103 protein-coding genes and 1 pseudogene (2 of these 104 only partly in view) are annotated in these 115343 nt (G+C 56.2%); 67 read left to right on the top strand and 37 right to left on the bottom strand.

Annotated elements, in window-relative coordinates; translation table 11 throughout:
• From ROR01S_RS03800 to ROR01S_RS03780, 5 genes are all read left to right on the top strand, one after another.
• Window positions 1–828, top strand: partial view of a sugar ABC transporter ATP-binding protein gene (locus ROR01S_RS03800; protein WP_015583701.1) — the 3' portion only. Its footprint begins 687 nt before the window's first position; the window shows 828 of its 1515 coding nt (coding positions 688–1515); its start codon lies beyond the left edge, outside the window; it ends in the stop codon at window positions 826–828.
• Window positions 829–855: 27 nt separating this feature from the next.
• Entirely contained in the window at window positions 856–1854 is a 999-nt protein-coding gene (locus tag ROR01S_RS03795) for an ABC transporter permease (protein WP_004866408.1), read from the top strand.
• A gap of 26 nt (window positions 1855–1880) precedes the next feature.
• The gene (locus ROR01S_RS03790; RefSeq protein ID WP_004866406.1) at window positions 1881–2942 is read left to right on the top strand and encodes a zinc-dependent alcohol dehydrogenase family protein; all 1062 of its coding nucleotides are present in this window, start codon (window positions 1881–1883) and stop codon (window positions 2940–2942) included.
• A 9-nt stretch (window positions 2943–2951) separates the two neighbouring features.
• Window positions 2952–3833, top strand: a complete 882-nt coding sequence (locus tag ROR01S_RS03785) for an aldose 1-epimerase (protein ID WP_032718058.1) — start codon at window positions 2952–2954, stop codon at window positions 3831–3833.
• Window positions 3834–3923: 90 nt separating this feature from the next.
• Entirely contained in the window at window positions 3924–5057 is a 1134-nt protein-coding gene (locus ROR01S_RS03780; protein WP_004866402.1) for a 3-phenylpropionate MFS transporter, read from the top strand.
• On the opposite strand, the gene csiE is transcribed toward ROR01S_RS03780, so the two are convergent.
• Complete coding sequence (gene csiE / locus ROR01S_RS03775; protein ID WP_064359121.1) at window positions 5054–6331, bottom strand: stationary phase inducible protein CsiE; 1278 nt, start codon at window positions 6329–6331, stop codon at window positions 5054–5056. The two genes, ROR01S_RS03780 and csiE, sit on opposite strands and share 4 nt — an antisense overlap.
• Window positions 6332–6455: 124 nt before the next feature.
• On the opposite strand from csiE, the gene ROR01S_RS03770 reads away from it, so the two are divergent.
• The gene (locus tag ROR01S_RS03770; RefSeq protein ID WP_004866398.1) at window positions 6456–7094 is read left to right on the top strand and encodes a DUF1007 family protein; all 639 of its coding nucleotides are present in this window, start codon (window positions 6456–6458) and stop codon (window positions 7092–7094) included.
• Window positions 7085–8065 (top strand): nickel/cobalt transporter, encoded by a 981-nt coding sequence (locus ROR01S_RS03765; protein WP_064359120.1) that lies wholly within the window; start codon window positions 7085–7087, stop codon window positions 8063–8065. The genes ROR01S_RS03770 and ROR01S_RS03765 overlap by 10 nt, the downstream gene beginning before the upstream one ends.
• A 40-nt stretch (window positions 8066–8105) precedes the next feature.
• Here ROR01S_RS03765 and suhB read toward each other — a convergent pair whose 3' ends face one another.
• Window positions 8106–8909, bottom strand: a complete 804-nt coding sequence (gene suhB, locus ROR01S_RS03760) for an inositol-1-monophosphatase (protein WP_004866394.1) — start codon at window positions 8907–8909, stop codon at window positions 8106–8108.
• A gap of 120 nt (window positions 8910–9029) precedes the next feature.
• On the opposite strand from suhB, the gene trmJ reads away from it, so the two are divergent.
• From trmJ to sseB, 11 genes are all read left to right on the top strand, one after another.
• Window positions 9030–9764: a tRNA (cytosine(32)/uridine(32)-2'-O)-methyltransferase TrmJ gene (gene trmJ / locus ROR01S_RS03755; RefSeq protein ID WP_015583705.1), complete on the top strand. Its 735-nt coding sequence runs from the start codon at window positions 9030–9032 to the stop codon at window positions 9762–9764.
• Window positions 9765–9999: 235 nt separating this feature from the next.
• Window positions 10000–10491 carry a Fe-S cluster assembly transcriptional regulator IscR gene (gene iscR / locus ROR01S_RS03750; protein ID WP_004866388.1) on the top strand — a complete coding sequence of 164 codons (492 nt, stop codon included), beginning with the start codon at window positions 10000–10002 and terminating at the stop codon, window positions 10489–10491.
• Window positions 10492–10668: 177 nt separating this feature from the next.
• The gene (gene iscS / locus ROR01S_RS03745) at window positions 10669–11883 is read left to right on the top strand and encodes a cysteine desulfurase (protein WP_048024182.1); all 1215 of its coding nucleotides are present in this window, start codon (window positions 10669–10671) and stop codon (window positions 11881–11883) included.
• Window positions 11884–11909: 26 nt separating this feature from the next.
• Window positions 11910–12296, top strand: a complete 387-nt coding sequence (gene iscU, locus ROR01S_RS03740) for a Fe-S cluster assembly scaffold IscU (protein WP_004866383.1) — start codon at window positions 11910–11912, stop codon at window positions 12294–12296.
• A 15-nt stretch (window positions 12297–12311) separates the two neighbouring features.
• A complete protein-coding gene (iscA, locus tag ROR01S_RS03735; protein ID WP_004866380.1) occupies window positions 12312–12635 on the top strand; it encodes an iron-sulfur cluster assembly protein IscA in 324 nt (107 codons plus the stop codon).
• A 193-nt stretch (window positions 12636–12828) separates the two neighbouring features.
• Window positions 12829–13344, top strand: coding sequence for a co-chaperone HscB (gene hscB, locus ROR01S_RS03730; protein WP_004866378.1), 516 nt, complete (start codon window positions 12829–12831; stop codon window positions 13342–13344).
• 15 nt (window positions 13345–13359) lie between these two features.
• The gene (gene hscA, locus ROR01S_RS03725; protein ID WP_015583706.1) at window positions 13360–15210 is read left to right on the top strand and encodes a Fe-S protein assembly chaperone HscA; all 1851 of its coding nucleotides are present in this window, start codon (window positions 13360–13362) and stop codon (window positions 15208–15210) included.
• 1 nt (window position 15211) lies between these two features.
• The gene (gene fdx / locus ROR01S_RS03720; RefSeq protein ID WP_004866372.1) at window positions 15212–15547 is read left to right on the top strand and encodes an ISC system 2Fe-2S type ferredoxin; all 336 of its coding nucleotides are present in this window, start codon (window positions 15212–15214) and stop codon (window positions 15545–15547) included.
• A gap of 1 nt (window position 15548) precedes the next feature.
• Entirely contained in the window at window positions 15549–15749 is a 201-nt protein-coding gene (gene iscX / locus ROR01S_RS03715) for a Fe-S cluster assembly protein IscX (protein ID WP_004866369.1), read from the top strand.
• Between the two features lie 197 nt (window positions 15750–15946).
• Complete coding sequence (pepB, locus tag ROR01S_RS03710) at window positions 15947–17233, top strand: aminopeptidase PepB (RefSeq protein ID WP_004866367.1); 1287 nt, start codon at window positions 15947–15949, stop codon at window positions 17231–17233.
• A gap of 93 nt (window positions 17234–17326) precedes the next feature.
• Entirely contained in the window at window positions 17327–18103 is a 777-nt protein-coding gene (gene sseB / locus ROR01S_RS03705; protein ID WP_004866365.1) for an enhanced serine sensitivity protein SseB, read from the top strand.
• 34 nt (window positions 18104–18137) lie between these two features.
• On the opposite strand, the gene sseA is transcribed toward sseB, so the two are convergent.
• The 3 genes from sseA to ROR01S_RS03690 all read right to left on the bottom strand — a co-directional run bounded on the left by sseA (window position 18138) and on the right by ROR01S_RS03690 (window position 21536).
• Complete coding sequence (sseA, locus tag ROR01S_RS03700) at window positions 18138–18983, bottom strand: 3-mercaptopyruvate sulfurtransferase (RefSeq protein ID WP_004866360.1); 846 nt, start codon at window positions 18981–18983, stop codon at window positions 18138–18140.
• 122 nt (window positions 18984–19105) lie between these two features.
• The gene (locus ROR01S_RS03695; RefSeq protein WP_064359119.1) at window positions 19106–20290 is read right to left on the bottom strand and encodes an amidohydrolase; all 1185 of its coding nucleotides are present in this window, start codon (window positions 20288–20290) and stop codon (window positions 19106–19108) included.
• A 37-nt stretch (window positions 20291–20327) separates the two neighbouring features.
• On the bottom strand, window positions 20328–21536 hold the full coding sequence (locus tag ROR01S_RS03690) for a hypothetical protein (protein WP_015583708.1): 1209 nt from the start codon (window positions 21534–21536) through the stop codon (window positions 20328–20330).
• A 624-nt stretch (window positions 21537–22160) separates the two neighbouring features.
• Between ROR01S_RS03690 and ROR01S_RS03685 the strand changes: the two genes are divergently transcribed.
• From ROR01S_RS03685 to ROR01S_RS03625, 12 genes are all read left to right on the top strand, one after another.
• On the top strand, window positions 22161–27110 hold the full coding sequence (locus ROR01S_RS03685; RefSeq protein WP_064359118.1) for an alpha-2-macroglobulin family protein: 4950 nt from the start codon (window positions 22161–22163) through the stop codon (window positions 27108–27110).
• The gene (gene pbpC / locus ROR01S_RS03680; protein WP_064359117.1) at window positions 27111–29435 is read left to right on the top strand and encodes a peptidoglycan glycosyltransferase PbpC; all 2325 of its coding nucleotides are present in this window, start codon (window positions 27111–27113) and stop codon (window positions 29433–29435) included.
• A 161-nt stretch (window positions 29436–29596) separates the two neighbouring features.
• Window positions 29597–30028 carry a nucleoside-diphosphate kinase gene (gene ndk / locus ROR01S_RS03675; RefSeq protein ID WP_004866348.1) on the top strand — a complete coding sequence of 144 codons (432 nt, stop codon included), beginning with the start codon at window positions 29597–29599 and terminating at the stop codon, window positions 30026–30028.
• 335 nt (window positions 30029–30363) lie between these two features.
• A complete protein-coding gene (rlmN, locus tag ROR01S_RS03665) occupies window positions 30364–31530 on the top strand; it encodes a dual-specificity RNA methyltransferase RlmN (RefSeq protein WP_004866345.1) in 1167 nt (388 codons plus the stop codon).
• A gap of 272 nt (window positions 31531–31802) precedes the next feature.
• The gene (gene rodZ / locus ROR01S_RS03660) at window positions 31803–32771 is read left to right on the top strand and encodes a cytoskeleton protein RodZ (protein WP_064359115.1); all 969 of its coding nucleotides are present in this window, start codon (window positions 31803–31805) and stop codon (window positions 32769–32771) included.
• A gap of 26 nt (window positions 32772–32797) precedes the next feature.
• The gene (gene ispG / locus ROR01S_RS03655) at window positions 32798–33919 is read left to right on the top strand and encodes a flavodoxin-dependent (E)-4-hydroxy-3-methylbut-2-enyl-diphosphate synthase (protein WP_004866336.1); all 1122 of its coding nucleotides are present in this window, start codon (window positions 32798–32800) and stop codon (window positions 33917–33919) included.
• 91 nt (window positions 33920–34010) lie between these two features.
• Window positions 34011–35285, top strand: coding sequence for a histidine--tRNA ligase (hisS, locus tag ROR01S_RS03650; protein ID WP_004866334.1), 1275 nt, complete (start codon window positions 34011–34013; stop codon window positions 35283–35285).
• Between the two features lie 34 nt (window positions 35286–35319).
• Window positions 35320–35940, top strand: a complete 621-nt coding sequence (locus tag ROR01S_RS03645; protein WP_015583712.1) for a YfgM family protein — start codon at window positions 35320–35322, stop codon at window positions 35938–35940.
• A 10-nt stretch (window positions 35941–35950) separates the two neighbouring features.
• The gene (gene bamB, locus ROR01S_RS03640) at window positions 35951–37129 is read left to right on the top strand and encodes an outer membrane protein assembly factor BamB (RefSeq protein WP_004866328.1); all 1179 of its coding nucleotides are present in this window, start codon (window positions 35951–35953) and stop codon (window positions 37127–37129) included.
• 192 nt (window positions 37130–37321) lie between these two features.
• Window positions 37322–38800, top strand: coding sequence for a ribosome biogenesis GTPase Der (gene der, locus ROR01S_RS03635; RefSeq protein WP_004866324.1), 1479 nt, complete (start codon window positions 37322–37324; stop codon window positions 38798–38800).
• A gap of 137 nt (window positions 38801–38937) precedes the next feature.
• The gene (locus ROR01S_RS03630) at window positions 38938–40029 is read left to right on the top strand and encodes a Gfo/Idh/MocA family oxidoreductase (protein WP_064359114.1); all 1092 of its coding nucleotides are present in this window, start codon (window positions 38938–38940) and stop codon (window positions 40027–40029) included.
• Window positions 40030–40078: 49 nt separating this feature from the next.
• A complete protein-coding gene (locus ROR01S_RS03625) occupies window positions 40079–40297 on the top strand; it encodes a zinc ribbon domain-containing protein (protein ID WP_015583714.1) in 219 nt (72 codons plus the stop codon).
• A gap of 6 nt (window positions 40298–40303) precedes the next feature.
• On the opposite strand, the gene xseA is transcribed toward ROR01S_RS03625, so the two are convergent.
• Complete coding sequence (gene xseA, locus ROR01S_RS03620; RefSeq protein ID WP_004866247.1) at window positions 40304–41674, bottom strand: exodeoxyribonuclease VII large subunit; 1371 nt, start codon at window positions 41672–41674, stop codon at window positions 40304–40306.
• A 158-nt stretch (window positions 41675–41832) separates the two neighbouring features.
• Here xseA and guaB point away from each other — a divergent pair, with 158 nt between their 5' ends.
• Both guaB and guaA read left to right on the top strand, forming a co-directional pair.
• A complete protein-coding gene (gene guaB / locus ROR01S_RS03615) occupies window positions 41833–43299 on the top strand; it encodes an IMP dehydrogenase (RefSeq protein ID WP_004866245.1) in 1467 nt (488 codons plus the stop codon).
• A 65-nt stretch (window positions 43300–43364) separates the two neighbouring features.
• Window positions 43365–44942 (top strand): glutamine-hydrolyzing GMP synthase, encoded by a 1578-nt coding sequence (guaA, locus tag ROR01S_RS03610; RefSeq protein ID WP_064359113.1) that lies wholly within the window; start codon window positions 43365–43367, stop codon window positions 44940–44942.
• A 64-nt stretch (window positions 44943–45006) separates the two neighbouring features.
• On the opposite strand, the gene ROR01S_RS03605 is transcribed toward guaA, so the two are convergent.
• Entirely contained in the window at window positions 45007–45999 is a 993-nt protein-coding gene (locus ROR01S_RS03605) for a nitrilase family protein (RefSeq protein ID WP_064356779.1), read from the bottom strand.
• 94 nt (window positions 46000–46093) lie between these two features.
• On the opposite strand from ROR01S_RS03605, the gene ROR01S_RS03600 reads away from it, so the two are divergent.
• Window positions 46094–46978: a LysR family transcriptional regulator gene (locus tag ROR01S_RS03600; protein ID WP_064359112.1), complete on the top strand. Its 885-nt coding sequence runs from the start codon at window positions 46094–46096 to the stop codon at window positions 46976–46978.
• Between the two features lie 26 nt (window positions 46979–47004).
• Here ROR01S_RS03600 and ROR01S_RS03595 read toward each other — a convergent pair whose 3' ends face one another.
• Window positions 47005–48207, bottom strand: a complete 1203-nt coding sequence (locus ROR01S_RS03595) for an MFS transporter (protein ID WP_064359111.1) — start codon at window positions 48205–48207, stop codon at window positions 47005–47007.
• A gap of 72 nt (window positions 48208–48279) precedes the next feature.
• On the opposite strand from ROR01S_RS03595, the pseudogene ROR01S_RS03590 reads away from it, so the two are divergent.
• Window positions 48280–49199 (top strand): annotated as a pseudogene (locus tag ROR01S_RS03590) (LysR family transcriptional regulator).
• A 42-nt stretch (window positions 49200–49241) separates the two neighbouring features.
• Here ROR01S_RS03590 and ROR01S_RS25745 read toward each other — a convergent pair.
• Window positions 49242–49415, bottom strand: coding sequence for a YfgG family protein (locus ROR01S_RS25745; protein WP_032686514.1), 174 nt, complete (start codon window positions 49413–49415; stop codon window positions 49242–49244).
• 370 nt (window positions 49416–49785) lie between these two features.
• Here ROR01S_RS25745 and ROR01S_RS03585 point away from each other — a divergent pair, with 370 nt between their 5' ends.
• Complete coding sequence (locus ROR01S_RS03585; RefSeq protein WP_064359110.1) at window positions 49786–52023, top strand: sensor domain-containing phosphodiesterase; 2238 nt, start codon at window positions 49786–49788, stop codon at window positions 52021–52023.
• A gap of 42 nt (window positions 52024–52065) precedes the next feature.
• On the opposite strand, the gene ppx is transcribed toward ROR01S_RS03585, so the two are convergent.
• From ppx to purM, 4 genes are all read right to left on the bottom strand, one after another.
• Window positions 52066–53604 (bottom strand): exopolyphosphatase, encoded by a 1539-nt coding sequence (ppx, locus tag ROR01S_RS03580; protein ID WP_004866210.1) that lies wholly within the window; start codon window positions 53602–53604, stop codon window positions 52066–52068.
• Window positions 53605–53607: 3 nt separating this feature from the next.
• A complete protein-coding gene (gene ppk1, locus ROR01S_RS03575; protein ID WP_004866208.1) occupies window positions 53608–55668 on the bottom strand; it encodes a polyphosphate kinase 1 in 2061 nt (686 codons plus the stop codon).
• A 273-nt stretch (window positions 55669–55941) separates the two neighbouring features.
• Complete coding sequence (gene purN / locus ROR01S_RS03570; RefSeq protein WP_004866205.1) at window positions 55942–56583, bottom strand: phosphoribosylglycinamide formyltransferase; 642 nt, start codon at window positions 56581–56583, stop codon at window positions 55942–55944.
• Window positions 56580–57617 carry a phosphoribosylformylglycinamidine cyclo-ligase gene (gene purM / locus ROR01S_RS03565; RefSeq protein ID WP_004866203.1) on the bottom strand — a complete coding sequence of 346 codons (1038 nt, stop codon included), beginning with the start codon at window positions 57615–57617 and terminating at the stop codon, window positions 56580–56582. The genes purN and purM overlap by 4 nt, the downstream gene beginning before the upstream one ends.
• 265 nt (window positions 57618–57882) lie before the next feature.
• Between purM and bglK the strand changes: the two genes are divergently transcribed.
• The 5 genes from bglK to ROR01S_RS03535 all read left to right on the top strand — a co-directional run bounded on the left by bglK (window position 57883) and on the right by ROR01S_RS03535 (window position 63209).
• Window positions 57883–58776, top strand: a complete 894-nt coding sequence (bglK, locus tag ROR01S_RS03555; protein ID WP_004866201.1) for a beta-glucoside kinase BglK — start codon at window positions 57883–57885, stop codon at window positions 58774–58776.
• 10 nt (window positions 58777–58786) lie between these two features.
• A complete protein-coding gene (locus ROR01S_RS03550) occupies window positions 58787–60217 on the top strand; it encodes a 6-phospho-beta-glucosidase (protein ID WP_004866198.1) in 1431 nt (476 codons plus the stop codon).
• 183 nt (window positions 60218–60400) lie between these two features.
• Window positions 60401–61027: a uracil phosphoribosyltransferase gene (gene upp / locus ROR01S_RS03545; RefSeq protein WP_004866196.1), complete on the top strand. Its 627-nt coding sequence runs from the start codon at window positions 60401–60403 to the stop codon at window positions 61025–61027.
• 96 nt (window positions 61028–61123) lie between these two features.
• Window positions 61124–62413: a uracil permease gene (uraA, locus tag ROR01S_RS03540; protein ID WP_004866193.1), complete on the top strand. Its 1290-nt coding sequence runs from the start codon at window positions 61124–61126 to the stop codon at window positions 62411–62413.
• A 94-nt stretch (window positions 62414–62507) separates the two neighbouring features.
• Complete coding sequence (locus tag ROR01S_RS03535) at window positions 62508–63209, top strand: DnaA inactivator Hda (protein WP_071824600.1); 702 nt, start codon at window positions 62508–62510, stop codon at window positions 63207–63209.
• An 89-nt stretch (window positions 63210–63298) separates the two neighbouring features.
• Here ROR01S_RS03535 and arsC read toward each other — a convergent pair whose 3' ends face one another.
• Together arsC and bepA are read right to left on the bottom strand one after the other, a co-directional pair.
• Window positions 63299–63658, bottom strand: a complete 360-nt coding sequence (gene arsC / locus ROR01S_RS03530; protein WP_004866188.1) for an arsenate reductase (glutaredoxin) — start codon at window positions 63656–63658, stop codon at window positions 63299–63301.
• 9 nt (window positions 63659–63667) lie between these two features.
• On the bottom strand, window positions 63668–65131 hold the full coding sequence (gene bepA / locus ROR01S_RS03525; RefSeq protein WP_004866184.1) for a beta-barrel assembly-enhancing protease: 1464 nt from the start codon (window positions 65129–65131) through the stop codon (window positions 63668–63670).
• Between the two features lie 226 nt (window positions 65132–65357).
• Here bepA and ROR01S_RS03520 point away from each other — a divergent pair, with 226 nt between their 5' ends.
• Window positions 65358–66425, top strand: coding sequence for an AI-2E family transporter (locus tag ROR01S_RS03520; RefSeq protein WP_004866181.1), 1068 nt, complete (start codon window positions 65358–65360; stop codon window positions 66423–66425).
• Window positions 66426–66505: 80 nt separating this feature from the next.
• Here ROR01S_RS03520 and bcp read toward each other — a convergent pair whose 3' ends face one another.
• Together bcp and ROR01S_RS03510 are read right to left on the bottom strand one after the other, a co-directional pair.
• Window positions 66506–66976 (bottom strand): thioredoxin-dependent thiol peroxidase, encoded by a 471-nt coding sequence (bcp, locus tag ROR01S_RS03515; protein ID WP_004866178.1) that lies wholly within the window; start codon window positions 66974–66976, stop codon window positions 66506–66508.
• 3 nt (window positions 66977–66979) lie between these two features.
• A complete protein-coding gene (locus ROR01S_RS03510) occupies window positions 66980–67549 on the bottom strand; it encodes a glycine cleavage system transcriptional repressor (RefSeq protein WP_004866176.1) in 570 nt (189 codons plus the stop codon).
• Between the two features lie 153 nt (window positions 67550–67702).
• Between ROR01S_RS03510 and dapA the strand changes: the two genes are divergently transcribed.
• The 6 genes from dapA (at window position 67703) to ypfH (ending at window position 74235) form a co-directional block, all read left to right on the top strand.
• The gene (gene dapA, locus ROR01S_RS03505) at window positions 67703–68581 is read left to right on the top strand and encodes a 4-hydroxy-tetrahydrodipicolinate synthase (protein WP_015583724.1); all 879 of its coding nucleotides are present in this window, start codon (window positions 67703–67705) and stop codon (window positions 68579–68581) included.
• A 16-nt stretch (window positions 68582–68597) separates the two neighbouring features.
• Complete coding sequence (gene bamC / locus ROR01S_RS03500) at window positions 68598–69632, top strand: outer membrane protein assembly factor BamC (protein ID WP_004866171.1); 1035 nt, start codon at window positions 68598–68600, stop codon at window positions 69630–69632.
• Window positions 69633–69742: 110 nt separating this feature from the next.
• Window positions 69743–70456, top strand: a complete 714-nt coding sequence (purC, locus tag ROR01S_RS03495) for a phosphoribosylaminoimidazolesuccinocarboxamide synthase (RefSeq protein WP_004866167.1) — start codon at window positions 69743–69745, stop codon at window positions 70454–70456.
• Between the two features lie 121 nt (window positions 70457–70577).
• Window positions 70578–71447 carry a KPN_02809 family neutral zinc metallopeptidase gene (gene ypfJ / locus ROR01S_RS03490; RefSeq protein ID WP_064359109.1) on the top strand — a complete coding sequence of 290 codons (870 nt, stop codon included), beginning with the start codon at window positions 70578–70580 and terminating at the stop codon, window positions 71445–71447.
• Between the two features lie 12 nt (window positions 71448–71459).
• On the top strand, window positions 71460–73460 hold the full coding sequence (locus ROR01S_RS03485; protein WP_015583726.1) for a tRNA(Met) cytidine acetyltransferase TmcA: 2001 nt from the start codon (window positions 71460–71462) through the stop codon (window positions 73458–73460).
• 76 nt (window positions 73461–73536) lie between these two features.
• Window positions 73537–74235, top strand: coding sequence for an esterase (gene ypfH, locus ROR01S_RS03480; protein WP_004866158.1), 699 nt, complete (start codon window positions 73537–73539; stop codon window positions 74233–74235).
• 49 nt (window positions 74236–74284) lie between these two features.
• Here ypfH and ROR01S_RS03475 read toward each other — a convergent pair whose 3' ends face one another.
• The 7 genes from ROR01S_RS03475 to ROR01S_RS03445 form a co-directional block, all read right to left on the bottom strand.
• Window positions 74285–75805 (bottom strand): tripartite tricarboxylate transporter permease, encoded by a 1521-nt coding sequence (locus ROR01S_RS03475; RefSeq protein WP_004866155.1) that lies wholly within the window; start codon window positions 75803–75805, stop codon window positions 74285–74287.
• Between the two features lie 29 nt (window positions 75806–75834).
• Complete coding sequence (locus tag ROR01S_RS03470; RefSeq protein WP_048024157.1) at window positions 75835–76269, bottom strand: tripartite tricarboxylate transporter TctB family protein; 435 nt, start codon at window positions 76267–76269, stop codon at window positions 75835–75837.
• Window positions 76270–76341: 72 nt separating this feature from the next.
• Window positions 76342–77277 (bottom strand): tripartite tricarboxylate transporter substrate binding protein, encoded by a 936-nt coding sequence (locus tag ROR01S_RS03465; protein WP_064359108.1) that lies wholly within the window; start codon window positions 77275–77277, stop codon window positions 76342–76344.
• On the bottom strand, window positions 77270–77641 hold the full coding sequence (locus tag ROR01S_RS03460; protein WP_004866148.1) for a carboxymuconolactone decarboxylase family protein: 372 nt from the start codon (window positions 77639–77641) through the stop codon (window positions 77270–77272). Before ROR01S_RS03460 ends, ROR01S_RS03465 begins: the two co-directional genes overlap by 8 nt.
• A gap of 501 nt (window positions 77642–78142) precedes the next feature.
• The gene (locus tag ROR01S_RS03455; RefSeq protein WP_004866145.1) at window positions 78143–78343 is read right to left on the bottom strand and encodes a YpfN family protein; all 201 of its coding nucleotides are present in this window, start codon (window positions 78341–78343) and stop codon (window positions 78143–78145) included.
• 29 nt (window positions 78344–78372) lie between these two features.
• Window positions 78373–79500 carry a succinyl-diaminopimelate desuccinylase gene (dapE, locus tag ROR01S_RS03450; protein WP_064359107.1) on the bottom strand — a complete coding sequence of 376 codons (1128 nt, stop codon included), beginning with the start codon at window positions 79498–79500 and terminating at the stop codon, window positions 78373–78375.
• Window positions 79501–79503: 3 nt separating this feature from the next.
• Window positions 79504–79860 (bottom strand): ArsC family reductase, encoded by a 357-nt coding sequence (locus ROR01S_RS03445; RefSeq protein WP_015583730.1) that lies wholly within the window; start codon window positions 79858–79860, stop codon window positions 79504–79506.
• Between the two features lie 408 nt (window positions 79861–80268).
• Here ROR01S_RS03445 and ypfM point away from each other — a divergent pair, with 408 nt between their 5' ends.
• Entirely contained in the window at window positions 80269–80328 is a 60-nt protein-coding gene (gene ypfM, locus ROR01S_RS26950; protein WP_100181659.1) for a protein YpfM, read from the top strand.
• Window positions 80329–80465: 137 nt separating this feature from the next.
• On the opposite strand, the gene acrD is transcribed toward ypfM, so the two are convergent.
• Window positions 80466–83579, bottom strand: coding sequence for a multidrug efflux RND transporter permease AcrD (gene acrD / locus ROR01S_RS03440; protein ID WP_004866137.1), 3114 nt, complete (start codon window positions 83577–83579; stop codon window positions 80466–80468).
• A gap of 378 nt (window positions 83580–83957) precedes the next feature.
• On the opposite strand from acrD, the gene aegA reads away from it, so the two are divergent.
• The 3 genes from aegA to ROR01S_RS03425 all read left to right on the top strand — a co-directional run bounded on the left by aegA (window position 83958) and on the right by ROR01S_RS03425 (window position 87728).
• The gene (gene aegA / locus ROR01S_RS03435) at window positions 83958–85940 is read left to right on the top strand and encodes a formate-dependent uric acid utilization protein AegA (protein ID WP_015583731.1); all 1983 of its coding nucleotides are present in this window, start codon (window positions 83958–83960) and stop codon (window positions 85938–85940) included.
• 57 nt (window positions 85941–85997) lie between these two features.
• Entirely contained in the window at window positions 85998–86594 is a 597-nt protein-coding gene (gene nudK, locus ROR01S_RS03430) for a GDP-mannose pyrophosphatase NudK (protein WP_004866133.1), read from the top strand.
• Window positions 86595–86660: 66 nt separating this feature from the next.
• Complete coding sequence (locus ROR01S_RS03425) at window positions 86661–87728, top strand: DUF1176 domain-containing protein (protein WP_015583732.1); 1068 nt, start codon at window positions 86661–86663, stop codon at window positions 87726–87728.
• Here ROR01S_RS03425 and tkt read toward each other — a convergent pair.
• Window positions 87697–89691, bottom strand: a complete 1995-nt coding sequence (gene tkt / locus ROR01S_RS03420) for a transketolase (RefSeq protein WP_004866125.1) — start codon at window positions 89689–89691, stop codon at window positions 87697–87699. The two genes, ROR01S_RS03425 and tkt, sit on opposite strands and share 32 nt — an antisense overlap.
• A gap of 288 nt (window positions 89692–89979) precedes the next feature.
• On the opposite strand from tkt, the gene maeB reads away from it, so the two are divergent.
• Window positions 89980–92259 carry an NADP-dependent oxaloacetate-decarboxylating malate dehydrogenase gene (maeB, locus tag ROR01S_RS03415; protein WP_004866124.1) on the top strand — a complete coding sequence of 760 codons (2280 nt, stop codon included), beginning with the start codon at window positions 89980–89982 and terminating at the stop codon, window positions 92257–92259.
• A gap of 77 nt (window positions 92260–92336) precedes the next feature.
• Here maeB and hemF read toward each other — a convergent pair whose 3' ends face one another.
• Window positions 92337–93236 carry an oxygen-dependent coproporphyrinogen oxidase gene (hemF, locus tag ROR01S_RS03410; RefSeq protein WP_015583733.1) on the bottom strand — a complete coding sequence of 300 codons (900 nt, stop codon included), beginning with the start codon at window positions 93234–93236 and terminating at the stop codon, window positions 92337–92339.
• Window positions 93233–94108 (bottom strand): N-acetylmuramoyl-L-alanine amidase AmiA, encoded by an 876-nt coding sequence (amiA, locus tag ROR01S_RS03405; RefSeq protein WP_015583734.1) that lies wholly within the window; start codon window positions 94106–94108, stop codon window positions 93233–93235. Before amiA ends, hemF begins: the two co-directional genes overlap by 4 nt.
• Before the next feature lie 210 nt (window positions 94109–94318).
• Between amiA and ROR01S_RS03400 the strand changes: the two genes are divergently transcribed.
• From ROR01S_RS03400 to cysM, 9 genes are all read left to right on the top strand, one after another.
• Window positions 94319–94744, top strand: a complete 426-nt coding sequence (locus ROR01S_RS03400; protein ID WP_004866116.1) for a GNAT family acetyltransferase — start codon at window positions 94319–94321, stop codon at window positions 94742–94744.
• Window positions 94731–95180, top strand: a complete 450-nt coding sequence (locus tag ROR01S_RS03395; protein WP_004866113.1) for a DUF2919 domain-containing protein — start codon at window positions 94731–94733, stop codon at window positions 95178–95180. The genes ROR01S_RS03400 and ROR01S_RS03395 overlap by 14 nt, the downstream gene beginning before the upstream one ends.
• A 61-nt stretch (window positions 95181–95241) precedes the next feature.
• Window positions 95242–95817 carry an RpoE-regulated lipoprotein gene (locus ROR01S_RS03390; protein WP_004866110.1) on the top strand — a complete coding sequence of 192 codons (576 nt, stop codon included), beginning with the start codon at window positions 95242–95244 and terminating at the stop codon, window positions 95815–95817.
• 94 nt (window positions 95818–95911) lie between these two features.
• The gene (locus tag ROR01S_RS03385; RefSeq protein ID WP_004866106.1) at window positions 95912–96811 is read left to right on the top strand and encodes a Dyp-type peroxidase; all 900 of its coding nucleotides are present in this window, start codon (window positions 95912–95914) and stop codon (window positions 96809–96811) included.
• A 280-nt stretch (window positions 96812–97091) separates the two neighbouring features.
• The gene (locus ROR01S_RS03380) at window positions 97092–98108 is read left to right on the top strand and encodes a sulfate ABC transporter substrate-binding protein (RefSeq protein ID WP_004866103.1); all 1017 of its coding nucleotides are present in this window, start codon (window positions 97092–97094) and stop codon (window positions 98106–98108) included.
• Window positions 98108–98941 (top strand): sulfate/thiosulfate ABC transporter permease CysT, encoded by an 834-nt coding sequence (gene cysT / locus ROR01S_RS03375; protein ID WP_004866101.1) that lies wholly within the window; start codon window positions 98108–98110, stop codon window positions 98939–98941. The genes ROR01S_RS03380 and cysT overlap by 1 nt, the downstream gene beginning before the upstream one ends.
• Window positions 98941–99816, top strand: a complete 876-nt coding sequence (gene cysW, locus ROR01S_RS03370; RefSeq protein WP_004866100.1) for a sulfate/thiosulfate ABC transporter permease CysW — start codon at window positions 98941–98943, stop codon at window positions 99814–99816. The genes cysT and cysW overlap by 1 nt, the downstream gene beginning before the upstream one ends.
• On the top strand, window positions 99806–100900 hold the full coding sequence (gene cysA / locus ROR01S_RS03365; protein ID WP_004866097.1) for a sulfate/thiosulfate ABC transporter ATP-binding protein CysA: 1095 nt from the start codon (window positions 99806–99808) through the stop codon (window positions 100898–100900). Before cysW ends, cysA begins: the two co-directional genes overlap by 11 nt.
• Window positions 100901–101019: 119 nt before the next feature.
• Window positions 101020–101931, top strand: a complete 912-nt coding sequence (gene cysM / locus ROR01S_RS03360; protein ID WP_004866094.1) for a cysteine synthase CysM — start codon at window positions 101020–101022, stop codon at window positions 101929–101931.
• On the opposite strand, the gene ROR01S_RS03355 is transcribed toward cysM, so the two are convergent.
• Genes ROR01S_RS03355 through ptsJ form a run of 3 tightly spaced genes read right to left on the bottom strand, consistent with a single transcriptional unit; the run spans window position 101928 to window position 104371 of the window.
• On the bottom strand, window positions 101928–102329 hold the full coding sequence (locus ROR01S_RS03355; RefSeq protein WP_004866092.1) for a YybH family protein: 402 nt from the start codon (window positions 102327–102329) through the stop codon (window positions 101928–101930). The two genes, cysM and ROR01S_RS03355, sit on opposite strands and share 4 nt — an antisense overlap.
• A 15-nt stretch (window positions 102330–102344) precedes the next feature.
• Complete coding sequence (locus ROR01S_RS03350) at window positions 102345–103061, bottom strand: type 1 glutamine amidotransferase (protein ID WP_048025196.1); 717 nt, start codon at window positions 103059–103061, stop codon at window positions 102345–102347.
• Window positions 103062–103066: 5 nt separating this feature from the next.
• The gene (gene ptsJ / locus ROR01S_RS03345) at window positions 103067–104371 is read right to left on the bottom strand and encodes a MocR-like B6 salvage transcription factor PtsJ (protein ID WP_064359106.1); all 1305 of its coding nucleotides are present in this window, start codon (window positions 104369–104371) and stop codon (window positions 103067–103069) included.
• A gap of 82 nt (window positions 104372–104453) precedes the next feature.
• Between ptsJ and pdxK the strand changes: the two genes are divergently transcribed.
• The gene (gene pdxK, locus ROR01S_RS03340; RefSeq protein WP_004866083.1) at window positions 104454–105320 is read left to right on the top strand and encodes a pyridoxine/pyridoxal/pyridoxamine kinase; all 867 of its coding nucleotides are present in this window, start codon (window positions 104454–104456) and stop codon (window positions 105318–105320) included.
• Window positions 105317–105556 carry a hypothetical protein gene (locus ROR01S_RS03335; protein ID WP_004866079.1) on the top strand — a complete coding sequence of 80 codons (240 nt, stop codon included), beginning with the start codon at window positions 105317–105319 and terminating at the stop codon, window positions 105554–105556. The genes pdxK and ROR01S_RS03335 overlap by 4 nt, the downstream gene beginning before the upstream one ends.
• Before the next feature lie 42 nt (window positions 105557–105598).
• On the opposite strand, the gene crr is transcribed toward ROR01S_RS03335, so the two are convergent.
• The 5 genes from crr to cysZ form a co-directional block, all read right to left on the bottom strand.
• Entirely contained in the window at window positions 105599–106108 is a 510-nt protein-coding gene (crr, locus tag ROR01S_RS03330) for a PTS glucose transporter subunit IIA (RefSeq protein WP_003861316.1), read from the bottom strand.
• A gap of 42 nt (window positions 106109–106150) precedes the next feature.
• A complete protein-coding gene (gene ptsI, locus ROR01S_RS03325) occupies window positions 106151–107878 on the bottom strand; it encodes a phosphoenolpyruvate-protein phosphotransferase PtsI (protein ID WP_064359105.1) in 1728 nt (575 codons plus the stop codon).
• 44 nt (window positions 107879–107922) lie between these two features.
• On the bottom strand, window positions 107923–108180 hold the full coding sequence (gene ptsH / locus ROR01S_RS03320; RefSeq protein ID WP_000487600.1) for a phosphocarrier protein Hpr: 258 nt from the start codon (window positions 108178–108180) through the stop codon (window positions 107923–107925).
• Window positions 108181–108559: 379 nt separating this feature from the next.
• Complete coding sequence (gene cysK / locus ROR01S_RS03315; RefSeq protein ID WP_004865450.1) at window positions 108560–109531, bottom strand: cysteine synthase A; 972 nt, start codon at window positions 109529–109531, stop codon at window positions 108560–108562.
• Window positions 109532–109730: 199 nt separating this feature from the next.
• The gene (cysZ, locus tag ROR01S_RS03310) at window positions 109731–110492 is read right to left on the bottom strand and encodes a sulfate transporter CysZ (protein ID WP_004865446.1); all 762 of its coding nucleotides are present in this window, start codon (window positions 110490–110492) and stop codon (window positions 109731–109733) included.
• A 230-nt stretch (window positions 110493–110722) separates the two neighbouring features.
• On the opposite strand from cysZ, the gene zipA reads away from it, so the two are divergent.
• The 3 genes from zipA to ROR01S_RS03295 all read left to right on the top strand — a co-directional run bounded on the left by zipA (window position 110723) and on the right by ROR01S_RS03295 (window position 114067).
• On the top strand, window positions 110723–111757 hold the full coding sequence (gene zipA, locus ROR01S_RS03305) for a cell division protein ZipA (protein WP_015583739.1): 1035 nt from the start codon (window positions 110723–110725) through the stop codon (window positions 111755–111757).
• 74 nt (window positions 111758–111831) lie between these two features.
• Entirely contained in the window at window positions 111832–113847 is a 2016-nt protein-coding gene (gene ligA / locus ROR01S_RS03300; protein ID WP_064359104.1) for an NAD-dependent DNA ligase LigA, read from the top strand.
• Window position 113848: 1 nt separating this feature from the next.
• Window positions 113849–114067, top strand: a complete 219-nt coding sequence (locus ROR01S_RS03295; protein WP_004865436.1) for a DUF3820 family protein — start codon at window positions 113849–113851, stop codon at window positions 114065–114067.
• On the opposite strand, the gene ROR01S_RS03290 is transcribed toward ROR01S_RS03295, so the two are convergent.
• Window positions 114064–115062, bottom strand: coding sequence for a bile acid:sodium symporter family protein (locus ROR01S_RS03290; protein WP_064359103.1), 999 nt, complete (start codon window positions 115060–115062; stop codon window positions 114064–114066). The genes ROR01S_RS03295 and ROR01S_RS03290 overlap by 4 nt on opposite strands.
• An 89-nt stretch (window positions 115063–115151) precedes the next feature.
• Here ROR01S_RS03290 and ROR01S_RS03285 point away from each other — a divergent pair, with 89 nt between their 5' ends.
• Window positions 115152–115343, top strand: the 5' end (the start) of a protein-coding gene (locus tag ROR01S_RS03285) for a LysR family transcriptional regulator (RefSeq protein WP_004865428.1). The gene runs 735 nt beyond the window's last position; 192 of the gene's 927 nt are visible here — the first part of the coding sequence; it begins with the start codon at window positions 115152–115154; its stop codon lies beyond the right edge, outside the window.

Below are 115343 nucleotides of genomic sequence, written 5' to 3'. Positions count from 1 at the left end.
GGTGATGTCACTCTGGAGAGGACGACAACCCAGGAAATCGTGTCGCTGATGTTAGGAAGGGAGCACATCGATCTACCGCGGGTGAAATCTGAAATCGCCCTGACAACCCCGGTACTCCAGGTGGCCCGGCTACGCCATCCCCCTAAGCTTCAGCAGATTAATTTTACCCTGCACCGTGGCGAAGTGCTGGGTATTGCCGGGCTGCTGGGATCGGGTCGTAGTGAACTACTTAAGGCCATCATCGGCTTAGAAACGTTTGCTGAGGGGGAGATCACGCTCAATGGTGTGCGCATTTCGCGTCCACGGTATACCTCGATGCTCAAGAGTGGCGTGGGCTATACCCCGGAAAACCGTAAGGAAGCGGGCATCATTCCGCTGCTGGGCGTGGATGAAAATACGGTGATGACCAACCGGCACAAAGTTAGCCGCCGTGGCGTCCTGAACTGGCAGCGGATTCAGCAGTTAACTGCCGCGGTCATGAACCGAATGACGGTCAAGGCGGCAAATACAGAGACTGCTATCGGGACGCTATCGGGGGGGAACCAGCAAAAAGTGGTGATTGGCCGCTGGGTTTATGCCGAAAGTGACATTTTACTTCTTGATGAGCCTACGCGCGGGGTTGATATCGAAGCCAAGCAGCAGATTTATCGAATTGTGAGGGAGCTCGCCGCTGAAGGAAAAAGCGTTGTATTCATTTCCAGTGAAATAGAGGAACTGCCCTTGGTCTGCGATCGTATTTTGCTGCTGCAAAACGGTGAATTTACCCGTGAGCTTTTAGCCCCCGTAAATGTCGATGAATTAATGTCGGCAATTTTATCCATGCATTAGCCATTACGTTTATTGAGGAATTAACAGATGTCTGCCTCATCATTAACGCTGCCGCAAGGCAAAAGTGCCACACCCAAGCAGTTTATCAGCCGTCATATTAATGAAATTGGCCTGCTGGTGGTGATCGCTATTTTATATCTGGTGTTTTCATTTAACGCGCCGGGATTTATTTCTTTAAACAATCAAATGAACGTGCTGCGCGATGCGGCAACGATTGGTATTGCCGCATGGGCGATGACGCTGATTATTATCTCCGGCGAGATTGATGTCAGCGTCGGTCCGATGGTGGCGTTTATCTCCGTCTGCCTCGCCTTTCTGCTGCAGTTTCAGGTTCCGCTTAGTCTTGCCTGCCTGCTGGTGTTAATCCTCGGTGCTGCGTTGGGGACTCTCGCTGGCGTGTTGCGAGGCGTATTCAACGTGCCGAGCTTTGTCGCAACCTTAGGTTTATGGAGTGCATTGCGTGGCATGGGGCTCTTCATGACCAACGCCCTACCGGTTCCCATCGATGAAAATGAGGTGCTGGACTGGCTCGGTGGGCAGCTCTTTGGCATACCCGTTTCGGCATTAATTATGCTGATTCTGTTCGTCATCTTTGTGTTTATCAGCCGCAAAACCGCCTTTGGCCGTTCCGTGTTTGCCACCGGGGGCAACGCAACGGCGGCGCAGCTCTGCGGGATTAACGTTAAGCGGGTGCGTATTTTGATTTTTACGCTTTCAGGATTGCTGGCGGCGATTACCGGTATTCTGCTGGCGGCGCGTCTTGGTTCGGGCAATGCGGGGGCTGCCAACGGCCTCGAGTTTGATGTTATCGCCGCGGTGGTGGTCGGTGGTACCGCACTGTCCGGCGGCCGCGGTTCGCTATTTGGCACCTTATTAGGCGTGCTGGTGATTACCCTTATTGGCAATGGACTGGTGCTTCTGGGTATTAACTCATTCTTCCAGCAGGTCGTTCGCGGATTAATTATCGTGGTTGCTGTTCTGGCAAATATATTACTGACCCAGCGCAACAGTAAACATAAACATTAATATTCATCAATTTGTTAGAGGGAATTATGAAAACAATGTTGGCTGCTTTTTTACCGGGCAACTCAAGCGTAGAGCTACGCGAAGTTCCCGTACCAACGCCGGGGATTAACCAGGTGTTGATTAAAATGAAGTCCTCAGGAATATGCGGCAGCGATGTCCATTATATTTATCATCAGCATCGTGGTACCGCCGCCGCGCCGGATAAGCCGTTGTATCAAGGCTTTATTAATGGCCATGAACCTTGTGGGCAAATTATAGAGACCGGGGCCGGATGCCGACACTTTAAAGCAGGGGACCGAGTGCTGGTTTACCATATTTCCGGCTGCGGTTTTTGCTCCAACTGCCGCCGTGGTTTTCCTATCTCCTGCACCGGAGAGGGCAAAGCGGCCTATGGCTGGCAGCGCGATGGCGGCCATGCAGAATATTTACTGGCGGAGGAAAAAGACCTTATTCATCTGCCGGACGCACTGAGCTATGAAGATGGCGCGTTTATTAGCTGCGGGGTAGGAACCGCCTATGAAGGCATTTTGCGCGGCGAGGTTTCCGGCAGTGACAACGTTCTGGTTGTCGGGTTAGGGCCCGTTGGCATGATGGCGATGATGCTGGCGAAAGGACGCGGTGCAAAACGCGTGATTGGCGTCGATATGTTGCCGGAGCGTCTGGCGACGGCGAAACAGCTGGGGGTGATGGATAACGGCTTCCTGGCGACAACGGAGAACCTCCCGGCGCGGATTGCCGAATTGACGCACGGCGGCGCGGATGTGGCGCTGGATTGTTCTGGTAATGCCGCAGGGCGTTTGCTGGCATTGCAGTCTACGGCGGATTGGGGAAGAGTGGTGTACATCGGTGAAACCGGGAAGGTTGAGTTCGAGGTGAGCGCCGATCTGATGCACCACCAGCGGCGTATTATTGGCTCCTGGGTGACCAGTTTGTTCCATATGGAGAAGTGCGCCCGCGATCTGACCGACTGGAAACTGTGGCCGCATAGCGCGATTACCCATCGTTTTTCGCTTGCCCAGGCGGGGGAAGCCTACGCGCTGATGGCCAGCGGTAAATGCGGCAAAGTGGTGATTAATTTCCCCGATTAAGGAGCCATGATGACGCTTTTTACACTGGATAACGATCGGGTAAGGCTGCAGGTTGCGGAGCGCGGCGGCGCGATCGAGGGGTTATGGTGGCAGCATCAGGGGAAAACACTCCCGCTGCTGCGCCCTGGGCTGAATAGCGGGGTGGCGGTGGAGTCCTCTTGCTTTCCACTGGTGCCGTTTGGCAACCGGGTGAGTGGCAATCAGTTTTCTTCGCCGGCTGGGGAGCATCGGCTGGCGCCAAACGTCGAGTGGGATAGCCACTATCTTCACGGCGATGGCTGGTTGAATAGCTGGCGCTGTATGGATCAATCTCCCACGCACCTCACGCTAGAGTATGTTCATCGCCAGGGGCTCTATCATTACACCGCGCAGCAGCGCTTTACCCTAAGCGAAAGCGGCGTGGAGATGGAACTGCGTGTGACGAATGATGGCGACGCGCTGCCGTTTGGCCTGGGCTGGCATCCCTATCTACCGCTGTCACAGGAAACGCGGGTGCAGGCGCGGGCCACGGGCTACTGGCTGGAGAAAGAACAGTGGCTTACCGGGGAGTATCAGGAGAGTTTGCCGCAGGAACTGGATTTCAATCAGTCTGCGCCACTCCCCGGGCACTGGGTGAATAATGGGTTCTCCGGCTGGGATGGCATCGCGACGATCCGGCAACCGGAACTGGGGTACCAGCTCTCTATGACCACCGAACCGCCGGCGCCATGCTATTTTGTTTTTGTGTCCGATCCGGCGTTTGATCAAGGCTATAAATTTGATTTCTTCTGTTTTGAGCCGATGAGCCACGCGCCTGACGATCATCATCGTCCGGGATTTGGCCAGCTAACCGTGCTGGCACGCGGTGAAAGCCTGCGGCAAAAAATGGTGCTGAATGTTCGTCCGCTTTAAGCCCGACCTGCCCGGAAGCGGGCAGGTCAACTTCACCTTGCGGCATTCATGCTTTATCGCCAGACTATCGACTCCATTCGGGAGGGAATCATGGTCTTGCACTCCACGCGCTGGTTGGCGCTTAGTTACTTCACCTATTTTTTCAGCTACGGCATTTTTCTGCCATTCTGGAGCGTCTGGCTGGCGGGAACCGGCTTAACGCCGGAAACCATCGGTATGCTGTTGGGCGCGGGGCTGGTGGCCCGTTTCCTGGGGAGCCTGCTCATCGCGCCGCGGGTCAGCGATCCCGCGCGGCTGATTTCCGCTCTGCGTATCCTCGCGCTACTGGTGCTGTTGTTTGCCCTGGCCTTTTGGGCCGGAAACCACGTTGCCTGGCTGGCGGTGGTGATCGTGGGGTTCAACCTCTTTTTCTCTCCGCTGGTGCCGTTGACCGATGCGCTGGCCAACACCTGGCAAAAACAGATAACCATGGACTACGGGCGCGTGCGTCTGTGGGGGTCTGTGGCGTTTGTTATCGGCTCGGCGCTTACCGGTAAACTGGTCAGCCTGTTTGACTATCGGGCGATTCTGCTGCTGCTCAGCCTCGGCGTTGCCTCTATGCTGCTGGGGATGCTGCTGAAACCCTCGGTGATGCCGCAAGGGGAGTCTCGTCATCAGGAAGGGGCGGGAGTAGCGGCCTGGCTGTCGCTGATACGGCAAAGCTGGCGCTTTCTCGCCTGCGTCTGTCTGCTCCAGGGCGCGCACGCCGCCTACTACGGCTTCAGCGCGATTTACTGGCAGGAAGCCGGTTACTCTGCCTCTGCCGTGGGCTATTTATGGTCATTGGGCGTGGTGGCGGAAGTGGTTATCTTTGCACTGAGTAAAAAAGTATTCAGTCGCTTCAGCGCCCGGGAGCTGCTGCTGCTTTCGGCCGTGTGCGGTCTGATTCGCTGGACGCTGATGGGCGCAACCACGGCTCTTCCGTGGCTGATCGTCACCCAGATTTTGCACTGCGGCACCTTTACGGTGTGCCACCTGGCGGCGATGCGCTATATCTCCGCGCGCCAGGGCAGCGAAGTGATACGCTTGCAGGCGGTCTATTCTGCCGTGGCGATGGGCGGCAGTATTGCGGTGATGACGGTTTTCGCCGGCTTCCTCTATCAGCACCTGCATCAGGGCGTATTCTGGGTGATGGCGCTGGTGGCCCTCCCGGCGCTGGTGCTGCGGCCGAAAGCGGTTGCCTAATCCTCCAGCATTTTGCAAATATGCTGCCGCTGGTGATCGCTGAACATCTCTTCAGTGTGAAACAGCGGCGGTGAGAACAGCGGTAATGCGGTGGCGTACGGTGTGACGACCAGCGCCACGCCTTTGGGGGCGCCTTCCTTCTCAAAAGCCTGCACGCTTTGATATTTGATATTCAGCGGCAGCAGCGTCAGTTCGCGCAGCTGGAGTTCCAGCGCCTGTTCAAGAACGGGATTATCGTGGGTAAGCAGCACGACCTGCTTTTCATGCAGGTCGCTTTTTTGCATCAGCCATGCGCCGAAAATCACCGCAATCAGCCCCACCTCTTCCTGATTAAACGTAATCTCGTAGGTCGCTTCAAACTCGCGTAGCGCGGCCAGGGTCGTGCGCATCAGCCGCGGGTAGAGACGACTAATCTCTTCCGGCAGGGCGTTATCAATACCGATGGCGAACACGCTGCGATTGAGCGCCTGCGACAGATGAATATAAAGCTGATCGCTCAGTCCCTGGTCATCGCTGAACGGCCGACCCGCCAGATCCTGGAAGCGATGAATTAAGCGGTCGATTGCCAGGTGTAACCGCCGGTCCTGGTGATGGCCGTCGCGGATGGGATCGGGCGTTTTCAACAACATAAAGAGCAGCGTCAGGAACAGCTGTTCGCCCGCGTGCGGCGTGCTGGCGACCCGGCGTTGCCAGTGGCGAACGATCTCCTGGGCGAGAGCGAACTCCGCCGCTTGTTGCGTCCAGCGCTGCTGCTCATGGGTAAAATCCGGGGTCAGTCCAAGATGATGCTGCAGCAGGCAATATTGCAGATACAGACGCAGGAAATGAACATCGCGACAGTCAAACTGCCGGTTGAGCATCCGCGAGCAGCGGTTGACCAGCGCCTGCAGGTTGGTGTCGTCATACAGCGTCCGCGCAATGCCCTGTAGTTTAAGCTGCGTTTTTAATGCCGGCGTAAAATGGTGGGCAATAAAATGCGGACATAAACGTAATGCCCGCCGCAGGCCGTGCAGCAGACACAGTCGTTGATCGATGACAGCACCTTCAATCCGGTAGCTGCCGTCCACCTGTGACGAAAGCGTCAGTCGGTGGTAACGCTGAATTTCGCGTGCGGTCTCTGCGATATCCTGCCGGGCCGTTGACTCATCAACCTGGTTGATGTGGCTAAGCTGTTCTGGCGTCACTGGCTGCCCGGGCAGATAAAACATCAGCAGTACCTGACTACGGCGCTGTGGACTGGAAAGCGCAGATGGTGGTTCAATGACGGTCATCATCTGGTGAGTTCCAGTTAGGGTTTTTGCTAAGAATAGCTAATGGATGAATGGAGATCAGGGCAGTTCGGCGCCTTTACGTCAGGATTGCTGGCTAAGTTCACAGAATTTTTCACGTGAGGATCGGATGAAGAGAGTGAAACAATGCACCAGTGCGGCATTTTTCATGGTTTTATCATTTAGTGTGCTAGCGCACCCGCATAGCTTCATTAGCCTGAAAACGGAAGTCGTGGCGGACAACGGGCTGCTCACCGGTTTTAACATGCGCTGGACGATGGATGAAATCACTTCGGCAGACTTGCTCTACGATGCGGGGAACGCAAAGCCAGGGGATGAGGTGTGGAAAAAACTGGCGGCAGAGGTGATGGCCAATGTGCTCGGCCAGCATTACTTCAGCGAGCTATGGCACAACGGCCAGCGGGTGAAGTTTGATAATCGACCTGATGGCTATGGCCTCGAACGCGAGGGTCACCAGGCGGTGCTGACGTTTACGCTGCCGCTGGCAAAACCTCAGCCGCTGGCCGGACAGACGCTAACATTGTCGACATTCGATCCGACCTATTATGTTGATATGCACTATGACAAAGCGAGCGATGTCACCTTGCCCGCCGCGTTACGCACGACATGTAAGGTCAAGGTGGTCACGCCGGAACCGAATGAAAAAATGGCGGCTTTTGCCCAGTCTCTCGATAAAGCCGACGCGCCGCCGGAAGATATGGCGCTGGGAACCTACTTTGCCCAGAAGGTGACGCTGACATGTCCGTAATTTTCTCTCACACCGCACGCACTTCGCGTCTGCGCCAGATGTGGCCGCTGGCGCTTTTTTTGCTGCTGGCGACAGCGGCGGGGATCTGGCTGTGGCAGGCCTGGCCGCAGGTCTTGCTGCAAAGCGCTGTCTGGCAGCGGGCGTTGAATCTTGAGCTCAGCCGTCTGCTGAAAGCGGTTGCGGACAATCCCTCAGCGGCGGGATTATCGCTGCTGGCGTTCAGTTTTATCTACGGTGTGCTGCACGCCCTGGGGCCTGGTCATGGCAAGATCGTGATTACCACCTGGCTGGCCACGCATCCGGCAAAACTTAAATCCAGTATTATGCTGACCCTGGCGGCCTCGCTCCTGCAGGGCGTTGTGGCGATTGCGCTGGTCGTGGTGGTATTAACTCTCCTGCAACTGCCGGCCAGACAGCTGCATCTCAGCAGCTTCTGGCTGGAGAAAGGCAGCTATCTGCTGGTGGGGGCGCTGGGCCTGCTGTTGTGCTTGCGGGCGGTGAAAAAGCTGTGCGCGGTATTGCGACGACCGACGTTTATCGCCTTTACGCCGCACCACGTTCATCATGCTCAGTGCGGATGCGGACATCAGCATATGCCCGCGCCGGAACAGCTCCAAAGCGGCGATGACTGGCGCGCGCGGCTGGTCATTATCCTTTCGATGGGGATGCGGCCCTGTTCCGGGGCGATTATGGTCCTGCTGTTTAGTAAAGTGATTGGCGTGTTTAACTGGGGAATGGCGGCGGCGCTGGCGATGGCGGCAGGCACTTCGTTGACCATCAGCGGGCTGGCGCTGCTGGTTCATGGTTTCCGCCAGCTGGCCGTTAAGCTCAGCGGCAATAAGACGCCACCGCTGTGGCAACACGTTGGTTGGGCGACGCTGGCATTGGCGGGCGGGGTGATTTTACTGGTTGCGGCGCTGGTGATGTGGAGCAGTGCGGCGCCTGTTGGCGGGGGGTTACGACCATTTTGAAGAATCCCCTCACCCCGCGAACGGGGTGAGGGGAGAGTGATTAGCGCTTCAGCGCTTCACTCAGTTCGTCACGCATATTCGCCAGCATAGCTTTAACGACACGCGGGTTACCGGCAACGATGTTGCCGGTGTGCATGTAGTTGTGGCCGCCGGTGAAATCGCAAACCAGCGCGCCTGCTTCACGAGCGATCAGCTCACCTGCCGCAAAATCCCAGGGTTTCAGCGCGATTTCAAAATAACCGTCAACGCGGCCTGCGGCCACGTAAGCCAGATCCAGAGCAGCAGAACCGGTGCGGCGGAAATCAGCACACTCGGTAAACAGCTTACCGAGAATATTCATGTACGCCGTCGCGTGCTGTTTTGCTTTGAACGGGAAGCCGGTCGCCAGAATCGTGCCATCCAGGTCGCGAGCGTTGCTGCCGCGCAGACGGTAGCCGTTCAGCTGTGCGCCCTGACCACGGGTAGCCGTGAACAGTTCGTTACGCATTGGATCGTAAACCACCGCGACTTCTGTACGGCCTTTGATGCGTACGGCGATGGAAACGGAGAAGTGTGGCAGACGTTTGACGAAGTTGGTGGTGCCATCCAGTGGATCGATAACCCATTGAACATCCTGATCTTCACCTGCGTGTTCACCGCTTTCTTCGGTGATAATGGTGTGCTGCGGGTAAGATTTGCGAATGGTTTCAATAATCAGCGCTTCGGCTGCTTTATCGACGTTGGTCACAAAATCATTGCTGCCTTTCTGGCTCGTTTCTACGGAGTCTGGGGTTTCGTAGTGCTTGGCAATTAAATTACCCGCCTTGCGCGCTGCGCGCACGGCGATGTTCAGCATCGGATGCATCGGTCTCTCTCACTGGATGTTAAAGAACGGGAAAAAACGGCGCACATAGTAACAGTGAAATCTGCCTATGTCTCCGTTTTATGATAGCATGCGTGAATAATCTTTAGCCGAAGAACCATAATGCTACAAAATATTCGAATTGTACTGGTAGAAACATCACATACTGGAAACATGGGTTCCGTCGCCCGGGCAATGAAAACCATGGGGTTAACCAACCTGTGGCTGGTTAATCCGCTGGTTAAACCTGATTCTCAGGCTATCGCGCTGGCCGCTGGCGCCAGTGACGTGATTGGCAATGCGCAGATCGTTGATACCCTGGATGAAGCCCTGGCCGGCTGCAGCCTGGTGGTGGGGACCAGTGCCCGTTCACGCACTCTGCCGTGGCCGATGCTTGACCCGCGCGAGTGCGGTTTGAAGAGCGTGGCGGAAGGGCAGCATGCACCGGTCGCGCTGGTCTTTGGCCGCGAACGCGTTGGGCTGACCAACGATGAACTGCAGAAATGTCATTATCACGTCGCGATTGCCGCAAACCCGGAATACAGTTCGTTGAACCTGGCAATGGCGGTGCAGGTTATCGCCTACGAAGTCCGCATGGCCTGGCTGGCCACCCAGGAACAGGACGAACCGGCAGCGGCGCACGAAGAGACGCCGTATCCGCTGGTTGACGATTTAGAACGTTTCTATGGCCACCTCGAGCAAACCCTGCTCGCCACCGGTTTTATTCGCGCCAGCCATCCAGGGCAGGTGATGAACAAACTGCGTCGTCTGTTCACCCGCGCCCGCCCGGAAAGCCAGGAACTGAATATCCTGCGCGGTATGCTGGCCTCTATCGATCAGTTAAAGAAAGAGAAGTAAGCGCCTGCATCCCTTGACGGGAGCGGCTCCGCCTTACGCGGCCTGCATCGTCACAGGCCTGCACAAGCGTAGCGCCGCCGGGCAAATACAGACCGCACGGATGGTTAAATACCTGACTAAAACAGTCAAGTAAATAGTTGACCAAATTACTCGGGAATGTCAGACTTGGCCCTGCTATGCAATACCCATATTAATAAAAAGCCCGGGCAGGGGCGAGTTTGAGGTTAAGTAAGACATGAGACTGACATCTAAAGGGCGTTATGCTGTGACCGCGATGCTGGACGTTGCGCTCAACTCTGAATCGGGCCCGGTTCCGTTGGCTGATATTTCTGAACGTCAGGGAATCTCGCTGTCCTATCTGGAACAGCTGTTTTCCCGCCTGCGTAAAAATGGTCTGGTATCCAGCGTACGTGGTCCAGGCGGCGGTTATTTGTTAGGTAAAGAAGCTGGCAGCATCGCCGTAGGCGAAGTGATCAGCGCAGTAGACGAATCGGTTGACGCGACCCGCTGTCAGGGTAAAGGCGGCTGCCAGGGCGGCGATAAATGCCTGACCCACGCGCTGTGGCGCGACCTGAGCGAACGTCTGACCGGCTTCCTGAACAACATCACCCTGGGTGAACTGGTGAATAACCAGGAAATCCTCGATGTTTCAGGTCGTCAGCATAGCCATGAATCCCAGCGTAATACCCGCACTCAGGACGCCATTGACGTCAAGCTGCGTGCATAATACTCGTCTTGTTTCAGCTTGCGGCACCGCTGCGGCAGGCTGAAATAGTCAGAGTAAAAACGATAAAAAAGAGATTTCAGAATCAGGCCGGGATGTTGCGACATCCCGTGTCCCCGGTCGTACATCAAGCCGGTTGCCTGGTTCCTTGCATTGAGTGATGTACGGAGTTAAAGAGCAATGAAATTACCGATTTACCTCGATTACTCCGCAACAACGCCGGTGGACCCGCGTGTTGCCGAGAAAATGATGCAGTTCCTGACCCTGGACGGGACCTTTGGTAACCCGGCCTCTCGTTCACACCGTTTCGGTTGGCAGGCTGAAGAGGCGGTTGATATCGCCCGTAATCAGATTGCTGAACTGGTCGGTGCCGATCCGCGTGAAATCGTCTTTACCTCCGGTGCAACGGAATCCGACAACCTGGCGATTAAAGGTGCAGCCAACTTTTATCAGAAAAAAGGCAAGCACATTATCACCAGCAAAACCGAGCATAAAGCGGTTCTGGATACCTGTCGCCAGCTGGAGCGTGAAGGTTTCGACGTTACCTACCTGGCGCCGCAGAGCAACGGGATTATCGATCTGAAAGAGCTGGAAGCCGCGATGCGTGACGACACCATCCTGGTCTCCATCATGCACGTGAACAACGAAATCGGCGTGGTGCAGGATATCGCCACCATCGGCGAACTGTGCCGCGCGCGTGGCATCATTTATCACGTTGACGCCACCCAGAGCGTGGGCAAACTGCCTATCGACCTGAGCCAGCTGAAAGTTGACCTGATGTCCTTCTCCGGTCACAAAATTTATGGTCCTAAAGGTATTGGCGCACTGTACGTTCGTCGCAAACCGCGTATCCGCATTGAAGCGCAGATGCACGGCGGCGGTCACGAGCGCGGCATGCGTTCCGGTACTCTGCCAGTCCACCAGATCGTCGGTATGGGTGAAGCTTACCGTATCGCGAAAGAAGAGATGGACACCGAGATGGCGCGTCTGCGCGGTCTGCGTAACCGTCTGTGGGACGGCGTAAAAGATATGGAAGAGGTTTACCTTAACGGCGACCTCGAGCAGGGCGCGCCGAACATTCTCAACGTCAGCTTCAACTATGTTGAAGGCGAGTCGCTGATTATGGCGCTGAAGGACCTGGCCGTTTCCTCCGGTTCTGCTTGCACCTCCGCAAGCCTTGAGCCGTCCTATGTGCTTCGTGCACTGGGCATGACTGACGAACTGGCACACAGTTCTATCCGTTTCTCTTTAGGTCGATTCACTACCGAAGAAGAGATTGACTACACCATTGATCTGGTTCGTAAATCCATCGGCCGTCTGCGCGATCTTTCTCCGCTGTGGGATATGTTCAAACAGGGCGTGGATCTGAACAGCATCGAATGGTCACATCATTAATCGGTAGGGTATAAGGAGAATTCATCATGGCATACAGCGAAAAAGTTATCGATCATTACGAGAATCCGCGCAACGTCGGCTCTTTTGACAACAGCGACGACAGCGTCGGCAGCGGCATGGTTGGCGCACCGGCGTGCGGCGACGTGATGAAGTTGCAGATTAAAGTCAACAATGAAGGTATCATTGAAGACGCGCGCTTCAAGACCTATGGTTGCGGTTCTGCTATCGCCTCCAGCTCCCTGGTTACCGAATGGGTGAAAGGGAAATCTCTGGACGAAGCTCAGGCTATCAAGAACACCGATATCGCCGATGAGCTGGAACTGCCGCCGGTGAAAATTCACTGCTCCATCCTGGCGGAAGACGCGATTAAAGCCGCGATTGCGGATTATAAAAGCAAACGTGAAGCGAAATAATTAAGAGGTTATTGTATGTCGATTACTCTTAGCGACAGCGCAGCGTCGCGAGTTAATTCCTTCCTGGCCAACCGTGGCAAAGGCTTCGGTCTGCGCTTAGGTGTCCGCACTTCGGGCTGCTCAGGTATGGCCTACGTGCTGGAATTTGTTGACGAGCCGGCGGCAGAAGACACCGTGTTTGAAGATAAAGGCGTCAAGGTAGTGATCGACGGCAAAAGCCTGCAGTTCCTCGACGGCACTCAGCTGGACTTCGTCAAAGAAGGCCTGAACGAAGGGTTTAAATTCACAAACCCGAATGTTAAAGATGAGTGCGGTTGCGGCGAAAGCTTTAACGTATAATCCCGACACTATCCGACGTATTTCAGGCCGCATCAGGGCGGTAAATGCGTGAATCCCGGGGGCTGACAGCAGTCGGTCCTGCGGGTAAGCGACTACAGCCCACGCAGAGGCGGCCCGATGTGCACGGGTAGAGGACCCCACCGCGGTGAATCGTGAGTGGGGTTTGCTTTATCTCGTTAACCCTGAGGTTACTATGGACTATTTCACCCTCTTCGGGTTACCGGTCAGTTATACCCTTTCGCAAGAACAGCTGGCTGTCCGGTACCAGGATTTGCAGCGCCAGTATCATCCCGATAAGTTCGCCAGCGCGAGCGCGGCCGAACAGCTCGCCTCCGTGCAGCAATCCGCCACGATCAATCAGGCGTGGCAAACGCTCCGTCATCCGCTGACCCGCGCCGAATATCTCCTTTCACTCCACGGCTATGACCTGGCCTGCGAGCAGCACACCGTGCGCGATACCGCTTTTCTGATGGAACAGCTGGAGCTGCGTGAAGAGCTGGATGAGATTGAAAAATCGCAGGATGAAGAACGACTGGCGGCATTTATCAAACGCGTGAAGGGGATGTACGACGTTCGTCATCAGCAGGTTGTCGAACAATTAAATAGCGAGACGTGGGACGCGGCGGCGGATACCGTGCGTAAACTGCGTTTTCTCGATAAACTTCAGAGCGTTGCAGAACAACTCGAAGAAAAGCTGCTCGATTTTTAATTTTCGGAAGCAATTATGGCCTTATTACAAATTAGTGAGCCTGGTCTGAGTGCCGCGCCGCACCAGCGTCGTCTGGCGGCGGGTATTGACCTGGGCACCACCAATTCTCTGGTCGCTACCGTGCGTAGCGGTCAGGCCGAAACTCTGCCCGACCATCAGGGACGCTACCTGCTGCCTTCCGTGGTTAACTACCATGAATCTGGCCTGAGCGTCGGCTACGACGCCCGACACAATGCGGCCCTCGACCCGGTTAATACCATCAGCTCCGTGAAACGGATGATGGGACGCTCGCTGGCCGATATCCAGACGCGTTACCCCCATCTGCCTTACCAACTGCAGGCCAGCGAAAATGGTCTGCCGATGATTCAGACCGCCGGCGGTCTGCTCAACCCGGTTCGCGTCTCCGCCGACATCCTGAAGGCGCTGGCCGCCCGGGCAACGGAAGCCCTGTCCGGAGAGCTCGACGGCGTGGTGATTACCGTCCCGGCCTATTTTGACGATGCTCAGCGTCAGGGCACCAAAGACGCCGCGCGTCTGGCCGGTCTGCACGTATTGCGCCTGTTGAACGAACCGACCGCCGCGGCCATTGCCTACGGCCTGGACTCCGGTCAGGAAGGCGTGATTGCGGTTTACGATCTCGGCGGCGGCACCTTTGATATCTCGGTGCTGCGCTTAAGCCGCGGCGTATTTGAAGTGCTGGCCACCGGCGGGGATTCCGCGCTGGGCGGCGATGACTTTGACCATCTGCTGGCGGATTATCTCCGTGAACTGGCCGGGCTGAGCGATCGTAGCGACAATCGCCTGCAGCGCGAACTTCTGGATGCGGCCATCGCGGCGAAAATCGCCCTCAGCGATGCCGATTCGGTCAGCGTCAACGTCGGCGGCTGGCAAGGCGATATTACCCGTGAGCAGTTTAACGCGCTGATTGCGCCGCTGGTGAAACGTACGCTGTTAGCCTGCCGTCGCGCGCTGAAAGATGCGGGCGTGGCGGCGGAAGAGGTGCTGGAAGTGGTCATGGTTGGCGGTTCAACCCGCGTGCCGCTGGTGCGTGAGCGCGTCGGTGAATTCTTTGGCCGCACGCCGCTGACCACTATCGATCCGGACAAAGTGGTGGCCATTGGCGCCGCGATTCAGGCCGATATCCTGGTGGGCAACAAACCGGACAGCGAACTCCTGTTGCTCGACGTTATTCCGCTCTCTTTAGGGCTGGAGACGATGGGTGGCCTGGTGGAGAAAGTGATTCCGCGCAACACCACGATTCCGGTGGCGCGTGCGCAGGAGTTCACCACCTTTAAAGATGGTCAGACGGCAATGTCTATCCACGTTATGCAGGGCGAGCGCGAACTGGTGCAGGACTGCCGTTCGCTGGCGCGTTTTGCGCTGCGTGGTATTCCGGCGTTACCGGCGGGCGGGGCGCACATTCGCGTCACCTTCCAGGTGGACGCCGATGGCCTGCTGAGCGTGACCGCGATGGAGAAATCGACCGGCGTCGAAGCCTCCATTCAGGTCAAGCCCTCCTACGGTCTGACCGACAGCGAAATCGCCACCATGATTAAAGATTCGATGAGTCACGCCGAACAGGATATCAAGGCGCGTATGCTGGCCGAGCAAAAAGTGGAAGCCGCACGCGTTCTTGAGAGCCTGGAAAGTGCGCTGGCCGCCGATGCCGCGCTGCTAAGCGCCGCAGAACGTCAGGCTATCGATGAAGCAACGGCGCAGCTGCGTGCGGTTGCCGCAGGCGATGACGCCGACGCTATTAAAGATGCGATTAAAAATACAGACACACAAACCCAGGAATTTGCCGCACGCCGCATGGACCAGTCGGTCCGTACTGCGCTGAAAGGCCAATCCGTGGACGAGGTTTAATATGCCAAAGATTGTTTTTCTGCCCCATCAGGACCTGTGCCCGGATGGCGTAGTTGTGGAAGCTGAGATCGGTGAGACTATTCTGGATGCTGCTCTGCGTAGCGGCATTGAGATTGAACACGCTTGCGAAAAATCCTGTGCCTGCACCACCTGCCACTGCATCGTGCGTGAAGGTTTTGACTCGCTGGCCGAAAGTACCGAAGATGAAGATGATATGCTGGATAAGGCCTGGGGGCTGGAGCCCGACAGCCGTCTGAGCTGCCAGGCGCGCGTGACCCACGATGATCTGGTCGTCGAGATCCCGCGTTATACTATCAACCACGCACGCGAGCATTAATATGGGACTGAAATGGACCGATAGTCGTGAAATTGGCGAAGCGCTGTATGACGCCTTCCCGGATCTCGACCCGAAAACCGTTCGCTTCACCGATATGCATCAGTGGATTTGCGAGCTGGAAGATTTTGATGACAATCCGACCGCATCCAATGAAAAAATTCTGGAGGCGATTCTGCTAGTCTGGTTAGATGAAGCAGAATAATTTCCGCAACATGTTTCACGCTGCAGATGCGTGGGTCGTGTTTGCTCACTCCCGCCGCACAGTAATCTGTGGGCCCGGTGAATGAGCGGCTGACCGCCTTCTCCTGCAGCGTGAAACATCGGAAAAATAATATGGGCTGCCTTTTGGCGGCCCTTTTACCAAATGCGGCTCCTTTGCCAAATAAGGATAAAGATAAAATGACCGAAGCCATGAAGATTACGCTGACGACCCAACCCGCCGACGCGCGCTGGGGAGAAAAAGCGGCTTACAGCATTAATAATGACGGCATCACCCTGCATCTGAACGGTAAAGACGACCTCGGTTTGATTCAGCGCGCGGCGCGTAAAGTCGACGGGATGGGGATCAAACATGTCGCGCTGAGCGGCGAAGGCTGGGATACCGACCGCGCGTGGGCATTCTGGGCCGGTTACAAAGGGCCGAAAGGCAGCCGCAAGGTGGAATGGCCGGCGCTGGACGACGCGCAGAAAAGCGAGCTGGACAATCGGCTGACGATTATTGACTGGGTGCGGGATACCATTAACGCGCCGGCGGAAGAGCTTGGCCCGGAACAGCTGGCTCAGCGCGCGGTCGATCTGCTGTGCAGCGTCGCCTGCGACAACGTGACATACCGCATCACGAAAGGTGAAGACCTGCGTGAGCAAGGCTATCTTGGGCTGCATACCGTTGGCCGCGGCTCCGAGCGTCCGCCGGTACTGCTGGCGCTGGATTACAACCCAACCGGCAATAAAGAGGCCCCGGTGTACGCTTGCCTGGTCGGGAAAGGTATCACCTTCGATTCCGGCGGCTACAGCATCAAACAAAGCGCGTTTATGGATTCGATGAAGTCCGATATGGGCGGCGCGGCAACGGTTACCGGCGCGCTGGCGTTCGCGATTACCCGCGGCCTGAACAAACGCGTGAAGCTGTATCTGTGCTGTGCGGACAACCTGATCAGCGGTAATGCCTTTAAACTCGGCGACATCATTCGCTATCGCAATGGCAAGACTGTGGAAATCATGAACACCGACGCTGAAGGTCGTCTGGTGCTGGCGGATGGTCTGATTGATGCCTCGACGCAGAAACCTGAGCTGATCATCGATGCCGCGACCCTGACCGGGGCGGCGAAAACCGCGCTCGGTAATGACTATCACGCGCTGTTCAGCTTTGATGACTCGCTGGCTAACCGTCTGTTGGCGAGTGCACAGGCGGAAAACGAAGCCTTCTGGCGCCTGCCGCTGGCCGAGTTCCACCGCGGCCAGCTGCCGTCTAACTTCGCCGAGCTGAACAACACCGGCAGCGCGGCCTATCCGGCTGGCGCCAGCACTGCAGCCGGTTTCCTGTCGCATTTCGTTGAAAATTATCACCAGGGCTGGCTGCACATCGACTGCTCGGCGACCTATCGCAAAGCGGCGGTTGAGCAGTGGTCTGCCGGCGCCACCGGCCTCGGCGTGCGCACGATTGCTCATCTGTTAACCGCAGAGTAATGCTCTTGCCGGTGGCGCTGCGCTTATCCGGCCGGGGAAATTCGTAGGCCCGTGCAAGCGCAGCGCCGCCGGGCAATTTAAAGTAATGAAAATATGTCCGAAACTAAAAATGAATTAGAAACTCTGCTGGAAAAGGCGGCGACCGAGCCAGGTCACCGCCCGGCATTTTTCCGTACGCTGCTGGAATCCACCGTGTGGGTACCGGGGGCGGCAGCGGAAGGTGAGCCGATTGTCGAAGAGAGTGCCGTCGATCTGCAGCACTGGGAGAAAGATGATGGCGCTTCGGTGATTCCGTTTTTCTCTTCTCTGGAAGCGCTGCAGCAGGCGGTGGAAGATGAACAATCGTTTGTGGTGATGCCGGCACGGACGCTGTTTGCGATGACGCTCGGCGAAACGCTGTTCCTCAATGCGAAGCTGGCAACCGGTAAAGAGTTTATGCCCAATGAGATCCGCCATCTGCTGGGGGAAGAGGGCAGCCCGCTCAGCACCCAAACCGTGCTTGAAGGCGGCGAGTCTTTGCTGTTGTCTGAAGTCGCCGAGCCGCCGGCGCAGATGATTGATTCGCTGACGACGCTGTTTAAAACGATGAAGACCGTCAGACGGGCATTTCTTTGCTCAATTAAAGATAGCGCTGATGCGCCGGCAAACCTGCTGATCGGGATTGAAGCCGAAGGCGATATCGAAGAGGTGATCCAGGCGGCAGGCAGCGTGGCGACCGATACGTTACCTGGCGATGAGCCGGTTGATCTTTGTCAGGTGGTTGAAGGTGAAAAGGGGATCAGCCATTTTATGATTGCCCATATCACGCCATTTTATGAAAAGCGCTGGGGCAGTTTCCTGCGCGATTTCAAACAGAACCGCATTATCTAAAGCAGCGGGGGCTTCGGCCCCCGCTGTTGTTCTCTTATTGCGCCGGTTCGATCGGCAGGTCGCTACGTGCGCCCCATTCGCTCCACGAGCCGTCATAGAGACAGACGCCGTTGACGCCCAGCGTCGTCAGCGCCAGCACCACAACCGCCGCCGTGACGCCGGAGCCGCAGCTGGCAATAATCGGCCGCTCGAAATCCACGCCCTGGCGAATGAAAATCTCATTCAGTTCATCCACGGTTTTCAGTTCGCCGTTAATCACCAGATCGCTCCACGGTACGTTGAGCGCGCCGGGAATATGACCGCGACGCAGTCCTGGACGAGGCTCATCCACCAGGCCATTAAAACGCCCGGCCGGACGCGCATCGACGATCTGCGCCGATCCCTCATGGCTAACCAGCAGTACATCGGTCAGCCGTTTGATCACTTCCGGATCGAAGCGTCCGTCAAATTCGCCTTCCGGAATATCGGGAACTCCCTGCTCAAGAGGCAATTCATCGCGCTGCCAGCCGGCCAGGCCGCCGGCGAGAATCGAGACGTTTTCGACGCCAAATGTGCGCAGCATCCACCAGGCGCGCGGGGCTGAGAAGAGATTGCCTTCATCGTAAACCACCAGATGTTTATCGCTGCTGACCCCCAGCTCGCGCATCGCAACGGCGAAGGCTTCCGCTCGCGGCATCATATGCGGCAGCGGGCTGGTGCGATCGGAAAGCGCTTCAATATCGAAAAATACGGCGTTGGGAATATGACCCGCGCGATATTCGGCGTGCAAATCGCGATCTTCCTGCCCAGGCGGCGCCATTCGCGCATCGATAATCTGAATTTCCGGGTCATCAATATGTTCCGCTAACCAGTCAGCGGCGACAAAAAACGAAGTGGACATGGCTGTCTCCGTGTCATCAACAATAGGTAGATTGTTGATGTTTTTGCCCTTACCGACAAGGCATTTTCACGTAATACATACCGTAATGTGATATGTCCCCGGCGTACACCGGGGAGAAGCGATCAGAAGCGGTCTTGATGCAGATAGCGCCAGGCGTACTGAGCGTACAGCCCGGCGCCGGTTTTCATCACTTGTTCATCGATATTGAAGCATCCGTGATGGTGGGCGTAGTCGCTCCCTTTCGCTTTATTACCGGAGCCGAGCAGGGCAAAACAACCGGGAATATCTTGCAGATAGAAGCTGAAATCCTCCCCGCCGGTCGTGGGTTTTTCGCTGAATAGCACGTCGTCACCGAAGGCTTCGCGGATCGTGGACTGCGCCAGCAATGCGCTGCGTTCTTCGTTAATCACCGGTAACGTGCCGTAGCAGTAGTCGACGTCAACGCTGGCGCCATACATCGCCGCAGTATGCTGCGCATAGCGCGTGATTGCGGCCTCCAGGCGCCGACGGGTTTCGATGCTGAAGCAACGTACTGTACCGTCCAGGAGCGCATTTTCGGCAATCACGTTGAACCGGGTGCCGACATCCATGCGACCGATAGAGACCACGGCGGAGTCCAGCGGCGAAGTTTCACGCGCCACGATAGCCTGTAAATTCATCACGAAGGCGGAGGCGACAACCGCCGCATCGATGCAGGCCTCTGGCATGGAACCGTGACCGCCGCGGCCGCGAAAGGTGACTTTGAGTAAATCTGCGGAGGCAAATGACGACCCCACGTTGCAGGATATTTTGCCGGAAGGCGAGCCGGACCAGATGTGCATGCCAAAAATGTTGTCGACATTATCCAGGGCCCCCTGGGCGATCATCGCTTTGGCGCCTTCGGCAATCTCCTCGGCGGGCTGAAAAATTAACCGTACGTTACCGGCCATCTGCTCGCGAACCTCATACAGCGCGCGGGCGGCGGTAAGCAGCATTGCGGTATGGGAATCATGCCCGCAGGCGTGCATTTTCCCGGCGGTGAGCGATTTATAGCTGAGCCGATCGTTGAGCTCATGCACCGGCAGCGCATCCATATCGGCGCGCAGTGCCACCGTTTTGCCCGGTTTACTGCCAGAAATGTCTGCAATGACGCCGGTCGGAACGGTACGGCGACAGGCGATGCCGATATTCTCCAGTTCCGCCACGACGCGATCCGTCGTTCGTCGCTCCTCCCACGGCAGCTCCGGGTGGGCGTGTAGATCGCGGCGAAAGTCGATTGTTGCCTGCTCTTCTCTGGCGATGATGGCGGTAATAACGGGGTTAATCATAAAACGGACTCCATAGGTTCGTAGAAAATGAAACGGTTCAGTCGATCACCGGCGCCAGATAACCCACCAGTATTCCGGCCAGAATGACGGAAACAATCGTCACGGAGATAAACCCGCCAACCAGCATTGGCCCCAGCATGTGCTGAGTCAGCATCTGGCGTTCTTTTTCATCCTGGGTAAGGGCGTTAATGGCTTCGTTGGTGATGATGTAATCCGCCGGGAAGCCGTACAGCGCGGTCAGGGAGATGGCGAATGACATGGCGCCGCTGACGCCGAGCGCTTTCCCCACGAGCCAGGAAACCATAAACATGCCGATAACCGCCGTGGCGATGAGCACCGCCATCGGATAAAGCAGGCGTAGCAGCATCTCCGGCGTTGCTTTGTTCAGGGTATCAAAGATAAACAGCATCAATGCCATGACGGCAAAGCCGAACCCGTTCGCTTTTTGTAGCGTGTGTTTTTCGAGAAACCCTACGGAAGTAAAGACCACGCCAAAAAACAGACACAGCACGAACGGACTGATGCTAACGATGGGTTTTGCCAGGTCGGAGATAAACCAGGCCAGACAGCCGACCATCGCCAGGCGCAGAAATTTAAAATAGCTACTGTTGTAGCTTGCGGGGAGGCGGCTAAACAAACGCGGCATTATTTCTTCGCCGCAGGGGAGGAGGGGCTGTTCTTCAGCGTTTTCATGATGCTGTTTGTTACTGCGGTAGCGCCTGAGCCACGATTTTCCTTCGCGTTGCAGCATGATGGCGGTGAGGGGATAGCCGGCGAATCCCTGCATCACGTAAATCAGAATCGCCAGTACGGACAGATCGACCAGCCCGGCGTTGCTTGCACCTTGCGACATAATTAATGATGACACGATCCCACCGACCAGCGGCGGGATGGTCACCAGCGCGGTGTTGCGGTCAAATAGCAACAGGCTCACCGCGAAGACGGCTACCGTTATCCCGGCAATACCGGCAAGCGCGATGATCACCGTTTTCCACTGGCGCATGAGCTCCTGCAGTGACAGCAGGGTACCCATATTGGTAATCAGCAGATACATCAGCATGATGGCAACGGGCGCCGTGATCCCCGCCCGGCTAATAATATCAGGCGGAAAAAACGTCCAGTATCCGCCCAGAAACAGGACCGCACAGACAAAGACGGAAGGGATCCAGGCTTTGGTGCGGGTAGAGATAACATCGCCTGTATAAAGAATGAAAATAATAATTAACAGCGCGTTCATTTGTGACATAAATAATTCCCATATTACTTATTTAATATATCAATACGGAACGAATGACGGTTGTGCCGTTATTGAATCAGCGGCGCGGGCGGTCAGAACGACTATCCGTTTTTTTAGCCAACGTGGGCATATTGAAAGATACCGGTAATCATGCGATTGAACGGGCTTCGGCAATGAGGTCATTTCTCCGTCGGGAGATGAAAATTGACGACTACCAGCAGTATCAGAGGGCATGAAATATGGCGGTATAGCGTTCAGATAAGAGAAAACGGGCGTATTGTCAATTTATAAAGCGGTAGTGCATTTAATTTCGGAATTAATCAAGGAGGAAAATTATACTCTCAGCCGGTAATTAAATTGCCACATTGTCCGTTTCTGCTTTTTTAAATGCGCGTGGTCACATATTTTATATTTATCGTGCGGGGCGGCAATTTTTCGCCCTCCGCGGACTCAAATACACTGTCGTTATTATTCTCATCGGGTACCAGATAAAGCATATTGCCGAAAGCGTATTATCGGAACATCAGACCGCCTGTGCGATGCCGATAGCATAAGCAATTGGTAATTCCGCCGTTAGCGCATAATAATGTGTTCACTACAGGCATCTGGCTGTTCAGGCCAAGGGGTTAAAGGATGAAACCATTTCGTTTAGCGGCGCTGTCGCTGGCACTGTTGACGGCACTCTCTCTCAGCGGATGCGATGACAGCGGTAAACCGCAGGCCGTCGCGCCAGCCGGCTCTTCCGCTGGGCAAACGGGCACTGCAAAACCGGATAGCGCGCAGCTGGCGGCGCTGGCGGAAAAAAGCAAAGGTAAAGCGCTGACGCTGCTCGACGCCTCGGAAATCCAGCTGGACGGCGCGGCGGCGATGGTGCTCACCTTCTCTGTGCCGCTTAATCCCGATCAGGATTTCTCACGCAGCGTGCATCTTGTCGATAAAAAAAGCGGCAAGGTGGATGGTGCCTGGGAGCTCTCTCCTGACCTGAAAGCGCTGCGGCTACGTCATCTTGAGCCGAAACGCGAACTGATTGTCTCCGTTGACCCGACGCTGAGTGCGCTGAACGCGGCGACCTTTGATAACCATTTTGAAAAAACCATTACCACCCGCGATATTGCTCCGAGCGTCGGTTTTGCCAGCCGCGGCTCGCTGCTGCCGGGCAAAGTGGTTGCCGGGCTGCCGGTTATGGCGCTGAACGTCGATAACGTCGACGTCAACTTTTTCCGTATCAAGCCGGAGTCGCTGTCCGCTTTTGTCAGTCAGTGGGAATATCGTAACTCATTGAGTAACTGGGAGTCTGACGAGCTGTTGAAAATGGCCGATCTGGTCTATACCGGGCGTTTCGATCTCAATCCGGCGCGCAACACGCGGGAGAAACTGCTGCTGCCGCTGGCGGATATTAAGCCGTTGCAGCAGCCGGGCGTTTACGTAGCGGTGATGAATCCGGCGGGACGCTACAGCTATAGCAACGCTGCGACGCTGTTTACGTTGAGCGATATCGGCGTATCGGCGCACCGTTATCGTAACCGGCTGGATGTCTTTACCCAGAGTCTCGAAGACGGTGCGGCGCAATCGGGTATCGATGTGCAGCTGCTGAATGCGAAAGGGCAAACTCTCGCCCAGGCGAAAAGCGACGCCCAGGGGCACGTGACCCTGCAAACCGATGATAAAGAAGCGGCGCTGTTGCTGGCGCGAAAAGACGGGCAGACCACCCTGCTGGATCTCAAACTTCCCGCACTGGATCTGGCCGAGTTCTCGATTGCCGGCGCCCCGGGATTCAGCAAGCAGTTCTTTATGTTTGGTCCGCGCGATCTTTATCGTCCGGGAGAGACGGTCATCCTCAACGCGCTGCTCCGTGACGGCGACGGCAAACCGCTGGCCGAGCAGCCGGTGAAGTTCGACGTGGTTCAGCCGGACGGTCAGGTGATCCGCTCGCTGGTCAGCAAACCGGTCAATGGTCTGTATCAGTTTACCTGGCCGCTTGATAGCGGGGCGGCGACCGGTATGTGGCATATCCGCGCCAGCACCGGCGACAATCAGCCGCGCGAGTGGGATTTCCACGTCGAAGATTTTATGCCTGAGCGTATGGCGCTGAATCTGACGCCGCAAAATACCCCGCTGGCCATGGATGCCGATGTGCGCTTTAACGTTGCCGGCGCCTATCTGTATGGCGCCCCGGCCAGCGGCAATCAGCTCCAGGGAAAACTGTTCCTGCGTCCGCTGCGCGATGCGGTTGCGGCGCTGCCGGGCTTCCAGTTTGGTGATATTGCCGAAGAAAACCTCTCCCGCAGCCTGGATGAAGTCCAGACGACGCTGGATGAAAAAGGCCATGCCGACGTGACTACCGCCAGCCAGTGGCAGGATAGCCATTCGCCGCTGCAGGTGGTTTTACAGGCCAGCCTGCTGGAGTCGGGCGGCCGACCGGTTACCCGTACCGTACAGCAGCCGATCTGGCCGGCCGATACGCTGCCGGGGATCCGCCCTGAATTTGCCCTCAAAGAGGTCTACGACTATCGCACCGACAGTACGGTGAAACAGCCGGTGGTAGAAGAAAACAGCACCGCGGCGTTTGAGATTGTCTACGCCGATGCCAAAGGCGAGAAAAAAGCGGTCTCCGGGCTACAGGTACGGCTGATTCGCGAGCGCCGCGACTACTACTGGAACTGGTCTGACGGCGAAGGCTGGCAGTCGCAGTTCGATCAAAAAGATCTGCAGGAAGGCGAACAGTCTCTGGATCTGCAGGCCGGGCAAACGGCGAAAGTGAGTTTCCCGGTGGAGTGGGGATCCTACCGCCTGGAAGTGAAGGGGCCTGATGACGTGATCAGCAGCGTGCGCTTCTGGGCGGGCTACAGCTGGCAGGATAACAGCGATGGCACAGGAGCCGCGCGTCCGGATCGGGTCACCATGAAGCTGGACAAAGCGGCCTATAAACCGGGGGACACTATCAAACTGCATATCGCCGCGCCTGCGGCGGGAAAAGGTTATGCGATGGTTGAATCCAGCGAAGGGCCGCTGTGGTGGCAGGAAATTGACGTCCCGGCGGAGGGTATGGCGCTGTCGATTCCGGTCGATAAAACCTGGAACCGTCACGATCTCTACCTCAGCACCCTGGTGATTCGCCCCGGGGATAAATCCCGCTCGGCGACGCCAAAACGGGCGGTGGGTCTGCTGCACCTGCCGCTGGGCGATGAAAACCGCCGCCTGACGCTTGCGCTGGATGCACCAGAAAAAATACGCCCGAATCAGCCGCTGACGGTGAAAATCAAAGCCAGCGTGGCGCAGGGGGAGGTGCCAAAACAGGTCAATGTGCTGCTCTCCGCCGTGGACAGCGGCGTGCTGAATATCACCGATTACGCCACTCCGGATCCGTGGAAGGCTTTCTTTGGTCAGAAGCGTTACGGCGCGGATATTTATGATATCTACGGTCAGGTGATTGAAGGGCAGGGGCGTCTCGCCAGCCTGCGCTTCGGCGGTGACGGCGATGAACTCAAACGCGGCGGTAAACCGCCGGTTAACCACGTCACGATTATTGCCCAGCAGGCGCAGCCGGTGATCCTGGACGAGCGTGGCGAAGGCGCGGTGACGCTGCCGATTGGCGATTTCAACGGCGAGCTGCGGGTGATGGCGCAGGCGTGGACCGCCGATGATTTTGGCAGCAGCGACGAGAAAGTGGTGGTGGCCGCGCCGCTAATTGCCGAGCTGAATACGCCGCGCTTCCTCGCCAACGGCGACGCAACCCGGCTGGCGCTGGATCTGCGTAACCTCACCGACAGGCCGCAAACGCTGAACGTCGCGCTGAGCGCCAGCGGTTTGCTGCAGCTTGATGGCGCGGCCATTCCTCCGCTACAGCTGGCGCCCGGCGCGCGCAGTACGCTGTTTGTCCCGGTGAGCGCCCGCGATGGTTTTGGCGATGGTCAGGTGAATGCCACGATTACCGGCGTGGCTCTGCCGGGTGAGACCTTCCCTCCGATGCAGAAACAGTGGAAAATTGGCGTACGTCCGGCCTTCCCGGCGCAAACCGTGAATAGTGGCGTGGTGCTGCAACCGGGGGAACGCTGGCAGGCGCCAGTCGGGCAAACCCAGGGGTTCTCACCGGCGACGCTGCAGGGACAGCTGGTGTTCAGCGGTAAGCCGCCGTTGAATCTCGCCCGCTATATTCGCGACCTGAAAGCCTATCCCTATGGCTGCCTGGAACAGACCGCCAGCGGTCTGTTCCCGTCGCTTTACACCAACGCCGCGCAGCTCAAAGCATTGGGCATCGCCGGCGACAGTGATGAAAAGCGCCGTGCGGCGGTAGAGATCGGTATTTCCCGACTGCTGCATATGCAGCGTGACGATGGCGGATTTGCGCTGTGGGACAAAGAGGGGCCGGAAGAGTACTGGCTGACCGCCTATGCCATGGATTTCCTTGTGAGAGCAGGCGAGCAGGGCTATAGCGTACCGACTCAGGCGATGAATAACGGTAACCAGCGTCTGCTGCGCTATCTGCAGGAGCCGGGACTGATGACCGTTCGCTACAGCGATGACGCGGCGGCCAGCCGTTTCGCCGCTCAGGCCTATGCCGCCCTGGTGCTGGCCCGTCAGCAAAAAGCCCCCCTTGGTGCCCTCCGCGAAATCTGGAGTCGTCATGAGCAGGCGCGTTCTGGCCTGCCTCTGCTGCAGCTGGGGATCGCCCTTAAAGCGATGGGCGATGCGCCGCGCGCTGAGCAGGCGTTGACGCTGGCGATGAGTACGCCGCGTCAGGATACTGACCGCTGGCTGGGCGATTATGGCAGCGCCCTGCGCGATGATGCGCTGAAGCTGGCCCTGCTGGAGGAGAATCAACTGCTGCCGGATGCGCAGAACACCTTACTGAGCACCCTTGCGGAAGAGGCCTACGGTCAGCGCTGGCTTTCAACCCAGGAGACCAATGCGCTGTTCCTGGCCGGCCGGACATTACAGGGCTTACCCGGCAGCTGGCAGGCGCAAACCTCATTGCAGGCGCAGCCGCTGGCGGCGGATAAAGCGCAGACCCGCAATCTGAGCGCTGAACAGCTGGCGACCCTGCAGGTCAGCAACACCGGCGATCGTCCGCTCTGGTTGCGCCTTGATAGCAGCGGATACCCGCTCGCTGCGCCGCAGGCCACGGGGAACGTACTGGGCATTGAGCGTCAAATCTTTGATACCCGCGGTCTGCAGAAGTCGCTGACCTCGCTGCGTAGCGGCGAGCTGGTGCTGGTGAAGCTGGAGGTAACCGCCAAACGCAATGTTCCGGATGCGCTGGTGGTGGACCTGCTGCCGGCGGGACTGGAGCTGGAAAACCAGAACCTGGCGAACAGCAGCGCCAGCCTGCAGGAGAACGGCGACGCGGTGCAGAACCTGCTTAACCAGATGCAGCAGGCGGATATTCAGCACATCGAGTTTCGTGACGATCGCTTTGTCGCCGCCGTGGCAATTAACGAAGGGCAGCCGGTGACGCTGGTGTATCTGGCGCGCGCGGTCACGCCGGGAACATATCAGGTTCCGCAGCCGCAGGTAGAGTCGATGTATATTCCGCAGTGGCGGGCGACCGGCGCGGCCAGCGGTCCGCTGACTGTTACCCCGTAAATGCGGCGGCTGCGACAGATAAAACGCCGCTGGCGCTGGCTGGCGGCGTTGATCATTATGCTATGGCTGGCGGTGCTGGCGGCCGATCGTCTGTGGCCGTTGCCGCTGCATGAGGTGGCGCCGGCTCGGGTGGTGGTAGCGGAAGATGGCACGCCGCTGTGGCGCTTTGCGGATAAGCAGGGAGTCTGGCGCTATCCGGTCGCTCTCGATGATGTGTCGCCGCGCTATCTGCAGGCGCTGATCCAGTATGAAGATCGCTGGTTCTGGCGGCATCCGGGGGTGAACCCGTTTGCGGTTATTCGCGCGGCCTGGCAAGACCTGACCGCCGGGCGAGTCGTCTCCGGTGGCAGCACGTTGACTATGCAGGTCGCGAGGCTGCTCGATCCCCATCCCCGAACCTTCGGCGGCAAGCTGCGCCAGCTCTGGCGCGCGCTGCAGCTGGAGTGGCATTTATCAAAAAGCGAGATCCTGACGCTGTATCTTAACCGCGCCCCCTTTGGCGGGACGCTGCAGGGAATTGGCGCTGCCAGCTGGGCCTATCTCGGTAAACCCCCCGCGCAGCTCAGCTATGGTGAAGCGGCCCTGCTGGCCGTGCTGCCGCAGGCGCCGAGCCGCCTACGTCCGGACCGCTGGCCGCAGCGGGCTCAGGCCGCGCGGGATAAAGTACTGACGCGGATGCGCAGTCAGGGGGTCTGGCCCGATAAGGCGGTACAGGAGGCGATTGAAGAACCGGTATGGCTGTTTCCACGACAGATGCCGCAGCTGGCGCCGCTTTTTTCCCGGCGGGCACTGGTGAGCGGCCGCCGGGAGAAAGTGGTGACGACGCTGGATGCCGGGCTCCAGCGTCAGCTGGAAGATCTGGCGCTCAACTGGAAATCGCGCCTGCCGCCGCGTAGCTCGCTGGCGATGGTGGTGGTCGACCATACCAGTATGAAAGTGCGGGGCTGGGTCGGGTCGGCAGATATTTCCGACGATAGTCGCTTCGGGCATATCGATATGGTCTCGGCGATTCGTTCGCCGGGTTCAGTCTTAAAACCGTTTGTCTACGGTATGGCGTTGGATGACGGGCTTATTCATCCGGCATCTTTATTACAGGATGTGCCGCGCCGCTTTAGTGATTACCGGCCCGGAAATTTTGATAGCGGTTTCCATGGGCCGGTCAGCGCCAGCGAAGCGCTGGTGCGCTCGCTGAATCTTCCGGCGGTTCAGGTGCTTGAAGCCTATGGGCCGAAGCGCTTCGCCGCCAACTTACGCAATGCCGGTTTGCCGCTGATATTACCGGCCGGCGCGGAACCCAACCTGTCGCTGATCCTCGGCGGGACGGGAGCAAAACTGGAAGATATTGTGGCCGGATATAGCGCCTTCGCCCGCCATGGCAAGGTCGCGCGATTGCGGATGACGCCGGATGACCCGCTGGTGGAAAGACCGCTGTTGTCGCCGGGGGCGGCCTGGATAGTCCGGCGAATTTTGGCTGGCGAGGCCCAGCCGGTGCCGGACGCTTCGTTGGTGCAGGTGGTTCCGCTGGCGTGGAAAACCGGGACCAGCTACGGCTACCGCGATGCCTGGGCCATTGGCGTCAATGCCCGCTACCTGATCGGTATCTGGACCGGACGGCCGGACGGCACCCCGGTGGTGGGGCAGTTTGGTTTTGCCAGCGCGGTGCCTCTGCTGAACCAGGTCAATAATATGCTGCTGGCGCGACCGGCCATGGGACGCGGCGGTCTGCCCACCGATCCGCGTCCGCAGACGGTCAGCGCGGCAACGATCTGCTGGCCCGGCGGGCAGAGCCTGGCATCAGGCGATAGCAACTGTCGACGTCGACTGGCGACATGGCTGCTGGAAGACAGCCAGCCGCCGACGCTGCTGTTGCCGGGCCAGGAAGAGGGGCGCGGTATTCGCTTCCCCATCTGGTTAGATGAGCAGGGACGGCGGGTGGCGGCGGATTGCCCCGGCGCGGTGCGGAAAGTCGTCGATGTCTGGCCGCTGCCGCTGGAGTCCTGGCTGCCCCCTGCGGAGCGGCGGGCAGCCCGCCTGGGCGCGGTTTCACCGGACTGCCCGCCGCCGCAGGCGACGGATGTGGCGCCGCTGGTGCTGTCAGGCGTGCGCGAGGGGGCGGTGATTAAACGTTTACCGGGAACGGCGCGGGTCATGCTGGCGTTGCAGACAACCGGTGGCGAAGGGCGGCGCTGGTGGTTTCTTAATGGCGAATCCCAGACTACCGCTGGCGCCAGCGTCACGCTGCCGCTGGAGCGACCCGACCGTTATCAACTGGTCGTCATGGACGAGAGTGGCCAGGTGGCGACGGCGAATTTTACCCTGGAATAGCGGCAGATGCCCAATTCCCCTGTTTTATGTGTTGCTAAAACTCGTCTTATTTTAACAAAATGTTACCTTCATCCATAGGCAGCGCCGGTGTTGCTCATTATAATGCGCGCCAGGCCATACGATCGTATGCGCAACAACAGAACATTTTATTAGAGGTAATCATGGCTATTGAACGTACTTTTTCCATCATCAAACCAAACGCGGTGGCAAAAAACGTTATTGGCAGCATCTTTTCTCGCTTTGAAGCTGCAGGGTTCAAAATCGTCGGCACCAAAATGCTGCACCTGACCGTTGAACAGGCTCGCGGTTTCTACGCTGAGCACGAAGGTCGCCCGTTCTTTGACGGTCTGGTTGAGTTCATGACTTCCGGCCCGATCGTGGTCTCCGTTCTGGAAGGCGAAAACGCCGTTCAGCGTCACCGTGACCTGCTGGGCGCAACTAACCCGGACAACGCCCTGGCAGGCACCCTGCGCGCAGACTACGCCGACAGCTTCACCGAGAACGGCACCCACGGTTCCGACTCCGTTGAATCTGCCGCTCGCGAAATTGCGTTCTTCTTCGCCGAAGGCGAGGTTTGCCCGCGCACTCGCTAATCTCCTGCGTCTTTCAGGCCACTGCTTTGTTGGCTTCATTCGCGCACCCGGGTCACATAGTTATCTCTGTTCCCGGGGATTTGCGAACGTGCCGTCTCGCCGTGAGCTGAAATACTTTGGCGATCCTGGTCCTCGTCTTTTCGCCAATCGAAAAGCCATAGAGGATGAAGTACGCAGCAACAGATTTTTTCATCATTGCCGCGTGCAAACGTGGTATTGATGCAGCAGAATTTGTACAATGCAGCGCCCCTATGAACGAGCACTCGTTCATAGGGGCGTTTCTTTTTTCAACCCTCCTGGGGCCATAACGTGTAACAACGAGGCCGGAATAGATTATGTCTGAACATATTGTCACACCTGATACCGCCGCTCTGACGGTGCCGAACAAAGATGCCAAAATCAACCTGCTGGACCTGAACCGTCAGCAGATGCGCGAGTTTTTCAAAAACATGGGTGAAAAACCCTTCCGCGCCGATCAGGTGATGAAATGGATGTATCACTACTGCAGCGACAACTTTGATGATATGACCGATATCAACAAGGTGCTGCGCAACAAGCTGAAGGAAGTCGCGGAGATTCGCGCGCCGGAAGTCGTTGAGGAGCAGCGCTCCAGCGACGGTACCATTAAATGGGCGATTGCCGTCGGCGATCAGCGCGTGGAAACGGTCTATATTCCGGAAGACGATCGTGCGACGCTGTGCGTTTCGTCGCAGGTTGGGTGCGCTTTAGAGTGTAAATTCTGCTCGACCGCGCAGCAGGGTTTTAACCGCAATCTGCGGGTTTCAGAAATTATCGGCCAGGTATGGCGCGCGGCGAAAATCGTCGGTGCGGCCAAAATTACCGGCCAACGCCCGATCACCAACGTGGTGATGATGGGGATGGGCGAGCCGCTGCTGAACCTGACTAACGTCGTTCCGGCGATGGAAATCATGCTGGACGATTTCGGTTTTGGCCTGTCGAAACGTCGCGTGACGCTTTCTACTTCTGGCGTGGTCCCGGCGCTGGATAAGCTCGGCGATATGATCGACGTGGCGCTGGCGATCTCCCTGCACGCCCCCAACGATACGATTCGTGATGAGATCGTGCCGATCAACAAGAAATATAATATTGAGACCTTCCTGAACTCGGTTCGCGGCTATATTTCGAAATCCAACGCTAACCAGGGTCGCGTCACCATTGAGTACGTCATGCTGGATCACGTCAACGATGGTACCGAGCATGCCCATGAACTGGCGGCGCTGTTGAAAGATACGCCGTGCAAGATCAACCTGATTCCCTGGAACCCGTTCCCGGGGGCGCCGTACGGCCGTAGTTCAAACAGCCGTATCGACCGTTTCTCCAAGGTGCTGATGGAATATGGCTTTACCACTATCGTGCGTAAAACGCGCGGCGATGACATTGACGCCGCCTGTGGACAGCTGGCCGGCGATGTTATCGACCGGACCAAGCGTACGCTGCGTAAACGCATGCAGGGCGAAGCCATCGATGTGAAGACGGTCTGATAAATGACGCAGCGCACGGCATGAAGCATGCGCTGCGGATTTATGCCTAATCGCCAGGCGAAATACGCTGATTCGGGCAATAATTACGGTGCGTTTTTGTCGACTTTGAGGCAGTATGTAGCGGCACTACAACCGCTTAGCATTCAATATTGATAAGTATCTGTGATAGTGGGTCATACGGACTTATACTCTTCGTGTGACGTTTAGCAGATGTTTCGCGGCGCGGGGTTAACCGGCGCTGAACTTTAAATTCACGTACCAGTAGTTGTCGAATGAACACTGAAGCCACTCAAGACCATCAAGAAGCAAATACGACGGGCGCGCGTCTACGTCATGCCCGTGAACAACTCGGACTCAGCCAGCAAGCGGTGGCGGAGCGCTTATGCCTGAAAGTTTCCACGGTTCGTGATATTGAAGACGACAAGGCGCCGGCCGACCTGGCCTCTACGTTCCTGCGCGGCTACATCCGCTCCTATGCGCGCCTTGTGCACATTCCGGAAGATGAACTGCTGCCAATGATGGCAAAACAGGCCCCGATTCGTGCCGCGAAAGTTGCGCCGATGCAGAGCTTCTCCCTGGGAAAACGCCGTAAAAAGCGTGACGGCTGGCTGATGAGCTTCACCTGGCTGGTGCTGTTTGTGGTCATTGGCCTCAGCGGCGCCTGGTGGTGGCAAGACCATAAGGCCCAGCAGGAAGAAATTACCTCAATGGCCGACCAGTCAACCGCTGAACTGAATGCGGGCGACAGCAGCCAGAGTATTCCGCTGGATACCGGTGCCGGCAGCACGGCAGCGGACAGCACTGCCAACAGCGCGCCGGTTGATACCACCCCTGCGCCGACGGCCTCTACCCAGGCACCGGTTGATAATAACGCCGTTGTGGCGCCGTCTCAGGCCAATGTGGATAGCGCACCGACTGCCGCAGCGCCGACCTCTCCACTGCCAACCGCCCCGGCTAATGCCGCCGCTACCGCCGCTGCGGCCCAGGATTTGGTCCTGAACTTCTCTGCCGACTGCTGGCTGGAAGTGAGCGATGCAACCGGTAAAAAACTGTTCAGCGGTTTGCAACGTAAGGGCGGTAATCTGAACCTGAGCGGTCAGGCGCCTTATAAGCTGAAAATTGGCGCGCCGGCAGCGGTACAGATTCAGTATCTGGGTAAACCCGTCGATTTGAGTCGTTTTATCAGAACTAACCAGGTTGCGCGTCTGACCCTTAATGCCGAAACATCACCGGCGCAGTAACAGACGGGTAACGCGGGAGATTTTTCATGCATAACCAGGCTCCGATTCAACGTAGAAAATCAAAACGTATTTACGTTGGGAATGTGCCGATTGGCGATGGTGCTCCCATCGCCGTACAGTCGATGACCAATACTCGCACCACCGATGTGGCTGCGACGGTAAACCAAATCAAAGCCTTAGAGCGCGTTGGCGCGGATATCGTCCGCGTCTCCGTTCCGACGATGGATGCAGCGGAAGCGTTCAGGCTCATCAAGCAGCAGGTCAACGTCCCGCTGGTCGCCGATATCCACTTTGACTACCGTATTGCCCTGAAAGTGGCGGAGTACGGTGTGGACTGCCTGCGTATCAACCCGGGCAACATCGGAAACGAAGAACGTATCCGCATGGTGGTTGATTGCGCCCGCGATAAAAATATTCCTATCCGTATCGGCGTCAACGCCGGTTCGCTGGAAAAAGATCTGCAGGAAAAGTACGGCGAACCAACGCCGCAGGCGTTGCTGGAATCAGCCATGCGTCATGTCGATCATCTCGATCGTCTCAACTTCGATCGCTTTAAGGTCAGCGTGAAGGCTTCCGATGTCTTCCTGGCGGTGGAATCTTATCGTCTGCTGGCGAAGCAGATCGATCAGCCGCTGCACCTTGGGATCACTGAAGCCGGCGGCGCCCGCAGCGGCGCGGTGAAGTCGGCGATCGGCCTGGGGCTGCTGCTGTCTGAAGGGATCGGCGATACCCTGCGCGTTTCCCTGGCGGCGGATCCGGTTGAAGAGATCAAGGTCGGTTTCGACATTCTGAAATCCCTGCGCATCCGCGCCCGCGGGATCAACTTCATCGCTTGCCCGACCTGTTCGCGTCAGGAGTTCGACGTTATCGGCACCGTTAACGCGCTGGAGCAACGTCTGGAAGACATTATTACGCCGATGGATATTTCGATTATCGGTTGCGTGGTGAACGGTCCGGGCGAAGCGCTGGTTTCAACGCTTGGCGTGACCGGCGGCAATAAAAAAAGCGGCCTCTATGAAGATGGCGTGCGTAAAGACAGGCTGGACAACGACGATATGATCGATCAGCTGGAAGCACGGATTCGTGCTAAAGCCTCGATGCTTGATGAAGCGCGTCGCATCAATGTTCAGCAGGTTGAAGAGAAATAATCCGGGGCGGTGTATCACTTCCCGTGTATGATTGAACCCGCAGACGCGCGGCGTCGGGGTTCATTTTTGTATATAAATAAAGAGAATAAACGTGGCAAAGAACATTCAAGCCATCCGTGGCATGAACGATTATCTGCCGGGCGAGACCGCTCTCTGGCAGCGCATTGAAGGCTCACTGAAACAGGTGCTCGGCAGCTACGGTTACAGCGAAATCCGTTTGCCGATTGTAGAGCAGACCCCGTTATTCAAACGCGCGATCGGCGAAGTGACCGACGTGGTTGAAAAAGAGATGTACACCTTTGAGGACCGCAATGGCGATAGCCTGACGCTGCGTCCGGAAGGGACGGCGGGCTGCGTACGTGCCGGCATCGAACATGGTCTCCTGTACAATCAAGAACAGCGTCTGTGGTACGTCGGGCCGATGTTCCGCCACGAACGTCCGCAGAAAGGGCGCTATCGCCAGTTCCACCAGATGGGCGTTGAAGTCTTTGGCCTGCAGGGGCCGGATATCGATGCTGAGCTGATCATGCTGACCGCTCGCTGGTGGCGTGAGCTGGGCATCGCTGACCACGTTGCGCTGGAGCTGAACTCCATCGGTTCGCTGGAAGCGCGTGCAACCTATCGCGATGCGCTGGTCGCCTATCTTGAGCAGTTTAAAGATAAGCTCGACGAAGACTGCAAACGCCGCATGTATACCAACCCGCTGCGCGTCCTCGATTCCAAAAATCCGGAAGTACAGGCGCTGCTCAACGATGCACCTGCGCTGGGCGACTACCTGGACGAAGACTCCAGAGCGCATTTCGCGGGCCTGTGTGCCCTGCTGGACGATGCTGGGATTCGCTATACCGTCAATCAGCGCCTGGTGCGCGGCCTGGATTATTATAACCGTACCGTGTTTGAGTGGGTCACCACCAGCCTCGGTTCCCAGGGAACGGTCTGTGCCGGCGGTCGTTATGATGGTCTGGTAGAGCAGCTGGGCGGGCGCGCAACGCCGGCCGTAGGCTTCGCTATGGGGCTGGAACGTCTTGTTTTACTGGTTCAGGCAGTAAATCCGGAATTTAAAGCCGATCCTGTTGTCGATATATACCTGGTGGCTTCCGGAACCGATACCCAGTCTGCAGCGATGCGTCTGGCTGAGCGGGTTCGCGATGAGCTGCCCGGCGCTAAGCTGATGACCAACCACGGCGGCGGCAACTTTAAGAAACAGTTTGCCCGCGCGGATAAATGGGGCGCTCGCGTTGCTCTGGTGGTCGGTGAATCAGAAATTGCTGACGGAAACGTGGTAGTGAAGGATTTACGCTCAGGTGAGCAAACTACCGTAACGCAGGATAGCGTTGCTGCGCATTTGCGCGCACTTCTGGGTTAATCTCCCGGGAATCATTAGTCAGGAGAAGGACTGCGTGGAAACGTATAACAACGAAAACGATCAGGTCGATGCGCTCAAGCGTTTCTTTGCCGAAAATGGCAAAGCGCTGGCCGTTGGTGTGATTTTAGGGATTGGCGCGTTGGTTGGCTGGCGCTACTGGAGTTCTCATCAGCAGGATACGGCGAGAGAATCCTCTTTAGCCTATGAAAACGCCATTTCCGCGCTCAAATCAGACAAGCCGGAAGCGATCGGTTCGGCGGAAAAGTTTGCTGCCGATAGCAAAAACAGCTATGGCGCGTTTGCTTCTCTGGAGCTGGCCCAGCGTTTTGTCGATAAGAACGATCTGCAAAATGCCGAAAAGCAGCTTCAGCAGGGCCTGGCCGCCGCGCCGGATGATAACCTGAAGTCGGTTATCAATATGCGTCTTGCGCGTGTGCAGCTGCAGCTGAAGAAACCTGATGAAGCGCTGAAAACCCTTGATGGTATTAAAGGTGAAGGCTGGGTCGCTATTGTTGCCGATCTCCGTGGTGAGATTCTGCTTAACAAAGGCGATAAGCAAGGCGCTCGCGCGGCCTGGGAAGCTGGCGTGAAAAGCGATGCTTCACCTGCGCTCAGCGAAATGATGCGTATGAAAATAAATAATCTGTCCATCTGAGAGGGACTCGATGCAATTGCGTAAATTACTTTTGCCAGGGCTGCTTTCCGTTACCTTATTAAGCGGTTGTTCGTTGTTTAACAGCGAAGAAGATGTGGTGAAAATGTCACCGCTGCCGACGGTGGAAAATCAGTTTACGCCGTCCACGTCCTGGAGCACCTCTGTTGGCGATGGTATCGGCGATTTCTATTCTAACCTGCACCCGGCTTTTGCCGACGGCGTAGTCTATGCGGCCGATCGTAAGGGCACCGTCAAAGCGCTGAACGCTGACGACGGGAAAGAGGTGTGGTCGGTGAACCTGGCTGAAAAAGACGGCTGGTTCTCTCGCACGCCTGCGCTGCTCTCTGGCGGTATCACCGTTTCCGGTGGTCATGTCTATATCGGCAGCGAAAAAGCGCAGCTGTTCGCCCTGAATACCAGCGATGGTACAGTGGCGTGGCAGGCTCGCGTTGCGGGTGAAGCGATTTCTCGCCCGGTCGTCAGCGACGGCATGGTTCTGGTTCACACCAGTAACGGCCAGCTGCAGGCGCTGAATGAAGCGGATGGGGCGGTGAAGTGGACCGTTAACCTGGATATGCCGGCGCTCTCTCTGCGCGGTGAATCTGCTCCGGCGACCGCCTATGGCGCAGCCATCGTTGGCGGCGATAACGGTCGCGTTAGCGCCGTGCTGATGCAGCAAGGGCAGATTATCTGGCAGCAGCGTATCTCCCAGGCGACCGGACCGACGGAAATCGATCGTCTGAATGACGTCGATACGACCCCGGTTATCGTCAACGGTGTGGTATACACGCTGGCGTATAATGGCAACCTGACCGCGCTGGATCTGCGCAGCGGCCAGATCATGTGGAAGCGTGAGCTGGGTTCCGTGAACGACTTTATCGTTGACGGCAACCGTATCTACCTGGTCGATCAGAATGACCGCATCCTGGCGCTCTCCACCGAAGGTGGCGTGACGCTGTGGACGCAAAGCGATCTATTGCATCGCCTGCTGACCGCGCCGGTGTTGTATAATGGCAACCTGGTGGTCGGTGATAGCGAAGGCTATATGCACTGGGTGAACCCGGAAGATGGTCACTTTGTGGCTCAGCAGAAAGTGGATAGCTCCGGCTTCCGTACCGACGCGGTGGTAGCCGATGGTCGACTGCTGATCCAGGCAACCGACGGCACGCTGTATTCTATTACGCGTTAGTCGTGGCGGCTTACCCCGCGGCTCTTGAGTTTCTTCGCGGCGGCCGGCAACGCAGCCGGCGGCGACGTTCACTGAGAGACAACGGGTATAGTGCGAATTGAGAAACGGCTCCTGGCAGACAGGGGCCGTTTTGACTTTTTTAAAAACGTCGTTAAATCGATGTTGCATAGCAATTTGTAAGAGGCATTTAACATGATACCTGTGGTCGCGCTTGTCGGGCGCCCTAATGTTGGAAAATCCACGCTTTTCAACCGTTTGACGCGCACTCGTGATGCGTTGGTCGCGGATTTCCCGGGGCTGACTCGTGACCGTAAGTACGGTCGTGCTGAAGTTGAAGGTCGTGAATTTATCTGTATCGATACCGGCGGTATCGATGGCACAGAAGATGGCGTTGAAACCCGTATGGCTGAACAGTCGCTGTTGGCGATTGAAGAGGCGGACGTCGTGCTGTTTATGGTCGATGCGCGTGCGGGCCTGATGCCTGCTGATACCGCGATCGCCAAACATCTTCGCTCGCGTGAAAAGCCGACTTTCCTGGTGGCGAACAAAACCGACGGCATTGATGCCGATCAGGCCATTGCCGACTTCTGGTCGCTGGGTCTCGGGGATATCCATCCGATCGCTGCGTCTCACGGTCGCGGCGTGACCAGCCTGCTGGAGCACGTCCTGTTGCCGTGGGCCGAAGAGATCGACCCGTCGGAAGAGGTCGATGAAGATGCGGCGTACTGGGCGCAGTTTGAAGCGGAACAGAACGGTGAAGAAGCGGAAGAGCCGGAAGACGACTTCAACCCGCAAGATCTGCCGATTAAGCTGGCGATTGTGGGTCGTCCGAACGTGGGCAAATCCACGCTGACCAACCGTATCCTGGGCGAAGACCGCGTGGTGGTCTACGACATGCCGGGAACCACGCGCGACAGTATCTACATTCCGATGCAGCGCGATGAACGTGAATACGTGCTCATCGACACCGCGGGCGTGCGTAAGCGCGGTAAAATTACCGACGTGGTCGAAAAATTCTCGGTCATCAAAACGCTGCAGGCCATTGAAGATGCCAACGTGGTGATGCTGGTTATCGATGCGCGTGAAGGGATTTCCGACCAGGATCTTTCTCTGCTCGGTTTTATCCTCAACAGCGGCCGTTCGCTGGTGATTGTGGTCAACAAGTGGGATGGCCTGAGCCAGGAAGTGAGAGAGCAGGTTAAAGAGACGCTGGACTTCCGTCTGGGCTTCATTGACTTTGCACGTATCCACTTTATCTCCGCACTGCACGGCAGCGGCGTAGGTAACCTGTTCGAATCCGTACGCGAAGCGTATGACAGCGCGACCCGTCGCGTCGGGACGGCGATGCTGACCCGTATCATGACCATGGCGGCAGAAGATCATCAGCCGCCGCTGGTGCGTGGTCGTCGCGTGAAACTGAAATATGCCCATGCCGGCGGTTATAACCCGCCGATTGTGGTCATCCACGGTAATCAGGTAAAAGATCTGCCGGACTCCTATAAGCGTTACCTGATGAACTACTTCCGCAAGTCGCTGGACGTAATGGGTACGCCAATTCGTATCCAGTTCAAAGAAGGGGAAAACCCGTTTGCCAACAAACGCAATACCCTGACGCCGAACCAGATGCGTAAGCGTAAACGCTTGATTAAACACATCAAGAAAAGCAAGTAATCCAGTAATAGAGAAACCCGCCGCTGGCGGGTTTTTTTTATCTCGTAACAACTCGCGACATTGGTGAATCCACGTTCGCCGCCCGTTCGATGTGTATAATACCCATATTATTTCCACCGACTTACTGGCAGGTCACTATGCAGACTGGATTTGTTGGGCTGGGCGCGGTAGTCGAAACCGCTTATCTTCCCGCGCTGAGGCATTTGGGGATCCTCATGAACGAATGCTGGGGTTTCGATGCGAATCCTGGCAGAAGATTACCGGGAATAACCCGCTGTGCGTCACTAGCGGCAGTGCTCGGAAAGCCGTTAGATCTGCTATTTATCACCACCGCGTCGTTGCAGCATCTTCCGGTGCTGGAGGCGGCGCTGGCATCAGCCTGTCCGCGCATTGTGGTGGAAAAACCGGTTGTTGCGACTCTTGAACAAATGACCCGTCTGCGTGAGCTGCTCAGCGAGCCGCAGCATGCGCGGCGGGTACTGGCGCTCGATCACTGGATGGCGCGGGACGGTGCGCTGAAGCTGGCATTGGGTGAGCTGGACGAGCGCTGGCAGGGGGAAGATGCGGCGCAGCCCCGTCGGCCTCTGCTGTCATCAATCCAGGATATCGCCCGTATTGACGGATTTTTGCAGGAGCCCAGCGGATTTAACGACCAGGGCGAGCCCGTGGCGCTCAATTTTGCCACCGGTGAGCCGGATACGCGCCAGCTGCGTCATCCTGACGGCGTGATTCTTGATATTGGTACGCATGTGCTGGCGATGCTGCGCGAAACAATCCGCTACTGTGGTGGGACGGATGAGATGCACCTTGAAGTCCGGCAGGTCAGCGATCGCCTGGGTCATGCCATTGCCCGGGGAGATACGCAAACCGCGGAAGGCAAGGCCCATCTGCAGGGGCAACTCAGCGGCATCCCGCTCAATATCTGGCTGAGCAAATATGCCGGACCGGCGGGAGGACAAAAAGGGCTGCGCATCTGGCTACGCGATGGGCGCATTATCAATCAGGACCGGCGCGATAATTGCGAAGTGGTGGAGCTGATTGCTGGCGATCGTATTGAGCGCTGGCGGCGTCCGGGCGCTATCTATGAGCATTGCCTGGGCGAGCATATTCTGGGAAAAGAGAGCCTGTTTGTTCGCGCTCCCGAGGAAGTGTCCCGGTTAACGCAGCGACGGATCAACGAAGTGGCGCTCTTGCTTGAGCTACAGCAGCAATTGCGTGGGCCACACTGAACCACCGCCGTGGTAAACTGGGCGGAAGAACATTCGGTAAGGAATCATCATGGAACTTGCATGCCCCATCTGTCGCGCGCCGTTGGCAGTAGAGGATCAGAATGCGCACTGTCAGCACTGTGCGAAAGCGTTTGCCCTGCAAGCCCGCTGCCCGGATTGCCACAAACCGCTGGAGGTTTTAAAAGCGTGTGGCGCAGTGGATTATTTTTGCCAGAACGGGCACGGGCTGATTTCGAAAAAACGCGTGGAGTGGGCGGCGGTAGAATAACCGTTGTTACTTTTTCTTCGCCCGGGTTTTCTTCACGGGCGTAATCGTTTTGACTTCGCTTGCGACCCAGCCGTCATTTAAACGAGTGGTCAGCATATCGCCTGCCTTCACCTGTTTGGTTTGCTTCAGCACTTTGCCGTCGCTGGCTGAGGTGACGCTATAGCCGCGGGCCAGCGTTGCCAGCGGACTCACCGCCTCCAGATGGGTCACCGCGTTGCCGAAGCGCTCGCGGCGCTCGCTTAAACGCGAACGGATGCTCTCGGCGAGGCGGTATTCGAGTTGCTGAATGCGCGACTGATGACGGTGGATGCGCGGCTGCGGGTTTTGCATGTTCAGACGCTGAATGACGCGTTGTTGACGCTGATCGGCGCGTTTCATCTGCGTCTCAAGCGCAAGGCGCATTCGCTCCCGTAGCCTTTCCAGCGCCGTTTGCTGGCGCACTAATCGTAGCTGCGGATGCTGTTGCTGAAGACGATGGAACAGCTGGGTAAAACGACGGTGACGGTTGGCGATAAAATAGTCCATCGCCATTTCCAGACGCTGCTGTCCGGATTGCAGCTGGCGCAGCAGCTCCTGCTGATTGCGGCTGACAATCTCTGCGGCCGCTGAAGGGGTTGGCGCCCGCAGGTCGGAGACAAAATCGGCGATGGTGACGTCGGTTTCATGGCCGACGGCGCTGACGACCGGGATGCGGCTGGCAAAAATCGCCCGCGCTACCCGCTCATCGTTGAAGCTCCATAAATCTTCCAGAGAACCGCCGCCGCGGCCAACGATCAGCACATCGCACTCTTCGCGAAGGTTGGCTAATTCTATGGCGCGAACGATTTGCCCTGGCGCATCGTCGCCCTGAACCGACGTGGGGTAGATAACGACCGGCAGCGACGGATCGCGTCTTTTCAGCACGTGCAGAATGTCGTGTAGCGCCGCGCCGCTTTTCGAGGTGATGACGCCCACGCAGCGCGCAGGGGAGGGGAGGGCTTGCTTATACTGCTGATCGAAAAGACCTTCCGCCGCCAGCAGCGCTTTTAGCTGTTCATACTTTTGCTGTAACAGCCCTTCGCCGGCAGGCTGCATACTCTCAACGATAATCTGATAGTCGCCGCGCGGCTCATACAGGGTGATATTGGCACGCACCAGTACCTGCTGGCCGTGCTGCGGGCGAAAAGTGACCCGACGGTTGCTGTTGCGGAACATCGCGCAGCGCACCTGGGCGTTATCGTCTTTTAAGGTGAAGTACCAGTGGCCGGAAGAGGGCTGGCTGAAGTTGGAGATCTCGCCGCTGATCCAGACCTGACCCATTTCCTGTTCCAGAAGCAGGCGAACCGTCTGGTTTAGGCGGCTGACCGTGAAAATTGCAGGGGATTGAGATGGTAACATGTGAGCAAGATCAAATTTTAAATCAGCAGGTTATTCAGTCGATAGTAACCTGCTGATGGACGATCGCAAGTATTATTTTCAAAAAAGGGTAGATGCAATCGGTTACGCTCTGTATAATGCCACGGCAATATTTATCCACCCTGGTCGAGATATTGCCCATGCTACGTATCGCTAAAGAAGCTCTGACGTTTGACGACGTCCTCCTCGTTCCCGCTCATTCTACCGTTCTGCCGAATACTGCCGATCTCAGCACCCAGCTGACGAAAACCATTCGTCTGAATATTCCTATGCTCTCCGCAGCCATGGATACCGTAACAGAAGCGCGCCTGGCAATTGCCCTGGCACAGGAAGGCGGCATCGGCTTTATTCACAAAAACATGTCCATCGAGCGTCAGGCGGAAGAAGTTCGCCGCGTGAAGAAACATGAGTCCGGCGTGGTTTCCGATCCGCAGACCGTACTGCCTACAACCACCCTGCGTGAAGTAAAAGTGCTGACCGAGCGTAACGGCTTTGCCGGTTATCCGGTAGTGACCGAAGACAACGAACTGGTCGGTATCATCACCGGTCGCGACGTTCGCTTCGTGACCGACCTGAACCAGCCCGTCAGCGTTTACATGACGCCGAAAGAGCGTCTGGTTACCGTGCGTGAAGGCGAAAGCCGCGAAGTCGTGTTTGCCAAAATGCACGAAAAACGCGTTGAAAAAGCGCTGGTTGTTGATGCTGGCTTCCATCTGCGCGGCATGATTACCGTTAAAGATTTCCAGAAAGCGGAACGTAAGCCGAATGCGTGTAAAGATGAGCATGGTCGTCTGCGCGTCGGTGCAGCGGTTGGCGCAGGCGCGGGCAACGAAGAGCGCGTAGATGCGTTGGTTGCTGCAGGCGTTGATGTTCTGCTGATCGACTCCTCCCACGGCCATTCTGAAGGCGTTCTGCAGCGCATTCGTGAAACCCGCGCTAAATATCCTGACCTGCAAATCATCGGCGGTAACGTGGCTACCGGCGCCGGCGCGCGTGCCCTGGCTGAAGCGGGCGTGAGCGCGGTGAAAGTAGGTATCGGCCCTGGTTCTATCTGTACTACCCGTATCGTCACCGGCGTTGGTGTCCCGCAGATTACCGCCGTCTCAGACGCGGTTGAAGCGCTGGAAGGTACCGGCATTCCGGTTATCGCCGATGGCGGTATCCGTTTCTCCGGCGATATCGCCAAAGCAATCGCTGCTGGCGCTGCTGCCGTGATGGTCGGCTCCATGCTGGCGGGCACCGAAGAGTCCCCGGGTGAAATCGAGCTCTACCAGGGGCGTTCTTACAAATCTTATCGCGGGATGGGTTCTCTGGGTGCGATGTCCAAAGGCTCCTCTGACCGTTACTTCCAGAGCGACAACGCCGCGGACAAACTGGTGCCGGAAGGTATCGAAGGCCGCGTTGCTTATAAAGGTCGCCTGAAAGAGATCATTCACCAGCAGATGGGTGGCCTGCGCTCCTGTATGGGGCTGACCGGTTGTGGTACCATCGACACCCTGCGTACTAAAGCGGAATTCGTGCGTATCAGCGGTGCTGGCATCCAGGAAAGTCACGTTCACGACGTGACGATCACCAAGGAATCCCCGAACTACCGCATGGGCTCCTGATTTTCATCGCCCGGTCATGCGCCGGGCGATTTTATTTAATCGCTACTGCTCTGGAATAAACGTCAATGACGGATAACATTCATAAACATCGCATTCTAATCCTGGACTTCGGTTCTCAGTACACCCAGTTGGTTGCGCGTCGCGTACGTGAATTAGGGGTGTATTGCGAGCTGTGGGCCTGGGACGTAACGGAAGCTCAGATTCGTGAGTTCAATCCTAGCGGCATCATTCTTTCCGGCGGCCCGGAAAGCACCACTGAACATAACAGCCCGCGCGCGCCGCAGTATGTTTTCGAAGCCGGTGTACCGGTGTTTGGCGTTTGCTACGGTATGCAGACTATGGCAATGCAGCTGGGCGGCCACGTAGAAGGCTCTAATGAGCGCGAGTTCGGCTATGCGCAGGTTGAAGTTGTTACCGATAGCGCGCTGGTGCGCGGTATCGAAGACTCCCTGACCGCTGAAGGTAAACCGCTGCTCGACGTCTGGATGAGCCACGGCGACAAAGTCACCGCGATCCCGTCTGACTTCGTAACCGTTGCCAGCACTGAAAGCTGCCCGTTTGCCATTATGGCGAACGAAGAAAAACGCTTCTATGGCGTGCAGTTCCATCCGGAAGTGACCCACACCCGTCAGGGTATGCGTATGCTGGAGCGCTTCGTGCGTGACATCTGCCAGTGTGAAGCTCTGTGGACGCCGGCAAAAATCATCGACGATGCCGTTGAGCGTATCCGCCAGCAGGTTGGCGATGGCAAAGTGATCCTCGGCCTCTCCGGCGGCGTGGACTCCTCCGTGACCGCCATGCTGCTGCACCGCGCTATCGGTAAAAACCTGACCTGCGTCTTCGTGGACAATGGTCTGCTGCGTCTGAACGAAGCCCAGCAGGTTATGGACATGTTCGGTGACCACTTCGGTCTGAACATCGTTCACGTGGAAGGCGAGAAGCGCTTCCTGGACGCGCTGAAAGGCGAGAACGATCCGGAAGCCAAACGTAAAATCATCGGCCGCGTGTTCGTCGAAGTGTTCGACGAAGAAGCGCTGAAGCTGGAAGATGTTAAATGGCTGGCGCAGGGAACCATCTACCCGGATGTCATCGAATCCGCAGCGTCTGCAACCGGTAAAGCACACGTCATCAAATCTCACCACAACGTGGGCGGCCTGCCGAAAGAGATGAAAATGGGGCTGGTTGAACCGCTGCGTGAGCTGTTCAAAGACGAAGTGCGTAAGATTGGTCTGGAGCTGGGCCTGCCGTACGACATGCTGTACCGTCATCCGTTCCCGGGGCCGGGTCTCGGCGTTCGCGTACTGGGCGAAGTGAAGAAAGAGTACTGCGATCTGCTGCGTCGTGCGGATGCTATCTTCATCGAAGAGCTGCATAAAGCTGACCTGTACAACAAAGTGAGCCAGGCGTTCACCGTGTTCCTGCCGGTCCGCTCTGTCGGCGTAATGGGCGATGGCCGTAAGTACGACTGGGTCGTTTCCCTGCGTGCGGTCGAAACCATCGACTTTATGACCGCCCACTGGGCGCACCTGCCATATGACTTCCTTGGCCGCGTTTCCAACCGCATTATCAACGAAGTGAACGGCATTTCCCGCGTCGTCTATGACATCAGCGGCAAGCCGCCGGCAACCATCGAGTGGGAATAACTCCCCGACGTGGTTAAACGAAGCCCTCTGTTTTATCAGGGGGCTTTTCTTTTTGACCGCCGGATTAATGCTGAGTGTTATCGCTGAACTGCGGCACTTCCGTTGAGAAACGCGCGCTGCGGGCATCGCGTTCATAACCCTGATTCTGGCTCAGAATCGCATAGAGCTCGGGGCGTCTGCCGTGAATCCAGCGTCGGCCTGTGGACATGGCCAGCAGGTTTAAATCCAGCGTGGTGCAGACCAGGGTGTCTTCAAACGCATCGGTCTCGGCAATAATGCGGCCATAGGGATCGATAATCATCGCATTTCCGGTACGCACCTCCCCGTTGTCCAGCCCGACGCCATTGCTGAATAAGATAAACATCCCATTATCATGCGCTCTTGAGGGCAGCCAGCGGAGCAACCATTCCCGACCGTTACGGCCCTGAAATGCGGCTTTCAGCGCGTCAGGATCCTGATACCGGTTCTGCCAAAGGGCAACGGGAACGGGCTTCATCCCGAACGGGCTGCGGGAGTTCGTGCCGCCGGTTTGATGGGGGGCCAGCAGAATATCCGCGCCCAGCAGCGCGGTAGCCCGGGCATTTTCCGTCAGGTTATTGTCCCAGCAGATCAGAACGCCAACTTTCACTCCCCACGGCGTATCGAAGACGGTGAAGCGATTCCCCCGGTCTATCGCCGGATGTTCAAAGGCGTGCAGCTTGCGGTGGATATGCCTCTGGCCATCCGGCATACAAACGACGTAGGTGTTATACAGGCGATCGTCACTCGCTCTTTCAATCAGCCCTACGCCAATCGCCATCTCATAACTTTGCGCCAGGCGTGCAATTCTCGCCAGGGAAGGACTGTCGTCAATGGTCTCGGCCAGCGAGCTTACCTCCTCGGCGCTGAGATCGATAACGTGCCAGTAGCCGGTAATGCACATTTCGGGAAAGGCCAGAATGCGGGTCCCTTCGCCGGCTGCCTGATGAATAAAGCGTTCCATAATGCCCAGGTTATAGGACTTATCATTAGCGCGGTGGCAGAACTGTACCGTAGCCACCTGGAGTTCGTTGTTCATAGGTCTCTTCTCGTTGCGAAAAACTGAGCTCATTACGCCAGCAGAGACACAGGATGTATAATCACGCTTTCTCCGCGTTTGATAAGGGACTGGAATGGACATCAGATTAATACGGGCGTTCGTCACTCTGGCCCAGTTGCGACGCTACCATGCGGCGGCGGAGCGGCTTTGTTTGACCCAGCCGGCGCTGACGAAACAAATCCAGACCCTGGAACATCTGACGGGCATGACTCTTTTTCAGCGGGGGCGGCAGGGAGCACAGCTGACCGCGGCGGGGGAGGCTATCTATTCTCAGGCCTGCCATTTTGTAGCGCAGCATGACCAGTTTTGTGCCTGGACGGAGCAGGTCCGGCGCGGAAACGTCGGCACGCTGGCGCTGGGGTTCGGCATCTCAACCTTCCAGCTGGCCCCGGCGCAAGTTAAAGCCTTTCGCCAGCAGTTTCCCGATATTGAGGTCTCCCTCAACGATATCGCTTCCCACGAGCAGTATCGAATGTTACTGGAGGGGCAGCTGCATGCCGGGTTCGTGCGGATGCCTGTTCCGGAGGCGCTGGAGGCCCGGGCGCTGATGGAAGAGAGCCTGGTGCTTGCCGTGCCCGCTGGCGCAACGGAGGCGCTCCCGGATATCGCCTCGGTGCTCCGACAGTTCCCGCTGCTGCAAATTAACCCACGGCGCGGCCGGGGGTTAGCAGAGCAAACGGCGCATTTCCTGCAAATCAACCGCCTGTCCGCTGACATCGTGGCGGATGCTGACGATATTCACACCCTGCTGGCGCTGGTTGCCGCCGGAAATGGTGTTGCGCTGCTTCCTGCCGGCGCATGTCATCTTCTGCCGGCAGGCATAAAGCTCGTTACCGTGACGGGGGAGGGCACGCAATGGCAGGTTGGCCTGGCCTGGAATCCTCAGGCGGCGGACGCCGTCCGCGATCGTTTTATCGCAATGGTCTGTCGGAAAAACGGGGAGATACCTCCTCGCTAAGGGGCGTGCAGGTATCGCCATGAAGCTCAGGAATCAATGGCTGCCGGCATCGTCTCGGGCGGCCGACGGGACTGGCTCCGGGCAATGGCGAGCGCCAGCGCGGCGACCACCAGCGTCAGCGCAGCGGAAAAACCTAAGCTTCCCTGAACCCCGAACTGCTGAGTTAACCAGGCGTAGGCAAACGGGGAGGCGGCAGCCAGCAGCTGGGCGGGGATCAACAGGATACCGGTGCGTCTGGTGTAATCCTCGGCGGCAAAAAGCTCTAGCGGTAGCGTGGCTTTAAATACCGTCGTTAACCCATTGATGGCGCCATAGCCCAGCACAAATCCGCCGGCGGTGCCGAGGAGATAAGGCCCGCTCAGGCCAAGGGCGAAACAGACCGGCATCAGCAACGTGGTCAGCAGCGTAAGTCGAAGCGGCGTGAGCACCGAACCCGAGGCGACCTCCAGAAAGCGGGCGCCGGTCTGGCCAATGCCCCAAAGCATCCCCGCCGCCACCGGCAGACCGTAGTGGGCGATAAATTCCGGCAGGTGGGTGGAGGTTCCATTAGAAACAAATGTCACCAGCGCGATCAGCGCCGCATACAGCAGAGCAACCTGTCTCTGCTGGCGGGAAGCGGGCCGGTGCGCTTCTGGCCGTATCGCCGCGGGTCGCCTGGCATTCGGCATTCGCCAGAGCAGCAGCGCGCTGAACAGACCCAGCAGGGCATAAACCAGCAACGCCTCCCGCCAGCTCATCATCGTCAGCAAAAATGCGCCCAGTGGCCAGAACAGAGCGGAAGCCAGGCCGCCAGCCAGCGTCACGCGGGAAATGGTGCGTCTTGCCTGCTGACCGTAAAGATTCACCAGCGCGGCAAACAGCGTATCATACAGCGCCAGACGCATTCCGATACCGGTAAGTAGCCAGGCGCCCAGCCAACCGGAGAGAGTCGGTACGGCCGCCATGATGAAGCATCCTGCGGCGATCGCCAGCGTGCCGCTGACCACAATGTGCTGGCCGCCAAACCGGGCCAGCAGGCGGGCGACAAACGGGGAGATCGACGCCATTATCAACATGGCGATCGTCAGGCCGAGGTAGATTTGCGTCGTTGGCCAGCCGGTGTCCTGCTCGATAGCCCGGGAAAAAGTGCCCGGCATATAAAATGAGATCCCCCAGTTAATCAGCTGATTGCATCCAGCGGCAAGCGTCAGCATGCCGGACGCGGCGCGTCTGTTTTCCATATTTTTCATCGTATCTCAGTCTGTTATGCAGTTGCCGGTAGCATAACCTGCGCGCTATTGTGCAGGCAGACTCGTTGGTTTATGACCCTTATAAGAGAAACTTTGAGATGACGACGCTTAATCTGGGACATCTGGCTACTTTCCGGCTGGTGGTACAGCGGGGGAGCTTCTCGGCTGCTGCGGATGTCCTGGGGCTATCGCAGCCCGCGGTCAGCCTGCAGGTACGTCAGCTGGAACAGTTTCTGCAGACCCGGCTGATTGAGCGGACCGGACGGGGGATTAAAGCGACGGCGGCCGGTATGGCTCTGCTGGCTCACGGTGACAATATTGAACGGGCGGTCAGCGCGGCGGTACTGTCGGTGAGCGAGTTTAATCGCGAAATCAGCGGCGCGATAACGCTCGGAACGGGGGCCACGGCCTGCATACATCTTTTACCGCCGGTCTTACAACAGCTGCGGCAGGCGCATCCGCTGCTGACGGTAGGCGTGACGACCGGAAATACGCTGGATATCGTGCGCGCCGTGGAGGAGAACCGACTCGATCTCGGACTGGTCACGCTTCCGGCCCACGGGCGCAACCTGGCAATAGATCCGCTGGTGGATGAGGAGTTTGTGTTTATTTTTGCCTGTGGACAGGATGCGCTGCCGCTGGAGCTGACGGCGGAAGTGCTGCAGGCGCTGCCGCTGATTGCCTTTGAGGCCGGGAGCGGAACCCGGGAGCTGATTGATGGCTGGTTTCGTGCCAGCGGGCGGGATATTTCGCCGGTGATGCAGCTGGGCAGCATTGAAGCCATCAAGCGAATGGTGCGCGCCGGACTGGGATACAGCATTGTTCCACGCATGGCGGTGGCGCATCATGACGATCGGCAGGGGTTACGCGTTCAATCGCTGACGCCACTACTCCACCGTCAGTTGGGGGTCGTGATGCGTCAGGATAAAATTCTCAGCAAAGGGATCGGCGAGATGCTGCGCCTGCTGCGAGAGGTGCAGTTTACCGTTTAAAGCAATGTTATGCCGTACTGGCTGGCACCGTAATGTGCTGGCTTATTCCCGCGGCGTGGTATCAACCGGGAGCGTCGATTGCTGGGACTCGATCTTGTCCTGATGATGATACCAGGCGCCAATAGAAGAGTAGACAAAGCGTCCAAAGAAGAAGATAAAGCTGATAAGCAGTACGATACGGGTCATGCGACGGTTAAATCGATGTCGTTTACGCATACTGGGTGCCTGACTCACAAAAGGTTCCTTGAGGTATACCCACAACTGGGGCGATAAGGGTATTAAGGCACAGGAATGCAGCAGGGTCAATTGATGGGGATGTAAAAATCCGCCGCTCAAACATTACTTAATGTTATGTAAGATAATTATCACATTCACATCCTTTTTCTTTCATTCGAACAGACGCATAAAAATAAGCTTTATTAATCATAGCTAAAAGATTTATTGATTTATATCAACAGTCCGCGTGTGCTGATAACTAAAATCTCTTGCCTGTTCCGCGTAGGTATTCCTTATGCGGCTAGGATGGTTAGGTTGGATGCCTACCTGAATATACCCAGCGGGAATTTGGGTTATCTGTAGAGCATCAATGAAAATAATTAAACAATACAGACTGTATCGGGATAAATGGTGGGCGCTTCCGCTGATTTTACCCCTGCTTTTACTGCCTCTGGCGCGAGGGGCAAATTCCTATGCCGTGCTGGATGGTAGTGAAGTTTCGCTTTACTATTTACCGTTGGCGCTGGTGCAGAGTCTTATGCTGTTTTTTGATGTGGCAGCGCTGCCCGGTATTATCATCGGTCTGCTGTGCACCGTGGCCCGGGGAATGAATCCGTGGGAGGCGATTGTGGTCGTTTTCCATTTTCTTATCCCGGCGGTTTTGTGCTGGGGCGGCTATCGGATTTTTGTGCCGCGCCGCCAGCATATTTACCACGGTAACGTGAGCCTGATGCCGTATCGCCTGTTCTGGCAGATGCTGCTGCCATCGCTCATTTTTCTCATACTTTCTCAGATTGCCGAGTATCTCGGCATGCATCCGCGGACGACGGGGCTGGCCGGGATCGATCCGCTAAGTTTACGCTCCCTGATTACTTTTCAAGCCTTGATGGTAGGCGGTTTAACCGGCGTTCCGCTGTGCTATTTATTGATTCGTATTCTTCGCAATCCTTTTTATCTGCGTAGTTTTATTTCACAGGCGAAGTTACAGGTTGATCCAAAAATAAAATGTGGTGAATTTGTTTTATGGTCGATAACATTGTTAATGTTATTGGGTTTGTTATTAATACCGCTGAATGGTCAGAGTACGATATTTAGCACAAACTATACATTGTCATTACTCATGCCGGTAATGTTGTGGGGCGCGATGCGCTTTGGCTATCGCTGTATCGCAATGATTTGGACGCCGGTTTTAATCATCATTATTCACTTTCATTATCGCTATTTGCCTTTCTCTCCGGGATATGCCCATCAGCTGACCATAACCTCTTCGAGCTATCTGGTGTTCTCTTTTATTATTACTTATATGGCCATGCTGGCGACCCGGCAGCGTCTGATTCATGCCAGGGTACGGCGGATGGCTTTTCTCGATCCGGTTGTCCATATGCCCAATTTACGGGCGCTGAGTCGGTCGTTGGACAGCGCAATGTGGTCGGTGCTGTGCTTTTTACGCATTCCTGAGCTGGAGCTGCTGGGGCGCCATTATGGCGTTATGCTGCGTATTCAATATAAACAAAAACTGGCTGAACATCTGGGCGACTTACTCCAGCCGAACGAGGCCGTTCACCATCTGGCCGGACACGATCTGGTGCTCCGTCTGAACAGCGGCGATCATAAGGCGCGCATTGCCGCGCTGGATGAACGTATCCAACGGTTTCGCTTTATCTGGGACGGTATACCTCTGCAGCCCGCGGTAGGGATTAGTTACTGCAGCGTGCGCTCACCGGTGAAGCACCTCTATTTGCTTTTAGGCGAGCTGAATAACATTGCTGATATGTCTCTGACCAGCGGCCAGCCAGAAAATATGCAGCGTCGCGGGGCTATACATATTCAGCACGGCTTACGGGATAAAGTGGTGATGATGAACCAGATCCAGCAGGCGCTGGAGCAGAACCATTTTTGTCTGATGGCGCAGCCGATCGTCGGTATTCGCGGTGACAACTATTATGAAGTTCTGCTGCGTATGGCGGGAGATGACGGGGAGCTTATTTACCCGGATGATTTCCTCCCGGTGGCGCATGAGTTTGGCCTGTCATCCCGTATTGACCTGTGGGTACTGGAGAATACGCTCGCCTTTATGAACCAGCAGCGGACAATTTTACCCGGTCTGCGGCTGGCGGTGAATCTTTCGCCGGTCTCCGTCAGCCGGAGCCAGTTTCCCGGCGAAGTGGAGCGGCTGCTGGCGCAGTATCATGTTGAACCGTGGCAGTTATTATTTGAGTTAACGGAAAACCACTCGCTCAGCAACCCTGAGCAGGCACGGCAAACGCTGGCGCATTTGCAGGCGCTGGGATGTCGGGTGGCGATCGATGACTTTGGTACCGGCTACGCCAGCTACGCGCGCCTGAAAACGCTGAACGTTGATCTGCTGAAGATTGACGGTAGCTTTATTCGTAATTTGCACTCCAGCAGTCTTGATTACCAGGTCGTGGCATCGATTTGCCATCTGGCGCGGATGAAGAATATGCAGGTGGTGGCGGAGTGTGTGGAAACGCCGGAGATTCGACAGGCGGCGCTGTCATTGGGGATTGATTATCTGCAGGGGTACGAGATTGGCCAGCCGGTTCCACTGGCGTCTCTGGTGACGGCGGTAACGGCTGAAGCGAGCTGATGGGGAAGAAGCGGGCCGGGTGAGAGCAACCCGGCCTCGGGACTAGTTTTTGCTTTCAGGCTCTTCTTCGGCGATTTTCAACAGCCAGTCAGGCACGCCTTCCCAGTACTGCTGCTCTTTTTCCAGATCGAGCAGCACCAGCGCATTCTGGCTGAACCAGTCATGCGGGAAGATCAGCGTCCAGTGATTGGCTTCGGTCTTCAGCCTGAGCGTGGGCGGTGTGGTGGTCGCCTGACGCTGGTTATTCAGCAAAATACCCAGGCGTAAAAGCTGAATGAGCGGCAGAAACTGCTTTTTCTTAAACAGCGTAAAGCGGGGCAAATCATCCAGTTTGATCGCTTTACGGTGATAGCGAACCAGCGTAGCCATCAGCATCTGCTGCTCCTGATTGAAGCCCGGCAAATCGCTGTTTTGCAGAATATAAGCCGAGTGGCGGTGCATTCCGCTGTGGTTAATATTCAGCCCCACTTCGTGCAGCATTACCGCCCATTTCAGCAACGCCGACAGATTCGGGTTGTCCAGTTTGGGGTTCTGTTCCTGCCACTGTTCGAATATATGGGTGGTCGTTTCCAGTACCCGACGCGCCTGCTCACGGTCAATGTTGTACTGGTTTGCCAGACTTTGCGCGGTGCGGCTGCGGATATCCTGATGGCGAAAACGTCCCTCCATCTCATACAGCACGCCTTCACGCAGCGCGCCATCGGACAAGCGCAGCTCTTTGATCGCCAGCGCATCGAAAACGCCGCAGAGGATAGCCAGCCCAGGAGCAAACACCGCTTTGCGTTCTTCCGACAGACCCGGCAGGCTGAGCGCGTCAAAGTTTTTATACTTCAACACTTCATCCACCAGCATTTCAAGGCGTTCCGGGGTGATAAAACCATCTTTCTCACCCATGGCGACCAGCACTTCCTGCGCAGCTTTAATGGTGCCGGATGCGCCCAGCGCCACATTCCAGCCCTGGATGCGGAACTGCCACGCCAGCGTTTCCAGCTTCTGCACCGCCGACAGACGCGCGCGCTGGAAATTCTCTTTGTTGATGGTGCCGCCGGGGAAATAGATCTGCGAGAAGCTGACGCAGCCCATACGACGGCTCTCAACCAGACGCGGTTCGAAATCCTCGCCAATCACCAGCTCCGTCGAACCACCGCCGATATCAATGACCAGCTTACGGCCACGTTCCGGCTGCGTATGTTCGACGCCCATAAAGATCAGGCGCGCTTCTTCGTTACCGGAGATTATCTCTATCGGATAGGGAATCACCTTTTCCGCGCGCTTGAGAAATTCCGCGGCGTTGGCGGCCTGACGTAAGGTGTGTGTCCCGACGATGCAGACGCTGGAGGGAGAAAAACCCTGCAGGCGTTCGGCAAACAGCGACAGGCAATTGAGCCCACGGGCGATCGCCTCTTCGCTGAGCACGGAGTTTTCATCCAGTCCATCGGCCAGGTGAACCCGCTGTTTCAGGCGACCGATGATCTGCATGGCTCCGTCGACGACGCGGGCGATCACCATATGAAAACTGTTTGAACCAAGGTCGACCGCAGCGAACTCCTGCGGACGAGGGGTTTTTTCGTTTATTGGCATAGGTTAGTCGGGTTGTTCGAGTGATTTGAGATAATCGTAAATCGCCAGCTGTGCGCGCACTTTACGGCGATTGCCGCGCGGCACATAGCGATTACTCAGTTCTTTATCAAGATAGCGTGCTTTGACCGTATCGTTGAATAAGAGATCAAAAATATCCAGTACGCGCTGCTTCAACCGCGGATCCAGCAGCGGCGCGGCGACCTCAATACGGTAATCAATATTGCGCGTCATCCAGTCAGCAGAGGAGAGCCAAACCTGTTTGTCGCCGCCGTTTTCGAAAACATAGACGCGGTCGTGCTCAAGGAAACGATCGACGATACTGGTGACGCGAATATTTTCGCTGATCCCTTCCAGCCCAGGAATCAAAGAGCACATGCCGCGAATCAACAGGTTAACGGGAACCCCGGAGCTTGACGCGGCATAAAGTCGATCCACCAGTCCTTTATCAACCAGGTTATTCAGCTTCAGCGTGATGCCAGAAGGCTGACCGTTCTGGGCGTTGGCGATTTCTCTGTCGATCATTTCATACAGCAGGCGGCGCGAGTTCTGCGGCGAAACCAGCAGGTAATCGAAGCTCACCGGGCGATATGGATTTTCGATAAAGTTAAAGACGCGGCGCACTTCATTGGTGATACGTGCATCTGCCGTCAGCAACGAATAGTCGGTGTACAGACGGGCGGTTTTTTCGTTGAAGTTGCCGGTCCCGATATGCGCGTAGCGGACGACTTCCTCTCCCTCTTTACGCGAGATCAGGAATAGCTTGGCGTGAATTTTCAGCCCTGGCGCAGAGAAGATAACGTGGACGCCGGCTTCGGTCAGACGCTTCGCCCAATGGATATTGGCTTCTTCGTCGAAACGCGCCTGAAGCTCCACCACCACGGTGACTTTTTTGCCGTTATGGGCTGCGTGGATCATCGAATCGATGATCCGTGAGTCTTTGGCAACGCGATAAATGTTGATTTTGATTGCCAGCACGCTCGGATCGAATGAGGCCTGGCGCAGCAGCTCCAGCACGTGCTCAAAGGTATGATACGGGTAGTACAGCAGCACGTCGCGTTCGCGAATAGCGTCAAACCCGTTGCGGAACTTATCAAACCAGGTGTGGCGCAGGCGCGGCAGCGGCTTGTTGACCAGATTGGCCTTACCGACGTTCGGGAAGCCGATAAAGTCTTTAAAATTATGATAGCGCCCGCCTGGCAGCATTGAATCGTAGCGTGAAATGGAGAACATCTCGCGCAGCATTTCCACCATGGTGTCCGGCATATCGCGCTGATAAACAAAACGCACCGGTTCCGCCGTCAGACGCTGCTTCAGACTCGAAGACATCAGCTCCATCAGGCTCGACTCCATCTCGTGCACCAGATCGTACTCGGCGTCGCGGGTCATTTTCATCGAGTAGGCGTTCAGCGCATCGTAGTCAAAGAAGCCTTTAAAGATATCATCCAGGCAGTAACGCAGGATGTTATCAAGCAGGATCATTGGTTTGCGGCGACGCGGTGCTTCCGGCGGCAGATTGACAAACCGCGGGACTTTATCTGACGGAATCTCCAGCAGGGCGTAATTGATGGTTTCCCCGCGGATGATTTCGACCGCCAGATAGGTGTAATCATCTTTCAGGAACTGGATCAGATCCGTTTCTGGGTTAATCAGGATCGGGGTGATGTGCTGACGCAGGTACTGTTTAAAATAGTTGCGTAGCCAGGACTGCTGATTCACCGAAAGCTGGCGTTCATTGATCAAAAAGATCTGGTTACGCGCCATCTCCAGCAGCAGCTCATTATACAGGCTGTCAAATTCCTGATCGGCCTTCAGAACGCGGGCCTGAATTTTGCCTAACAAATGGCGAGAATGGGCGGTACTCCCTTGTTCTTCGCTAATTATGATACGGCGCTTAAGTTCAGCGAAGCGCACTTTATAAAATTCATCGAGGTTGTTGGAGTAGATGCCCAAAAAGCGCATGCGCTCAATCAGTGGATTGCTTTTATCCGCCGCTTCCTGAAGTACGCGTTCGTTAAAGGACAACCAGCTGAGTTCTTTCTCGATATATAGCTTTTCCTGGCCCATTACAACTCACACTCCGGTTGATTGATGTTGCTTTTTCATTATGGCGAGCTTTGCCATTGAATGTCCAACTATGTCAAAGAAGTATGACAGTTTTCTTTCAATCTGCTGTGAACAAAAACGGTGGCGAGCAAGTGCCGATATTGTGTGCAAAACGAGGCTGTGCCTGGAGATAAACCGGGCAAAAATCATCGCTGATTTAAACAAAACAGAGGGAAAGCGGCTGAGGCTGAACCGATAAAATGCGCCTCTGGCGAGTGCCGGAGGCGCTGATGATTATTCTTCGGCCGCATGGCCCTGCGGCGGCAGAGGGGCGTTGTCAAGCCAGGCCTGATTTCCCTCCATGCGCAGACGACCGTCCATAAACCAGCTCACCACCAGCGGGTAGATGGCATGTTCCTGTGTCTGCACGCGGGCGGTAATCTCGTCTTCGCTATCCCCGGCAAAAACCGGCACTTTGGCCTGCAGAATCACCGGACCACCGTCGAGCTCATCGGTGACGAAATGCACCGATGTACCGTGTTCCTCATCGCCGTTTTCCAGTACCTGGCGATGCGTATGCAGCCCCGGGTATTTTGGCAACAGCGACGGGTGGATATTCAGCAGGCGCCCCTGATAATGGGCGACAAACGCCGGGCTAAGGATCCGCATATAGCCTGCCAGCACCACCAGATCCGGCGCATAAGCATCGATCTCATGCATCAGCTCGCGATCGAAGGCTTCGCGATTGGCAAACTGGCTGGCCGATAACGCATGGGCCGGAATACCGGCCTCACGCGCGCGTTCAAGGCCGAACGCGTCGGCCTTATTGCTGAATACCGCTCTCAGGGTGCCGTTAATCTGCTTTCGGGCGCAGGCATCAATTATCGCCTGCAAATTGCTTCCGTTACCGGAAATCAGCACCACAATGTTTTTCATTCAATGACCACACGCTGTTCGGAATCAGAAGCTTTGATATAGCCGATTTTCCACGCGTTTTCACCTTTCTCGTTCAGCAGCGCGATGGCGCTGTCGGCGACTTCAGCCGGCAGGGCGATAACCATGCCGACGCCGCAGTTAAAGGTACGGTACATTTCATGGCTGCTGACGTTACCGGCCTGCTGCAACCAGTTGAAGACCTCTGGCCATTGCCAGGAGGACTCGTCGATGACCGCCTGGGTGTTATCCGGCAGAACGCGCGGAATGTTTTCCCAGAAGCCGCCGCCGGTCAGGTGGGCAATGGCGTGGACTTCAACGTTAGCAATCAGCTCCAGAACCGACTTAACGTAGATGCGGGTCGGCGCCAGCAGATGGTCGGCCAGCGGCGAACCATTCAAATCGGTCGTCTGCGGATCGACGCCGCTGACTTCGATAATTTTACGCACCAGCGAGTAGCCGTTGGAATGCGGACCGCTGGAGGCCAGCGCGACCAGCACGTCACCATCGGCAACTTTGCTACCATCGATAATTTCTGATTTTTCTACTACGCCGACGCAAAAGCCCGCGACGTCATAGTCATCGCCGTGGTACATCCCCGGCATTTCTGCCGTTTCGCCGCCAACCAGCGCACAGCCTGACTGCAGGCAGCCTTCCGCGATGCCGCTGATGACGCTGGCTGCCGTATCGACATCCAGTTTACCGGTTGCATAGTAGTCGAGGAAAAACAGGGGTTCTGCACCCTGGACTACCAGGTCATTGACGCACATCGCCACCAGGTCAATACCGATAGTATCGTGGCGCTTCAGGTCCATTGCCAGCCGCAGCTTGGTGCCGACGCCGTCAGTGCCGGAAACCAGAACCGGCTCGCGGTATTTTTGCGGCAATGCGCACAGTGCGCCGAATCCGCCCAGTCCACCCATCACTTCCGGGCGTCGGGTTTTCTTCACCACACCCTTGATACGGTCGACGAGCGCGTTGCCTGCATCAATATCTACGCCGGCATCTTTATAGCTGAGAGAGGTTTTATCGGTCACTGCGAAATCTCCACACATTTGCGGTAGCAAGAAAAATCGGCGCAATTCTAACAGGGAAAGCAAACGTTTGCGAGCCTGCTTTGCAGTCGGCGTTAATCGGCAGCGATATGAACAAATTTGAAGCGGTTCACGAAAATGAAACCGGGTACATTCTTGTGCTTGCCTCTGACATCGGGAATAGCCATCATGCCACTGAAACCGGTTTCTGTTTTTGTTCAAGAGAGCCGAAGGTAGATTCTGCGGGGATTCAGGAGGAAGAGACGGGATGAGCATTGCCGCATTTGATATCGGTGGAACGGCGTTAAAAATGGGCGTCAGCACCGCTGCAGGCGAACTGCGTGAAAAAGGCAAGCAGTCGATTATCGATAGCGATGGCGACCAGATACTGCAAGCGATGCTGGCGTGGATTGCCGCTCACCCGGCGTGTGAAGGCGTGGCGATCAGCGCGCCTGGCTATGTCAACCCGCACACCGGCTTTATCGAAATGGGCGGCGCAATCCGTAAGTTCGATAATTTCGCCATTAAGCGCTGGCTGGAGCAACAGACCGGGCTTCCCGTCGCCATCGAAAACGATGCTAACTGCGTCCTGCTCGCCGAGCGCTGGCGGGGCAAAGCCGCCGAGATGAGTGATTTTCTGGTCCTGACGATTGGCACCGGCATCGGCGGGGCGATCTTCTGTAATAACCGACTGGTGCACGGCGCCAGTTTTCGCGCCGGCGAATTCGGCTATATGCAGACCGATCGTCCGGGCACCCGCGATGTGCGCCGCTATTCAATGAATGAAAACTGCACGATGCGCGTATTGCGCCAGCGCTATGCCGACCATTTCGGCAAAACGCTGGAAGAGGTGACCGGGGAAGAGATATTCGATCGCTACGATACGGGCGACGTGACCTGCCAGCGGCTGGTGGCTGACTTTTTCAACGGTCTCGGTAGCGGTCTGTATAACCTGGTGAACATTTTTGATCCGCAGGCCATTTTCATCGGCGGCGGCATTGTGGAACGGCCGGGCTTTTTGGCGCTGCTGCGTGAACATCTGGCCTGGTTCGGTATCGCGGACTATCTCGACACCGTCAGCCACGGCAACGACGCCGGTTTGATGGGGGCGGTTTACCATTTTAATCAGCAAAACCGATCGCTTAACGGCGATCGCGCATAAGGAAGAGAACATGTCTGGATTTAAAGAAGGTTTTCTGTGGGGCGGCGCGGTGGCGGCGCATCAGCTGGAAGGTGGCTGGCAGGAAGGAGGTAAAGGCGTCAGCGTGGCTGATGTGATGACCGCCGGCGCACACGGCGTGCCGCGTGAAATCACCGATGGCGTACTGCCGGGGAAAAATTATCCCAACCATGAGGCGATTGATTTTTACCATCGTTATAAAGAAGACATTCAGCTGTTTGCTGAAATGGGATTCAAATGCTTCCGCACTTCGATTGCCTGGACACGTATCTTCCCGCTGGGCGATGAGCGGGAGCCTAACGAAGCAGGGCTCCAGTTCTATGACGACCTGTTTGATGAATGCCTGAAGTACGGCATTGAACCGGTGATCACGCTCTCTCACTTCGAGATGCCTTACCATCTGGTGACCGAGTATGGCGGCTGGCGTAACCGTAAGCTGATCGATTTCTTCGTCCGCTTTGCGAAAGTGGTGTTCGATCGCTATCAGCACAAAGTGAAGTACTGGATGACCTTTAATGAGATCAACAACCAGGCTAACTTCCACGAAGATTTTGCCCCGTTTACCAACTCAGGTCTGAAGTATCTGCCGGATGAAGATCGCGAACCGGTGATGTATCAGGCGGCGCACTATGAGCTGGTGGCCAGCGCCCTGGCGGTAAAAGCTGCCCGCGAGATAAATCCCTCGCTGCAGGTGGGTTGCATGATTGCCATGTGCCCGATTTATCCGTTCTCCTGTGCCCCGAATGATATGATGATGGCAATGAACGCCATGCATCGCCGTTACTGGTTTACCGACGTTCATGTTCGCGGTAAGTACCCGCAGCATCTGCTGAACTACTTCGCGCGCCGCGGTTTTACGCTCGATATCACCGCAGAAGATCGTCAGGCGCTGGCCGAAGGCTGCGTCGACTATATTGGCTTTAGCTACTATATGTCGTTTGCCACGAAAGCGACCGATGATAACCCGCAGCTGGATTATGACGAGACCCAAAGCCTGGTCTCTAATCCGTACGTGCAGAAGTCAGACTGGGGCTGGCAGATTGACCCGGTGGGTCTGCGCTACTCCCTGAACTGGTTCTGGGATCATTACCAGCTGCCGCTGTTTATTGTTGAGAACGGCTTCGGGGCCATCGACGTGCGCGAAGCTGACGGCACGGTGAACGATCGTTACCGTATCGATTATCTCTCCGCGCATATTGCCGAGATGAAAAAAGCGGTGGTTGAGGACGGCGTTGACCTGATGGGCTATACCCCGTGGGGATGTATCGACCTCGTTTCCGCCGGTACCGGTGAAATGAAGAAACGCTACGGATTTATCTACGTCGATAAAGATAACGAAGGCAACGGAACGCTGGACCGCAGCCGGAAGCAATCTTTCTCCTGGTATCAACAGGTTATCAGCAGCAACGGCGAAACATTATAAAACACCCCTCAAGCCTTGTGTGACCCCGCCTGTGCGGGGTTTTTTTATTTTGTTTTATACTGGCTCAGGCAGCGCAAAGCATTTTGGTTGATCCCGGTCAAACATATCGGCTATGGCGCAAATGGAAAAAAGCGGTATAATCCCGCGATTTTTTTTGTGGCTGCCCCTCAGAGGAGAAAGAGAATGAAGATTGTGGAAGTGAAACACCCGCTCGTCAAACACAAGCTGGGCCTGATGCGTGAGCACGACATCAGCACCAAACGCTTCCGTGAACTTGCCTCAGAGGTAGGTAGCTTGCTGACTTATGAAGCCACTGCCGATCTGGAGACAGAGAAAGTCACCATCGAGGGCTGGAATGGTCCGGTAGAAATCGAGCAGATCAAAGGGAAGAAAATCACCGTTGTGCCGATTCTGCGCGCCGGTCTGGGGATGATGGAAGGGGTTCTGGAGCACGTACCGAGCGCGCGTATCAGCGTGGTAGGGATCTATCGTGACGAAGAGACGCTGGAGCCGGTTCCTTATTTCCAGAAGCTGGTGTCGAATATCGACGAACGCATGGCGCTGGTGGTTGACCCGATGCTGGCAACCGGTGGTTCGATGATCGCCACTATCGACCTGCTGAAAAAAGCGGGCTGCTCCAGCATTAAGGTGCTGGTTCTGGTGGCGGCGCCGGAAGGGATTGCCGCGCTGGAGAAAGCGCATCCGGATGTTGAGATGTATACCGCATCCATTGACCAGGGCCTCAACGAGCACGGATACATTATTCCGGGGCTCGGCGATGCCGGCGATAAGATTTTTGGTACCAAGTGATTACATAGATAATAAGAAGCCGACTTTAAGAGTCGGCTTTTTTTTGAATAAAACAAACTCACAGAAACTAATAAACGACTCTTAGAGGAAAACGCTATGACGCGCCGCGCAATCGGGGTGAGTGAAAGACCGCCGCTTTTACAGACTATCCCACTGAGTTTGCAGCATCTGTTCGCTATGTTTGGCGCAACGGTTCTGGTGCCCGTTCTGTTTCATATCAACCCGGCTACCGTCCTGCTGTTTAACGGCATTGGGACATTGCTGTATCTTTTCATCTGTAAGGGAAAAATCCCGGCCTATCTCGGATCGAGCTTCGCATTTATATCCCCGGTGTTGCTGCTGCTGCCGCTGGGGTATGAGGTGGCGCTGGGTGGCTTCATTATGTGCGGCGCTCTGTTCTGCATCGTCTCCTTTATTGTCAAAAAAGCCGGCACCGGCTGGCTGGACGTGATGTTCCCGCCGGCGGCTATGGGGGCCATTGTCGCGGTTATCGGCCTCGAACTGGCGGGCGTCGCTGCCAATATGGCTGGCCTGCTGCCGGCTGACGGGCAATCGCCGGACAGCAAAACCATCATTATTTCGATGGTGACGCTGGCGGTGACGGTCTTCGGTTCGGTGCTGTTTCGCGGTTTCATGGCCATTATCCCGATTTTGATCGGCGTGCTGGTCGGCTACGCGCTCTCTTTCGTGATGGGCGTTGTCGACACTACGCCGATCGCCGAGGCGCACTGGTTTGCCCTGCCGACGTTCTACACCCCGCGCTTTGAATGGTTTGCTATCTTCACCATTCTGCCCGCTGCGCTGGTGGTGATTGCCGAGCACGTCGGCCACCTGGTGGTGACGGCGAATATCGTTAAAAAAGATCTGATCCGCGATCCCGGGCTGCATCGTTCGATGTTTGCTAACGGCCTGTCGACGATGATCTCCGGCTTCTTTGGTTCGACGCCCAACACCACTTATGGCGAGAACATCGGCGTTATGGCGATCACCCGTGTCTACAGTACCTGGGTTATCGGCGGCGCGGCAATCTTCGCGATTCTGCTCTCCTGCGTAGGGAAACTGGCGGCTGCGATTCAGATTATCCCGCTGCCGGTGATGGGCGGCGTTTCGCTGCTGCTGTACGGGGTGATTGGCGCCTCCGGTATTCGCGTCCTGATCGAATCGAAAGTGGACTACAACAAGGCGCAGAATTTGATTCTGACCTCTGTGATTCTGATCATTGGCGTCAGCGGCGCGAAAGTGCACATTGGTGCGGCGGAGCTGAAAGGCATGGCGCTGGCGACAATTGTTGGCGTGGGTCTGAGTCTGATTTTCAAACTGATCAGCGTCCTGCGTCCGGAAGAGGTTGTGCTGGATGCCGCCGACAGTGAAGAAGTAAAACATTGATCCTGCAACCGGGCGGCGATCCCGCCCGGTTCTCTCAAGGCATACTTCGTGATAAACTCATCGCGTTTTTCTGTAAGCCTATGATGAGGTCCATCTGAACGCACCGGCACAGCTCTCTCTGCCACTGTATCTTCCCGATGATGAAACTTTCGCGAGTTTTTGGCCGGGTGATAATCCTTCTCTTCTTGCTGCCTTACAGAATGTGTTGCGGCAGGAACATAGCGGGTACATCTATATCTGGTCACGCGAAGGGGCGGGGCGCAGTCACTTGTTACATGCCGCCTGTGCGGAGCTTTCCCAGCGCGGCGATGCGGTGGGCTATGTTCCACTGGATAAACGTACGTGGTTTGTACCGGAAGTACTCGATGGGATGGAGCAGCTTTCGCTGGTCTGTATTGACAATATCGAGTGCGTGGCCGGCGACGAGCCGTGGGAAATGGCCATTTTCAACCTCTATAACCGGATCCTCGAATCGGGTAAAACGCGTTTGCTGATTACCGGCGATTGTCCGCCGCGCCAGCTGAATCTCGGGTTGCCGGACCTGGCGTCGCGCCTCGACTGGGGGCAAATCTACAAGCTACAGCCGCTGTCGGACGAAGATAAGCTGCAGGCGCTACAGCTGCGCGCGCGTCTGCGGGGTTTTGAGATGCCGGAAGACGTCTGTCGTTTCTTGCTCAAACGGTTAGATCGTGAAATGCGCTCGCTGTTTATGACGCTCGATCAGCTCGATCACGCTTCGATTACCGCGCAACGTAAATTGACCATTCCTTTCGTGAAAGAGATCCTCAAGCTCTAGCCGGGCCGGATCTCTGCGATCTGCCCAATCCGCGCCCTTCGTCTTTCACCCGCTGCGCCATCACGGCAAACTGCAATGGCGCATCGGCATCAGTTGACGATTTCCAGAACCTGCTCCGGCGGTCGGCCGATCCGCGCCTGGCCATGGCTGACGACAATCGGGCGCTCCATCAACTTCGGATTATCGACGATGGCCTGAATCAGCGCCTCCTCGCTAAGCTGCGGGTCGGCGAGCTCCAGGGATTTATACAGATCCTCTTTCTGGCGCATCAGTTCGCGGGCGCTGACCATTCCGAGCATTTTTAACAGCTGGCGGAGCGTGTCTGCATCCGGCGGCGTCTCCAGGTAGAGCACGACTTCAGGATCGATACCGTTAGCCTTCAACAGGCTTAAGGTGTCGCGGCTCTTGGAGCAGCGGGGATTGTGATAGATTTTTACCGCGTCAGACATGTCGTCTCCTTACATTTTTTGATAGGGGCGGAATCGTTCCTGCAGCTGGCGCAGCTGGTCGATACGCGCATCGTAGCGCGCCTGCTGCAAACTGCCCAGTTTCACCTGCGAGCTGGCGCTGCTCAGCAGAGTAATCGCCTGATCGAGCTGGCCGACCAGCGCCATACCTTCTGCGCGTGCCGCCAGCTCCTGGTCACGATTGCCGAGGCTCGCTTCAGCCTGCGCCAGCAGATCCCAGCCGTTGCCGTCATCTTTGTAGCTAAAGGTGTACCGGTTGAGGATTTTCGCCGCTTCCGCCGCTTGTCCGCCCTGTAAGTATGCGTTGGCAAGGTTCAGCTGCAGAACCGGGTTGGTACGAATTTCGCGGGCATTTTTCAGGCGGTTAATCGCATCGGCCGTTTTCTTCTGTCCGAGATCGATATCGGTTGCCAGGTCGAGATACCAGGCGTTCTGCGGATCGGCGCTCAGCAGAGGCTGCAGCGTTTTGCGCGCCAGATCGTAATTATTGCTTCCCATGGCCAGCAGCGCTCGCCCGTACTGGGAGGCGTGCTGTTCGCGGATATTGCCTTTCGCCCACGCGTTCAGCAGATCGTCGCCAAGCTTATTTTCCCCTGAGTTATACATTCCCAGGGTTCTGGCCTTGGCGAGGTAAAAATCGGCGGAAGACTGAACAACCACAGGACGCATCTGGTTGGCGCGGTTGCGGGCGTCAGACAGACGGCTTTCCGGCAAGGGGTGAGTCAGCAGCATTTCCGGCGGACGGGTAGAGTAGCGCGACTGGTCGAGCAATTTGCCCATAAAGGCCGGCATCGCCTGCGGATCAAAACCGGAGCGCTGCAGCACCTGAATCCCGATGCGGTCAGCCTCTTCTTCGTTTTGCCGGGTAAAACTGATCATCCCCTGCTGGGTTCCCGCCAGCGTACCGGTGAGGGCCGCCATACCGGCCTGCGGGCTCGCCATCGCCAGCAGAATTGAGCCCAGCGCACCGACCCAGGTCAGCGGAGCGTTGCGCTTTTGGTCTTCCATTGCCCGCGCGAGGTGGCGCTGGGTGACGTGTGAGATTTCATGCGCCATTACCGATGCCAGCTCGCTTTCGGTATCTGAATAGCGGAACAGAGCGGAGTGCAGCACGACATTGCCACCGAAGAAAGCAAAGGCGTTTATCTGGTCGTTATTAATCAGGTAAAAGTGGAAAGGGGTGCGAACAGAGTTAGCGTGCGAGACCAGACGCATCCCTAATCCGTTAATATATTGCACCAGCAGAGGGTCGTTGATGAGCGGCGCGCTACCGCGTAGCTGGCGCACATAGTAATCCCCCATCTGCATTTCCTGGCCAATAGAGAGCGTACTTCCCGCAGAGGTTCCCATATCGGGCAGGGTATCTGCGGAGTCAGCAAAAGCAGGCAAAATCGAACCCAGCGTCAGCGACGCTATGACGGTTGCCACCAGCGTTTTCTTTAACTGCCTGAACATAACCTCTGTCCTGTAATGTGGGTGTGCCAGTTTGACCGATTGGGCGGCGTAATGTTCCATTTCCGCGCGTCATGCGAGTTTAGCTGGCGTTGAGGCTATTGAAAATATGATATTCACGCCAGCGTCAATGTTTGTGGCTTTGCTAATAAAAGCGAAGTCTTTCAGGTGACATTTAGATACAATTCCCTCGGTTTTTTTGCCGCTACGCGCTTCAGGGAAGGGTTTTATGCTTGAGATGTTAATGCAGTGGTATCGTCGTCGGTTTAGCGATCCGGAAGCGATAGCGCTGCTGGTTATTTTGCTCGCCGGGTTCGGAATCATGTTCTTTTTCAGCGGCCTGCTGGCGCCATTGCTGGTTGCTATCGTGCTGGCTTATCTGCTGGAATGGCCAACCGTCAGGCTGGAGCGCGTAGGGCTTTCGCGAACCTGGGCAACCTCGTTCGTGTTGATTCTGTTCGTGGGCGTCTTGCTGCTGATGGCGTTTGTGGTGATGCCCGTTGCCTGGCAGCAGGGCATCTATCTGATTCGCGATATGCCGGGCATGCTCAATAAGCTGTCCGATTTTGCCGCCACGGTTCCGCGCCGTTACCCGGCGCTGATGGACGCCGGGATTATCGACGCCATGGCGGACAATATGCGTAACCGCGTGCTCACCGTCGGCGACTCGGTCGTCAAATACTCTCTGGCTTCGCTGGTCGGCTTACTGACTCTGGCGGTCTATCTGGTGCTGGTGCCGCTGATGGTGTTCTTCCTGCTAAAAGATAAAGAGCAGATGCTGAACGCCGTGCGCCGCGTGCTGCCGCGCAACCGCGGGCTGGCGGGGCAGGTATGGAAAGAGATGAACCAGCAGATTACCAACTATATCCGCGGTAAGGTGCTGGAGATGATTGTCGTCGGCGTGGCAACGTGGATTGGCTTTATCCTGTTCGATCTCAACTATTCGCTGCTGCTGGCGGTGCTGGTCGGGTTCTCGGTGCTGATTCCGTACATCGGCGCCTTCGTGGTGACCATTCCGGTCGTCGGCGTGGCGCTGTTCCAGTTTGGCGCAGGTCCGGAGTTCTGGAGCCTGTTTGCGGTATACCTGATTATTCAGGGGCTGGATGGTAACCTGCTGGTACCGGTGCTGTTTTCCGAAGCGGTCAACCTGCATCCGCTGGTGATTATCCTGTCGGTGGTTATCTTCGGTGGGCTGTGGGGATTCTGGGGAGTCTTCTTTGCGATTCCGCTGGCAACCCTTATCAAAGCGGTAGTGCACGCGTGGCCGGATGGCCTGGCGGTGGAAGAAGAGAAATAGTCTGCGGCCGGAAAACGCGGGGAAGAAAACGGACGCCGGGTCAGTGAATGATGACCCGGCGTCCTGCGTCGGGTAGAACGTTAGCCGTTTTCTTTCAACCAGTTCAGCACCACATCGTGGTGATTGCTGGTTTTAAAGTTATCAAACACGTGTTCGACTTTGCCGTTGCTATCGATCAGGAAGCTAATGCGGTGAATACCGTCGTAGGTTTTCCCCATAAACGATTTTTCGCCCCAGACGCCAAACTGCTCGCATACCTGGTGATTTTCATCAGACAGCAGCGTGAAGTTCAGCAACTCTTTTTCGGCGAAACGGGAGAGTTTTTCCGGTTTATCAGTACTGATACCCAGGACTTCAACGCCCGCTTTTTTTAACTCATCCATATTATCGCGCAGGCCGCAGGCCTGAACGGTACAACCCGGGGTCATGGCTTTCGGGTAAAAATAAACCAGAACACGCTGTCCCTGGAAGTCGGTCAAATTTACTTCCTCGCCGTCCTGGTCCGGTAAGCTAAATTTCGGTGCAAGATCACCGGCTTTCAGTGGATTCATTACTCAAACTCCATCCTGTTCATCATGTTGTGAATAATTAACGATGTTAATACTGCCTTGTGCGTTCAGTTCTGTACATAGGGCTTTGAACGCTTGTTCGATATTTGATGCATTTTGTGTTGCAGGGCTGTGTGCGGTTATCTGAATGAACAACTGCGCTGAATCGTCATCACCGCTGACCTGGGTCCGAGAAACCAGTTCGGCGATGTTCATATTCCACGCGTCAAACAGGGCAGTGAAACGCTCGATAATGTGCGGCGAGTCCGGTACCTCAACCTGGACCCAGACGGTGTTTGGCATGGCCTGAGGAGGCCGCGCGGTCGTCCGCTTCATCACGATCAGCAAATCCAGCTCAGCACCTTTCAGCGGCAGGGTCGATTCGATCAGCGTAATCGCGTTCCATGAACCTGAAAGCAGCATGATAAACGTAAACTCGTCACCAAGCATGGCCAGCCGGCTGTCTTCGATATTACAGCCGCAGCTGCTGACGTGGCGGGTGATGGTGTTCACGATGCCGGGACGGTCAGCGCCCAAAGCGGTAATAACCAGATAGTGTTGTAATGAGGCGGTCAAACCTGTTCTTCCTTTAAAAAGGTGAGGTAACATTAGGAAAGCATAAAAAAAACCGGCATACAACATCCCTGATGGCATCGGGTCTCTTGCTTTTATTACGGCACCAAACGTAACATTGAGAATCTTGTCGCACTTCAGCTCTGAGGATGGCCCATGTTCACGGGAAGTATTGTAGCGCTTGTCACGCCGATGGATGAAAACGGTAATGTCTGCCGGTCAAGCCTGAAAAAACTGATTGATTACCATGTCGCCAGCGGAACCTCGGCGATCGTTTCGGTAGGGACTACCGGAGAATCCGCGACCCTGAGCCATGAAGAACATGGCGATGTCGTGATGATGACGCTTGAACTTGCTGACGGGCGTATCCCGGTCATCGCAGGTACCGGTGCAAATGCAACCGCAGAGGCGATTAGCCTGACCAAACGTTTTAACAATAGCGGTGTTGTCGGTTGCCTGACGGTCACTCCTTATTACAATCGTCCGACCCAGGAAGGGCTGTTCCAACACTTTAAAGCCATCGCAGAACACACCGACCTGCCGCAAATTCTGTATAATGTGCCGTCCCGTACCGGTTGCGACATGCTGCCGGAAACCGTCGGTCGCCTGGCGGAAGTAAAAAATATTATTGGTATTAAGGAAGCGACGGGGAACTTAAGTCGTGTTCATCAGATCAAAGAGCTGGTTTCAGATGACTTTATTCTGTTGAGCGGCGATGATGCCACCGGAATGGACTTTATGCAGCTCGGCGGTCAGGGCGTGATTTCCGTAACGGCGAACGTTGCGGCTCGCGAAATGGCGGATATGTGCCGACTGGCTGTAGAAGGCCAATTTGCGCAAGCTCGTGCAATTAACCAACGTCTGATGCCATTGCATACAAAATTATTTGTCGAACCCAACCCGATCCCCGTGAAATGGGCATGTAAGGCGTTGGGTCTTGTGGCAACCGATACGCTGCGCCTGCCGATGACGCCGATTACCGAACAGGGTACTCAGGCCGTTACCGCAGCGCTGAAGCATGCCGGTTTGCTGTAAAGTTTAGGGAGATTTGATGGCTTACTCAGTACAGAAGTCGCGCCTGACGAAGGTTGCGGGTGTTTCATTGGTCCTGCTTCTCGCGGCCTGTAGTTCCGACTCACGCTACAAACGTCAGGTGGGAGGCGATGAGGTCTATCTGCAAGCTACGCCGCTCAGTGAACTTCACGCACCTGCTGGCATGATTCTGCCGGTTCAGGTTGGTGATTATAATATTCCGGTTGCGACCAGCAAAGGCGCAGTGGGCAAAGCTCTGGACATCCGCCCACCGGCTCAGCCTCTGGCACTGGTGAGCGGCGCTCGTACTCAGTTCAATGGCGATACCGCCACGCTGATGGTCGAGAACGGTCGTAGCGGTTCGCTGTGGGCGCAGGTAGCCAGCATCATACAGTCTAAGAACTATGTCATCACCAAACGTGACGATGCCAGCCAGACGCTGAATACCGACTGGGTTGAATGGAATCGCCTCGATGAAGACCAGCAGTATCGTGGTCGCTATCAAATCTCAGTGAAACCTCAGGGTTATCAGCAGGCGGTTATCGTGAAGCTGGTGAATCTTGAGCAGGCCGGGAAACCGGTATCCGATCCGGCTTCTCTGCAACGCTATAGCACGTCGATGCTGAACGTCATTTCCGAAGGTCTGGATATGAACGCCACCAGCGCACAGAATGCGGCGCAGAAAAATGCTGGCGCGACCTTCGATGTGCAGAGTGCTGCCGACGATACGGGTCTGCCAATGCTGGTTGTTCGCGCACCGTTCAACATGGTGTGGCAACGTCTGCCGGGCGCACTGGAAAAAGTGGGCATGAAGGTGACGGATAGCACCCGCTCGCAAGGCAGCATGGCGCTGACCTACAAGCCGCTGTCTGACAGCAGCTGGCAGGCGCTGGGCGCCAGCGATCCGCAGCTGGTTTCCGGTGACTACAAACTGCAGGTCGGCGATCTCGATAACCGCAGCAGTCTGCAGTTCATCGATCCGAAAGGCCATACGTTGACGCAGTCGCAGAATGACGCCCTGGTAGCCGTATTCCAGGCCGCATTCAGTAAGTAATAAAACAGGGCTGGAGCAATCCAGCCCTTTTTCATGTATAGTGACGCAAACGTGTGCGTCGGCAGAAAAGCGCAATATTTATCGTCTATATCTTCACTGGAGTGACAAAGATGCAAAAGCAAGCTGAGTTGTATCGTGGTAAAGCGAAAACCGTTTACAGCACGGAGAATCCGGATCTGCTGGTACTCGAATTCCGTAACGATACTTCAGCAGGGGATGGCGCGCGCATTGAGCAGTTCGATCGTAAAGGCATGGTGAACAACAAATTTAACCATTTCATTATGAGCAAACTGGAAGAAGCCGGTATCCCGACTCAGATGGAAGCGTTGCTCTCCGATACCGAATGTCTGGTAAAAAAACTGGAGATGGTTCCGGTGGAGTGCGTAGTCCGTAACCGCGCCGCCGGTTCTCTGGTTAAGCGTCTGGGTATTGAAGAAGGGATTGAACTCAATCCGCCGCTGTTTGACCTGTTCCTGAAAAATGATGCGATGCACGATCCGATGGTCAACGAGTCTTACTGCGAGACTTTTGGCTGGGTAAGCAAAAAGAACCTCGCGCGCATGCAGGAACTGACTTTCAAAGCCAACGACGTATTGAAAAAGCTGTTTGATGATGCCGGCCTGATCCTGGTCGATTTCAAGCTTGAGTTTGGTCTGTTCAAGGGCGAAGTGGTGCTGGGCGATGAGTTCTCGCCAGATGGCAGCCGTCTGTGGGATAAAAATACCCTCGATAAAATGGACAAAGACCGCTTCCGCCAGAGCCTCGGTGGCCTGATTGAGGCCTACGAAGAAGTGGCCCATCGCCTTGGTGTTAAGCTCGACTAATCCTCCTCTCGCCAGAAGGTCGCTCTACCTTCTGGCGCTCTCCTTGTTGTTTCCAGTGGTAATCCTGCGCCGAACCGCCTACGATCTCTCATATTCGAGAATTTGATGGATTGAGGTGCCTATGCGCTGGCAAGGACGTCGCGAAAGCGACAATGTAGAAGATCGACGTAATGATTCCGGCTCCCCCCTGGGCGGTGGCGGCGGTTTCCGTCTTCCCAGCGGGAAGGGCGGTATCGTCCTGCTGATTATCGTGCTGGTTGCGGGCTATTACGGCGTGGATTTGACCGGCATGCTGACCGGGGAGCCCGTTTCACAGCAGCAAACCACCACCCAACGTTCTGTCAGCCCACAGGAAGAGCAGGCCGCGAAGTTTACCAGAGTGATTCTTGCGGATACCGAAGATACCTGGGGCGCTATCTTCCAAAAAATGGGCCGTCAGTACCCGCAGCCGAAGCTGGTGCTCTATCGCGGCGCGACGCGGACCGGCTGCGGTACCGGCCAGTCGGTGATGGGGCCGTTCTACTGCCCGGCCGATAGCACGGTCTACATCGATCTCTCGTTCTACGATGAGATGAAAAACAAGCTCGGTGCGGACGGCGATTTTGCACAGGCCTACGTGATTGCTCATGAAGTCGGGCATCACGTGCAGAAGCTGCTGGGTATTGAATCCAAAGTGCGTCAGCTGCAGCAGCACGCGTCGCAGGCTGAAGCGAATCGCCTGTCGGTGAAAATGGAGCTGCAGGCCGACTGCTTTGCCGGCGTGTGGGGTCACAGCATGCAGAATCAGGATGTTATGGAAACCGGCGATCTGCAGGAAGCGCTGAATGCCGCAGAGGCCATCGGCGACGATCGCCTGCAACAGCAAAGCCAGGGACGCGTGGTCCCGGACAGCTTTACCCACGGTACTTCGCAGCAGCGCTATACCTGGTTTAAGCGCGGGTTTGACAGCGGAGACCCGGCGCAGTGCAATACATTTGGTAATGCGCTCTGACTGCCGCTGTAAATGGATCAATTACTTAACCTGACGGCGCGGATGGCGCAGCAGGGCATTCGTCGTCTGCTGGTACTCAGCGGCGACGATGCGTGGTGTCTGGAGCAGGCGCTGCTGCTGCGTAAACGGCTGGCCGGCGATGGTCTGTGGGTGGGGCCGCAGCCTATGGAAGCGCCCTGTATCTCGCCGGAGGCCCTCAAATCTCTCCTCGGGCGCGAGTACCGCCACGCCTTCTTTGATGCCCGCAGCGGCTTCGACGCGGCGGCTTTTGCCGCCTTGAGCGGGACATTGAAAGCGGGAAGCTGGCTGATCCTGCTGACCCCCTCTTTCACCCGTTGGCCAACGCGGCCAGATGCGGACTCCCTGCGCTGGAGCGACGCGCCGGAGCCTATTCCCACTCCCCATTTTGTCCACCGTTTTTGTCAGCGGGTCTGCGCGAATCCTGAGGCGATCGTCTGGCGTCAGAATGAACCGCTGACGCTACCGGAGGAGGTGCCACGACCGCGCTGGCATCCGGCTGATGGCCATCCTCAGGCCGGACAGGCCGCTATTCTGGCCAGTCTGAGCACACTCCCTGCGGGCATTGCCGTGGTTACCGCCGAGCGCGGACGCGGAAAATCCGCGCTGGCGGGAATGTTGATACGTCAGCTGGCGGGCGATGCCATCGTTACCGCCCCGGCGCGCGGCGCGACCGAGGTGATGGCGGCGTTCGCCGGTGAAGGTTTTCGCTTTATAGCGCCGGATGCGTTGCTGGCTGGCGATATGCGAGCGTCATGGCTGATCGTTGATGAAGCGGCCGCCATTCCCGGGCCGCTGCTTCGCCAGCTGGTCACCCGTTTTCCTCGCACCTTACTGACCACGACCGTGCAGGGCTATGAAGGGACCGGCCGCGGTTTTCTGCTCAAGTTTTGCGCCAGCTTCCCCCATCTGCGCCAGTTTAGTCTGCTTGATCCTATCCGCTGGGCCGCAGGCTGTCCGCTGGAAGCAGTGGTCAGTGAATTACTCTTGTTTGGTGATGAAAGCTTTACGCAATCTCCAGCGGGGGAGGTGACGTTTGAGGCGGTGAGTCAGGACAGCTGGCGGCAGCAGGACGGGCTGGCCGAGGCGATGTATCAGCTCCTTTCCGGCGCGCATTACCGCACATCGCCGCTGGATTTACGGCGGATGATGGATGCGCCGGGCCAGCATTTTACCTGCGCCCGCACCAGCAACGGCGTGGCCGGTGCGCTATGGCGGGTGGCGGAGGGAGGGCTTGATCCCGCGCTCAGTCGGGCGGTATGGGCCGGTTTTCGCCGCCCGCGCGGTAATCTGGTGGCGCAGTCGCTGGCGGCTCACGGCGGAAGTCCGCTGGCGGCCACGCTATTGGGGCAGCGAATCACTCGTATCGCCGTGCACCCGACCCGCCAGCGCGAGGGGCTTGGTCAGGCTTTGGTTGCCCGGGCGGTAGCGCAAAGCCACGGCCTCGATTATCTATCGGTCAGCTTTGGCTATACGCCAGAACTAGGGCGCTTCTGGCAGCGCTGCGGTTTTACGCTGGTGCGTTTAGGTACCCATCGTGAGGCAAGTAGCGGGTGCTACACGGCGATGGCACTTTATCCGTTAACTTCGGCGGGGCACGAACTGGTTTTACGGGAGTCGCAGCGTCTGGCGCGCGATGAGTTCTGGCTGTGGGAGTGGCGGGAAGCGTTATTCCCGCGGCCGGTAGCGCCAGCAGCTATGCTTACGGATGACGACTGGCTGGATGTGGCGGGCTTTGCGTTTGCCCATCGTCCGCTGCTGGCGGTGGTTGGCAGCCTGAACCGCCTGCTGCTACACACCGGGCTGCCGCTTCCGGCGCTTCGCGCCCGCCTGCAACGCCAGGACGAAGCGGAGATTTGCACCGGGCTGCGTCTGTCCGGACGCAAAGCGCTGCTGGCCAGGCTGCGCGAAGAAGCGGGACTGGCGCTGCTGAACCTCGACGCATCGCGGGCGGAGAGGCTGCGTCAGCAGGTCGGGGAACTGCAATTTTTTTAACTAACTCATTCAGTTAAATGTCATGGTCATATTCCGCGCGCGGCGTAAACTGCCCACGTAAACTAAGGAGACAGCCATGAAACACGACCATTTTATTGTACAAAGCCCTGCGACACCTGCCCAACAGCTGCTGTTGCTGTTTCATGGCGTCGGCGATAACCCGGTTGCAATGGGGCAAATCGGCAGTCTGTTTGCGCCGCAGTTCCCGGATGCGCTGATCGTCAGCATCGGTGGCGCGGAACCTTGCGGTCCGCCGCCGGGCCGTCAGTGGTTTTCGGTTCAGGGGGTGACGGAGGAAAATCGCCAGTCGCGTATTGATGCCATTATGCCGACCTTTATTGAGACCGTTCGCTACTGGCAGAAACAGAGCGGCGTCGGTCCGCGGGCGACGGCGCTGATTGGTTTCTCGCAGGGGGCGATTATGTCTCTGGAGAGTATCAAAGCTGAGCCGGGGCTGGCATCGCGGGTGATCGCCTTTAACGGACGGTATGCGACGCTTCCGCAGTCGGCGACTACCGCGACAACCATCCATCTGATTCACGGCGGCGAGGATCGCGTTATCGACCTGGCGTGGGCGGTTTCGGCCCAGGAGGCGCTTCAGCAGGCGGGCGGCGACGTGACGCTGGATATTGTCGAGGATCTGGGGCACGCGATTGACGATCGCAGCATGCAGTTTGCCCTTGAGCGCCTGCGCTATACCGTGCCAAAGCACTATTTTGACGAAGCGTTGAGCGGCAGTACGCCGAAAGACGATGATATTATAGAACTACTCTGACAGTGCGCCCCGGTGCTGTCGTGGCATCGGGGCTCAGGCAGAGCCTTCCCTATTCCCCGGCGCTTCTTCTGCCATTGCGAAGACTTTTTGCCGAATACGAGACCAGCTTTTTAGCCATTATCAGAAGGCTCAGAAGAATCAGTATGCAGGCCAGAGGTCGGGTCAACAGCGGCGCAAGCGTACCTTCGCCCATCATCACGGTTTGCTGCATATACAGCTCAAGCTGTGGCCCCAGTACCAGGCCAATAATTAACGAAACGACAGAAAGGTTCAGTACCTGCATCCCGTAGCCAAGGAACATAAACAAAATGGCGATGACAATCGCGGTAAAACTGCTGTCCATGACGCAAATCCCGCTAAAGCACAGGAAAATGATCATCGGGAAGAGGAGTTTGCGCGGGGAAGAGAGCAGGCGAATAAAGAAAAATAATCCGATGTAACCCACAATCAAATTAAAGAGATTGCCTAGCATCATGGTGCTGTAAATGGCGTAAACGGTTTCAGTATGCTGTTCGAACATCAGCGGGCCGGGTGTGATGCCGTGCAGAATGAACGCACCAATCAACAGGGCTGAAATGAGGCTGCCGGGAATACCCAGGGTAAACAGCGGTATCAGGCTGGCGCAGATCACGGCGTTATTTGCGGCTTCCGGGGCTACCACGCCTTCGCTACGTCCTTTGCCAAAAGTATCCGGATCTTTGGCGCGTTTTTTTTCCACGCCGTAGCTTAGAAAGGCGGAAACGGTCCCTCCGATGCCCGGAACAATACCGACAATCACGCCAACCAGCGAACCGCGAATCAGCGCGGGCAATAAGCGGAAAAACTCAACGAATCCCAACCGATCTGCCTGCATATCGCCAGGCGGTAAATTGTGGGGCTGAACCTGCGCTTTATGCCGATCGTACTCCGCCATTTGTCGGGATATCTCCGTCAGCGCCAGAATCCCGATAACGGCAGGGGCCAGCGGTATTCCGTTTTCCAACGGGTAGTAACCGAACGTCAGGCGAGGAAGAGAAGAGACAGGATCCAGTCCGATGGTGCTAAGCAGCAGGCCGAAAGCTGTCGCCAGTATGCCTTTCCAGATATTGTCGGAATCAAGATCGGCTATCAGGATCAATGTGAAGATAATCAGTGCGCAGAGCTCCGCCGGCCCGAGTTGAATCGCCAGGCTGGCAAGGGGGAGCGCGATAAGAATAAGTATCAAGGTGGAAAAAAAATCGCCAAATGCCGAGGCAAATAAAGACAGCTTGAGCGCTTTTATTCCCTTGCCCTGACAATGCATGGGATAACCATCAAAGCAGGTAGCCGCCGCATCAGGCGAGCCGGGGACGTTTAAGATAATAGCGGAAACCGAGCCGCCAAAAGCCGCCCCTTTGTTGATACCAACAAGAAAACCCATTGCGCCCACCGCGGGCATATAGTAGGTCAGCGGTACGGCAATCGCGATAGCCATTACGGCATTCAGGCCTGGGATCGCACCAATGATATTTCCCAGCGCGACACCGGCGACAATATAAAGCAGATTATCGATAGATATACTGGTGAGGAGTGCGGAAACAACGAGTTCCATTTTTGATTTCCTGTGTTTTCCATGGACCACTATGGCAGCGCCATACCCAGCAGGCGCGTGCAGGCCAACCATAAAAGTGGCGGAGGTAACAGCGAAAGTAATAACAGAATGCTCCAGCGTCGTTGCCCCATTACCCATTGTAAAATAAACAATATTCCCATACCTGCGACGATAAAACCAAAGAAGTAGAGCGCCCATGCATAGAGGAGTATTGCGATCTGGATCGGTAATATATTTCGCCACGCGTGAGGGAACTGAAATATTTTGGTTTGCCGATGTCTGGCTTGAATAAATAACGCCAGCGAAGCGAACGCCATTACGCCGCTATAGATACAGGGGAGTCGCGAGGAGGGCATGCCATACGTGTTAGCGCCCGAATCCTCCTGGAAAATAAGCATTGACAGAATGAGCAGGGATACGACAAGGCACAGGAGATATGCAACAGTTTGAATGCGATCTTTCATGTTTTCCTCGCTCTCTGTTTATACGTATGGGAAATAATTTGTTATCCCGTCCCCCTTCTGTGCGCATAGGGTTTACTGCAATGTGTCGAATAAGGTCCGCATTTTAGATTGTTGCCCGACGATGAGGCTGGAGGCATCTTTCATCAGATGAACATCAATATTCATAAAAAGCTTATCTTCAATCAGAGATCGAATATGTTCGTCGCGCATGATGTCGGCAAATGCAGAGGAGAGACGTTCTGTAATAGCCTGCGGTACGCCAGCGGGAAGTACGACGATAAAAAAGGTATTAATGGCGATATCCCACCCTTGTTCTTTTAACGTCGGCACATCCGGGGCAATAGATTGACGTTGGTCGGTGAGCGAGGCCAGGACTTTCATTTTCCCTGAACTGACATATTGCGTATGCATTGTCGCGCTGTAAGCGAAATCAACGTGGCCGCCCAGCAGTTTTGGGATCATTTCCCCGCCGCCTCGGGTTGGCAGCGCGGCAATTTTGTTGCCAGTCTGACGGGCCAGCCAGTTAATAATGAGCTGATCTACCGGGCTTTGAGAGGCGAACAGTAGCGTTTTCTGTTCGTTACGAGCCGAGTCGAGCATCTGCGACAGCGAGTTCCATGGCGCATCGGCTCTGGCAATGAGCGCGTCCGGAGAGTGATAGAGTACGGCCAGGAGAGTAAAGTCTTCGGCCCGATAATGCGTGCTTATCAGCGGCTGATAACTTAGCGTCCAGGAAGGCACCAGGGCGAGGGTATACCCATCCGGCTGTGCATTTTTTAGCGCCATCATGGCTATAGCGCCTCCCGCGCCGGCGCGATTGCTGACCAACACGGGCTGGCCCAGAAGCGGGGAGAGCCGCTCGGCGAGGGCTCTGGCGACGATATCCATACCGCCACCCGCAGCGGCACCCACTTCAATTTTCACCGGTGCCGTGGGAAAGTGTTGGGCAGAGAGTATCCGCGGAGAAAAAACACACAGTCCGATAAGCAGCAGCAGGCATTTACTCATTTCCAGCCCCCTGTCCTGTAGTGATACGGAGACTGAAGTAGTCAAATGCCTCCAGCGCTGAGTTGGCATAGGTGAGTGAGAGTCCTCCGCTCATGCTGATACAAATACCGGCGACTTCGGCGATTTCTTGCCGGCTGGCGCCGCATTCTGCCAGCTTACGAGCGTGTCGAGCGATACAGGGATCGCAGTGGGTGGAAATGGCAATACCCAGCGCAATAAGCAGCCTGGATTGATGAGGAATCGCGCCTTCACCTTTGGCTGATTTCGCCATGTCCTGAAAAGGTTGCAGCACTGCAGGGAGCGCCTGTTCCAGCATCTCTGCACTATGCGCGACGCTGGCATCGAGTTGTTGATAATCCTTCATGATGTTTAAATATCCCGAGTATTTGCGGTATAGAATTGGGGCAAGAGATTGACGAAATATCCCGTGGGGACCTGGCTAATATGGCATTATTTTTTATTGGCCGATGCGGGTGAGATCATTGTTTTAATATTCCACGGCGAATGCGGTGTGCTGAGGGCGTTTATATATATGTCGTGTGAATATATTTATTCTTATTTATATTAAATTATGGTTTTCCATAGGTAATTTCAGCGGGTACGCAGGGGGAAATAAAATATTGCCTGATAACGAATGAGCGTCGCGGTTTTTTCATTGACGATGGGGTTGGGAATGATTCTGGCGTGCCGGGCAATCGTCGGGAATGAACGTTGCGCAAGACAGTCTAACGACGAAAGGTGAGATTTCTGAGCGCACCCTGCGGGTATATGATTTCGCGAAGTTGGTGACCCGACTAAGGCGTATCGCCGTAAGCTCGACAACTCCCCGGTAGCGTTGCGCTAACCGGGGAGCGGGAGCGAAATCTTACTTCTTCGGCTGGTCGTGCTTCGGCCAGTCGTCGTCATCGTCCCACTTATCGTTACAATCACGATGGGGCGGCAGTTCCGGCTTATTGGCGAGAAACTTTTTGTGGTCAACGCGATTAAGATCCTTAATGACGTTAATCATGACGCCCACCAAAAATACCAGCACCAGAATCCACCAGTGGTTGATTAGCCATTCCATGTGCGCTTCCTCTTTTCAGGTCGAGGTCGTCAGGCGACCAGTTGTTCCATGATGCGTTGATACATCCGCGCCAGCAGCTGCAGGTCGGCGGCGTTAACACATTCATTGATTTTGTGAATTGTCGCATTCACCGGTCCCAGCTCAACCACCTGCGCACCCATGCGAGCGATAAAGCGACCGTCAGAGGTGCCGCCGTTGGTTAGCAGCTGGGGTTTGATCTCATTATAGTGCTCAATGGCGTTCACCACCGCTTCGACCAGATTGCCACGGCTGGTGAGGAACGGTTGGCCAGACAGCCACCAGTCAAGGGTATAGCGCAGCTGATATTTATCCAGCAGCTCGACGACGCGGGCTTTAATCATTTCGTCGGTCAGTTCAGTGCTAAAACGGAAGTTGAACTGAACATACATGTCGCCGGGGATCACGTTATTGCTCCCGGTACCCGCCTGCACGTTGGCTATCTGCATGCTGGTGGGGGGGAAGAATTCATTACCTTTATCCCACTCGATTGCTACCAGCTCCGTCAGCATAGGGGCCGCGCGGTGTACCGGGTTATCGGCGAGATGCGGGTAAGCAACATGGCCCTGCACGCCGTGAATGGTCAGGTTGCAGGTGAGTGAGCCACGACGACCGTTTTTGACCACGTCACCGACGACTTCGGTGCTTGACGGTTCGCCGACCAGGCAGTAGTCCAGGCGCTCGTTGCGGGCCATTAGCGCTTCGACCACTTTCACCGTTCCGTTGTGCGCGCTGGCCTCTTCATCAGAGGTGATCAAAAAGGCCAGACGACCTTTATGATTCGGGTACTGGGCGACAAAGCGCTCGGCGGCAACCACCATCGCGGCCAGCGAGCCTTTCATATCTGCCGCGCCGCGGCCGAACAGCATGCCGTCGCGGATGGTGGGTTCGAAAGGCGGGTTAATCCAACGGTCAGCATCGCCGGCCGGAACAACGTCGGTATGGCCGGCAAAGGCCAGCGTTTCACCGCGCCCGCGCCAGGCCCAGAAATTTTGCGTATCGCCGAAATCCATCGGTTCCACGGTAAAGCCAATCGCACGCAGGCGTTCAATCATTAACGCCTGGCATCCCGCATCATCGGGGCTGAGGGAAGGGCGGCGAATAAGCTGCTGAGCCAGCTCAATGACCGGGCAAGACATAGACTATACCTCGTTAACAAGCTTCTTATAAGTGAGTTCACTGAAACCCAGCAGCATAGGCTGCCCGGGCGCGCAGAGCAATGGGCGTTTGATAATTGCCGGCATTTCCAGCATCAGCGCGGCGGCGGCATCGGCGTTATTGATACCGGCACGCACGGTTTCATCCAGTTTCCGCCAGGTTGTCCCGCGCGTGTTGAGCAGTGCTTCCCAGCCCAGCTCAGCGATAAAGGTGTTTAATAACTCGCGATCCAGGCCATCGGCACGATAATCATGGAACTGATAGGCAATGTGATTAGCTTCCAGCCAGCGGCGGGCCTTTTTAATGGTGTCGCAGTTTTTGATTCCGTACATAGTCAGCATAATGAAACCTTTTCTTTTACGTTGATTTGCGCGATTAACTCAGAAATATCCGAATACACAAGCCGGTATAAAATAATACGTGAACCGCGTGAATAAATATCCTTTTTTACCCTCTATGTATGCACTGGGCGAATATTAACCAGTCCGCTAACGATAACCTGGAAATCGTTCGCCGGCGGGGGATAAAAGAGCAGGATATCGGCAGGGGAAATTATCTGAAAACAGGCTTAATGTTGCGAAATGTTGCTATGCATCACATTAAATTTCCACTCCCAGGCTCATAGTACCAGTAAATCAGAGAGATGATGGCGTAGAAGGGGTTACCAGCAATCGCAGCGATAACCTTAGTGCACTTCCTTTCCCAAACCGATTTGCATAGAATCACCCATAATAATAAGAGAGGCTATTATGATTGAACATGAACTAGGGAACTGGAAAGATTTTATTGAAGGTATGCTTCGTAAATAAAATCCTCAATGTGAGCAGGGTAATCGTACGGCTAAAATAATAGCCCGGCGGCTGTAAGCAGATAAAAAAGGCGACTATAACAGTCGCCTTTTTGTTATTTCCCGGGTAAGAAACGGGACCCTCAGGATCCTGCCGGGTTATTGCGGGCGCTCTTTTTGCGGAAAGCGTCGACGTACCAGTACGAAGAATAGCGGAACGAAGAAGATAGCCAGGACGGTGGCGGAAATCATCCCGCCCATGACCCCGGTACCCACGGCATGCTGGCTACCGGAACCGGCGCCGGTGCTGGTCGCCATCGGCAGGACCCCAAAAATAAAGGCCAGCGAGGTCATCAGGATCGGCCGCAGACGCTGGCGACAGGCCGACAGCGTGGCGGCGAGTAAATCTTCCCCTTTCTCGTTTAGCTCATTAGCAAACTCGACGATCAGAATGGCGTTTTTCGCCGACAGGCCGATGACCGTCAGCAGGCCAACCTGGAAGTACACGTCGTTTTCAAGACCGCGCATCCAGGTGGCCAGCAGCGCCCCGATAACCCCCAGCGGCACCACCAGCATGACCGAGAAGGGGATAGACCAGCTCTCGTACAGCGCAGCCAGGCACAAGAACACGACCAGCAGCGAAATGGCGTACAGCGCCGGTGCCTGCGCGCCGGACAGCCGTTCCTGATAGGACATGGCCGTCCAGTCGAGCCCAAAGCCGTTTGGTAGCTGTCTGGTCAGATCTTCCATGATAGCCATCGCGGTACCGGTACTGATGCCCGGAGCCGCTTCGCCGATGATTTCCACCGCCGAGTAGCCGTTATAGCGCTCCAGGCGCGGGGAGCCGGTTTGCCAGCGCGAGGTAGCAAATGCCGAGAAGGGCACCATCGTGCCGCTGCTGTTGCGCACGTACCACAGATTAATATCGTCAGGCAGCATGCGGTAAGGGGCGGCGGACTGGACGTAGACTTTCTTCACGCGGCCACGATCCATAAAATCGTTCACGTAGCTTGAGCCCCAGGCGGTTTGCAACGTGTTGTTGATATCGTCAATAGCCACGCCCAGCGCCTGGGCTTTCCGCTGATCGATATCAATCTGCAGCTGTGGGCTATCGTCAAGGCCGTTATGGCGAACCCGGGTCAACCGCTCATCTTTCGCCGCCAGATCGAGCAGCGTATCGCGGGCTGCCATGAGCGCCGCGTGCCCGTTGCCGGCGTGGTCTTCAAGCTCCATATCAAAACCGGCGGAGCTGCCCAGTCCGCTGATTGCCGGCGGGTTAGTGGCGAACACCCGCGCCTCGTTAATGCTGTTAAAGGCTTTTGTCGCACGTTCAATGATCGCAAACGAGGTACCGGTTTTCGCATCGCGTTCATCCCAGTCCTTCAGGCGGATAAACATACGCGCGACGTTCTGACCGTTGCCTCCCGGGCCAGAGCCCACGGTAGCGAAAATCGAAGCAACGTTGGCCTGTTCATGATTAAAGAAATAGTCCTCAACTTTTTGCACGACTTTTAAGGTCTGCTGCTGCGTTGCGCCGCTCGGCAGCTGCACCGAGGTCAGGAACATGCCGCGGTCTTCCTGGGGCAGGAACGACGTCGGGAGGCGTAAGAACATAAAGACCATCCCCCCCAACAGCAGCGCGTAGATCGCGATCCAGCGCAGCGAGCGGTGAAGAATTTTGCCCACGGCGGTTTCGTAGCGGCTGGCGTTACGGTTGAACATACGGTTAAACCAGCCGAAGAAGCCTTTTTTACCGTGTTCTTCGCCTTTCTTCATGGGTTTCAGCAAGGTGGCGCACAGGGCCGGCGTGAGGATCATGGCCACGAGTACCGACAGCACCATCGCCGAGACGATGGTAATAGAAAACTGGCGGTAAATGGCGCCGGTTGTGCCGCCGAAGAAGGCCATCGGGATAAAGACCGCCGACAGTACCATCGCGATCCCGACCAGCGCCCCCTGAATCTGGCCCATGGATTTTCGCGTCGCTTCACGCGGCGAAAGGCCCTCTTCGCTCATGATGCGCTCAACGTTTTCGACGACCACGATAGCATCGTCCACCAGCAGACCTATCGCCAGCACCATCGCGAACATCGTCAGGGTGTTGATACTGTAGCCGCAGGCAAACAGGATGGCGAAAGTCCCCATCAGAACCACCGGTACGGCAATGGTTGGGATGAGCGTTGCGCGGATGTTTTGCAGGAACAGGTACATCACCAGGAACACCAGCACGATGGCTTCCAGCAACGTTTTCACCACGTCATGGATAGAGGCCTTCACGAAGGAGGTGGTTTCGTAGGCAATTTTATATTCAAGGCCGTGAGGGAAATACTGCGACAGCTCATCCAGACGATTGAGCACCAGCTCCGCGGTCTGCATTTCGTTTGCCCCGGAGGCCAGCTGCACGCCAAGGCCGGAGGCCGGGTTGCGGTTGTAGCGGCTGAGGTAATCGTAGCTTTCCGCGCCCAGTTCAACTTTCGCCACATCGCCGAGCGTCACCAGTGAGCCGTCCGGATTCACGCGCAGCGTAATATCGCGGAACTGCTGCGGCGTTTGCAGCAGCGACTGGGCGTTAATGGTGGCATTGAGCGACTGATTATCGACCGACGGTGTACCGCCAAGCTGGCCGACCGCGATCTGCGCATTCTGTGATTCGATGGCGTCGGTGACATCTTTCGCCGTCATCTGCACGCTGGTGAGTTTGGCCGGATCAAGCCAGATGCGCATTGAGTATTGCGAGCCGTAGGCCGTAATGTCGCCAACTCCGTTCACGCGGCTGAGCGGTTCCTGAATGTTACTGGCCACGTAGTCGGCAATATCCTGCTTATCCATACTGCCGTCAGTCGAGACGAACGCGATAGTCAGAATGTTGGTATCGCCGGTTTTACGTACCGTCACCCCCTGATTTTGCACATCCTGAGGCAGTTTTTTCATTGCCGATTGCAGCTGGTTTTGTACCTGCTGCATGGCTTCGTTGGGATTGGTTCCGGCGGTAAAGGTCAGCGTAATCGTCGCCTGACCCGAAGAGCTGCTCTGGGAAGACATATACATCAGGTTATCGAGGCCGGTCATATTCTGCTCGATAACCTGGGTGACGGTATTTTCCAGCGTTTGTGCGGAGGCACCTGGATAATTGGCGGTAATGCGCACGTTAGGCGGCGCAAGATCGGGATACTGCTCGACGGGAAGTGACAAGATTGCGAGCGTTCCGGTCAGGCATAGCAGGATCGCCAGAACCCACGCGAAAATGGGGCGATCGATAAAAAAATTCGCCATCAGAATTGAGACCTCATTGTGTACATTTTTGTTACCGCACAGTCCGTGACACTTTATAGGCAACTCCACGGGCAAACGTGGAGAAATTAAGGAGATAGTGTAATTTATCGTGTGGCTTTAGCGGACACCGTAAAGAACTCTCCGACTCTCTGCGCAAACCGCCGCTTACCCCGGCGTCCGTTTGTCATCGTTAAACTGCCTTCTGCTTGCTACGTTAAATAAAACGCAATTTCATTTAAGTCAAAGAATTTGATCCAAAACGGGTTATCTCCAGAAAAATACGCTTCCGGGCAAATGAACATTGTTCCTGCCCCGTTTTGTCGGGTAATAAATAGTCATGCGAATCGAGGGGTTATTTAGCGAAGACCGAAGGATACCATGAACCACTTTATTATCAGCGATAGTCGCAAATGCATCGGCTGCAAAGCCTGCGAAGTGGCCTGCGTGATGGCACACAACGACGAACAGCACGTCCTGACCCCGCAGCGCTTCTTACCGCGCATTACCGTGATGAAGCACGAGCAAAAACGTAACGCAATAACATGTCGGCATTGTGAAAGCGCCCCCTGTGCCCGCAGCTGCCCGAATGATGCCATTCGCCAGGTAAATGATAGCGTGCAGGTTGACGAGGAAAAGTGCATCGGCTGTAAATCCTGCATGGTGGCCTGTCCGTTTGGCGTCATGGAGATCGTGCTGTTACCGGCGGCGGCGGGGAAAGTGAAAGCCACCGCGCATAAATGCGATCTGTGCAGCGGCCGTGAAGGCGGGCCCTCCTGCGTGCAAAACTGCCCGGCGCAGGCGCTGCAGCTGGCGACGGAAGCGACCCTGTCCGCGATGGCCAGACAGCGACGCCTGCGTACGGCGCGGATGGATGCGCGGCCGTGGCATGCGCATCCCGGCGACATGGCATTACCGGCAGCTGACGCAAAAGCCCGCCAGATGGCGGCAACGCCGCCGCGCAGCGAGGCCGATAAACGGGCCGCGGCGATCCGCAAGAGGGATTTTGCCGAGATCGTTCTGCCCTTTAACGCCGGGCAGGCGCAGCAGGCCTCGGAGCGCTGCCTGCAGTGCGGCGAACACAGTATCTGTGAATGGACCTGCCCGCTGCATAACCATATTCCCCAGTGGATTGAGCGGGTACAAGCGGGGGATATCGACGCCGCCGTGGCGCTGTCCCATCAAACTAACTGCCTGCCGGAGATAACTGGCCGGGTTTGCCCGCAGGATCGCCTGTGTGAAGGGGCCTGTACGCTGCGCGATGAACAGGGCGCGGTGACGATTGGCAACATCGAGCGCTATATCTCCGACCAGGCGCTGGCACAGGGCTGGCGACCGGACCTCTCCCGGGTTATCGATAGCGGGAAAAAGGTGGCCATTATCGGTGCCGGGCCGGCGGGACTGGCCTGCGCTGACCTGCTGATCCGAAACGGCGTGCAGCCGGTGGTCTTTGACCGTCATCCGGAAATCGGCGGTTTGCTGACTTTTGGCATTCCGGCCTTCAAGCTGGAAAAGTCACTGCTGGCCCGGCGACGGGAGATTTTTACTGAGATGGGTATCCGCTTTGAACTGGAGTGTGAAGTGGGCAAGGACGTGGCGTTAACCACCTTGCTGGCAGAATACGATGCGGTATTTATTGGCGCCGGAACCTACCGTTCCATGAAAGCGGGACTGCCAAACGAAGAGGCCCCGGGGGTCTATGATGCGCTGCCGTTCCTGATTGCCAATACGAAACAAGTCATGGGGCTGAGCGAGAAACCCGAAGAGCCTTACGTCAATACCCGCGGGCTGAATGTCGTGGTGCTGGGGGGCGGCGACACGGCGATGGACTGCGTGCGCACCGCGCTGCGTCACGGGGCGAAAAAGGTCACCTGCGCCTATCGTCGCGATGAGGCCAATATGCCGGGGTCGAAAAAAGAGGTGAAACACGCGCGTGAAGAAGGGGCGGAGTTCGAATTCAACGTTCAGCCGGTGACGCTGGAGCTGGATAGCGACGGTCGGGTTAACGGCGTACGTTTTCTGCGCACACAGCTGGGTGAACCGGATGAGCAGGGGCGCCGCAGCCCGTCGCCGCTGCCGGGCAGCGAGTTCGTGATGCCGGCCGATGCGGTGATTATGGCCTTTGGTTTCCATCCCCACGGGATGCCGTGGCTGGAGTCCGTCGGCGTAGAGCTTGATAACCGGGGGCGGATTAAGGCCAGTGTCGAGAGCCGCTACCGCTATCAGACCACGCACGACAAAATTTTTGCCGGCGGAGATGCCGTCCGCGGCGCCGATCTGGTGGTGACGGCGATGGCCGAAGGTCGCCATGCGGCGCAGGGGATCATGGATTATCTCGGCGTAAAATCGGCCCTGCTTCACTAACGACAAACCCGGCCTCGCAGCGTAGTATGACAGCGTCATTCCACGCTGCGGGGCCGTATGTCACTCAACATCAACGTTATCAAAGATAAACTCCTCTCTGAAAACTACTTTATTTTGCGCAATATGACCTACGAGCTGACGCGTAGCGACGGCAGCGTGGTCCGTCATAAGCGCGAGGTTTACGATCGCGGCAACGGCGCCACGGTGCTGTTGTATAACCGCCGTAAGCAAACCGTCGTATTGGTCCGCCAGTTTCGTGTTGCCACCTGGGTTAACGGTAACGAGGACGGGATGCTGATCGAAACCTGCGCCGGGCTGTTGGATAACGACGAGCCTGAAGCCTGCATCCGCAAAGAGGCCATCGAAGAGACCGGGTACGAAGTGGGCGATGCGCATAAGCTGTTCGAGCTGTATATGTCTCCCGGCGGGGTGACCGAAATTGTCCACTTCTTTATCGCCGAGTACAGCGACGCGCAGCGCAAAACGCGCGGCGGCGGCGTTGAAGATGAAGATATCGATGTGCTGGAGCTGCCTTTCAGCCAGGCATTGCAGATGGTTGCCAGCGGCGAGATACGCGATGGGAAGGCGGTGATCCTGCTGCAATATTTGCAAACATCGGGACTGATGGCGGGGTTATCTGATAAATCTGATTGAGTAACATGTCGCCGCTGGTGAAGATGGCTGCTGTTTTGAGCGTTCTTCTCTGGGGTTGTGCCGCGCATGCTTTATCGGGTTCTTTTTTTTCTGTTTTTCGGTTTGATACCGACGTCATGGGCGTGGGCGGCGCCGGTACAACAGCTCTTCGACGACTGGCTGGTCACCTGCAATAATCAGAATTTCTGCGTCGCTCGCAACGTTGGTCTGCATCACGGACTGGTTATGACTCTCAGCCGTAGCGCCGGCGCCGTCACGGATGCCAGCCTGCGCATTGAGCTGGGCGGTATCGGTAACCCGGTTGCCGCCCTGGCGCCAATCGCTCCTCGCCTTTTGCTTGATGGTAAACCGCTGGCGTTGACCGATAAACACTGGCAGGTTGCGGATAAGCTGCTCAAAACCGGGGATAGCGTGACGATCGATGCTTTTCTCCAGCAGGTGCAGGAGGGGCAGGCGATCACCCTGGTTAACGGGCTGCAAAGCATTTCTCTGCAAGGACTGAAAGCCGCGTTGCTGTTTATCGATAGCCATCAAAAGCGTGTCGGCAGTGAAACCGCGTGGGTAGGGAAGGGCGAAGAGCCGCCGCTTAGCGTACCGCCGGCACCTGCGCTGCGGGCGGTTGGCAAAGTCGATCTCTCGCAATCACCGCTCAGTCGGGAGGAGCTCAATGACCTGATGGATTACGGCAACGAGCGGATGAACAATAGCGCCTGTTCGCTGGACCCTTTCCGCCGCGAGATTCGGGTTACCGCGTTGACGGATGAGAAGGTGTTACTGATGGTCAGCTGCGAAGCCGGGGCGTACAACACTATCTGGCTGGCCTGGCTGGTGTCGCGCCAGCAGCCGTATGTGGCCCGCCAGGTTCGTCTGACGCTGCCCTTCCAGCCGCCGGGCAATGCGGCGCGTGATATTGAGCTGATTAATGCCAGTATTGATGAGCGACGTCACGAGCTGGTGACTCTGGATAAAGGGCGCGGCCCCGGCGATTGCGGGGTTCAGACCCGCTGGCGCTATGATGGCCAGCGGTTTAGCCTGGTTCGCTATGCGCAGCAGCCGCAGTGTGATAACTGGCAGGGGCCAGATGCCTGGCCCACGCTATGGGTTACCCGTTACATATTTCATCCGCGAGACTGACGATATGCTCGACGGTGAAGCCAAAGAACGGGAAGAGCTTATCCGCCGGCGCCGATTCACCGTAGCTTCTCATTCCCACGATGGCGCCTTTCAGCCCGACATATTTATACCAGTAGTCGGCGATACCGGCCTCAACGGCAATTCTGGCGCTGACGTTAGCCGGAAGAACCGATTCCCGATATGCCGCATCTTGCGCATCGAAAACATCGGTTGAAGGCAGGGAGACTACCCGCACGTTAACACCTTTGGCGAGCAGCTTTTCCGCCGCCAGCACGGTTATCTCCACTTCGGAGCCGGTGGCTATCAGGATTAAATCTGGTTTGCCCCCCGCATCTTTCAGCACATAGCCGCCGCGGGCAATATCCTGTACCTGTTGCGGCGTCCGAGCCATTTGCGCCAGATTTTGCCGCGACAGTATCAGCGCGGTGGGGCCGGTTTGTCGTTCAATCGCCGCCTGCCACGCGACCGCCGTTTCGACCTGATCGCAGGGGCGCCAGGTGCTGAAGTTCGGCGTCAGTCGCAGACTGGCCAGCTGTTCGACCGCCTGATGAGTGGGGCCATCTTCCCCTAACCCAATCGAGTCATGGGTATAGACCATTATCTGTCTGGCTTTCATCAACGCCGCCATTCGCGCTGCGTTACGCGCATATTCGACAAACATCAGGAAGGTGGAGGTATAGGGGATAAAGCCGCCGTGGAGAGCAATGCCGTTGCCGATCGCCGTCATGCCGAACTCGCGTACGCCATAATGAATATAGTTACCCGCCATATCCTCTTTGATGGATGTTGATCCGGACCAGATGGTGAGGTTGCTCGGCGCCAGATCGGCCGATCCGCCCAGCAGTTCCGGCAGGAGCGGGCCATAGGCGTTCAGGGCATTTTGCGACGCTTTACGGCTGGCAATTTTCGCCGGCTCGGCCTGCAGTTGCGCGATATAATCGTGCGCCGCATCGCTCCAGTTCGCCGGCAGCGCGCCGTCCATTCTGCGTTTTAGCTCCGCCGCCAGTTCAGGATACTGCTGCTGATAAGCGGCGAACCGCTGATTCCACGTCTGTTCTGCCTGCTCGCCGCGCGGCCGGGCGTCCCATTGCTGATAAATCTCTTTGGGGATCTCAAACGGTGGATATTTCCAGCCCAGCTTCTCGCGGGTTAACGCCACCTCTTTTTCCCCCAGCGCTGCGCCGTGGGACTCTTCCGAACCGGCTTTATTCGGTGAGCCATAGCCGATCACGGTTCGGCAGATGATCAGCGAAGGTTTATCCGTGACGCTTTGCGCCTCGAGAATCGCCTGTTTCACTGCCTGCGGGTCGTGGCCGTCAATATCGCCAATCACGTGCCAGTGATAGGCCCGAAAGCGCGCGGCGGTATCGTCGGTGAACCAGCCGTCGGTTTTACCATCGATTGAGATGCCGTTATGGTCATAGAAGCCGATGAGCTTACCGAGACCCAGCGTCCCCGCCAGCGAACTGGCTTCGTGGGAGATCCCCTCCATCAGACAGCCATCGCCCATAAACACCCAGGTATAGTGATCGACAATGTCGTGGCCGGGACGGTTAAACTGCGCCGCCAGCGTGCGCTCGGCAATCGCCATGCCGACGGCGTTGGCCAGCCCCTGGCCAAGCGGGCCGGTGGTTGTCTCGACGCCGGGAGTATAGCCGTGTTCCGGGTGGCCGGGCGTTTTCGAATGGAGCTGGCGAAAGTTTTTCAATTCGGACAGCGGCAGATCGTAGCCGGTCAGATGCAGCAGGCTATACAACAGCATCGACGCATGACCGTTAGAGAGCACAAAGCGGTCACGATCATACCAGTGCGGATTCTCCGGATTGTGTTTAAGGAAATCATTCCACAGGACTTCGGCGATATCCGCCATCCCCATCGGGGCGCCGGGGTGGCCGGAGTTGGCTTTCTGTACGGCGTCCATGCTCAGGGCGCGAATGGCGTTGGCAAGTTCTCTTCGGGACATAATGGACTCCTGAAACAAGATGTTGCATGAGTTTTTGTTGATTGTTTGTCGAGGTGTTTATCGGGTGGATAACTAAAAAGCATAGCAGACGGGACTATCATTGCTTTCGAAATCAGGTTACATAAATGTTATAAATCGATAACAAATATACCATTGCGATGGCGAGAGTTTGGCGGCGTTCAAAGTTTGAAAAGCCGTCAGGCGAGATACTATGCGCCACCTTAGGGTGGGCACCAGGATAGTCATTACGCACACCCCCTACGACCGATACGTGAAAGGAACAATAAAATGGATGAGCAGTTGAAACAAAGCGCCCTCGATTTCCATGAGTTTCCCGTTCCCGGGAAAATTCAGGTTGTCCCTACCAAGCCTCTGGCCACCCAGCGCGATCTGGCGCTGGCCTACTCGCCAGGCGTGGCGGCACCTTGTCTGGAAATCGAGAAAGATCCGCTGGCCGCCTACAAATATACCGCCCGTGGCAACCTGGTGGCCGTTGTCTCCAACGGCACCGCGGTGCTGGGACTGGGGAATATTGGTGCGCTAGCCGGTAAGCCGGTGATGGAAGGCAAGGGCGTTTTGTTTAAAAAATTCGCCGGGATTGATGTGTTCGATATCGAAGTCGATGAGCTGAATCCGGATAAATTTATCGATGTCGTGGCGGCGCTGGAGCCCACCTTCGGCGGCATCAACCTCGAAGACATCAAAGCGCCAGAGTGTTTCTACATCGAGCAAAAGCTGCGCGAGCGCATGAACATTCCTGTGTTCCATGACGATCAGCACGGCACGGCCATTATCAGCACCGCGGCGATTATTAACGGCCTGCGGGTGGTTGAGAAGAATCTTTCCGACGTTCGGATGGTGGTATCCGGCGCGGGCGCGGCGGCGATTGCCTGCATGAATTTGCTGGTGGCGCTGGGGATGCAGAAACACAATATCGTGGTCTGCGACTCCAAAGGCGTTATCTATAAAGACCGTGAGCCCCATATGGCAGAGACCAAGGCGGCCTACGCGGTAGAAGATGACGGCAAACGCACTCTGGACGATGTGATTGACGGGGCGGATATTTTCCTCGGCTGTTCAGGCCCGAAAGTGCTGACGCCGGAGATGGTGAAAAAAATGGCCCGCGCGCCGCTGATCCTCGCCCTGGCTAACCCGGAACCGGAGATTCTGCCGCCGCTGGCGAAGCAGGTCCGCGAAGATGCCATCATCTGCACCGGGCGCTCTGACTACCCGAACCAGGTCAACAACGTGCTGTGCTTCCCGTTCATTTTCCGCGGGGCGCTGGACGTTGGCGCTACGGCGATTAACGAAGAGATGAAGCTGGCTGCGGTCCACGCGATAGCTGAACTGGCGCATGCCGAGCAGAGCGAAGTGGTCGCCTCTGCCTACGGCGATCAGGATCTGAGCTTTGGTCCGGAATATATCATTCCAAAACCGTTCGATCCGCGCCTGATCGTCAAGATCGCGCCGGCGGTCGCCAAAGCGGCGATGGACTCCGGCGTCGCCACGCGTCCGATTGCCGACTTCGACGCCTATATTGAGAAGCTCAGCGAGTTTGTCTACAAAACCAACCTGTTCATGAAGCCAATTTTCTCCCAGGCGCGCAAAGAGCCTAAGCGCGTTGTGCTGGCGGAAGGCGAAGAGACGCGCGTCCTGCACGCCACACAGGAGCTGGTATCGCTGGGGCTGGCAAAACCGATTTTGATCGGTCGTCCGAGCGTGATTGAAATGCGCATCCAGAAGCTGGGGCTGCAGATCAAAGCCGGCGTGGATTTTGAGATCGTCAATAACGAATCCGATCCGCGCTTTAAAGAGTACTGGGGCGAGTATTACCAGATCATGAAACGCCGCGGCGTGACTCAGGAGCAGGCCCAGCGGGCGGTGATTGCCAATACGACGGTCATTGGCGCAATCATGGTGCACCGTGGCGAGGCGGATGCCATGATCTGCGGCACCATCGGCGACTACCATGAGCATTATGGGGTCGTTCAGCCGCTGTTTGGCTACCGTGACGGCGTCAGCACCGCGGGGGCCATGAATGCGCTGCTGCTGCCAAGCGGAAACACCTTTATCGCCGACACCTACGTCAATAACGATCCTACGCCGGAGCAGCTGGCGGAAATTACGCTGATGGCGGCGGAAAGCGTCCGTCGTTTTGGTATTGAGCCGCGCGTGGCGCTGCTGTCGCACTCCAACTTCGGTTCCTCTGACTGCCCGTCTGCAAGCAAAATGCGCGAAGCGCTGGAGCGGGTGAAAGCGCTGGCGCCGGATCTGATGATCGATGGTGAAATGCACGGCGATGCTGCGCTGGTGGAAAGTATTCGCCATGAGCGGATGCCGGACAGTCCGCTGAAAGGTTCGGCTAACATTCTGGTGATGCCGAATATGGAAGCCGCGCGCATTAGCTATAACCTGCTGCGCGTCTCCAGTTCGGAAGGGGTGACCGTCGGACCGGTGCTGATGGGAGTGGCGAAGCCGGTGCATATTCTGACGCCTATCGCTTCCGTGCGTCGCATCGTCAATATGGTCGCGCTGGCGGTGGTCGAGGCTCAGACTCAGCCGCTGTAAGGGATTTGTCGGGTGGCGCTGCGCTAACCCGACCTACGGGATAGCGTAGGCCGGGCAAGCGGAGGCGCCGCCCGGCATTAAATCCATTCGCGAACCTGAATAAACTCACTCAGGGCAGCCTCAGGGCTGCCTTCTTCCGGCCGGTAGTCATACTCCCAGCGCACCAGCGGCGGCATCGACATCAGAATCGACTCCGTGCGCCCGCCGGTCTGCAGGCCAAACAGCGTCCCGCGATCCCACACCAGATTGAACTCCACGTAGCGGCCGCGACGATAGAGCTGAAACTGACGCTCCCGCTCGCCATATGGCGTGGCTTTGCGCCGCTCAACGATCGGCAGATACGCATCGGTGTAGCCATTGCCAACGGCCTGCATAAAGCTGAAGCAGTGGTCAAAGTCCGGGGTATTCAAATCGTCAAAGAACAGGCCGCCAATTCCGCGCTGCTCGTGACGATGCTTCAGATAGAAGTAGTCATCGCACCATTTTTTATAGCGCGGATAAACCTCTGCGCCGAAGGGCTGGCACAGATCGTGAGCCGTGCGATGCCAGTGAACCGCATCCTCCTCAAAGCCGTAGAAGGGCGTCAGGTCAAACCCGCCGCCGAACCACCACACCGGCTCTGCGCCGGGCTTCTCAGCAATGAAAAAACGCACGTTGGCATGGCTGGTCGGCACATAGGGATTCCACGGATGTACCACCAGAGAAACCCCCATCGCCTCAAAGCTGCGACCGGCCAGTTCCGGGCGATGCGCCGTTGCCGAAGCCGGCATGGCGTCGCCGTGAACGTGGGAGAAGTTTACGCCCGCCTGCTCAAACACGCCGCCATCGCGCAGAACCCGGCTGCGACCGCCGCCGCCGCCTTCGCGCTGCCAGCTGTCTTCGACAAATTCACCGCCGTCAATGGCGCTCAGTTTCTGGCAAATGGTCTCCTGGAGCTGGAGGAGATAGCGTTTTACCTGTTGCGCGTCGGGCTTCATTTACGTCTCTTCGAGTGGGCCTTCTGGTTATCGAACCAGTGGAAATAGCTGATGATGCCGGACGCGATCGCGCTGGCGATTTTTTGCCGGAACGCGGTGGTACCTAACAGTTTTTCTTCGCCCGGGTTGGTGATAAATGAGGTTTCAACCAGTACGGACGGGATTGACGGCGACTTCAATACCACGAAGGCGGCCTGTTCAGTGTTACGGCTATGCAGCTTATGCACCGGCTTAATATTTTTCAGGATATGCGAACCCAGCGTCAGGCTGTTTTTAATGGTATCGGTCTGCACCAGGTCAAACAGCACCTGCTGCAAAAGATGGTCCTTGGCCGTGGCTTTTTTACCGGCGACCTCATCGGCGCGGTTTTCGCGATCGGAGAGGTATTTCGCCATCGCGCTACTCGCACCGCGGTTGGAGAGGGCAAATACCGACGCGCCGGCCGCGCTGGGGTTGGTAAAGCCATCGGCGTGAATCGACATAAAAAGATCGGCGCCGTGCTGGTGGGCAATTTCCACGCGGTCGTACAGCGGGATAAAGGTATCGCCAGAACGCGTCAGGCGCGCGTCAATACCGTTATTGCGCAGAATGCTGCGTACGTTTTTGGCAATCGCCAGTACGACATGCTTCTCTTTTGAACCGTTGTGACCGATAGCGCCGGTATCAATACCGCCATGGCCCGGGTCGAGCATAACGATGCGCTTCGCGCCCGCCTTTTTCGCCGCGGGTTTACTGTGGCCGTTGGACGTCGTCAGCGGCTGTTCTTTTGCGATGACCTGCGATGAAACCCCGGAAAGGGTCATGGCAGCCAGTCCTGCTTTCAGCACCTGGCGGCGCGAAGCAAGTATTTTTAATGGTTTAAAAGTGCTCATTCGGCCTGAATTGCAAACAAGTGGTACCTGGTGTTATATCGTATCGCGTTTTCCGTTACGACCATTCAAAACAAGAATTGTTTTACTTTTCATTTCAATACATGACAGTGCGTATTATGTCATTTTTTCCACTTCATTTCGCCTGATATTGGCTATCCGCTGAAATCGCGCCATAATCGCTGTTTTTAAGCTTGAAAAATGGGGAATACCATGGAGATACGCGTTTTTCGCCAGCAAGATTTTGAAGAAGTGATTACGCTGTGGGAGCGCTGCGAGCTTCTGCGCCCGTGGAATGACCCGGAAATGGACATTGAGCGTAAAGTTAACCACGATGTCAGCCTGTTTCTCGTCGCGGAAGTAAATGGCGAGGTGGTTGGCACGGTGATGGGCGGCTATGACGGTCATCGCGGTTCCGCCTACTACCTGGGCGTGCATCCGGAATATCGCGGGCGTGGTATCGCCAATGCGCTGCTGAACCGGCTGGAAAAAAAGCTGATTGCTCGCGGCTGCCCGAAAATTAACATCATGGTTCGCGATGATAATGAGGTGGTGCAGGGGATGTATGAACGGCTTGGTTACGAATATGCCGATATCCTGAGTCTGGGTAAACGTTTGATTGAAGATGAAGAATACTGAGTTTATCCCTTCTGATTTCGATGCCCACGGCCGGCTCAGGCTACCGTTTCTGTTCTGGTGCGTACTGCTGCTGCAGGCGCGAACCTGGGTGCTGTTCATTATGGCGGGGGCCTCCCGCCAGCAGGGCGATGTGTTATTGAACCTGTTCTATCCCGATCACGATAATTTCTGGCTAGGATTATTGCCGGGTATCCCGGCGGTACTGGCGTTTATCGTCAGCGGGCAGCGGCAGCGTTTTCCCCGTCTCTGGCCGCTAATGCGCTGGCTGCTGGTGCTGTCGCAGACGCTGCTGCTGCTCTGGCAGCCGCTGTTATGGCTGAGCGGCGAGTCACCTTCGATGCTGACTATCGGCCTGCTGATCGCCGATCTCTATGCCTTCTGGTGGCTGTTAGCCAGCCGTCGACTCAAAGCTTGTTTTCAGGAAGATCGGGTTTAACGGCACTTTTTGCCGATCCTGCACTCCAACAGGCGTCAAATAAACAAGAAAGGATCGAGTCATGAAATCGCTACGTTTGCTTCTCTGCGCGTTACCGCTGGCATTAACCGGCTGCTCCACTATGAGTGCGGTTAACTGGTCAGCGGCCTACCCATGGAACTGGTTTGGTTCCTCAATGGAAGTGACCGAGCAGGGCGTGGGTAAACTAACGGCCACAACGCCGCTGAATGAACAGGCCATCAGCGATGCGCTGGGCGGGAGCTATCGTCTGCGCAGCGGCATGAAAGCGGCCAACGGTAATATCGTGCGCTACTTTGAGGCGCTGAAAGATGACAAGGTCGCGATGACCATTAACGGCGACGGCGGCACCATCAACCGTATCGAAGTGCGGGATAGCGAGATTAAAACGGACCGCGGCGTTCAGGTCGGCACTCCGTTTAGCGAGCTGTACAGCAAAGCCTTTGGTCATTGTCAAAAAGGCGCAAATGATAATGGTGCCGTGGTGGAGTGCCAGGCGGACGGTAGTCAGCATATCAGCTACGCCTTTACCGGCCACTGGAATGGTCCGGAAGAGCTGATGCCTTCCGACGACACGCTGAAAAACTGGAAGGTCAGCAAAATTATCTGGCGCGGCTAATTTGATCTGAACGGACACGGCACAGGGAAAAAACGGGTACAATAGCGCGATAAAAGTGCCACAGTGTTGTGGTTGTATCATTTCAGGAGGAGCGATGTCTCAGGTTCAGAGCGGCATTTTGCCGGAACATTGCCGTGCGGCGATTTGGATTGAAGCCAATGTCAAAGGGGACGTCAACGCCCTGCGCGAAGCCAGCAAAGTCTTTATTGATAAATTAGCGACCTTTCAAACGCAATTTCCGGACGCACAGCTGGGCGCCGTGGTGGCTTTTGGCAATAACGTCTGGCGTGAGCTGAGCGGCGGTGTGGGTGCCGAAGAGCTTAAAGATTTCCCGGTATACGGCAAGGGCCTGGCGCCGTCTACCCAGTATGATGTCCTGATTCATATCCTCTCCGCGCGTCATGAGGTGAACTTCTCCGTTGCTCAGGCAGCCATGGCGGCCTTTGGCGATGTGATTGAGGTGAAAGAAGAGGTTCACGGTTTCCGCTGGATTGAAGAGCGTGACCTGAGCGGTTTCGTCGACGGCACGGAAAACCCGGCCGGTCTTGAGACCCGCCGTGAAGTGGCGATCATCAAAGATGGCGTGGATGCCGGCGGCAGCTATGTCTTCGTTCAGCGCTGGGAGCATAACCTCAAGCAGTTGAATCGCATGAGCGTTCCGGACCAGGAGATGATGATTGGCCGGACCAAAGAAGCCAATGAAGAGATTGATGGCGACGATCGTCCGGCAACCTCACACCTGAGTCGCGTCGACTTAAAAGAGGATGGCAAAGGGCTGAAGATTGTTCGTCAGAGCCTGCCTTACGGCACCGCCAGCGGCACTCATGGCCTCTATTTCTGTGCGTACTGCGCACGTATCCATAACATTGAACAGCAGCTGCTGAGCATGTTTGGCGATACCGACGGCAAACGTGATGCCATGCTGCGCTTTACCAAACCCGTGACCGGCGGCTACTACTTTGCTCCGTCACTGGATCGTCTCCAGGCGCTGTAATCTCCGGGTTGACACTGCCCCTCTTCCACTCGGGAGAGGGCAGATAACTTTCTCCCAGTCTGACGACCACGTTCGGCTTAACCCCTTGTTCTCCCTGACCTCCTGCTCCGCCCCATAGAGGGAAAATCACGCCGAAAACCCGTCTCCACAATGGTTTGTAAACGGCTTATTCTCTTTTCGACTTCCAAATCGCCAAACGGTATATAAAACCGTTACTCCTTTCATCCTCGTTATAAATATTATGGCTATAAGAAAGTCATCAAACTGATAAGGGTGCGCAATGGCGGTTAAATCACTGAACAAAGGATATCTGGCACTGGCTGCTTCGATGCTGCTGGTTGCGCAGGCGCAGGCGACTGAGCTGCTGAACAGCTCTTATGATGTCTCCCGCGAGCTGTTTGCCGCCCTTAATCCGCCGTTTGAACAGCAGTGGGCGAAAGATAATGCCGGCGATAAGCTGACGATCAAACAATCTCATGCCGGTTCGTCGAAACAGGCGCTGGCCATATTGCAGGGCTTAAAAGCCGATGTGGTGACCTATAACCAGGTGACGGATGTACAGATCCTGCATGACAAAGGCAACTTGATTCCCGCCGACTGGCAAAGCCGGCTGCCGAACAACAGCTCGCCGTTCTACTCCACCATGGCGTTTCTGGTGCGTAAGGGGAACCCGAAGAATATTCATGAGTGGAGCGATCTGGTGCGCCCGGACGTGAAGCTGATTTTCCCGAATCCGAAAACGTCCGGTAACGCGCGCTATACCTATCTGGCTGCATGGGGAGCCGCAGATAAAGCCGACGGCGGCGATAAAGCGAAAACCGAGCAGTTTATGACCCAGTTCCTGAAAAACGTCGAAGTATTTGATACCGGCGGCCGCGGCGCGACTACGACCTTCGTTGAACGTGGGCTCGGCGACGTCCTGATTACCTTCGAATCGGAAGTGAACAATATTCGCAAGCAGTATGAAGACCAGGGCTTCGAAGTGGTAGTGCCGAAGGTCAATATTCTGGCGGAGTTCCCGGTCGCCTGGGTGGACAAAAACGTCAAGGCCAACGGAACCGAGAAGGCGGCGAAGGCTTACCTGAACTGGCTCTATAGCCCTCAGGCGCAGACGATCATTACCGACTATTACTATCGTGTGAACAACCCGAAGGTGATGGAGACGCTGAAGGATAAATTCCCGCAGACCGAACTGTTCCGCGTCGAAGATCAGTTTGGCTCCTGGCCGCAGGTAATGAAAACCCACTTTGTCAGCGGCGGTGAGCTGGACAAACTGCTGGCGGCGGGGCGTAAGTAATGTTTGCTGCTGCATCTAAGCGCGTGCTGCCGGGCTTTACCCTGAGCCTCGGCACCAGCCTGCTGTTTGTCTGCTTGATTTTACTGCTCCCCCTGAGTGCGCTGGTGATGCAGCTGGCGCAGATGACCTGGGGTCAGTACTGGGAAGTAGTGACTAACCCGCAGGTGGTGGCGGCCTACAAAGTCACGCTGCTGTCGGCGTTTGTCGCCTCAATTTTTAATGGCGTGTTTGGCCTGCTGATGGCCTGGATTCTGACGCGCTATCGCTTTCCGGGCCGGACGCTGCTCGATGCGCTGATGGACCTGCCGTTTGCTCTGCCGACGGCAGTCGCCGGCCTGACCCTCGCGTCACTGTTTTCAGTCAACGGCTTTTACGGCGAGTGGCTGGCGAAGTTTGATATCAAGGTGACCTATACCTGGCTCGGTATCGCGGTCGCCATGGCGTTTACCAGTATTCCTTTCGTGGTCCGGACGGTTCAGCCGGTACTTGAAGAGCTGGGGCCGGAATATGAAGAAGCGGCGGAAACGCTGGGCGCCACGCGCCTGCAGAGCTTCCGTAAAGTGGTGCTGCCTGAGCTCTCTCCGGCGCTGCTGGCCGGGATCGCGCTGTCATTTACGCGTAGCCTTGGCGAGTTTGGCGCGGTGATTTTCATCGCCGGCAACATCGCATGGAAAACCGAGGTCACTTCCCTGATGATTTTCGTGCGCCTGCAGGAGTTTGATTACCCGGCGGCGAGCGCGATTGCGTCGGTGATCCTGGCGGCTTCGCTGCTGCTGCTGTTTTCCATCAACACCCTGCAAAGTCGCTTTGGTCGACGTGTGGTAGGTCACTAATGGCGGAAGTTACTCAATTGAAGCGTTACGATGCTCCCCGCATCAACTGGGGGAAATGGTTTCTGATTGGCACCGGAATATTGGTTTCCGCTTTCATTCTGATCGTGCCGATGGTCTATATCTTCGTCCAGGCCTTCAGCAAAGGGCTGATGCCGGTACTGCAAAACCTGGCTAACCCGGACATGCTGCACGCAATCTGGCTGACGGTGATGATTGCGCTGATTACCGTACCGGTTAACCTGGTTTTCGGTACTCTGCTGGCGTGGCTGGTAACGCGTTTTAACTTCCCTGGCCGCCAGCTGCTGCTGACGCTGCTGGATATTCCTTTTGCCGTCTCGCCGGTGGTGGCGGGGCTGGTCTATCTGTTGTTCTACGGTTCCAACGGCCCGCTCGGCGGCTGGCTGGACGCGCATAACCTGCAAATCATGTTTGCCTGGCCGGGAATGGTGCTGGCCACCATTTTTGTCACCTGTCCATTTGTGGTGCGCGAGCTGGTTCCGGTGATGATCAGTCAGGGCAGTAATGAAGATGAAGCGGCGATCCTGCTCGGCGCGTCCGGCTGGCAGATGTTCCGCCGGGTGACTCTGCCGAATATCCGTTGGGCGCTGTTATACGGCGTGGTGCTGACCAACGCTCGCGCTATCGGGGAGTTCGGCGCCGTTTCGGTGGTTTCGGGCTCGATTCGCGGTGAAACCCTGTCGCTGCCGCTGCAGATTGAATTGCTGGAGCAGGATTACAATACCGTCGGTTCCTTTACCGCCGCAGCTCTGCTGACGTTAATGGCTATTTTGACTTTGTTTTTAAAGAGTATGTTGCAATGGCGCCTGGCTAATCAGGAAAAACGCGCGCAACTGGAGGGGAATCATGAGCATTGAGATTGTCAATATTAAGAAATCTTTTGGACGCACTCAGGTGCTGAATGATATCTCTCTGGATATCCCTTCCGGACAGATGGTCGCGCTGTTGGGGCCGTCCGGCTCCGGAAAAACCACGCTGCTGCGTATTATTGCTGGTCTGGAGAATCAATCCAGCGGTCATATTCGTTTCCATGGCACCGACGTGAGCCGCGTTCACGCCCGTGACCGTAAAGTGGGCTTCGTCTTCCAGCACTATGCGCTGTTCCGCCATATGACGGTATTTGAGAATATCGCCTTCGGCCTGACGGTGTTGCCGCGTCGTGAACGTCCGAACGCCGCCGGGATCAAAGCGAAAGTCACCCGGCTGTTGGAAATGGTGCAGCTGGCGCATCTTGCCGATCGCTACCCGGCGCAGCTTTCCGGCGGGCAAAAGCAGCGCGTGGCTCTTGCGCGTGCGCTGGCCGTTGAACCGCAGATTCTGTTGCTCGATGAACCCTTCGGTGCGCTGGACGCTCAGGTGCGCAAAGAGCTGCGCCGCTGGCTGCGTCAGCTGCATGAAGAGCTGAAGTTTACCAGCGTGTTTGTGACCCACGATCAGGAAGAGGCGATGGAAGTAGCTGACCGCGTGGTGGTCATGAGCCAGGGCAATATCGAACAGGCCGATGCACCGGAACAGGTCTGGCGTGAACCGTCCACCCGCTTCGTGCTGGAGTTTATGGGCGAAGTTAACCGCCTGAAAGGGATTGTTCGCGGTGGCCAGTTCCATGTCGGTGCGCATCGTTGGCCGTTGGGGTATACCCCGGCGTATCAAGGGCCGGTGGATCTGTTCCTCCGCCCCTGGGAAGTGGATATCAGTCGCCGTACCAGCCTCGATTCACCTCTGCCGGTTCAGGTACTGGAAGCCAGCCCGAAAGGGCACTACACCCAATTAGTTGTTCAGCCATTAGGGTGGTATGACGAACCGCTGACCGTCGTGCTGTCGGGCGATGACGCGCCGTATCGCGGTGAACGGCTGTTTGTCGGCTTACAAAATGCGCGACTCTATAACGGCAATCAGCGGATAGAGCCGCGTGAGGATATTGCTCTGGCGGAGTCAGCCTGATAGTTTATTGAATATGTTTATCGCCCGGTGACGCTGCGCTTACCGGGCCTACAGTTATCACTGCGTCTTGTAGGCCGGGTAAGCGAAGCGCCACCCGGCTTTTTTATTGAGTAAAAATCGTGAATACACTTGAACACACCATCGGTAATACCCCTCTGGTCAAGCTTCAGCGCATGGGACCGGACAATGGCAGTGAAATCTGGGTCAAACTGGAAGGCAATAACCCGGCGGGTTCAGTAAAGGACCGCGCCGCGCTTTCAATGATCGTTGAAGCCGAAAAACGCGGTGAAATAAAGCCTGGCGACGTCCTGATTGAAGCCACCAGCGGGAATACCGGTATCGCGCTGGCGATGATTGCCGCGCTGAAAGGCTATCAGATGAAGCTCCTGATGCCGGACAACATGAGCCAGGAGCGCCGGGCCGCGATGCTGGCCTACGGTGCCGAGCTGATTCTGGTCACCAAAGAGCAGGGGATGGAGGGCGCGCGCGATCTGGCGGCGGAAATGGCGCAGCGTGGCGAAGGGAAACTGCTGGATCAGTTCAATAATCCGGATAACCCCTATGCGCATTACACCACCACCGGACCGGAAATCTGGCAGCAGACCGCCGGGCGAATCAGCCATTTTGTCTCCAGTATGGGCACTACCGGCACCATCACCGGCGTATCCCGCTTTTTGCGTGAACAGGATAAGCCGGTGAGTATTGTGGGACTGCAGCCGGAAGAGGGCAGCAGCATTCCGGGTATTCGGCGCTGGCCGGCAGAGTATATGCCGGGGATTTTTAATGCTTCGCTGGTTGATGCGGTGCTGGATATTCACCAGCAGGATGCGGAAAACACCATGCGTATGCTGGCGGTACGGGAAGGTATTTTTTGCGGCGTTAGCTCCGGCGGCGCGGTGGCCGGCGCATTACGTATCGCGCGTGAAAATCCCGGCGCGGTAGTGGTGGCGATCGTCTGCGATCGCGGCGATCGCTACCTGTCTACCGGGGTTTTTGGCGAAGAGCACTTCAGCCAGGGGGCGGGTATTTAACGGGCTGGCGAGTCCAGCAGGTCGGTACCGTAGGAGTTATCTACGGTACACAGCCAGCGCTGCTCCTGCCGGCGAAAAACATAGGTGGCGCGGCGCGTGACCTGGGTGGTGCCTCCCTCCGGAGTCGGGATATCCAGCCGGGTTTCCATAATCACCAGCGCAGTGTCGCCGCCTTCCAGTATCTCCATTCTGCCTTGTGTCACCACCAGACGGTGCTGAAAATAGTCGGCAATGGCGAGAAAGGCTTTGCGGATGTTCTCCTTACCTTTCACCAGCCGTTCTGGCTGCACCACCAGCAGGGCATCCTCCGCGTAGTAGTCCATTAACGTATCGTAGTCTTCCTGCGATATTGCGCGGTCGCACGCTTCAATGACGGCTTTTAGCTGCGGGTTTACCATGAATACCCTCCGGGGTTAGTGCCGATAATGGGTCACCAGATTATCGAGAAATGTCCACAGCTTCTGGTTCATCTCGCGATAATCCCAGCTGCGCATCTCCTGTACGGAACGGATAAAACGCCGGCCTTTTGCCGCCTCAAGCTCCTCCTGCGAATGGGTGATGAGCCGTTCAATGACCTCTGCGTCAAATTCCATGTGGCACTGGAAACCATATACCCGGTCGCCATATTTCACAATTTGTCGCGGGCAACCTTCGCTTGCGGCCAGCACCGTTGCCGTCGGCGTCATGCCGGGCATATCGTTATGCCAGTGTCCCACGACCAGAGCAGGGCCAAAATGAGCGATATTCGGGTCACGTAAACCCTCTACGCTGAGGGTGACAGGGTAGTGGCCGATCTCTTTTTCCGGGCTTTGCATGACGGGGGCGCCCAGCGCTTCACCAATCAGCTGTGAGCCAAGACAGATGCCGATGACAATTCGCCCGGCGGCGATGGCCTGGGCAATAAGATTTTGTTCAGCATGTGTATCAAAATAAGCACACTCCGCCAGCGTAGTACGTGGTGACTGCGGGCCGCCGAGCACCACCAACATATCGAAGCCATCGGCGTTTGCCGGCAGCGGATCGCCGGCGTATACCCGTGACCAGCCGATGGTGTAGCCCCGATCCTGTGCCCAGTGGAGGCAGGCTCCCGGTGATTCAAAATGTTCGTGGACGATAAAATGAATTTGCATAGACGTCACTCCGGTGAGGGTTGGAGAACGAGGTGTAAATCGTCAGCCAGGCGCTCAATCTCATCATCGCTTAACGTTCCCGGCGATAGCCGAAGACCGTGCGATGGCGTGTGAATACCGAACGCTTCACCTTCGCGGACTAACCAGCCGGCGCGGGCTAAGCGCAGGGCGATTGGCTGGCTCGGCTCCGTTAGCGGCAGCCAGAAATTGAGGCCATCTCCCGGAGGGAAAGGGGGAAAACCGCGTTGGGTCAGGGCCGCGGCCAGTTTTTCATTCTGCCGATGATAATGGCGACGACTCTCCGCCAGCGAGGCAGTAAAGACGCTATCATTCAGGCAGGCAAAGGCAAAGCCCTGCAGCAGATGGCTGACCCACTGGCTGCCGGCGTTGAGCCGCAGACGTAGCGCTGCCGAGGTGGTGCTATCGCTGGCAACAAACGCCAGACGCAGGTCCGGCCCGAGCGTTTTTGACAGGGAGCGCACCAGCGCCCAGCGCTGAGTGGTGGCGGGCAGAGGGGAGTGCCAGGGCGTTGCCGATAACAATGCGAAGTGGTCATCAATAATCACCAGCACCTGCGGGTAATGAGCCAGTATCTCGCGAATAGCCGCTGCCCTGGCTTCACTGAAGCTACAGCCGGTCGGGTTGTGCGCGCGCGGGGTCAGAATGACGGCTCGCGCGCCGCTGCGTAAGGCCAGTTCCAGCTCGTCAGGCAACATCCCTTCTCCGTCAACTGCCACCGGACAGGCATGGAATCCGGCGTAGCGCAGCATATTGATACTGCTGAGGAAGCAGGGGTCTTCAACAACCACGCCGTCGCCGGGCAGAAGCAGGGCGCAAAGCAGCCGCTCCAGCGCATCGATGGCGCCACTGGTCAGGTTAATCTCAGCATGGATTCCCAGGTCCTGGTGCATCCAGCGCTGCGCCCAGGCCGCCAGCTTAGGTTCCACGGCGGCATCGCCGTACAGGTGTGGGGTCAGCGAGAGCTGACTCAGATAGCGAGCGAGATCCGGCAGGCGGCGGGGATCCGGGTTACCACCGGAGATATCTCTGAGTGGCGACGAGGGGTCTCCGCCTTCCTGCGGCAGGGGAGCATTCGCGGATTTAATGGCGGTACCGTTGCGCCCTTGACTGACGGCCAGCCCGGAGGTGACCAGCCGTTTATAGACCGCGGCGACGGTGTTGCGGTTAACCGTCAGTTCAGCAGCCAGCTCACGAACCGGAGGCAGCGTTTCTCCGGGTTTTAATACTCCGCTTTGTATCAGATGACGGATGTTATCAAAAATTTCACTGGCGGTTTTTCCAACGATCATTATTGACCTATGACAAAATGAATTTTAGCATAGGACGAATGATAATCAGAGTATGACCCGCTGTCCAGCGGGGGGAGAAGGGATGGGCCAACAAGACGAAATACAATCGGTGCTCTTCAACGATAAGAGCCGGGCGCTGCAGGTCGACATCGTCGCCGTGCAATCGCAGGTCGTGTACGGCAGCGTCGGTAACAGTATCGCGGTGCCGGCCATTAAACAGCATGGACTGCGGGTGATGGCCGTGCCGACCGTGCTATTCAGTAACACGCCACACTACGATACGTTCTATGGCGGAGTGATTCCGGAAGCGTGGTTTGTGGGTTACCTGCAGGCGCTGGAGGAGCGTGACGCGCTGCGTGAACTGCGGGCGGTGACCACGGGATATATGGGCAGCGCGGTACAGATAGAACGCCTGGCGCAGTGGTTACGCCGGATCCGCGAATCTCACCCACAGCTCTGTATTCTTGTTGATCCGGTCATTGGCGATGTCGACAGCGGGATCTACGTGAAGGCGGAGATTCCGGATGCCTATCGTACTCATCTGCTGCCGCTGGCGCAGGGGATAACGCCAAACTTGTTCGAACTGGAAACGCTGAGCGGAATGCCCTGCCGCCATCAGCAGGAGGCCATCGCTGCCGCGCGTAGTCTGTTATCCGACTCGCTGAAGTGGGTCGTGATTACCAGCGCCCCGGGAATGGACAGCGCGACGATTAACGTTCTGGTGGTAACGGCTGATTCGGTTGAGGTAGTGGTCCATCCGCGCGTTGAAACGGATCTGAAAGGTACCGGCGACCTGTTTTGCGCCGAGCTGATTAGCGGCCTGGTGTCGGGGCTGACGCTGGGAGCGGCGACGCAGGCTGCGGCGCAGCGGGTGCTGGCAGTGATGACCTGGACCGATCGGCAAGGCTGTGATGAGCTGATCCTGCCGCCGCCGGAGGTCACAGCATGAAGAGCTATCGTTTAGTTGTACGTCAGCAGGGGCGTATTGTTGGTTATTTTGAGACCGCCGGTAATGAGGCCCTGGAAGATGTCTGCGTGGCCCGGTCGCTGTTTGGCGTCACCGGTGGATACCAGTGCGATCTGTTGGTTTCAGATAGCGAACGGCGGATTCTGGAAAGTGGGCCAGAGGGGATGAAGGTACTCTCCCGGGAGAAATGCTTTCGGCCGGTAAAATCCATCCTGTAAAAAAAATGGCGCCATAGGGCGCCATTTTTTCTGCGGCAAGAATTACTTCTTGATGCGAATGACCGGGGTTTCACCCACGGTAACGCTACCGGAGAGTTTGATCAGCTCTTTGATCTCGTCCATGTTGGAGATAACAACCGGAGTCAGGGTCGACTTGGCTTTCTCTTCCAGCAGCGGCAGATCGAATTCGATGACCGGATCACCCACTTTCACACGCTGACCTTCTTCGGCAATACGTTTGAAGCCTTCGCCTTTCAGTTCAACGGTATCAATACCGAAGTGAACAAACAGCTCAATGCCGCTATCCGATTCAATAGAGAATGCATGGTTGGTTTCAAAGATTTTACCGATGGTACCGTCTACCGGCGCAACCATTTTGTTGCCGGTAGGTTTGATGGCAATGCCATCACCCACAATTTTTTCCGCAAAAACCACATCCGGCACGTCTTCGATGTTGACGATCTCGCCAGAGAGCGGAGCAACAATCTCAATAGTTCCGGAGTCTTTTTTGTCATCAGAAACCAGAGATTTCAATTTATCGAACAAACCCATGATCTTCTCCTAAGCAGTAATTTGGGCCGCGCATCTCGTGGATTAGCAGATTGTTTTTTCTTCAATGAACTTGTTAACCAGCGTCATTAACTCGTCCGTTGTCGGTTGAGCAAGAGCCTGCTCTGCTAATACTTTCGCATCTTCGAAGTTCGTGTTACGAATAATCTTCTTGATACGCGGGATGGAAATGGCGCTCATAGAGAATTCGTCCAGCCCCATACCCAGCAACAGAAGTGTAGCACGTTCATCGCCCGCAAGCTCACCACACATGCCAGTCCATTTGCCTTCGGCATGAGAAGCATCAATGACTTGCTTAATCAGCGTCAGTACAGATGGCGACATTGGCTGGTAAAGATGTGAAATCATATCATTACCACGGTCAACTGCCAGAGTATATTGCGTTAAATCATTGGTTCCGATACTAAAGAAATCGACTTCTTTCGCTAAATGACGGGCAATCGTTGCCGCGGCTGGTGTTTCAACCATCACGCCGACTTCGATTTTTTCGTCGAATGCTTTACCTTCGTCACGCAGTTCCTGCTTGTAGATCTCAATCTCTTTCTTCAGCGCACGCACTTCTTCAACAGAGATGATCATCGGGAACATGATGCGAAGCTTACCGAACGCGGAGGCGCGCAGAATGGCACGTACCTGGTCACGCAGGATCTCTTTACGATCCATCGCGATACGTACTGCACGCCAGCCCAGGAACGGGTTTTCTTCTTTCGGGAAGTTCATGTACGGCAGTTCTTTATCGCCGCCAATGTCCATGGTACGAACGATAACGGCCTGAGAACCGCACGCTTCGGCAACCGCTTTATAGGCGGCAAACTGCTCTTCTTCAGTCGGCAGCGCATCGCGGTCCATGAACAGGAATTCTGTACGGTACAGGCCGACGCCTTCTGCGCCGTTGCGCTCAGCGCCATCGACGTCACGTACGGTACCGATGTTGGCGCAGACTTCAACCTGATGTCCGTCCAGCGTAATCGCCGGCAGATCTTTCAGCTTAGCCAGTTCTGCTTTCTCTTCAGCGACCTGAATCTGCAGTTTACGCAGCTCTTCGATTTGTTCGTTGGTCGGGTTAACCAGAACCTGGTTATTCACCGCATCAAGGACCAGATAATCGCCGTTTTTCACCTGGGTGGTGACGCTACCGGTGCCCACGATGGCAGGCAGTTCAAGGGAACGCGCCATGATAGAGGTGTGGGAGGTACGGCCACCGGCGTCGGTGATGAAACCCAGCACCTTGTTCAGGTTCAGCTGTGCGGTTTCCGACGGAGTCAGATCGGCGGCAACCAGAATCACTTCTTCCTGAATCGCGCTCAGATCGATGATAGCCAGGCCGAGGATGTTGCGCAGCAGGCGCTTACCAATATCGCGTACGTCAGCCGCACGCTCTTTCAGGTATTCGTCATCCAGCTCTTCAAGAGCGGTAGCCTGGCCTTCGATAATTTCATTTGCTGCCGCGTCGGCAGTCATGTTCTTATCTTTAATCAGGGCTATGATTTCCTGCTCAAGCTCCTCATCTTCCAGCAGCATGATGTGCCCTTCGAAGATGGCTTCTTTTTCTTCACCGAAAGTTTCACCAGCTTTGGTTTTGATGACCTCCAGCTGGGCGGAGGCCTTGGCGCGGCCGCTCAGGAAACGTTCGACTTCCTGATCAACCTTATCGGCAGAAATTTTCTTCCGGTCGATGACAATTTCGTCTTCTTTCAGCAGGAGAGCCTTACCGAAAGCGATACCCGGGGATGCTAAAATGCCTGAAATCATAACCCTACCTTACTTGTGACTGATATTAAAAAGAACCCGTGAACTTATTCGAGTTCAGCCATCAGTTTTACCAGATGCTCAACTGCTTTCTGCTCATCTTCGCCTTCAGCGGAGATAGTCACGACGGTACCCTGAGTCAGGCCCAGAGTCTGCAGTTTGAACAGGCTTTTGGCGCTGGCGCTTTTGCCGTTGGAGGTTACAGTGATCTCAGAAGTGAAGCCTTTTGCTTCTTTAACAAACTGAGCAGCAGGGCGGGTGTGCAGACCGTTCGGAGCGGTAATGGTAACTTCTTGCTGGAACATTATATTTCCCCAACTTATAGGTTTAGTGTTGTGGACCTAAAGTCTAGCCTAACGGCCAGGCTTTAGCCTGTATTGTTAGCGCCGGCATTACGTGTCTGGCTAAGGTGTCAGCAGCGTGTTCGCTGTGAAGACCATCTGGCCGTGGACGTCTGGCACGTCATTAAACATTATGCAGCGAAAGGAAGACTTGAACCAAATCATAAAATCGATTCAGCTTACGGAAATCCGATTATGAATAATTTCGCGCATCAAAATAAATGTGTTGGTTAAATACCAGACCCTACGCGGTGAATCAATGCCAGGAGGGGTAAAACTTTGACGTATGCCACAAAAAAGCACCTGAAAAGGTGCTTTTTTACACGATGCTAACGAGCTGGCATCACTGTTGCAGTTCTTTCTCGGTGAAGAGATCGGCAAACAGCGCGGTGCTTAAATAACGCTCACCTGAAGAGGGTAGGATAACCACAATATTCTTATTGGTAAAGGCCTCATCTTCCTGGAGCTTAAGCGCCGCAGCGACGGCCGCGCCGGATGAGATACCGGCCAGAATACCTTCTTCATCCATCAGACGACGTGCGGTGGAGATAGCTTCTTCGTTGGTGATAGCCACCACTTTATCAACCAGCTTCAGATCCAGGTTGCCTGGAATAAAGCCGGCACCGATGCCCTGAATTTTATGCGGACCTGGCTTCAGCTCAACGCCCGCCAGCGCCTGAGCGATAACCGGGGAGTCGGTCGGTTCAACCGCCACGGTGATCAGATCTTTTTTGCCTTTCGTGCCTTTAATATAGCGACTCACGCCGGTCAGCGTACCGCCGGTGCCGACGCCGGAGATAAAGACATCCACCTGGCCATCCGTATCTTCCCAGATTTCCGGGCCGGTGGTCTTTTCATGAATTTCCGGGTTTGCCGGGTTGCTGAATTGCTGCAGCAGCAGATATTTTTCCGGGTTGCTGGCGACAATCTCTTCTGCTTTCTGAATCGCGCCTTTCATGCCCTTCGCGCCTTCGGTCAGTACCAGATTCGCGCCGAGTGCTTTCAGCAGCTTACGACGTTCAATACTCATGGTTTCCGGCATAGTCAGCGTCAGCTTATAACCGCGCGCTGCCGCAACGTAGGCGAGAGCGATACCGGTGTTACCGCTGGTCGGTTCAACCAGCTCAACGCCTGCTTTCAGTACACCGCGTTTTTCGGCATCCCAAATCATATTGGCACCAATTCGGCATTTTACGCTAAAGCTCGGGTTGCGTGATTCAACCTTTGCCAGGATGCGCCCGTTACCGATTCGGTTCAGTCGTACTAACGGCGTGTGGCCGATAGTCAGGGAGTTGTCTTCAAAAATCTTACTCATGGCCCGTCCTTAACTGTATGAAATTTGGGATTACGGCTTCAGCATACCCGCTTAAAGAATATGCGGAAGTAAGGATTTAGCATATCTATATTCGGAAGGGAAATAATGGTAAGCCAGAAGGAATAAGGCGCGGTATATAGCCGCTGTGCTTCAGGCCACGCGTTTGCTGGCCTGAAGCACTGGGCACAAGGAGAGGGCGCTATTTCCACATGGCGTGTTTATCGCGATAGCAATCGACCCACATGGCCGTTGCGCCGCAAATGGCCACCGGCAGGATAACGAGGTTGAGGACCGGGATCATGGTGAACAGGCTGGTCAGCGCGCCAAACTGCATATTGGTGACTTTACGGGTCCGCAGCGCTTCGCGCATGGTTTTAAACGGCACTTTGTGGTTGTCGAAGGGGTAGTCGCAGTACTGAATCGCCAGCATCCACGCGCTAAACAGGAACCACAGTACCGGCGCCAGCGTCTGGCCAATTCCGGGAATAAAATAGAGTATCAGCAGTACGATTGCACGCGGCAGGTACCAGGCGAACTTTTGCCACTCACGCTTCATAATGCGCGGCACGTCTTTCATGATGCCAAAAACGCCCACGTCCGGCGGCGTGGCGCCGGTCAGACGAGCTTCGAGCTGCTCTGCGAGCAGGCCGCTAAACGGCGCGGCAATCCAGTTGGCGATGGTCGAGAAGAAGTACCCGAACACGAGCAGGATAGAGATGACCACGATGGGCCACAGCAGATAGTTCAGCCATTGTAGCCACTGCGGAACATGGTTCATTAAGGATGGGATCCAGCTATCCAGGCGGGTGAACAGCCACCAGAAGGCGCCGCCCATCAGAATGATGTTAACTAACAGAGGCAGAAAGACGTAACGACGAATCCCCGGCAGCCCGATCAGTTTCCAGCCCTGCGAAAAATAGTAGACGCCGCTACGCGGGGTAGATGCGGATGTTGAAACCATGGTCAGGCGATGCTCCTCTTTTGACATCCTAACTGAATGCCCGCTTATTTTATCGGGTTGTCAGACAATAACCAGTTAGGAAATGTTCGAAAAAACAGCAAAAAGCACGATTTAGTTCATCTTTATGTAGTGAAAGCGGTAGACACACTTGCACTCGACGTAATCGGCAAATACTCTTAGTGAGTAAATGTTTGCCGTGGTGGCAAGGTGTTAGAACAACAGAGAATATAATGATGCAGGATTTGCGTCTGATATTAATCATTGTTGGCGCGATCGCCATACTCGCTTTACTGGTACACGGTTTCTGGACCAGCCGTAAAGAACGTTCCTCGATGTTTCGCGATCGCCCACTGAAACGTATGAAGTCTCGCGATGACGAAGAGTCTGAGAACGATGACTTTGATGACGATGTTGAAGGCGTAGGTGAAGTTCGCGTTCACCGGGTTAACCACGCCCCAAATGGCGTGCATGGGGAGCAAGAAGCACCTCGTCAGGCGCCGCCGCAACACCAATACCAGCCTCCTTACGAGCGTCAGGTGCAGCAGCCTGTGCGTCCGGAAGAGCCGGTACGGCAGCAGCCCGTTCAGCATCAGGCACCGCAGCCTCATGTACCGTCGCCTCAGGTGCAACAGCCACCGCAACCTGTCGCGCCACAGCAGCCTGTGCCGCCGCAATATCAGCCTCAGCAGTCGCCTCAGCAGCCGGTAGTTCAGAGTGCGCCGCAACAGCCTGCTCAGGTACAGCAGCCAGCGCCGCAGCCTGTCGCCGCACAGCCTCAGCCGGCAGCTGAACCGCAGGTCTCCGAGCCTCAGCAGCCAGCGCCAGCGCCGCAGCCAAAAGAACGCAAAGAAACGGTTATCGTCATGAACGTTTCTGCGCACCAGGGCACGCAGATTAACGGCGAAGTGCTGATCAACAGCATCCAGCAGGCGGGCTTTAAATTTGGTGATATGAATATTTTTCATCGCCATCTCAGTCCGGACGGCAGCGGTCAGGTTCTGTTCAGCCTGGCAAATATGGTTAAACCGGGTACCTTCAATCCTGATGGTATGGCCGACATGACCACGCCTGGCGTAACGATCTTTATGCAGGTGCCGTCGTTTGGTGATGAGCTACAAAACTTTAAACTGATGCTGCAATCTGCACAGTATATTGCCGATGAAGTCGGTGGTGTGGTGCTGGACGATCAGCGTCGGATGATGACCCCGCAAAAACTGCGCGAATATCAGGACCGTATTCGTGAAGTTAAAGAGGCTAACGCCTGATTTATTCCCCGGCGTTTCGTCTACCAATCCAGAACCCCCGCCTGCCGGGGGTTTTTTATCATTGATGGTGTGATATGGAACCGATCGAACAAAAACTAACTGAACTGCGAACCACGCTTCGCCATCATGAATATCTGTACCATGTTATGGATACCCCGGAGATTCCCGATGCGGAATATGACCGGTTAATGCGCGAACTGCGCGAGCTCGAAGCTCAGCATCCGGATCTGATTACCCCTGATTCTCCAACCCAACGCGTGGGCGCGGCGCCGCTGGCGTCATTCAGCCAGGTCCGCCATGAGGTTCCGATGCTGTCGCTGGATAACGTCTTTGATGAAGAGAGCTTCCTTGCCTTCAACAAGCGCGTTCAGGATCGACTCAAGAGCAGTGATGACCTGATCTATTGCTGTGAGCTAAAGCTGGACGGGCTGGCGGTCAGCATTTTGTATGAAAACGGCGTCCTGGTTCAGGCGGCAACCCGTGGCGATGGCACCACCGGCGAAGATATCACCGCCAACGTCAGGACAATTCGCGCCATCCCGTTGAGACTGCGTGGCGACAATATTCCACAACGGCTGGAAGTTCGCGGCGAGGTCTTCTTACCGCAGGCCGGCTTCGAAAAAATTAATGAAGAGGCCCGCCGTACCGGAGGGAAAGTGTTTGCTAACCCACGAAACGCGGCGGCAGGCTCTCTGCGTCAGCTCGATCCGCGAATTACGGCGAAGCGACCGCTTACTTTCTTTTGTTACGGCGTGGGCGCGCTGACTGGCGGTGAGCTGCCGGAGAGCCATTCCAGCCGTCTGCAGCAGTTTAAGGCATGGGGGCTGCCGGTTAGCGACCGGGTGACGCTCTGCCATACCCCAGAGGAAGTGCTTACTTACTACCGTAAAGTTGAAGAAGACCGTCCGAATTTAGGTTTTGATATTGATGGTGTGGTCATCAAAGTCGATTCCCTGGCGCTTCAGGAACAGCTTGGATTTGTGGCCCGTGCGCCGCGCTGGGCGGTGGCGTTTAAGTTCCCGGCGCAGGAGCAAATGACTTTTGTGCGCGACGTCGAGTTTCAGGTAGGGCGTACCGGAGCCATCACGCCAGTGGCTCGCCTGGAGCCGGTGCATGTGGCCGGTGTTCTGGTGAGCAATGCTACTTTGCACAACGCCGATGAAATAGAGCGCCTGGGGCTGCGAATTGGCGATAAAGTGGTGATTCGCCGCGCGGGGGACGTGATTCCTCAGGTCGTCAACGTCGTACTCTCCGATCGCCCGGAGGAGACGCGAGAGATCGTCTTCCCGACCCATTGTCCGGTGTGTAATTCTGATGTTGAACGGGTCGAAGGCGAGGCGGTAACGCGCTGTACCGGCGGGTTAATTTGCGGTGCGCAGCGTAAGGAAGCGCTAAAACATTTTGTCTCCCGCCGCGCGTTAGATGTGGAGGGCATGGGGGATAAAATTATCGACCAGCTGGTTGAGAAAGAGTACGTCCACACTCCGGCAGATCTCTTCCGCTTAACCGCCGGGAAACTCACCGGTCTGGATCGAATGGGGCCTAAATCAGCACAAAACGTGGTTAATGCCCTGGAAAAATCAAAAGCAACCACCTTTGCTCGTTTCCTCTACGCATTAGGTATTCGCGAGGTCGGTGAAGCAACGGCAGCGGGGCTGGCGGCCTATTTCGCCACGATTGAAGCGCTGGAGCAGGCTACTATTGAGGAGCTGCAAAAAGTGCCGGATGTGGGAATTGTCGTGGCCACGCACGTCTTTCACTTCTTTGCTGAAGAGAACAACCGCGATGTGATCGCGCAGCTCCGCGCGGAAGGGGTCAACTGGCCTGCGCCGGTGGTGGTCAATGCCGAGGAAATTGATAGCCCGTTTGCCGGTAAAACGGTTGTCCTGACCGGCAGTCTCAGCCAGCTTTCTCGCGATGATGCGAAGGCGCGGCTGATGGCGCTGGGGGCAAAAGTCGCCGGCAGCGTCTCGAAGAAAACGGATCTGGTGATTGCCGGCGAAGCGGCGGGCTCTAAACTTGCTAAAGCGCAGGAGCTGGGCATCGCCGTCATTGATGAAGCAGAAATGCTGCGGCTGCTGGGAGAATAAGGTGGATAAGGATCAGCTCATTGAGATTGCTAATACGGACATGCCGTTTGGTAAATACAAAGGCCGTCGCCTGATTGATGTGCCGGAAGAGTATTTGCTGTGGTTTGCCCGTAAAGACCAGTTTCCTGCCGGCCATCTTGGCGAGCTGATGGCATTAACTTTGTTGATTAAAACAGAAGGGCTGACCCAGCTGGTTCAGCCCTTGAAGAAGCCTCGTTAAGCCTCAGAGGCGCGGGTTTTCTCCTGCGCCAGCCGTGCTTCAGCCTGCCGTTTATAGCGTCGTGCCAGAACGGCGCACACCATCAGCTGAATCTGATGGAAGATCATTAGCGGCAGCACCATGATCCCCAGAATCGACGTCGGGAAGAGGATGTTGGCCATCGGTATCCCGTTTGCCAGGCTCTTTTTCGAACCACAGAAAACAATCGTGATTTCATCGGCCTTATTAAAGCCGCATTTGCGTGCGACGAAGATATTAATGGCAATCACGATAGCCAGCAGAACCAGGCTGACGACCACGATGAAGAGTAACGAGCCGACGCCGACTTTATGCCAGATGCCGTTCACTACTGCCTCGCTAAATGCGGAATAGACCACCAGCAGAATCGAAGTCTGGTCGGTTTTTGAGATCCACTTTTTATGCCGGGCAACCCAGTCGCCAATCCATGGGCGAGAGAGATGGCCAAGAACGAACGGCAGCAGAAGTTGCAGCATAATCTTACCGACCTGTTCCAGATTGCCGCCGGCGCCGTGCAGGTTCATCAGCAGACCGACCAATAGCGGCGAAATAAATATCCCCAGCAGACTTGAAGCCGATGCCGAGCAGACGGCCGCGGCGACGTTACCCCCTGCCAGCGAGGTAAAGGCAATGGCTGATTGAACGGTCGCAGGCAGAATGCAGAGATAGATAAATCCGGTATACAGCGCAGGGTCGACATTAATCGGCGCCCACCAGGCAAACAGCACGCCTAAAACAGGGAATACCACAAACGTGCTGCACATAACCCACAGGTGTAAACGCCAGTGGCTGCCGCCGGCGACGATGGCCTCGCGGGAGAGTTTCGCCCCGTGCATAAAAAACAGCAGCGCAATGGCGGCGGTGGTTAAATTTTCAAAGAAGGGAACAAAACCGCTGCGGGCCGGAAAAAAAGAGGCCAGCAGCACAACGGTGATAAGAGTCAGAGTAAAGGGATCAAGAATGCGGAAAAGTTTCATAAACGCTCCTGAAAATCGATATCGCTATTGTGCTTTTTCTATTTTGAGAAATAAAATTAATTTATTGCATCCATTCATGAATAAAAAATATGAATTATTCGCTCCGTCAGTTGAAGGTCTTCGTCACCGTCGCCAGAGCAAAAAGCTTCAGCCGGGCAGGGGAGATCATTGGTCTTAGTCAGTCTGCGGTCAGTCATAGCGTAAAAGAGCTGGAACACCAGACCGGCGTTCGTTTACTCGATCGTACGACCCGGGAGGTGGTGCTAACGGAGGCGGGACAG

Source organism: Klebsiella ornithinolytica NBRC 105727 = ATCC 31898 (assembly GCF_001598295.1).
Classification (GTDB): Bacteria; Pseudomonadota; Gammaproteobacteria; order Enterobacterales; family Enterobacteriaceae; genus Klebsiella; species Klebsiella ornithinolytica.
The sequence above is the reverse complement of the archived record's forward strand: the minus strand, read 5'-3'. Positions and strand labels throughout refer to the sequence as shown.

Bases quoted from the DNA above. Each gene is read 5' to 3' on its own strand.
- ROR01S_RS03795 (WP_004866408.1), top strand. From the start codon at position 856: ATGTCTGCCTCATCATTAACGCTGCCGCAAGGCAAAAGTGCCACACCC.
- ROR01S_RS03790 (WP_004866406.1), top strand. From the start codon at position 1,881: ATGAAAACAATGTTGGCTGCTTTTTTACCGGGCAACTCAAGCGTAGAG.
- ROR01S_RS03785 (WP_032718058.1), top strand. From the start codon at position 2,952: ATGACGCTTTTTACACTGGATAACGATCGGGTAAGGCTGCAGGTTGCG.
- ROR01S_RS03780 (WP_004866402.1), top strand. From the start codon at position 3,924: ATGGTCTTGCACTCCACGCGCTGGTTGGCGCTTAGTTACTTCACCTAT.
- csiE (WP_064359121.1), bottom strand. From the start codon at position 6,331: ATGATGACCGTCATTGAACCACCATCTGCGCTTTCCAGTCCACAGCGC.
- ROR01S_RS03770 (WP_004866398.1), top strand. From the start codon at position 6,456: ATGAAGAGAGTGAAACAATGCACCAGTGCGGCATTTTTCATGGTTTTA.
- ROR01S_RS03765 (WP_064359120.1), top strand. From the start codon at position 7,085: ATGTCCGTAATTTTCTCTCACACCGCACGCACTTCGCGTCTGCGCCAG.
- suhB (WP_004866394.1), bottom strand. From the start codon at position 8,909: ATGCATCCGATGCTGAACATCGCCGTGCGCGCAGCGCGCAAGGCGGGT.
- trmJ (WP_015583705.1), top strand. From the start codon at position 9,030: ATGCTACAAAATATTCGAATTGTACTGGTAGAAACATCACATACTGGA.
- iscR (WP_004866388.1), top strand. From the start codon at position 10,000: ATGAGACTGACATCTAAAGGGCGTTATGCTGTGACCGCGATGCTGGAC.
- iscS (WP_048024182.1), top strand. From the start codon at position 10,669: ATGAAATTACCGATTTACCTCGATTACTCCGCAACAACGCCGGTGGAC.
- iscU (WP_004866383.1), top strand. From the start codon at position 11,910: ATGGCATACAGCGAAAAAGTTATCGATCATTACGAGAATCCGCGCAAC.
- iscA (WP_004866380.1), top strand. From the start codon at position 12,312: ATGTCGATTACTCTTAGCGACAGCGCAGCGTCGCGAGTTAATTCCTTC.
- hscB (WP_004866378.1), top strand. From the start codon at position 12,829: ATGGACTATTTCACCCTCTTCGGGTTACCGGTCAGTTATACCCTTTCG.
- hscA (WP_015583706.1), top strand. From the start codon at position 13,360: ATGGCCTTATTACAAATTAGTGAGCCTGGTCTGAGTGCCGCGCCGCAC.
- fdx (WP_004866372.1), top strand. From the start codon at position 15,212: ATGCCAAAGATTGTTTTTCTGCCCCATCAGGACCTGTGCCCGGATGGC.
- iscX (WP_004866369.1), top strand. From the start codon at position 15,549: ATGGGACTGAAATGGACCGATAGTCGTGAAATTGGCGAAGCGCTGTAT.
- pepB (WP_004866367.1), top strand. From the start codon at position 15,947: ATGACCGAAGCCATGAAGATTACGCTGACGACCCAACCCGCCGACGCG.
- sseB (WP_004866365.1), top strand. From the start codon at position 17,327: ATGTCCGAAACTAAAAATGAATTAGAAACTCTGCTGGAAAAGGCGGCG.
- sseA (WP_004866360.1), bottom strand. From the start codon at position 18,983: ATGTCCACTTCGTTTTTTGTCGCCGCTGACTGGTTAGCGGAACATATT.
- ROR01S_RS03695 (WP_064359119.1), bottom strand. From the start codon at position 20,290: ATGATTAACCCCGTTATTACCGCCATCATCGCCAGAGAAGAGCAGGCA.
- ROR01S_RS03690 (WP_015583708.1), bottom strand. From the start codon at position 21,536: ATGTCACAAATGAACGCGCTGTTAATTATTATTTTCATTCTTTATACA.
- ROR01S_RS03685 (WP_064359118.1), top strand. From the start codon at position 22,161: ATGAAACCATTTCGTTTAGCGGCGCTGTCGCTGGCACTGTTGACGGCA.
- pbpC (WP_064359117.1), top strand. From the start codon at position 27,111: ATGCGGCGGCTGCGACAGATAAAACGCCGCTGGCGCTGGCTGGCGGCG.
- ndk (WP_004866348.1), top strand. From the start codon at position 29,597: ATGGCTATTGAACGTACTTTTTCCATCATCAAACCAAACGCGGTGGCA.
- rlmN (WP_004866345.1), top strand. From the start codon at position 30,364: ATGTCTGAACATATTGTCACACCTGATACCGCCGCTCTGACGGTGCCG.
- rodZ (WP_064359115.1), top strand. From the start codon at position 31,803: ATGAACACTGAAGCCACTCAAGACCATCAAGAAGCAAATACGACGGGC.
- ispG (WP_004866336.1), top strand. From the start codon at position 32,798: ATGCATAACCAGGCTCCGATTCAACGTAGAAAATCAAAACGTATTTAC.
- bamB (WP_004866328.1), top strand. From the start codon at position 35,951: ATGCAATTGCGTAAATTACTTTTGCCAGGGCTGCTTTCCGTTACCTTA.
- der (WP_004866324.1), top strand. From the start codon at position 37,322: ATGATACCTGTGGTCGCGCTTGTCGGGCGCCCTAATGTTGGAAAATCC.
- ROR01S_RS03630 (WP_064359114.1), top strand. From the start codon at position 38,938: ATGCAGACTGGATTTGTTGGGCTGGGCGCGGTAGTCGAAACCGCTTAT.
- ROR01S_RS03625 (WP_015583714.1), top strand. From the start codon at position 40,079: ATGGAACTTGCATGCCCCATCTGTCGCGCGCCGTTGGCAGTAGAGGAT.
- xseA (WP_004866247.1), bottom strand. From the start codon at position 41,674: ATGTTACCATCTCAATCCCCTGCAATTTTCACGGTCAGCCGCCTAAAC.
- guaB (WP_004866245.1), top strand. From the start codon at position 41,833: ATGCTACGTATCGCTAAAGAAGCTCTGACGTTTGACGACGTCCTCCTC.
- guaA (WP_064359113.1), top strand. From the start codon at position 43,365: ATGACGGATAACATTCATAAACATCGCATTCTAATCCTGGACTTCGGT.
- ROR01S_RS03605 (WP_064356779.1), bottom strand. From the start codon at position 45,999: ATGAACAACGAACTCCAGGTGGCTACGGTACAGTTCTGCCACCGCGCT.
- ROR01S_RS03600 (WP_064359112.1), top strand. From the start codon at position 46,094: ATGGACATCAGATTAATACGGGCGTTCGTCACTCTGGCCCAGTTGCGA.
- ROR01S_RS03595 (WP_064359111.1), bottom strand. From the start codon at position 48,207: ATGAAAAATATGGAAAACAGACGCGCCGCGTCCGGCATGCTGACGCTT.
- ROR01S_RS25745 (WP_032686514.1), bottom strand. From the start codon at position 49,415: ATGCGTAAACGACATCGATTTAACCGTCGCATGACCCGTATCGTACTG.
- ROR01S_RS03585 (WP_064359110.1), top strand. From the start codon at position 49,786: ATGAAAATAATTAAACAATACAGACTGTATCGGGATAAATGGTGGGCG.
- ppx (WP_004866210.1), bottom strand. From the start codon at position 53,604: ATGCCAATAAACGAAAAAACCCCTCGTCCGCAGGAGTTCGCTGCGGTC.
- ppk1 (WP_004866208.1), bottom strand. From the start codon at position 55,668: ATGGGCCAGGAAAAGCTATATATCGAGAAAGAACTCAGCTGGTTGTCC.
- purN (WP_004866205.1), bottom strand. From the start codon at position 56,583: ATGAAAAACATTGTGGTGCTGATTTCCGGTAACGGAAGCAATTTGCAG.
- bglK (WP_004866201.1), top strand. From the start codon at position 57,883: ATGAGCATTGCCGCATTTGATATCGGTGGAACGGCGTTAAAAATGGGC.
- ROR01S_RS03550 (WP_004866198.1), top strand. From the start codon at position 58,787: ATGTCTGGATTTAAAGAAGGTTTTCTGTGGGGCGGCGCGGTGGCGGCG.
- upp (WP_004866196.1), top strand. From the start codon at position 60,401: ATGAAGATTGTGGAAGTGAAACACCCGCTCGTCAAACACAAGCTGGGC.
- uraA (WP_004866193.1), top strand. From the start codon at position 61,124: ATGACGCGCCGCGCAATCGGGGTGAGTGAAAGACCGCCGCTTTTACAG.
- arsC (WP_004866188.1), bottom strand. From the start codon at position 63,658: ATGTCTGACGCGGTAAAAATCTATCACAATCCCCGCTGCTCCAAGAGC.
- bepA (WP_004866184.1), bottom strand. From the start codon at position 65,131: ATGTTCAGGCAGTTAAAGAAAACGCTGGTGGCAACCGTCATAGCGTCG.
- ROR01S_RS03520 (WP_004866181.1), top strand. From the start codon at position 65,358: ATGCTTGAGATGTTAATGCAGTGGTATCGTCGTCGGTTTAGCGATCCG.
- bcp (WP_004866178.1), bottom strand. From the start codon at position 66,976: ATGAATCCACTGAAAGCCGGTGATCTTGCACCGAAATTTAGCTTACCG.
- dapA (WP_015583724.1), top strand. From the start codon at position 67,703: ATGTTCACGGGAAGTATTGTAGCGCTTGTCACGCCGATGGATGAAAAC.
- bamC (WP_004866171.1), top strand. From the start codon at position 68,598: ATGGCTTACTCAGTACAGAAGTCGCGCCTGACGAAGGTTGCGGGTGTT.
- purC (WP_004866167.1), top strand. From the start codon at position 69,743: ATGCAAAAGCAAGCTGAGTTGTATCGTGGTAAAGCGAAAACCGTTTAC.
- ypfJ (WP_064359109.1), top strand. From the start codon at position 70,578: ATGCGCTGGCAAGGACGTCGCGAAAGCGACAATGTAGAAGATCGACGT.
- ROR01S_RS03485 (WP_015583726.1), top strand. From the start codon at position 71,460: ATGGATCAATTACTTAACCTGACGGCGCGGATGGCGCAGCAGGGCATT.
- ypfH (WP_004866158.1), top strand. From the start codon at position 73,537: ATGAAACACGACCATTTTATTGTACAAAGCCCTGCGACACCTGCCCAA.
- ROR01S_RS03475 (WP_004866155.1), bottom strand. From the start codon at position 75,805: ATGGAACTCGTTGTTTCCGCACTCCTCACCAGTATATCTATCGATAAT.
- ROR01S_RS03470 (WP_048024157.1), bottom strand. From the start codon at position 76,269: ATGAAAGATCGCATTCAAACTGTTGCATATCTCCTGTGCCTTGTCGTA.
- ROR01S_RS03465 (WP_064359108.1), bottom strand. From the start codon at position 77,277: ATGAGTAAATGCCTGCTGCTGCTTATCGGACTGTGTGTTTTTTCTCCG.
- ROR01S_RS03460 (WP_004866148.1), bottom strand. From the start codon at position 77,641: ATGAAGGATTATCAACAACTCGATGCCAGCGTCGCGCATAGTGCAGAG.
- ROR01S_RS03455 (WP_004866145.1), bottom strand. From the start codon at position 78,343: ATGGAATGGCTAATCAACCACTGGTGGATTCTGGTGCTGGTATTTTTG.
- dapE (WP_064359107.1), bottom strand. From the start codon at position 79,500: ATGTCTTGCCCGGTCATTGAGCTGGCTCAGCAGCTTATTCGCCGCCCT.
- ROR01S_RS03445 (WP_015583730.1), bottom strand. From the start codon at position 79,860: ATGCTGACTATGTACGGAATCAAAAACTGCGACACCATTAAAAAGGCC.
- acrD (WP_004866137.1), bottom strand. From the start codon at position 83,579: ATGGCGAATTTTTTTATCGATCGCCCCATTTTCGCGTGGGTTCTGGCG.
- aegA (WP_015583731.1), top strand. From the start codon at position 83,958: ATGAACCACTTTATTATCAGCGATAGTCGCAAATGCATCGGCTGCAAA.
- nudK (WP_004866133.1), top strand. From the start codon at position 85,998: ATGTCACTCAACATCAACGTTATCAAAGATAAACTCCTCTCTGAAAAC.
- ROR01S_RS03425 (WP_015583732.1), top strand. From the start codon at position 86,661: ATGCTTTATCGGGTTCTTTTTTTTCTGTTTTTCGGTTTGATACCGACG.
- tkt (WP_004866125.1), bottom strand. From the start codon at position 89,691: ATGTCCCGAAGAGAACTTGCCAACGCCATTCGCGCCCTGAGCATGGAC.
- maeB (WP_004866124.1), top strand. From the start codon at position 89,980: ATGGATGAGCAGTTGAAACAAAGCGCCCTCGATTTCCATGAGTTTCCC.
- hemF (WP_015583733.1), bottom strand. From the start codon at position 93,236: ATGAAGCCCGACGCGCAACAGGTAAAACGCTATCTCCTCCAGCTCCAG.
- amiA (WP_015583734.1), bottom strand. From the start codon at position 94,108: ATGAGCACTTTTAAACCATTAAAAATACTTGCTTCGCGCCGCCAGGTG.
- ROR01S_RS03400 (WP_004866116.1), top strand. From the start codon at position 94,319: ATGGAGATACGCGTTTTTCGCCAGCAAGATTTTGAAGAAGTGATTACG.
- ROR01S_RS03395 (WP_004866113.1), top strand. From the start codon at position 94,731: ATGAAGAATACTGAGTTTATCCCTTCTGATTTCGATGCCCACGGCCGG.
- ROR01S_RS03390 (WP_004866110.1), top strand. From the start codon at position 95,242: ATGAAATCGCTACGTTTGCTTCTCTGCGCGTTACCGCTGGCATTAACC.
- ROR01S_RS03385 (WP_004866106.1), top strand. From the start codon at position 95,912: ATGTCTCAGGTTCAGAGCGGCATTTTGCCGGAACATTGCCGTGCGGCG.
- ROR01S_RS03380 (WP_004866103.1), top strand. From the start codon at position 97,092: ATGGCGGTTAAATCACTGAACAAAGGATATCTGGCACTGGCTGCTTCG.
- cysT (WP_004866101.1), top strand. From the start codon at position 98,108: ATGTTTGCTGCTGCATCTAAGCGCGTGCTGCCGGGCTTTACCCTGAGC.
- cysW (WP_004866100.1), top strand. From the start codon at position 98,941: ATGGCGGAAGTTACTCAATTGAAGCGTTACGATGCTCCCCGCATCAAC.
- cysA (WP_004866097.1), top strand. From the start codon at position 99,806: ATGAGCATTGAGATTGTCAATATTAAGAAATCTTTTGGACGCACTCAG.
- ROR01S_RS03355 (WP_004866092.1), bottom strand. From the start codon at position 102,329: ATGGTAAACCCGCAGCTAAAAGCCGTCATTGAAGCGTGCGACCGCGCA.
- ROR01S_RS03350 (WP_048025196.1), bottom strand. From the start codon at position 103,061: ATGCAAATTCATTTTATCGTCCACGAACATTTTGAATCACCGGGAGCC.
- ptsJ (WP_064359106.1), bottom strand. From the start codon at position 104,371: ATGATCGTTGGAAAAACCGCCAGTGAAATTTTTGATAACATCCGTCAT.
- pdxK (WP_004866083.1), top strand. From the start codon at position 104,454: ATGGGCCAACAAGACGAAATACAATCGGTGCTCTTCAACGATAAGAGC.
- ROR01S_RS03335 (WP_004866079.1), top strand. From the start codon at position 105,317: ATGAAGAGCTATCGTTTAGTTGTACGTCAGCAGGGGCGTATTGTTGGT.
- crr (WP_003861316.1), bottom strand. From the start codon at position 106,108: ATGGGTTTGTTCGATAAATTGAAATCTCTGGTTTCTGATGACAAAAAA.
- ptsI (WP_064359105.1), bottom strand. From the start codon at position 107,878: ATGATTTCAGGCATTTTAGCATCCCCGGGTATCGCTTTCGGTAAGGCT.
- ptsH (WP_000487600.1), bottom strand. From the start codon at position 108,180: ATGTTCCAGCAAGAAGTTACCATTACCGCTCCGAACGGTCTGCACACC.
- cysK (WP_004865450.1), bottom strand. From the start codon at position 109,531: ATGAGTAAGATTTTTGAAGACAACTCCCTGACTATCGGCCACACGCCG.
- cysZ (WP_004865446.1), bottom strand. From the start codon at position 110,492: ATGGTTTCAACATCCGCATCTACCCCGCGTAGCGGCGTCTACTATTTT.
- zipA (WP_015583739.1), top strand. From the start codon at position 110,723: ATGATGCAGGATTTGCGTCTGATATTAATCATTGTTGGCGCGATCGCC.
- ligA (WP_064359104.1), top strand. From the start codon at position 111,832: ATGGAACCGATCGAACAAAAACTAACTGAACTGCGAACCACGCTTCGC.
- ROR01S_RS03290 (WP_064359103.1), bottom strand. From the start codon at position 115,062: ATGAAACTTTTCCGCATTCTTGATCCCTTTACTCTGACTCTTATCACC.